Here is an 83,104-nt window from a genome sequence, read left to right on the forward strand (position 1 = left end):
TCGTACAGGCCGACACATCGGTTGAAGACAGGGACTGTTTAAGCGTCGTATTCTTTTTCATGGACTCGCCCTCGCTGCCGTTGGCTTCTTAGACTGCCACCGTGGCGCATTGACGCCTCGGCGTGGGCGAGTCCATCCAATTACAGGGGTACTCGGTCTACTGTGGGAGCGAGCCTGCTCGCGATAGGGCCAGTATGGCGCCACAAAGTTTGAGAGATAAAAAAAGGCCACCCGAAGGCAGCCTTTAAAAACTAGAGAGGTTTTTTGCTTACACGGCCGCGACAGGACGCATGTAAGAGATCGGTGCAGTGCTGGCGTCTTCGAAAGTCACGACTTCCCAAGCATCTGTCTGCTCAATCAACTTGCGCAGCAGCTGGTTGTTCAATGCATGTCCGGACTTGAAGCCCTTGAACTCACCAATCAGGCTATTGCCCAGCAGGTAGAGGTCACCAATTGCATCGAGGATCTTGTGCTTCACGAATTCGTCTTCATAGCGAAGGCCGTCTTCGTTCAGTACACCATCCGCGTCGACCACAATAGCGTTTTCAACGCTGCCGCCGAGTGCGAGGTTGTGCTTGCGCAGGTACTCGATGTCACTCATGAAACCAAAGGTACGGGCGCGGCTGACTTCTTTTACGAACGAAGTGCTGGAAAAATCCACGCTTGCACTTTGTGTGCGGTCACGGAAAACCGGGTGATCGAAATCGATCTCGAAGCTCACCTTGAAACCTTCGAAAGGGACGAAAGTGGCGCGCTTGTCGCCGTCTTCCACTGTCACTTCCCGCAGGATCCGGATGAACTTCTTGGCGGCATCCTGCTCTTCCAGGCCAGCCGATTGAATCAGGAATACGAAAGGTCCAGCGCTACCATCCATGATTGGTACTTCGGACGCGGAGAGCTCGACGTAGGCGTTATCGATGCCCAGGCCAGCCATGGCCGAGAGCAAGTGCTCCACCGTGTCCACTTTGACGTCACCGTTGACCAGTGTGGTCGACATAGTGGTTTCGCCAACGTTTTCTGCGCGAGCAGGTATCTGCACCACAGGATCGAGGTCAGCACGACAAAACACAATGCCGGTGTCGATAGGCGCGGGCTTGAGGGTCAGGTATACCTTCTCCCCGGAGTGCAGGCCTACACCTGTGGCACGGATAATATTTTTCAGTGTGCGTTGTTTAATCATGGCTTGGGCCGCTTCAGCGCAAATTGCGAACTGGTATCAACAAAGGCTGGCGATGATAGCAGACCAGACCTTTGCTGAACACCAATCAACTTCATAGCCCTGATACATTCCATCAATCAGCCTGACGACGCAGGAATGCCGGGATGTCCAGGTAGTCCAGATCATCTTGCGGATTCATCTTCGCGGCAGTCGCAGCACCGGCCTGAGCCTGGTTGCGCATGACGGTCGGACGGTCCAGGTCACGGTAGTTTACCGCCGGTTGTTCCTGACGAGCGGGAGCCGATTGTTGCGGCTGGGAGGCCATCGAGGTGTGAACGGTGTTGTCGATGACCTTCACAGGCTTCTCGATTTTAGCGCCCAGACCAGTAGCAACCACAGTCACGTGCAACTCATCGCGCATGTCCGGATCGATAACGGTACCGACCTTGACCATCGCGTGCTCGGAGGCGAAGGCTTCAATGATGCTACCCACGTCGGAGTACTCACCCAGAGACAGATCAGGACCGGCGGTGATGTTCACCAGGATGCCGCGTGCACCTTGCAGGTTCACGTCTTCGAGCAACGGGTTGCGAATGGCCGCTTCGGTGGCCTCGCGCGCGCGGTTCGGACCGCTGGCGCAGCCAGTGCCCATCATCGCCATGCCCATTTCGCTCATCACGGTACGTACGTCGGCGAAGTCGACGTTGATCATGCCCGGACGCTTGATGATGTCGGAGATACCGCGAACGGCACCGGCCAGCACATCGTCAGCCTTGGCGAATGCGGACAGCAGGCTTGCGTCCTTGCCAAGAATGGTCAGCAGTTTCTCGTTGGGAATGGTGATCAACGAGTCGACGCTTTCAGACAGCAGACGGATGCCTTCGTCGGCGATCTGCATGCGCTTGCGACCTTCGAACGGGAACGGACGAGTCACCACTGCAACGGTGAGGATCCCCATTTCCTTGGCCACTTCGGCAATGATTGGCGCCGCACCGGTACCGGTACCGCCGCCCATGCCAGTGGTGATGAACACCATGTTGGTGCCCTGCAGGACTTCGGCAATACGCTCACGGTCTTCGAGAGCGGCCTGACGACCCACTTCAGGGTTGGCGCCGGCGCCAAGACCTTTGGTCACACCGGTACCCAGTTGCAGGATGGTCCGCGCGCCGATGGATTTCAGCGCCTGGGCATCAGTGTTGGCGCAGATGAATTCAACGCCTTCAATGTTGCTCTTGACCATGTGATTCACAGCGTTTCCGCCGCCACCGCCAACACCGATAACTTTAATAACCGGGCTTGCGGGGATGTTGTCTACGAGTTCGAACATTTTCCCTCTCCTTTACATTCTCTAGTTTTTTCGCCTACTGCCTGTTTCTACAACGGTGCCGCGGTAAATCTTTAGAAGTTGCCTTGTACCCAGCTCTTGATGCGATCGAGCAAGGCGGCTTTCGGTTCGTCATTGCTGTAGCTGTCACGGCTGCTGATGCCCGAGAACGAAATCCCGTCGGACTGCTTTTGCAGGCCGTACATCAACAGACCAACGCCTGTGGAATAAATCGGGTTGCGAACCACGTCGTCCAGGCCCTTGACGCCATGCGGCACGCCCAGGCGCACCGGCATGTGGAAAATTTCTTCGGCCAGTTCGGTGGCGCCTTCCATCTTCGCCGTACCGCCGGTCAGCACGATGCCGGCCGGGATCAGGTCTTCGTAACCGCTGCGACGCAGTTCGGCCTGGATCAGCGTGAACAGCTCGTCGTAACGCGGCTCGACCACTTCGGCCAGGGCCTGACGGGACAGCTCGCGCGGTGGACGGTCGCCAACGCTTGGGACCTTGATGGTTTCACCGGCACCGGCCAGTTTGGCCAGGGCGCAGGCGTAGCGGATCTTGATTTCTTCGGCGTACTGGGTCGGGGTGCGCAACGCCATGGCGATGTCGTTGGTCACCTGATCGCCCGCAATCGGGATCACTGCGGTGTGACGGATCGCACCCTCGGTGAAGATGGCGATGTCGGTGGTGCCGCCGCCGATGTCCACCAGGCATACGCCGAGCTCTTTCTCGTCGTCGGTCAGGACCGAATACGCGGAAGCCAGTTGTTCGAGAATGATGTCGTCGATTTCCAGGCCACAACGACGCACGCATTTTTCAATGTTCTGTGCGGCGTTGACGGCGCAAGTGACCACGTGAACCTTGGCTTCCAGACGCACGCCAGACATGCCCAGTGGCTCACGGACGCCTTCCTGGTTATCGATCACGTAATCCTGCGGCAAGGTGTGCAGCACGCGCTGGTCCGCCGGGATCGCCACAGCCTGGGCAGCGTCGAGGACGCGCTCAAGGTCGGCCGGGCTGACTTCGCGATCACGAATGGCGACGATGCCGTGGGAGTTCAGGCTGCGGATGTGATTGCCGGCCACGCCGACAAACGCCGAGTGAATGCGGCAACCGGCCATCAACTGCGCTTCTTCGATGGCGCGCTGGATCGACTGCACGGTGGATTCGATGTTCACCACCACGCCTTTCTTCAGGCCACGGGACGGATGGGTACCGATCCCGACGATTTCCAGCGTGCCGTCGTCCGCAACCTCGCCGACCAGCGCCACCACCTTGGAGGTGCCGATATCGAGACCGACGATCATTTTGCCGCTTTGCACGTTTGCCATGGGTCCTGCCTCTTCTTAATTCTTCGCGACAGCGGGTTGGGCTATCGTGGGCGCTACAGGTTCCCGCCAGCCAACAGCGAGGCCGTTGGCGTAGCGCAGATCGATGCGCGCAATGTTCGTAATCTGTTCTTTAAGCGTCTTGTCATAGATGGCGATGAAACGGCGCATCTTCTCCACCAGCTTGCCCCGCCCCAGCAGCAGTTCGATCCCGGGACCAGCACTGCCGGCGCCGGTGGTCAGGAACCAGCTGCCGCGTTCACGCAATTCCAGGCGTGCAATCGAGAAGCCCAGCGGCCTGAGCATCTGGCTCAGCACCTGGTATTGCTGCATCACCTGCTGTTGAGCCCGTTGTGGGCCGAACAGCTGTGGCAAGTGTTCGTAGTTCGCCAGCTCACGCGGGGTGAATGCCTGGCCCTGGTTGTTCAACAGCGATTCATCGCCCCAACGGGCCACCGGCAGTTGTTCTTCCAGGCGGATCACTACTTGATCCGGCCACACCCGGCGCACTTCGGCGTGGGCGATCCATGGCATCGTTTCAAGCTCGGTACGCATGCTCTCCAGGTCGATGGTGAAGAAGCTCGACGCCACGTACGGGGCGATCCGCTGCTGCACGGCTTGCTGGCTGATGTAACTCAAATCGCCCTGCACGTTGATCTTGGTAATCGGCCGGTCGGCGTAAGGCAGCAAACGCTGCGCGCCTTCGTAAGTACCAAACCCCAGCGCAACCAACAGCACCGGCCAGAACAAGGCTTTGAGAAAACCAAAATTGGCTTTCGGCAGGCGCATCGACATCGGCTCTTTGGCCACCATTCGGCTGGCACCCCGTGGCACCGACTTGCGGCCGGGAGCTGGAGGGGGCTGATGTCTTAGCTGCGCGCCTTGCATGGTCTTAACCTCTTACCTCGAAACTGGCTGCCAGAATGGCCAGAACCAGTTGCTGGAAATCCAGACCGGCAGCACGGGCCGCCATCGGCACCAGGCTGTGATCGGTCATGCCCGGTGCGGTGTTCACTTCCAGGAACCAGAACTGCCCGTCGGAATCCTGCATCACGTCTGCCCTGCCCCAACCGGCGATACCCAGCGCCTCGCAGGCTTTCGCCGTGAGGTCCATGAGTTCCTTTTCCTTGGTGCTGTCCAGCCCGCACGGAATGCGGTACTGGGTATCGTTGGCGATGTACTTGGCGTCGTAGTCGTAGAAGCTGTGCGTCGTGCCCAGGGCAATCGGAGGCAACACCTGGTCACGCAGGGTGGCGATGGTGAACTCCGGACCGTGAATCCATTGTTCGACCAACACTTGCGAATCGTAGGTACTGGCCGCTTTCCAGGCGTCGATCAATTCGGACGCGGAACTCACTTTGGCCATACCGATACTTGAACCTTCATGCGCCGGTTTGACGATCAAAGGGAAGCCCAGTTCCGTCGCTGCCGAAATACAATCGGCTTCGCTGCTCAATACGGCGTGACGCGGCGTCGGAATACCCAGGCTGTGCCAGACCTGTTTGGTGCGCAGCTTGTCCATGGCCAGAGCCGAAGCCAGAATGCCGCTGCCGGTGTACGGAATGCCCAAGCATTCGAGCAAGCCTTGCATGCTGCCGTCTTCGCCACCACGACCGTGGAGGATGATGAAGGCGCGGTCGATCTTTTCGTTGAGCAAACGCTGCAACAGGTCATCGCCGACGTCGAGACCGAACGCGTCCACACCGGCACTTTGCAGTGCCGCGAGGACCGCGTTACCCGACTTCAGGGAAACTTCCCGCTCGGCACTTTTGCCGCCGAAGAGCACGGCAACGCGGCCGAAGTCTGTCGGCGCGACAGTGGAGACGAGGTTGGCGTAAGCAGCAGTCATTTCAACTTCCCCACGCTTGGCGCGGCAACGGCGCCAGCGAACAACGGACTGTTCAAAAGTTTGGGTGCAAGGCCACCGATATCACCGGCGCCCTGGCACAGCAGGATGTCGCCGGCACGCAGCAGTGGCTTGACCAGCGGCGCAAGATCGACACCGCGCTCGATGTAAATCGGGTCCAACTGACCGCGCTGACGGATGCTGTTGCACAACTTGCGGCTGTCGGCGCCCGGGATCGGCTCTTCGCCAGCCGGATAGACTTCCATCAACAGCAGGACGTTGGCGTCAGCCAGTACATTGACGAAATCGTCGTACAGGTCGCGGGTGCGGCTGTAACGGTGCGGCTGGTAAACCATCACCAGGCGGCGCTCCGGCCAGCCACCACGCACGGCTTTGATAACCGCGGCGACTTCGGTCGGGTGGTGACCGTAGTCGTCGACCAGCATCACGTTGCCGCCTTCGACCGGCAGTTCGCCGTAGACCTGGAAGCGACGACCGACACCCTGGAACCCGGACAAGCCCTGGACAATGGCTTCATCGCTGACACCTTCGTCAGAGGCGATGCAGATGGTGGCCAGCGCGTTCAATACGTTGTGGTTGCCCGGCATGTTCACCGAGACATCCAGCGGCTCGCGATCAGGGCGCAGCACCGTGAAGAAAGTCTGCATGCCTTGCTGACGCACATTGATGGCGCGTACGTCGCAGTCATCGCCAAAGCCGTAAGTGACGGTCGGGCGTTTGACCTGCGGGAGGATTTCACGCACCACCGGATCGTCCAGGCACACCACAGCCAAACCGTAGAACGGCAGGTTGTGAAGGAACTCGACGAAGGTTTTCTTCAGTTTGTTGAAGTCACCGTCGTAGGTCGCCATGTGATCGGCGTCGATGTTGGTGACCACGGCCACCAGCGGCTGCAAGTGCAGGAAACTGGCGTCGCTTTCGTCGGCTTCGGCAATCAGGTAACGACTGGTGCCGAGCTGGGCATTGGTGCCCGCGGCATTCAGACGGCCACCAATGACGAACGTCGGGTCCAGGCCACCGGCCGCGAACACCGAAGCGATCAGGCTGGTGGTGGTGGTTTTACCGTGCGTACCGGCGACGGCGATACCGTGACGGTAGCGCATCAGTTCGGCCAGCATCTCGGCGCGAGGCACCACCGGAATACGGCGTTCCAGCGCAGTCGCGACTTCCGGGTTGGAGGTGTTGACGGCGCTCGACACCACCAACACATCGGCAGACGCGGCGTTCTCGGCGCGGTGGCCGATAAAGATCTGCGCGCCGAAAGACTCCAGGCGCTCGGTCACTGGCGACGCTTTCAGGTCGGAACCGGACACTTCATAGCCCAGGTTCAACAACACTTCAGCGATGCCGCACATGCCCACGCCGCCGATACCGACGAAGTGGATTTTACGGATGCGGCGCATTTCCGGTTGCGGCATGGCTTTCTGATTCTCAACCATGGGCCACCTCCAGGCAGGTATCGACCACGTTACGGGTGGCATCGGGTTTGGCCAGGCGGCGTGCCGCGCAGGCCATATCGTTGAGTCGTTGTGGTTGCATCAGGACCTCTGTCAGGCGAGCGGCAAGATCCGCTGCGCCAGTCGTTCTTTGCGGCATCAGGAAGGCAGCGCCTTCACGGGCCAAATAATCGGCGTTGCGGGTCTGGTGATCGTCGATCGCGTGGGGCAAAGGCACCAGCATCGAAGGCAGACCGGCGGCGGCCAGTTCACTGATGGTCAGCGCGCCTGCGCGGCACACCACCAGGTCGGCCCAGCCATAGGCTTGGGCCATGTCTTTGATGAAAGGCTGCACTTGCGCCTCGACGCCAGCCGCGCGATAGCGCTCTGCAGTCACTTCATCGTGGTTTTTTCCGGCCTGATGAAACACTTCCGGACGCAGGTCGGGGTCGACTTGCGACAGGGCTTCAGGCAGCAGTTTGTTCAACGGTTCTGCGCCCAGGCTTCCGCCCAGGATCAGCAAACGCGCCTTGCGACCAGCCAGGGCTGGTCGCGCTGTTTCGAGGAACAGCTCGGTGCGCACCGGGTTACCGGTGGTCCGACGGCTGTCCGACAGGGTAAAGGTGTCGGGGAACGCTTCACAGACCCGGGCGGCCAACGGCACCAGCAACCGATTGGCGGTACCGGCCACGGCGTTTTGTTCGTGAACGATCACCGGCACACCAGACAGTTTGGCGGCAACACCACCAGGGCCGGTCACAAAACCACCGAAGCCGACCACGCACACCGGCTGCAGCTGACGAATGATCGCCCGCGCCTGCCAGACGGATTTGAGCAACATGAACGGTGCCTTGAGCAAGGACAGCTTGCCCTTGCCGCGCAGACCGCTGGCGTTGATCCGATGCAGCTCGATACCGGCCATCGGCACCAGATCGTTCTCGATGCCACGCGGTGTTCCGAGCCAATGCACGGTGTAACCGCGGGCCTGGAATTCACGAGCACAGGCCAGCGCAGGGAACACGTGGCCCCCGGTGCCGCCCGCCATGATCAATACGTTAGCGCCCATGGGTCGGCTCCTCGGCGAAGTCGCTCTCATGGAACTCCATCTCTTCACTGCCCAGGTGGGTTCGACTCTCCCACTCTATGCGTAGCAACAAGCCGAGACAGGCACCGCAAATCACCAGCGAACTGCCGCCATAACTGAGGAACGGCAGCGTCAGGCCTTTGGTCGGAAGCAGACCGACGTTCACGCCGATGTTGATCAGGAACTGACCGATCCACAGGAACGACAGGCCGTACGCGATGTAGGCGGCGAAGAATTGCTTGGCCTTCTCGGCCCAATAACCAATGTACATGCCACGAATACAGACAAAGGTGAACAGCGCCACGGTGCACAACGAACCCACGGCACCCAGTTCTTCAGCCAGTACCGAGAACACGAAGTCAGTGTGAGCTTCCGGCAGGTAGAACTGTTTCTGCACGCTGTTGCCCAGGCCGACGCCCAGCCACTCGCCGCGACCAAATGCGATCAATGCTTGCGACAACTGATAGCCGGCACCGAACTGGTCGGCCCACGGATCGGCAAAGTTGGTCAGGCGCGCCATTCGATATGGCTGCACTTGAATCAACAACACCACCGCCGCGACGGCCAGGACCACCATCAAGGAAAACCGGAACAGCCCGACCCCGCCAAGGAACAGCATCGCCGCAGCCGCCCCCATCATCACGACGGTGGCACCGAAGTCCGGCTCCATCAGCAACAGCCCTGCCATCGGCAACAGCACGATGAACGGCTTGAAGAAGCCCATCCAGCTTTCACGCACTTCTTTCTGGCGACGCACCAGATAACCGGCGAGGTAGATCACCACGAACACCTTGGCGATCTCGGAAGGCTGAACGTTGAAGAAACTGAAGCCGATCCAGCGCATCGAACCGTTCACTTCACGGCCGATCCCCGGAACGATCACCATCACCAGCAAACCGAACGCACCCAGCAGCATCATCCAGCCCAAGCGTTGCCAGGTGGCAATCGGAATCATCATGGTGACGATGCAGGCCCCCAGGCCCAGCACCACGTAAATAAGGTGGCGAATCATGTAATACAGCGCACTGCCCGACTGCACCGCCCCCACTTCGGTCGATGCCGATGCAATCATGACCAGCCCCAGGCCGATCAATGCCAGGCAACCGGCGAGCATCGGGAAATCGAGGTCGATACCGCGCCCGGTGATGATCGGCGACGGATAAGGCTTGATGATGTTTTTCAGGCTCATGCCAGTTCCTCCACGGCTTGGACGAACTGGTGACCACGGTCTTCGTAGTTCTTGAACATGTCGAAACTGGCGCAGGCAGGTGACAGCAGCACCACGTCACCTGGTTCGGCAGCAGCGCGGCATTGCTCCACGGCTTCAACCAGTGAGCTGACGCGAATCAGCGGTACGGCTTCGCCGATGGCCTGGCCGATCTTGTCGGAATCACGGCCCATCAGGATCACGGCGCGGCAGTTGGCCGCCACCGGATCACGCAGATCATTGAACTCGGCACCCTTGCCGTCGCCACCGGCGATCAGCACGATCTTGCCACCGATGTCCGCACCCAGGCCTTCGATGGCTGCCAGCGCGGCGCCGACGTTGGTGGCTTTGGAGTCGTTGTAATAGCCGACGCCATCCAGATCACGGACCCACTGGCAACGATGCTCAAGCCCGGCGAAGGAGCGCAGGGCCGTGAGCATGGCGTCGAACGGCAGACCGACAGCGTGGCCCAGCGCCAAGGCCGCCAAGGCATTGGATTGGTTGTGGGCACCACGGATTTTCAACTCGCGCACCGGCATCAGGTTCTGGAATTCGAAGGCCAGGTACTTCTCGCCATCTTCTTCGCGGATACCGAAGGCCTTGAAATCCGGCTTGCTCAAACCGAAGGTCCAGCACGGCTGACCCTCGCCAATCAACGGGCGGCTCAGGGCGTCCTGACGGTTGACCACAAACTGTTTGGCGCCACGGAAGATACGGTGCTTGGCCAGGTGATAGGCCGGCAGACCGCTGTAACGGTCCATGTGGTCTTCGCTGACGTTGAGCACGGTCGCCACTTCGGCGTTAAGTTGATCGGTGGTTTCCAGCTGGAAACTCGACAACTCCATCACGTACAGCTCGATGTCATCGCCAAGCAGGTCCAGTGCCGGCGTACCGAGGTTGCCGCCGACGGCAACTCGCTTGCCCGCCGCGGCCGCCATCTCGCCGACCAGGGTAGTGACGGTGCTTTTCGCGTTGGAACCGCTGATGGCGACAATCGGTGCCTTCGCGTTACGCGCGAACAGCTCGATGTCGCCGGACAATTTCACGCCACGGGCAGCGGCAGCCTGCAGGGCCGGGGTCGCCAGCGCCAGGCCAGGGCTCACGTAGAGCTCGTCGGCACGGCACAGGAACTCGACGTCCAGCTCGCCACAACGCACTTCCACGTGCGGATAGTCACGCTTGAGCGCGGCCAGTTCCGGTGGATTTTCCCGCGTATCGGCGACAGCAAACGACGTGCCCCGGTTCGCCAGGAAGCGAACCAGGGACATGCCGCTCTTGCCGAGGCCGACAACGATGCGGAAGTGGTCAGAAGCGATCAGAGACACGAGTTTCTACCTCAGCTTCAGGGTGGCAAGGCCGACCAGGACGAGAATCACGGTGATGATCCAGAAACGGACGATCACGCGTGGCTCAGGCCAGCCCTTGAGTTCAAAGTGGTGGTGAATCGGTGCCATGCGGAACACACGGCGACCGGTCATCTTGAAAGAAGCAACCTGGATGACGACCGACAGGGTCTCCATCACGAACACACCGCCCATGATGAACAGGACGATTTCCTGACGGACGATCACCGCGATGGTGCCCAGGGCCGCGCCCAGCGCCAGTGCGCCGACGTCGCCCATGAAAACCTGTGCCGGGTAGGTGTTGAACCACAGGAACCCGAGGCCCGCACCGATCAACGCGCCGCAGAACACAATCAGTTCACCCGCGCCCGGTACATAGGGAATCAGCAGGTATTCAGCGAATTTCACGTTACCCGACAGGTAGCAGAAGATCCCCAGACCACCGCCGACCATCACGGTCGGCATGATGGCCAGACCATCGAGGCCGTCAGTCAGGTTGACGGCGTTGCTCGATCCGACGATCACGAAGTAGGTCAGCACGATGAAGCCAGCACCCAACGGAATGCTGTAATCCTTGAGCATCGGCAGAATCAGGGTGGTTTCCACCGGAGTAGCAGCGGTCATGTAAAGGAAGACCGCTGCGCCCAGACCAAACACCGACTGCCAGAAGTACTTCCAGCGGCTCGGCAAGCCACGGGAGTTTTTCTCGATCACTTTGCGGTAATCGTCGACCCAGCCGATGGCGCCGAACAACAAGGTCACCAGCAGCACAGTCCAGACATAACGGTTGCTCAGGTCGGCCCAGAGCAAGGTGCTGACGCCGATGGACGACAGAATCAGCGCGCCGCCCATGGTCGGAGTACCCGACTTGGACAAGTGCGATTGTGGACCGTCGTTGCGAACGGATTGACCGATCTGACGGTTCTGCAAGGTGCGGATCATCCACGGGCCATAGCACAGCGACAAGACCAGCGCAGTCAGCACACCGAGAATCCCGCGCAGGGTCAGGTACTGAAAGACCGCGAAGCCTTTGTAGAACTGTTGCAGATACTCCGCTAGCAGCAGCAGCATTAATGTTTCTCCAGACTGGACCCGCACAAAGCGGCGACGATGTTTTCCATCGCAGCGCTACGCGAGCCCTTGATCAAAATGGTGGTGTTGGTGTCTTGCTCGGCGCCCAGGGCCTTGATCAGCTCAGCCTGAGTGCTGAAGTGAAAGGCCTGTGGACCGAAAGCGTTTACGGCGTGAACCATGTTGGGTCCGACGGCATACAGCGCGGACACCTTGCCGCGGGCGTATTCACCCACATCGCGGTGCCCCTGCTCCGCCCAATCGCCCAACTCGCCGATGTCTCCGAGCACCAGGACGGTGCGACCGGAAAAGCCGGCGAGTATATCAACGGCGGCACACATGGAGGTCGGGTTTGCGTTGTACGTGTCATCAATCACGCGCATGCCATTGGTGGCCAGTTGCGCGACGGTGCGCCCTTTGACCGGTTGCACGGCGGCCAGCCCCGTGGCGATGCCGAACAGCGACACGCCCAAGGCATGAGCGGCAGCGGCGGCAGCCATGGCGTTTGCGACGTTATGCGTGCCGAGCAGGTTCAATTGAACGCGCTCCACCCCTTCAGGCGTGTGCAGGTTAAACGCCGGGCAACCACGAGCATCGCGGTCCAGGTCGCTGGCGTAGAAGTCGGCACTGAGGTTGCTCAGGGCGAATGTCAGCACTTTGCGCCCGGCCGCGCGGGCCTTCCAGATTTCAAACGCCTTGTCGTCGAGATTAAGAACGGCGATGCCATCGGCCTCGAGCCCTTCAATAATTTCGCCTTTGGCTTCAACGATTTTTTCCGGCCCGCCGAACTCGCCAACGTGGGCGGTCCCGGCGTTGTTGAGGATGGCCACGTGAGGTTTGGTCATGCCCACGGTGTAGGCAATTTCGCCAAGGCGCGAAGCACCGAGCTCGATCACGGCAGCGGTGTGTTCCGGCGCGAGTTCGAGCAAGGTCAGCGGTACGCCGAGGTCGTTGTTCAGGTTGCCACGGGTGGCCAACACCGGACCGCGCGTGCGCAGGATGCTCGCGAGCATTTCCTTGACCGTGGTCTTGCCGCTGGAACCGGTGACGGCCGCGACCGGGTTGGTGAACGCCGCACGGTTCAGTGCACCCAGTTGGCCGAGAGCCTGGCGGGTGTCATTGACCAGTAGCTGTGGCAGTGCGCTGTCGGCGACTTCGCGCTCGACCAACACTGCGACGGCGCCTTTGGCTGCGACATCGTTCAAATAGTCGTGACCGTCGAAACGCGGGCCAGTCAGGGCAATAAACAGTTGGCCGGGCTTGATCGCACGGCTGTCTATGCTGACGCCGTCGAACGTGGCGTCGGCAGTGATCAGGCGAGCATTCAGCGCGCCAGTCAATTCGCTCAACTTCAAGGCTTTAAGCATGGGCCACCTCCCACGCGGTCAGGGCATGATCGGCCTCGACCAGATCGGAGAAGGCGTGACGCTCGCCGTTGATTTCCTGATAGTCCTCGTGACCTTTACCGGCCAGAACAATCACGTCATCCACCGAAGCGCTGGCGATCAACTGGGCAATCGCCTGGCCCCGGCCTGCCACGAAAGTCACTTTATCCACAGCCTTGAAGCCGGCGCGGATGTCATCGAAGATCACCGCCGGGTCTTCGGTGCGCGGATTGTCATCGGTCACCAGCACACCGTCGGCCAGACGCTCAACCACTTCAGCCATCAGCGGACGCTTGCCGCGATCACGATCGCCGCCGCAGCCGAACAGGCACAGCAAGCGACCTTTGGCGTGTGGACGCAGGGCCATCAAGACTTTTTCCAGCGCGTCCGGGGTGTGCGCGTAATCGACCACCACCAGCGGCTGAGTACCGCCACCCAGGCGCTGCATGCGACCGGCCGGGCCTTCGAGCTTCGGCAGGACGTGGAGGATTTCGTCCAGCGCGTAATCCAGACCGAGCAAGGCGCCGACCGCGGCCAGTACGTTGCTCAGGTTGAAACGACCGAGCAAGGCGCTGCGCAAATGGTGCTCGCCCTGAGGCGTCACCAATGTGGCGCGCACACCTTCGTCGTCGAATTGCGCTTCACGGCAATACAGGTAGGCGCTGGTGTCTTCCAGGCTGTAGGTGATCAAACGCGACTCACCCTTTTCGGCGGCCAGTTGGCGGCCGAATTCGTCGTCGAGGTTAATCACCCGGCACTTCAAATCGTTCCAGGCAAACAGCCTGGCCTTGGCTTCGCCGTAGGCCTGCATGGTGCCGTGGTAATCGAGGTGATCGCGGGACAGGTTGGTCATCACCGCCACATCAAACGCCAGCGCGGTCACGCGGCCCTGATCCAGACCGTGGGAGGAGACTTCCATGGCAACGGCTTTGGCGCCGGCCTTTTTCAGGTCGGCCAGGGTCGCTTGCACGGCGATCGGGTTCGGCGTGGTGTGCAGACCGCTTTCCAGCGCGCCGTAGAAACCGGAGCCCAGCGTGCCAACGATGCCGCAGTGTTGGCCCAGCAGATCGAGCGCCTGGGCCACCAGTTGAGTCACGCTGGTTTTGCCATTGGTGCCGGTCACGCCAATCAGATTCAAGTGACGGCTCGGGTCGCCATAAAAACGCCCGGCGATGTCCGACAGCTGCGCCGCCAGGCCTTTGACCGGAATCAGCGGCACTTCGGTGATCGGCAATACGGTTGCGCCTTCGACTTCATAAGCCACAGCGGCAGCGCCGCGTTGCAGGGCGTCGGCGATGTGCGCGCGACCGTCGAAGCGCCCGCCCGGGACGGCGAGAAACAGATCGCCAGCGCGCACGTTGCGGCTGTCGAGTGCCAATTCGCGGATCAACAGATCGCGACCGGCGTGGGCAAAAATTTTGTTCAGACTCAGAGACATCAGCCGCGCCCTCCATTGGCTTTCAGCGGTACGACGGGGGTTGCATTCGCGGTTTCAGTCGGCGGCAGGTTGTCCGGCGTAATGTTCATCAGGCGCAGTGTCCCGGACATCACTTTGCTGAACACTGGCGCCGAGACCAGACCACCGAAGTAACCGGCCTTGGTCGGTTCATCGATGACCACGACGATCGCGTAACGCGGATCGCTCATCGGCCCGAAGCCTGCGAACAGCGAGCGGTAAGAGTTCTCGGCGTAGCCTTTGGTGCCCACCGACGTCTTGCGCGCAGTACCCGACTTGCCGGCCACGTGATACGCCGGCACTTGCGCACGGAATACACCGCGCGGTGCCTCGATCACTTGGGTCAGCATGGTTTGCATGGTTTTCGAGACGGCTTCCGGCAGCACTTGCGTGGTCTGCGGCGCCTTGTCGGTTTTGATCAGGGTCAAGGGTGCGAGGCGACCGTTGTTGGCCAGCGCCGAGAAGGCGTGGACCAGCTGAATCGCGGTCACGGAAACACCGTAGCCGTAGGACAGCGTGGCGGTTTCAGCCTTGCGCCACTCGCGGTAGTTCGGCAGGTTGCCGACACGTTCGCCCGGGAAGCCGAGACCGGTGTCCTGGCCGAGGCCGAGTTTTTGCGCCAGACGGAAAATCGTCTCGCCGCCGATATCGAACGCGACTTTACTCATGCCGACGTTACTGGAATTGATCAGGATGCCGGTCAGGTCGAGTACCGGACCTTCGGACTTCGATACGTCCTTGATGGTGTACTTACCAATCTGCAAGGTGCCTGGATACACCTCGACGGTATCGCTCGGCTTCCAGCGCCCGGTTTCAATCGCGGCGCTCATAGAGACGGCTTTCATGGTCGAACCCGGCTCGAACACGTCGATCATCGCGCGGTTACGCATCATCGCCGGCTGCAGATTGCGACGGTTGTTCGGGTTGTAGGTCGGCTGGTTGACCATGGCCAGGATTTCGCCGGTCTTCACGTCCATGATCACCAGGCTGCCCGCCTTGGCGCCGTTCTCGATGATCGCGTTACGCAGTTCGCGGTTGGCCAGATATTGCAGGCGCAGGTCAATGGACAACGCCAAGGGCTTGCCGGCCTTGGCGTTTTTGGTGACCTGGACATCTTTGATCAGCCTTCCGCGCCGATCCTTGATGACTTGACGCTTGCCGGGGACCCCGGCGAGCCATTCGTCATAGGCCAGCTCGACCCCTTCACGACCGTGGTCATCGATGTCGGTAAATCCAACCATGTGCGCGGTGACTTCACCGGCCGGGTAGAAACGCCGGAACTCTTCAATACCGTAGACGCCCGGTACTTTCAGATCGAGCACGGACTGGCCCTGCTCGGGGGTCAGCCCACGTACCAGGTAAATGAATTCTTTGTTGGCCTGGGCTTCGAGACGTTCAGCCAGGGCTTTAGGGTCCTGACCCAGGGCAGCCGCCAGTGCCGGCCACTTCTCTTTGGCCGTTTGCATTTCCTTGGCGTTGGCCCACAGCGTGGTGACCGGGGTACTCACGGCCAAAGGCTCGCCGTTACGGTCGGTGATCAGACCACGGTGAGCCGGAATCGGAATATGACGAACGCTACGCGCATCGCCTTGACCTTTAAGGAAGGCACGGTCGACGACTTGCAGGTCGATGATGCGCCAGGAAATCGCCGCAACCATGATGCCGAGCAATCCCACCACCACGCGGAAACGCCATGGGAACATTGCGCCTTCGAGTTTCATCATGGCGCCACCATCTTCACTTCAGCTGCGCCGGGAATGCGCATCTTCAGCTGTTCGGAGGCCAGTACTTCGATACGGCTATGGGCGGTCCAGGTGCTCTGTTCAAGGATCAAACGGCCCCACTCGGCCTGCGCCTTGTCGCGCACGCTCAACTCGTTGTACAGCGAGTTCAACAGCTGACGGTTCCAGTGAGCGCTGTACGAAACGCCGATCGCTGAAACAAGCACGCCCACAAACAACAGCAGCATGAAAAAGCTTCCGCCGGGCAGTGGCTTGGCGAAAAGCTTGCTCACCGCAGCTTCTCCGCCACGCGCATGACGGCGCTACGGGAACGTGGGTTGGCTTTGAGTTCGGCCTCGGAGGCGGACTTGGCTTTGCCATGGATTTTGATGATCGGTTCGAAAGCGACGTGACGTACCGGCAGGTTGCGCGGCAAGTTGTCGGCTTCACCTTTAACCAGTTTGCGCATGAACAGTTTGACGATGCGGTCTTCCAGCGAGTGGAAGCTGATAACGACCAGACGGCCGCCGACTTCCAGGCATTCCAGTGCGGCTTCGAGGCCGGCTTCCAGATCGCCCAGTTCGTTGTTGACGTGAATGCGCAGGCCCTGGAACGCGCGGGTCGCCGGGTTCTTGCCTTTTTCCCACGCCGGATTGGCGACTTTCAGGACTTCGGCCAGGTCCGCGGTGCGCTCGAACGGCTTGATGTCGCGACGCTCGGCCACGGCCCGGGCCATACGACCGGAGAAACGTTCTTCGCCATATTCCTTGAACACGCGAGCGATTTCTTCCACCGGTGCGGTGTTGACGAACTCCGCAGCGCTGATCCCGCGGGATGGGTCCATGCGCATGTCCAGCGGGCCGTCATTGAGGAAACTGAAGCCGCGTTCAGGGTCGTCGAGCTGCGGCGAAGACACGCCGAGGTCGAGCAAAACACCACTGACCTTGCCGGCCAGACCGCGCTCGGCGACTTCCGAACCCAGCTCGGCAAAACTGCGCTGCACAACGACAAAGCGGCCGTCTTCGGCCGCTAGCGTCTGCCCGGTGGCAATCGCTTGAGGATCTTTATCAAATCCAAGCAACCGGCCATCGGGACCCAGCTGGCTCAAGATCAGCCGGCTGTGCCCGCCGCGCCCGAACGTGCCGTCCAGATAGCAGCCATCAGGACGTACGGCGAGAGCCTCGACGGCTTCGTCAAGCAGTACGGTGATGTGGTTAAAGCCGCTATCAATAGTCACAGGATCAAATCACGCAGTTCATCAGGCATAGAGCCCGGTTGTTGAATAGCAGCCAGGTCAGCGGCAGAAACCGCATCCCAGGCATCCTCGTCCCACAATTGGAACTTGTTCAGTTGGCCTACCAACATCGCGCGCTTATCCAACTTGGCATATTCACGAAGACGCGGTGGAACCAGAAAACGACCACTGCCATCGAGCTCGAGGTCGACGGCATTACCAATCAGTAAACGTTGCAGGCGGCGGTTCTCTTCGCGAAGCGAAGGCAGTGCGCGCAGTTTGGTTTCAATAACTTCCCACTCATCGAGGGGATAAACACACAAACATGGATCAACGGCGTCAATTGTGACGATTAACTGACCGGAACTACGCGAAACGAGCTCGTCACGGTACCGGCTCGGCATGGCGAGTCGGCCCTTTGCATCGAGACTGATAGCGTTAGCTCCGCGAAACACGTCAGCGTCTCTCCAAATTTTAGCGTTTTACGTTCAAAAAACCCACTTCATGCCACTTTCCGCCACTTGTGCACACTATAGGAATGCGGCCACCGCACCGTCAAGGCGCGGATTAAAGGAAAACCCTTACAGAACTGAGATTTAGGAGCGTAGGAGGAGGTGTTACGGAAATCCGACGTGTCATCACACTCAATAACTTGAGTCAGCACAGAGAGCTGCGCTCGAAAGTTAAAGTAGTTTGTTAAGAGTAAGATTTTTTTGGTATTACGAAAGTGCTTCTGCTGATGATTCGGTAAGGAGGGAATTTGCCACTACCAGCGCCCTGCTCAAAGATTCAAACAGGGAGGAAAAAAAGGTGGAGAGTCGATCTGTAAGCCGGGTTCTGTCTTGAACAGTCATTCGTCTACGATGGCCATCACTGGACATCTTTAGCAACCTACCCGGTCCCAGCGCGGGCCACGCCTTGGGACCCTATTTGGTCTTGCTCCAAGTGGGGTTTACCTAGCCACGAACTGTTGCCAGACGTGCGGTGCGCTCTTACCGCACCTTTTCACCCTTACCGGCGCCGAAGCGCTTAGGCGGTTATTTTCTGTGGCACTTTCCGTAGGCTCACGCCTCCCAGGCATTACCTGGCACTTCGCCCTATGGAGCCCGGACTTTCCTCCCCCCCCTAATTTTCATAGAGGGCAGCGACTGTCCGATCGACTCTCCGCCGCAAAGGTTAACGGCAGAGCGGCCGAAGAACAAGCGCTAAACGCCTTTGCCCCCCCTGCACGTCGGGTTTTACTCGCCCTTCTGCTTATCCAGCGCAACCTGATACAGCACATTCTTGCGCTCGCCGGTGATTTGCGCAGCCAAGGCGGCCGCACGCTTGAGCGGCATCTCTTCGAGCAACAGGTTGAGGATGCGCATCGCTTCGCTGCTGACCGCATCTTCAGTCTCAGGCGCAGCCCAGCCGGCCACCAGCACCACACATTCACCGCGCTGCTGATTGCTGTCCGACTCGACGAACTCACGCAACTCGGCCAATGGCAGACCTTTAAGGGTTTCAAAGGTTTTAGTGATTTCACGAGCCAGCAACGCCTGACGCTCGCCACCGAACACCAGCTCCATGTCTTGCAGGCATTCAAGAATGCGGTGCGGAGCTTCGTAGAAAATCAGCGTGCGCGGCTCTTCCTTTACCAGCTCAAGACGAGCCCGGCGACCGACCGCCTTGGCCGGCAGAAAGCCCTCAAAGATAAACCGGTCGGATGGCAAACCCGCTGCCGACAGAGCCGCGATCAATGCGCAGGCTCCCGGCACCGGCACCACATTGATCCCCGCAGCACGAGCCTGACGCACCAAGTGATACCCGGGATCAGAAATCAACGGCGTGCCGGCATCGGATATCAGCGCCACGTCGTCGCCTGCCAGCAGACGCGTGATAAAGCGGCTACCTTCATCCCGCTCGTTGTGTTCGTGACACGCTGCCAGCGGCGTGGGAATACCGAAATGCTGCATCAATCGCTGGGAGTGGCGAGTATCTTCGGCGGCAATCAACGCCACCTCACGAAGGATCTTCAGCGCACGCGCACTGATGTCGTCCAGGTTGCCGATGGGCGTCGCCACCACATAAAGCGAGCCAGCAGCGGAATTCAAAGCACCTGGAGCAGTCAAAGCGCACACCTCATGATCGGTAAAAAGTGACATTGTAGCGCGTAGCGCGCTCGCGATACGCCTGGCCCTTCCCGGGTTTTCCCGCCTTTTGTGCAGTGTTGCAACATTTACACGAGCTAAATTGATCGATTCACGCCAGTAACATCGCGCCCCGGCCAGTGCTTGGGTACAATTCCACGCTAATTTGATCGAGTAACAGGAACACTACATGATCGCTTGCCTGCGGCTGTTTACTGCCCTCTGCCTCGCTGCCTTGCTGGCGGCTTGCGCCAGCTCGCCCTCCTCCAGCCTTGGCGAAGTTCCACGGACCCCGAATGCCAGCGTCGAGCAACTGCTCGGGCAGGCCAATCAAAGCAAAGACCCGGAAGAAGCTGCCCTGCTGCGCCTGAGCGCCGCAGACGTGGCCTACCGCCAAGGGAATGCCGGCCAGTCCGCGCAAATCCTGCAGCAGGTTCCGGTCGAGCAACTCAAGCCAGGCCCACAAGTCTTCGCCAGTACGCTGGCGGCGGAACTGGCGATGGTGCGCAACCAGCCCAAAGCGGCGCTGACGGCCTTGAGCCATCCGAGCTTGCAACGCCTGAGCGAACTGCCGGCTGAGCAACAGGTTCGCACCGGCACAGTCCATGCCCGCGCCCTTGAAGCAGATGGCCAAACGCTGGCTGCCGCACGGGAGCGTATTTTTATCGCGCCAATGCTGAGCGGTGAAGCGGCCAGCAAAAACCACGATGCGATCTGGATCCTGATCGCTTCCCTGCCCACCGACCAACTGCAGCCCACCACCTCCGACGACCTCGGCGGCTGGATGGGCCTGGCACTGGCGGTGAAAACGGCCGGGACGCTGGAGCAACAACAAGCAGCAATCGATAACTGGCGCGCGCAAAACCCTAAACACCCGGCCGCCATTCATCTGCCGTTGGCACTGACCAACCTCAAGGACCTGGCCAGCCAACCCCTGAGCAAGATTGCCCTGCTGTTGCCACAAGACGGCCAGCTGGCATCGGTCGGCAAAGCATTGCGCGAAGGCTTCATGGCCGCTTACTACCAGGCCCAACAAACCGGCCAGAAGCCACCCGCCATCGAGTTTTATGACAGCTCGAAGCTGACGTCGATGGACGAGTTCTACCGCAAGGCCCAGGCCGATGGCGTGCAACTGGTGGTCGGCCCGCTGGAAAAACCACTGGTTAAACAGCTTAGCGCCCGCCCGCAATTGCCGATCACCACCCTGGCGCTGAACTACAGCGAAGGCGAACAAGGCCCGGCGCAACTGTTTCAGTTTGGCCTGGCCGCTGAAGACGAAGCCCGCGAAGTGTCTCGCCGCGCGCGCGCCGATGGCCTGCATCGCGCCGCGATCATGGTGCCAAAAGGCGAATGGGGCGATCGCGTACTCCGCGCATTCAGCCAGGACTGGCAAGCCAACGGCGGCACCATAGTTGTCACCGAGCGCGTAGACCAACCGGTTCAACTGGCCCAGCAGATTGCTGACATGTTCCAGCTGCGCCAGAGCGAAGGCCGCGCGAAAAGCCTGCAAAGCACCGTTGGCTCGCAGGTTGCCGCCCAGCCTTCGCGTCGCCAGGACATTGAATTCATCTTCCTGGCCGCCACTCCGCAACAGGCTCAACAGATCAAACCGACCCTGAACTTCCAATACGCAGGTGACGTACCGGTTTACGCCACCTCCCACGTGTACAGTGCCAGCGGCGACGTGAATCAGTACAACGATATGAACGGCATTCGCTTCTGCGAAACTCCGTGGTTGCTGGACGCCAATGATCCGCTGCGCAGGCAGGTTACGGCTCAATGGCCACAAGCCTCCGGCAGCCTCGGTCGCCTGTATGCCATGGGCGTCGATGCTTACCGCCTGGCGCCACGCCTGGGGCAACTCAAAGCCTTGCCGGACAGCCGCCTCGAAGGTCAGTCGGGCAGCCTGAGCTTGACTCAGAACCAACGCGTCGTGCGTCAGCTGCCGTGGGCTCAGTTCGTCAATGGCCAGGTTCAACGCCTTCCAGGCACCCCGAACTGATGCCTGACAGGTCACGCCAGCAAAGCGGTAAAGATGCCGAGCGCCATGCGCTCGAGCATCTTCAACAACAAGGTCTGCACCTGCTGGCGCAGAACTGGTTGTGTAAACGCGGCGAGCTTGATCTGGTCATGCTTGATGGCGATACAGTAGTATTCGTTGAAGTCCGCTACAGAAAAAACACCCAATGGGGTGGAGCGCTCGAAAGCATTGATGAGCGCAAACGGCAAAAACTGATTTTCGCTGCACAGTATTTTCTTCAGCGCGAGTCGCGTTGGGCCAATTCCCCTTGCCGCTTCGACGTGGTTGCCATCGACAGCAACCGTGATCAGTTGAACTGGCTGCAGAATGCCTTCGACAGTTGATCGCTTGCGCCCCGAACCGGACACTTTCACCCAACACTTTTGCTCTTTGCATTGCGGGCTGCACATTCATGTGCCGAGTAGCCGCGCTAATTAAGGTCACACAGATGGACATGCAATCCCGAATTCGCCAGCTTTTTCAGGCCAGTATCGACACCAAGCAAATGGCGATGGACGTACTTGCACCGCACATCGAGCAAGCCAGCCAAGTGATGGTCAACGCCCTGCTCAATGAGGGCAAAATGCTTTCCTGCGGCAACGGCGGCTCCGCCGGCGATGCCCAGCACTTTTCGTCGGAGCTGCTCAACCGCTTCGAACGCGAACGCCCGAGCCTGCCAGCCATCGCGCTGACCACTGACAGCTCGACCATCACCTCGATTGCCAACGACTACAGCTACAACGAAATTTTCTCCAAACAGATTCGCGCCCTCGGCCAACCGGGCGACGTATTGCTGGCGATTTCCACCAGCGGTAACTCGGCAAACATAATTCAGGCGATCCAGGCCGCACATGATCGCGAAATGGTTGTCGTAGCAATGACCGGTCGCGATGGCGGCGGCATGGCGTCACTGCTTTTGCCCGAGGACGTCGAGATTCGCGTACCGGCCAATGTCACCGCACGTATTCAGGAAGTCCACCTGCTGGCGATCCATTGCCTTTGCGATTTGATCGACAGCCAATTGTTCGGGAGTGAAGAATGACCCCTAATCGCCTAGGCCTATTGGCCTTGACCCTGTGCCTTGGCATCAGCGGCTGCACTTCGGTGGTTAACGCCAGCCGTGAAGCGCCGATTGAAGATGACCGCGGCACGCGCACCTTTGGCAGCAAGATCGACGATTCCCTGATCGATACCAAAGTCGGCGTAAACGTGGCCAAGGCCGACCCTGCCCTGGACAACGAATCGCACATTGTCGTCACCAGCTTCAACGGCGTGGTGCTGCTCGCCGGACAGACGCCTCGCGCAGACCTCAAGGCTAAAGCCGAACAGGCTGCCGCCGCTGTTCAACGGGTAAAAACGGTCCACAACGAATTGCAGATCATGCCGCCCTCCTCATTGCTGGCGCGCCAGAACGATGCCTGGCTGACCACCAAGATCAAGACCCAGATGCTCACCGACGCCTACATTCCTGGCTCGCGCATCAAGGTTGTGACCGAAAATGGCATCGTCTACTTGCTGGGTCTGGTGACCAAACAGGAAGCCGCTCAGGCTACCAACCTGGTACAGGGCGTTTCCGGTGTGCAGAAGATTGTGAAGCTGTTTGAGTACATCGACTGACACCTGCTCGCCGTAGGAGCACGACTTGCCGGCGATGGCGTCTTTGAAATCGCCATCGCGAGCAAGCTCGGCTCCTACGGAAGTAATAAAAAAGGCGATCCTCTCGGATCGCCTTTTTTATTACTTCACCACTTTCAAACTGGGTCGACCGCTGGGACGCGGCGGCTCGCTGTCGGGTGGCGGAATATCATCATCCGGCTCGATCTCTTCCTCGTCTTCCATAGGCGATTCCAGATCAAACACCATGCCCTGGCCATTCTCCCGGGCGTAAATCCCAAGGATCGAGGCGATAGGCACGTACAAGGTGTGCGGCACGCCACCGAAACGCCCTTCGAAACTGACCGCCTCGTTATCCATGTGAAGATGACGCACGGCTTGCGGCGACACGTTCAAGACAATTTGTCCGTCACTGGCAAAACCCTGAGGCACCTGCACCGACGGATACTCGGAATTGACCAGCATGTGCGGGGTGCAATCGTTGTCCACAATCCACTCGTAGAGCGCGCGGACCAGATAAGGTCGACTGGAGTTCATAGCGGCTCCTTAAGCCTTAGCGCATATCGCGTTCGACACCAGACAGACTCGCCTGGAAAGCCTCACGCGCAAACGAGCGCTCCATATAATCAAGCAGCGGCTTGGCAGGCCGCGGCAGTTCAATACCCAAAATCGGCAAGCGCCAGAGTATTGGTAATAGGCAGCAATCCACCAGACTTTGTTCCTCACTGAGGAAAAACGGCTTATCGGCGAATAACGGCGACACGCCAGTCAGGCTTTCGCGCAGCTCTTTACGAGCGACGACGCGGGCAGCTTCCTTGGACCGTGAATCCAGGATCAGATCCACCAGGCCACACCAGTCACGCTGAATACGATGAATCAGCAGACGGCTGTTGGCACGCGCCACTGGATAAACCGGCAACAAAGGCGGGTGCGGGTAACGCTCATCCAGATATTCCATCACCACGGTCGACTCCCACAACGCCAAGTCACGATCGACCAGGGTGGGCAGGCTTCCGTAAGGGTTCACCTCAATCAGTTTAGGCGGCTGACGACCAGCTTCCACGTAAATGATCTCGGCGCTGACACCCTTCTCTGCAAGTACGATACGCACTCGGTGGGAATAGTGGTCGGCGGGGTCGGAGTAACAGGCCAACCGATTGGTCACGCCCATGGCGGTCCTCCTCGCTTGTTGAAATTATCGGAAGCGGAAAAACGAGCGCGCCCAGAGGGCGCCTCCCGTAACGCCTGGATCACCAGGCTCGTTACACCTTCAGAGGCGCCCTTGGGCGCGCGCGATTAACAGCAATTGCTTGAAGCTTTATCAGTGCACATCCTTCCAGTATTCGCGCTTGAGCAAATAAGCGAATACGAAGAAGAACGCCAGGTACAGCAAGACGTATGTACCGATGCGCTGATGTTGCAGCTTAACCGGGTTAGCCGAGTAAGCCAGGAAGGTTACCAGATTCTTGACCTTCTCATCGAACTGCTCTTCGGTCAGAGCACCGCTTTTCGGCACGATGGTCATCTGATCGCATGCTTCATGAGTCAAAGGCGTACCGGTCAACGGGTCAAATTGCTTCTTGCCGTCTTCGACGATCTGAACCTGCTTGCAACCGATAATCTGACGACCTTGCAGGCCAGCCAGCACGTTAGGCATACCGACGTTCGGGAAGACCTTGTTGTTCACGCCCCACGGACGCGACGGATCTTCGTAGAAAGACTTCAGGTAGCCGTAGAGCCAGTCAGTACCACGAACACGAGCCACCAGCGTCAGATCGGGCGGAGCCGCGCCGAACCAGGCCTTGGCGTCTGCCGGCTGCATGCCGATGTTCATGTGGTCGCCAATCTTGGCGCCGGTGAGCACCAGCTTCGAGAGCATCAGATCATGGGGAACGCCAATATCATCGGCAACACGCTCGTAGCGTTGGAACTTGGCACTGTGGCAGCCCATGCAGTAGTTGGCAAAGGTACGCGCGCCATCCTGCAAGGCCGCCTTGTCAGAAACGTCGATGTCGACCTTTTCCAGCTCAGGACCACCGTGCTCAGCCCCAAAGGACAGAACAGGCATAGCAGCAAGAATCAGTACAGCAAATAGCTTTCTCATCAGCCAGTCACCCTTTCCGGAACCGGTTTGGTCTTTTCAAGCCTGGTGTAGAACGGCATCAGAATGAAATAGGCGAAGTACAGGAACGTACACACCTGCGACAGCAACGTCCGCTCTGGCGTTGGGGCCAATACGCCCAGCACACCCAGGATCACGAACGAGATGCAGAACACCCACAGCCAGATCTTGCTCAGCCAGCCTTTGTAGCGCATCGACTTGACCGGGCTGCGGTCCAGCCACGGCAGGACGAACAGCACGGCGATGGCTGCACCCATGGCGATGACACCCAGTAGCTTGTCCGGAATCGCCCGCAGAATCGCGTAGAACGGGGTGAAGTACCAGACCGGAGCAATGTGCTCTGGGGTCTTGAAGGCGTTCGCCACTTCGAAGTTCGGCTTCTCGAGGAAGTAACCGCCCATTTCCGGGAAGAAGAACACGATCGAGCAGAAGATGAACAGGAACACCACCACGCCGACGATATCTTTCACGGTGTAGTACGGGTGGAAGGCAATGCCGTCCAGCGGTACGCCGTTTTCGTCTTTGTATTTCTTGATGTCGACACCGTCCGGGTTGTTCGAACCGACTTCGTGCAACGCCAGAACGTGCAGCACCACCAGACCAAGGATCACGATCGGCAAGGCAACAACGTGCAGGGCGAAGAAGCGGTTCAGGGTAATACCGGAAATCAGGTAGTCACCACGGATCCACTGGGTCAGGTCGTTACCGATGACCGGGATCGCACCGAACAGCGAGATAATCACCTGGGCACCCCAGTAGGACATCTGGCCCCACGGCAGCAGGTAACCCATGAAGGCTTCAGCCATCAGCGCCAGGTAGATCAGCATGCCGAAGACCCACACCAGCTCACGCGGCTTCTGGTACGAACCGTAGAGCAAGCCACGGAACATGTGCAGATAAACCACGATGAAGAACGCCGAAGCGCCAGTGGAGTGCAACAGACGCAGGATCGAGCCGTACTCGACGTCGCGCATGATGTATTCGACGGAAGCAAACGCCTCTTCCGCCGACGGGTTGTAGCTCATGGTCAGCCAGACACCGGTGACGATCTGGTTAACCAGAACGAGCAGCGCCAGGGAACCAAAGAAATAGAAGAAGTTGAAGTTCTTCGGGGCGTAGTACTTGCTGAGATGGTCTTCCCACATTTTGGTCGCGGGAAAGCGCGCATCAACCCAATCCATGAACTTGCTCATCACGCTTTCTCCGTATCGACGCCGATGATGATGAGCTCATCGGTCTCATAGGAATGCGGGGGAACTGGCAGGTTCAAAGGCGCAGGTTGCGACTTGTAGACGCGGCCAGCCAGATCGTAATGGGAGCCGTGGCAAGGGCAGAAATATCCACCCACCCATTTCGGACCAAGATCCGCCGGCGCCACTTCCGGACGGAAAGTAGGCGAACAACCCAAGTGCGTGCAAATGCCGATCAGCAGCAGAATTTCTGGCTTGATCGAACGTGTTTCCGGGTTGACATAGGCCGGTTGCGTCGATTGTTTAGAATCAGGATCGGCGAGATCGCCTTCGATCTTTTTCAGATTCCCCAGGATTTCCGGAGTACGGCGGACAATGAATACCGGCTGGCCGCGCCACTCAGCAATCATCTGCTGGCCTGGCTCGATTTTGCTGACATTCACTTTCACCGGTGCACCTGCGGCTTTCGCCTTGGCACTGGGAAACCATGACCCCACGAACGGGACCGCAGCCCCCACCGCTCCTGCAGCACCCACCACGGATGTGGCTGCTACCAAGAAGCGACGCCGGCCTGTATTCACGCCGTCATTGCTCATTCAGTCCTCTCCCATCAGCTTTGTGGCCTGTTAAATCAGGCATCTACTAAGTAAATCTATGTACTTATAAAAATTTTGCCGAATGGTAATGAAAAGCCCCAATTCTGACAAGGTAATTACCGAAGGGCTCCACTGCCAAGCCTTGTAGTATAGGGGCTCTACGGATGTGGCAAGTTGTCACAGCGCAATTCTTTGATAAATCACACATATAAAAAAACGCCCAGCTCCGTGAGGAAACTGGGCGTTCTTTTTTGAACGTGAAAGCGAATTAACGCTTCGAGTACTGCGGACGCTTACGCGCTTTACGCAGACCGACTTTCTTACGTTCAACTTCACGAGCATCGCGAGTAACGAAGCCAGCTTTGCGCAGAGCGCCACGCAGGGTTTCGTCGTACTGCATCAGTGCGCGAGTGATACCGTGGCGGATTGCGCCAGCTTGACCACTTACACCACCACCAATAACGGTGACGTAGATGTCGAACTTTTCAACTGTCTCGGTCAGTTCCAGCGGCTGACGAACTACCATGCGGGCAGTTTCGCGGCCGAAGAAATTTTCCAGAGTGCGGTTGTTGATCGAGATGTTACCAGTACCCGGACGCAGGAAAACGCGTGCGGTTGCGGTCTTGCGACGGCCAGTGCCGTAATTTTGAGTCGCCGACATAATGAACTATTCCGTTAAAACTTCAGTTCTTGGGGCTGCTGAGCAGTATGAGGGTGTACAGCGCCCGCATAGACTTTCAGCTTACGATACATGTCGCGACCCAGCGGGTTCTTAGGCAGCATGCCTTTGACCGCAGTCTCGATCACGCGCTCAGGGGCTTTAGCGATCAGCTTTTCGAAGTTGATCGACTTGATGCCGCCCGGGAAACCGGAGTGGGAGTAGTAGATCTTGTCGGTGGTTTTAGCACCGGTCACACGAATCTGCTCGGCATTGATAACGACGATGTAGTCGCCGGTGTCAACGTGAGGAGTGTACTCAGCTTTATGCTTGCCACGCAGACGGCTCGCGATTTCGGTGGCCAGACGACCCAGGGTCTGACCTGCAGCGTCGACGACAAACCAGTCGTGCTGTACTGTTTCCGGTTTAGCAGTAAAAGTTTTCATTCTTTATAGCCTCAGGGGCCGCCCTGTAAATTAGACGGCGGATCTTACTGAATAGTGCGTACTTTGACAAGTCAAAGGCAGCCGGATACAGACGCTTTCGGGGGCTCGGGTCGGCGCGTCCGTTCAACGGCAAGATTCTTCGGCGGCGGCGCATCACTTCCACTGCAGAAAGAGGTGCGCAATTATGCAGATTGCGGAAAATATTTCAACCTGCTTTTATGATTGTTTTGCCCAAGGAGCACCTGATGGACTATCGACAGCTAGGCCGAACCGATCTGAACGTGAGCGCTATCTGCCTCGGAACCATGACGTGGGGCGAGCAAAACAGCGAAGCTGAAGCCTTCGCCCAGATTGAACGGGCCAAAGGTGCCGGGATCAATTTCATCGACACCGCCGAGATGTACCCGGTGCCGCCCAAGGCCGATACCTACGCCACCACAGAGCGCTACATCGGCAATTATTTCAAAAGTCGTGGTGATCGCGCCGACTGGATCCTCGCCAGCAAGATCGCCGGCCCCGGCAACACCATCGACTACATCCGCGACAAAAACCTGCGCCACAACCGCCAGCACATCACGCAAGCCGTGGACGCCAGCCTCAAGCGCCTGCAAACCGACTACATCGACCTTTACCAGCTGCATTGGCCAGAACGCAGCACCAATTTCTTCGGCCAACTGGGCTACAAACACAAGAGCGAAGCCAACCTCACTCCACTGGAAGATACCCTCGAAGCACTGGACGAGCAGGTCAAGGCCGGCAAGATCCGCCACATTGGCCTATCCAATGAAACGCCATGGGGCACCATGCGCTTCCTCGCCCTGGCCGAAGCCCGCGGCTGGCCGCGCGCCGTATCGATCCAGAACCCGTACAACCTGCTCAACCGCAGCTTCGAAGTCGGTCTGGCAGAGATTGCCATTCGTGAACAATGCAGCTTGCTGGCTTACTCGCCGCTGGCGTTCGGTTTCCTGTCAGGCAAGTACGAAGGTGGCGCGCGCCCGCCGAAAGGCCGCCTGAGCCTCTACAGCCGCTTCAGCCGCTATTTCAATCCACAATCGGAAGCAGCGTGCAGCCGTTACGTGGCACTGGCCCGTGAACACGGTCTGGACCCGGCGCAGATGGCGCTGGCCTTCGTGAATCAACAGCCGTTCGTCACCAGCAACATCATTGGGGCAACGACGCTTGAGCAACTGGACAGCAACATTGCCAGCTTCGAGCTGAAACTTTCGGACGAAGTGCTGGAAGGGATTGAGGCGATTCACAAGGATCACCCGAACCCGGCTCCTTGATCGCCTGAAAAAAAGCCTTCGCGAGCAGGCTCGCTCCCACAATGGTTCTGTGTCGATCACAAAATGGTGGTCAGACAAAAATCCAATGTGGGAGCGAGCCTGCTCGCGATAGCGGTCTAACAGTCACTGCAAGGTCAAAGCGACCGCGCAATAATCTCTTTCATGATTTCGTTGGTGCCGGCATAAATCCGCTGCACCCGCGCATCCGCCCATGCCCGGGCAATCGGGTATTCCCACATAAAACCGTAGCCGCCATGCAACTGCACGCATTCGTCGAGCACCTTGCATTGCAGGTCCGTGCCCCAATACTTGGCCATCGCCGCCGTCGGCACATCCAGCTTGCCTTGCAGGTGCAGTTCCAGGCAGCGATCGACAAACACCCGGCCAATCTGGATCTCGGTCGCCATCTCCGCCAGTTTGAAGCGGGTGTTCTGGAAGTCGGCAATCGCCTTGCCGAACGCCTTGCGCTCGCGGGTGTAGTCCAGCGTCCATTGCAACGCCGCTTCAGCCGACGCAAGCCCACCAATGGCCACGGTGAGGCGCTCTTGCGGCAATTCCTGCATCAGGTAAGCGAAGCCCATTCCGGCTTGCCCCAACAGGTTTTCCTTGGGCACCCGAACGTCCTGGAAGAACAGCTCCGAAGTGTCCTGCGCCTTCATCCCGACCTTTTCCAGACGCTTGCCCTTGTCGAAACCCGGGGTGTTGGCCTCGACCAAAAACAGGCTGGTGCCCTTGGCGCCGGCCTTTGGATCGGTCTTGGCCACGACAATCACCAGATCAGCCAGAAAGCCGTTGGTGATGAAGGTTTTCGAACCGTTGATGACGTACTCGTCGCCATCCAGTACCGCCGTGGTTTTCACCCCTTGCAGATCGGACCCGGCCCCCGGCTCGGTCATGGCGATCGCCGTGACCATCTCGCCAGACACCAGTTTCGGCAGGTACTTGTGCTTCAGAGTTTCACTGCCGTAATGCAGGATATACGGCGCCACGATGTCCGAATGCAGGGAAAAACCGATCCCGGTCAGCCCCTGGCGCCCGACCTCTTCGATCACTACCGCGCTGTACAAAAAGTCCGCCCCCAGCCCGCCGTATTCCTCCGGAAGATGCGAACACAGCATCCCCGCCTCCCCCGCCTTGTTCCAGAGTTTGCGGTCGATATAGCCTTGTTTTTCCCATTGCCCATGAAACGGCACAGCCTCTTTCTCGAGGAACGTTCGCACGCTGTCACGGAAAAGTTCGTGATCGGAGCTGAACAAGGTTCTGGGGATCATGCGGCACCTGTCGTTATTGTTAGAGGAGTTGATCTTCAGAGACTAAGCCCCGCATTCAACACAGGACACTGGACACATCAGACAAAAAATAAGACGATCCAGCCGTTTGATGACCACTTTCTCCTATAAAAATAAAGTTGAATTATGTCTAAGCAAGTCTCCACGCCCTTGCGGCGCGTCAGCATCCTGGCGATCGACCGAGTTTTCGCTTCCACCCTCCTGCAAGCCAAAGACTTTTTCCACATGGCCAGCTTGCGCCATGGCAAACAACTGGGCCAAGGCCTGACACCGTCGTTCGAAATCCGACTCGTCAGTCCCGACGGCGAACCGGTGAATAGCTTCAGCGATGTCATCATCCCGGTAGACGGTGGCCTGGAAAACACCGACATCATCATCCTCCCCGCCTTCTGGGATGACTTCGACACGCTCAGCAAACGTTATCCACAGATCCTGCCATGGCTGCGTGAGCAACATGCCCGCGGCGCGGTGTTGTGCGGCGAAGCGACCGGGGTGTTCTGGCTAGCCGAGGCGGGCCTGCTCGATGGCAAGGAAGCAACCACATACTGGCGTTTCTTCAACGCCTTCGCCGAGCGCTTCCCACAGGTTCACCTCAAACAGGACAAACACCTGACCGACGCCGACAACCTGTATTGCGCAGGCGGCACGACGTCGGCATGCGATCTCTACGTCTACCTGATCGAGCGTTTCTGCGGCGCCAACGTATCGCAAGCCGTGGCGCGGGATATCCTCTACGAAGTACAGCGCAGTTATACCCCGGGACGTATCGGTTTTGGCGGACAGAAGCTGCACCAGGATGTGATCATCCTGCAGATCCAGCATTGGCTCGAAGAGCATTTCGCCGACAAGTTCCGCTTCGAAGACGTGGCCCGCGAACACGGCATGAGCATCCGCAATTTCATGCGCCGCTTCCAGACTGCGACCGGCGACAAGCCGCTGCACTACCTGCAACGACTGCGCATCGAAACCGCCAAGGGCCTGTTGTCCGGCAGCCGCAAGAGCATCAAGACCATCAGCTATGAGGTCGGCTACGACGATGCGAGCTTCTTTGCGCGATTGTTCCGTCAGCACACTGAATTGTCGCCGAACCAGTATCGGCAGCAATTCCAGCAGGCTGCGTAGTTCTCTATCCACACACAAAACCCATGTAGGAGTGAGCCTGCTCGCGATCGCGCCCGTCCATACAGCATTGATATGACTGACACACCGCTATCGCGAGCAGGCTCACTCCTACAAGGTTTGCGGTGAATTCTGGACATAAAAAAGGGCCTGAATTTGCAGGCCCTTTTTTATGTTTTCGAATCGTCTACGGCTTGTGCGCCCGGGACAGGAATTCGTGCGACTGCATCTCCAGCAGACGGCTGAGCGTGCGCTGGAACTCGAAGTTCAGGCGACCACCGGTGTAGAGGTCTTTGAGCTCGACTTCGGCAGAAATGATCAGCTTGACGTTACGGTCGTAAAACTCGTCGACCATGTTGATAAAGCGACGGGCGATGTCGTCAGTGGTGACGCTCATCTGCTCGACATCGCTGAGCAACACGGCGTGGAAGATCTTGCCCAGTTCGATGTAGTCGTTCTGGCTACGCGGGCCATCGCACAGTTCGCGGAAGTCAAACCAGGCCACGTCATCGCACGTGCGTACGGCGCGGATTGCGCGATTCTCGATCATCAGCACGTCGTTCTCGACCGCGGCAGTGCATTCCGGCGTCAGCGCACGGAAGCTCTTGCGCAGGCTGTCCTGAGCGGCGTCATCCAGCGGAAAGTGGAACAACTCCGCTTGCTCAAGATGACGCAGGCGGTAATCGACACCACTGTCGACGTTGACGATGTCGGTGTTCTGCTTGATCAGCGCGATGGCCGGCAGGAAGCGCGCGCGTTGCAGGCCGTCCTTGTACAGACCGTCCGGTACGATGTTCGAGGTCGCGACCAGGGTCACGCCATTCTTGAACAGCTCTTCCATCAGCGTGCCGAGGATCATGGCATCGGTGATGTCGGAGACGAAAAATTCATCGAAGCAAATCACTCGCGACTCGTCGGAGAAACGCTTGGCGATGATGGTCAGCGGGTTTTTCTCGCCGCCAAGGGTCTTCATCTCTTCGTGCACACGCTTCATGAAGCGGTGGAAGTGAGTTCGGGTCTTTTCCTTGAACGGCAGCGCTTCGAAGAAGGTGTCGACAAGGTAAGTCTTGCCGCGACCCACGCCGCCCCAGAAGTACAGGCCCTTGACCGGCGCCTGCTCTTTCTTGCCAAACAGTTTGCCGAGCAGGCCCGGCTTGTTCTGCGAGGCCGCGACCAGATCGTCGTACAGGCGCTGCAAATGGCGCACAGCAGTTTCCTGCGCGGCGTCATGGAAGAATTCCGGGCGCTTCAGATCAGCTTGATATCGTTCTAGGGGCGTCATAATTCGTTAGCAAGGCAACAAAAACGGGCCGTCACTGTAGCGACGGCCCGGGGGAATGGCAATCGGCCCTTGGTCGGGTCGAGCCGCTGATTTATTCCTGAACCGGCGTCAGCGCGACGCGCAGGGCGTCGATGGCGACGTCGCGAGCCGCGCTGTCGGCGAATGTCGGGCTATCTGCCACGCACTCGCCTTCGAGCCAGACACTGAAGCTCAGGTCTTCGCTGCGCACATCCAGAGGCTGGCCCGCTTGCAGTTGTTTGGTCACTTGCCCGGCGGTTTTGCCGTCGGCGAAGTTGTGCGACAGCAGCAGTTGCTCACCATCGGCCGCCAGCAGACGGAAGCGGAAGCTGCCGTCGTCTTCGCGGAAGCTGACGAAACGTGCGGCTTTTGCGGCTTTTTTCTTGGTGGTGGCGGCGACTTGAGTCTGCGCCACGAAAGAACGCAGGCCGACCGCTTCACGCAGCTCGTTCAAGAACGGCGTCGCTACGGCACGGGCTTTTTTGGCACCGACTTGCAGCATGTCTTCCAGATCGGCCGGACGTTCCATCAGCTGGTAATAACGCTCGCGGGATTCGCCCAACTCGCTATCCAGCAATTGGAACAGGCGATTCTTCGCCTCCCCCCAACCCAAGCCCTGCAACAGTTCGCTACGGAACTCGTCGGACTGCGCCTGCGTAGCAAACGCTTGAAACAGCGTGAACAGGTGCGAATTGTCCGGGTCCTTGGCTTCGCCCGGCGCGCGCGAATCGGTGACGATCCGCGAAATCGCGTCCTTCATCTCTTTGGCGCTGCTGAACAACGGGATGGTGTTGTCATAGCTCTTCGACATCTTGCGACCGTCGAGGCCTGGCAGCGTGGCAACGCTTTCTTCGATCAGTGCCTCAGGCATGGTGAAAAATTCTTTGCCCTGACCAAACAAGTGGTTGAAGCGTTGACCGATGTCGCGAGCCATTTCCACGTGCTGGATCTGGTCGCGACCGACCGGCACCTTGTGCGCGTTGAACATCAGAATGTCTGCGGCCATCAGCACCGGGTAACTGTACAAGCCCATGGTGATGCCGGCGTCCGGGTCTTCGCCGGTCTCGACGTTCTTGTCCACCGAGGCTTTGTAGGCGTGTGCACGGTTGAGCAAGCCTTTGGCGGCGACGCAGGTCAGCAGCCAGGTCAGCTCGGGGATTTCCGGGATGTCGGACTGGCGGTAGAACGTCACGCGATCCACATCCAGGCCGCCGGCCAGCCAGGTCGCGGCGATTTCCAGACGCGAGCGCTGGATGCGCTGCGGGTCATCGCATTTGATCAGGGCGTGGTAGTCGGCCAGGAAGTAGAACGAATCGGCATTGCTGTCACGGCTGGCAACGATCGCCGGGCGGATGGCGCCGGCGTAGTTGCCCAGGTGAGGCGTGCCGGTGGTGGTGATGCCGGTGAGGATACGGGTACGAGTCGTCATGGGTAATCGCTTGTCAGACTGCAATCAATTCGAAAGACGCGGCAGGATCAGATCCTTGAGATCGGTCAGCTTGCCATGAAAAAAGTGTCCGCATTCTGCCACTTTCAGCAGCTCATGGGGGCGCTCGAGTTTTTCGGACCAGTCGTAAACCAGCTGCGGGTCGATGACTTCGTCGGTTTCCGGCTGGATCAGGGTCAACTCGCCCTGCTGCGACAGTTGCTCCTGATCGCCCAGGCGCATGACCGCAGGTGCGACCATAAACAAATGTTTCAGTTGTTCGCCCTTGGCTTCCAGGCGTCCGCCGAGACTTGCTGCAACAAAACCGCCGAAGGAGAAACCGAACAGGGTCAGGGGCAAGTCCGGGTGCTTGACCCGCAGCCATTCGGCGACGGCTTGAGCATCGTCGACTTCACCAGTGCCCATGTCGTGCGTGCCTTCACTGGCACCGACGCCACGGTAGTTGAACCGCAGGGTAATCAAGCCGGCATCGCGCGCAGTGCGCTGCAGGGTCGAGACGACTTTGTTGAGCATGGTGCCGCCCTGCACCGGGTTCGGATGGCAGATGAGCGCAACGCCGCGGGGCTGCTCATTATCCAGATACAAAGCTTCCAGCTGACCGACGGGGCCATCAATCACTACAGGGGTTTCGCGCATAAGCAAGTAAGGAACTCCGTGACCTCGAATCGGGTCGACTCGTCTAGCAAATTGTCTGTGCCAATCTATTGCGAGTGAATCGCGGTATACAGCGCAGGTTCGAGCCGTTAACGTAAAGCAAAGCCGTTTATAGAGGAAGGACTCGTGGAACACTCGCTCTTAGTTTGGTTGTTACCGACTCTTGCCCTGGTTGTGGGTGTCGCCATTGGATTCCTGATCGCTCGTCTGGTGCCGAACGCCGCGCCGAGCAGCACGCAACGTCAGCTGGATGACATTCAGGAACGTTTCGACAGTTATCAGAACGAGGTGGTCACCCACTTCAACAGCACTGCAAACCTGGTCAAGAAACTGACTCAGAGCTATCAGGAAGTGCAGGATCACCTCGCCGAGGGTGCCAACCGTCTGGCCCTGGACGAGCAGACTCGCCAACGCTTGCTGGCCTCCCTGCACGCCGATGCGACAGTGGCCCCACGCGAACGCCTGACGCCGCCGCGCAATCAGGAGCCGCCTCGCGACTACGCACCAAAATCCCCGAACGCGCCGGGCATGCTGGATGAGCATTACGGCCTGAAGAAGTAATCAGGTTTCGCGCAGTACAAAAGCCCTCGGACAAGTGATTGTCCGGGGGCTTTTTCATTGGTAATGATTTAGTTGTCTGCACTGACCCCATCGCGAGCAGGCTCGCTCCCACAGTTGATCGCGTTCCTCCTGTGGGAGCGGGCTTGCCCGCGATGGGGCCCGGACTGGCAATACAAAAAAGCCCGCCCGATCTATTGAGGATCGGGCGGGCTCTTTTTTTACGCCTGGGGTTCAGTCAGGTTGGTAAAGGTAAAACTGTTATTACTGAGGATACTGCTGACCCGGAATCGCTTTCAAGTTGACTTCAACTCGACGGTTCTGTGCCCGCCCATTGGTATCAGCGTTGCTGGCAATCGGGCTATCCGGGCCGGCACCGCGAGCCGAGAGGTTGGCACCGCTCACACCTTGCGAAGTCAGGTAAGTCGCCACGCTTTGCGCACGACGCTGGGACAGGTCCATGTTGTGCTGGCGGCTGCCGGTGCTGTCGGTGTAGCCAACGATTTCGATCTGGTTCTGGTTGAACTCCTTGAGCGAGCCTGCCAGGTTGTTCAACGGTTGATAGAAACCTGAAGCGATGTTCGCCGAATCGGTTGCGAACGTGATGTTGCCTGGCATGATCAATTTGATCTGATCGCCTTCGCGCTGCACTTCAACGCCGGTGTTGGCCATGCTGGCACGCAATTTTTTCTCTTGCTGGTCGGCGTAGTAGCCGTAACCGGCGGCAGAAGCACCCACTACTGCTGCGCCGATCAACGCGCCCTTGCCACGGTTATCATGGTTAATGGCGGCACCCGCCACAGCACCGGCCAAAGCACCGAGACCGCCATATTTAGCGGTTTTGCTCATACCTTGAGAGCCGCCATTAGCTTGGCCCTGGTTATCGTAAGGGCCAGGTGCGGCACAGCCAGACAGCAAGGCCACTGCGGTAGCGACAATAATCAAACGACGCGTGGTGAACATTAGAGCTCCTACTTTTTTGCATTCTGTGGTGCAACGGACTTCAGCATTGGACCTTTGCGGGGGTTGGATCATCGCACAGGTCAAAAATTCCCCGTATTACAAACGTGTTACAAATCAGGCCCGCACAAAAGGGTTCTCGCGCATTTCATCACCCAATCGCGTGTCCGGACCATGGCCGGTGACCACGGTTGCCTCTTCGTCGAGCGTATACAGCCGCTGCTTGATCGACCGCACGATGGTCGCCTGATCGCCGCCCCACAAATCCGTGCGCCCTACTCCACGCCGAAACAACGTGTCACCGGCAATCAGCAGCTTGGCCTCGGAAAACCAGAAGCTCATGGAGCCCGGCGTATGACCCGGCGTGTGCAACGCCACGCCGCAACCGCAGGCCAGTTCTTCGTCATCGGCCAACCAGCGATCCGGCGGTGGCACGGGCGTGTAAGGCACACCGAACATCTGGCATTGCATCTCCAGATTGTCCCAGAGGAACTGATCTTCTTTATGCAGGTGCAGGGTGGCGCCGGTTTTCTCCTTCAACTGACCGGAGGCCAGGAAGTGATCCAGATGCGCATGGGTATGGATGATGCTGACCACCTTCAAGCCCAGGGCATCGAGGCGCGCCAGAATCAATTCATGATTACCGCCCGGATCAACCACGATCGCTTTTTTACTGATCGGGTCGCCGATGATGGTGCAGTTGCACTGCAAAGGGCCGACGGGGAAGGTTTCGCGAATGAGGCTGGGTTGCTGGGTCATCAGGACAAGCTCGAAAATCAGTGATGGGCAATTCTGGCACAAAACTGCAACGGTCTTTTAAGCGCCGGGCCAATCTTGAAAATACTATCTGAGCAGTCCCAATTCTTTCGCCCGTGCCACCGCCTGCGTGCGCCGCTCAACACCAAGCTTGCTGTTGATGTGGCTGGCGTGGGTCTTGACCGTGTGCAGCGAAATGAACAGTTGATCGCTGATTTGCTGGTTCGAACAACCTTGGGCAATCAGTTGCAGAACCGCCAGCTCACGCGCGCTGAGCTGCTCTGTCCCCGAACACGATTCCAATGCCGGGCGAGCGATCATGACCGGCAGTTGTTCTACGAGACTCTGCGAAACAGCCGTCGGAGCTCCCAGTTGCAGTTGCCCACGTAGCCAGTCCGGATGTTCGGCCAGCAACCCTTCGAACGGTTGCAAGGCGCCACCGGTCGACGCTTCCAGTGCCTGCGCCAGCGCCTTGCGGGCTTCGGCCTCACGCCCACTGACGAGCAACAAGGCCACTTTCTGAGTCAGCGCCATCGCACTGAGCATCTGTCGTCCCGTTTGTTGCCCATGCTCAAGCAGTGCATCCAATCGGCCTTCGGCCAGCATTGGCTGCCCCTGAATGACGTCCAGCAAGGCTTGTTGCAATTCGATATGCAACGGCAGCTGTGGATGGAATTCGGGCGGTGCTGCCGGGTGTTCGCCGTTATAGGTCTGCCCCAACCGGGAAAGCCAGGCTTCGGCCAGATCGGTGCGACCCTGGGCCAGCCAGAGCTCGCATTTGACCATGGTAATCATCGCCAGATAGTAAATGGGGGGCACGTCCCAGATATGCATCAGGCGCTCGGCTTCGGCCAGCTCGGCGAAGGCGTTGGCGAACTCGCCGCTGCTACCTTCAAGCCGGGCGATCACGCAATGACCGATCAATACGCTGATATCGCGACAGGCGCGAGCCTCACTCAAACCGGCTTGCAGACGTACTCGCGCGGCTTGCGGTTGCAGGCGTAAGGCCAGCAAGAGCCCCTCATACAAAGTCAGACGAGCGCGTATAGCGTAAAGCCGTTGCTGGGATAACCCTTGCAGGCGTTGCAGCCCCTGACGGACCTCTTGCAACGAGCGCAGGATTTCCCCGCGCGCCTGCAATACTCGGGCACGGTCGTAATGGGCCAGTGCTTCAAACAACGGATTACCCACCCGCTGCGCCAATTCCAGCGACTCACGGTTCAAACTGCGCGCACGCCACAAGTCGCCGTCGGCGATGGCCAGGTTGGACAGGGTCGAGAGGCACATCAGACGTTGCCCGTAGCGTTTGGCCGGCAGGCTCTGCAGCGCTTCAGCGCAATAAAGTAGCGTCAGCTCGCGGTTACCACGCCCCCGGGCGATGATGCCCTTCAGGGCCAGCCACTGCGCGAGCATCGACTTCTGCGCGGTGGCCGAAGGGGCCGGCAGGAAGCGGCTCAAGTGGGCTGCCAATTCCTCCGCCGCATCCAGTTGACAGGCCATCCCCAGCGCCCAGCTGTAGAGCACGATCAGCCTGGGTGTGCTGATCAGCAAGCTGTCGGGCAAGTCCATTTTCCAGCGCAGCAACATGCCGGCGTTCTGCTCGGCCAGCAATTGTTCTTCCGAGAGGTTTTGCACCAGGTTCGCCGCAACGTCCAGATGCCCGGCACGCAACGCCTGCTCCACCGCTTCGTCGAGCAGCCCCTGTGCATTGAACCAGCGACAGGCACGCAAATGCAGGCTGGCGGCCGGCACTATCGTGTGAGCGGTGGGCCGAGTGCGCAGCAAGTCGGAAAACAGATGGTGATAGCGATACCAGTGGCCGTGCTCGTCCAGCGGCACCAGGAATACCTGGTGTGCCTGAAGGAAACGCAGTATTTCGGCACTGTCATGAGCTTCACGAACCGCGTCGCAGAGCTCGCTGCAAAAACGTTCCTGAGGCGCCGTGTCGTAAAGAAATTGCTGCACTTCGGCCGGCAGGCAATCGATGACTTCTTCCAGCAGGTAATCGCGGATCAGCCCTTCCCCGCCGTGCAGCGACTGCGGCAACGCTCCGTCATTGCCTGCCTCGGAGGCCGCCAGCAACCAGAATCGCAGACCCGCGACCCAGCCTTCACTGCGCTGAATCAGACTTTCCAGCGCCTCGCCATGCAAGGAACTGCTGTGGCGATCAAGCAACGTGAGCGCTTCATCATGGGTCAGTCGAAGGTCCTGTTCATGCAGTTCGAGCAGTTGGCGCGACAAGCGCAAACGTGCCAGATGCCAGTCCGGACGCTGTCGACTGGTCACCATGACCAGCAGGCCATCGGGCAAATGATTGAGGAAAAATTGCAGGCAACGATCGAGTACCGGGCCTTGCGCAAGGTGATAGTCATCAAGCACCAATAGCAAAGGCGTACTCGGCGACAGGTAGATGGTCAGCTCGTCCAGCAACCCGTCCAGCCATTCTTCAAAGGCGAACGGTTGATGACGCTGGCGCATTTTCAGCAGTCCCAGCGCCTGGCTGCCCAGTGTCGGAAAGTAATCCTGGAGTCCTTCGAGCAACCGCTCAAGGAAACGCCCAGGATCGCTGTCTCGAGGGCTCAACCCCAACCACAGACTTTGCCAATGGGCCGGCAGCCCCTGACAGAACTCCACCGCCAATGAACTCTTGCCGAACCCGGCGGGTGCGCTGACCAGCAACAGCCTGCCACCGAGGCCGGCACTCAGGCGCTCGCACAGACGAGGCCGCTGCACATGGCCGTCGGGCAGCGGGGGCCGAAAAAAGCGCCCGTCCAATGCCGCGATGGAAACGCTTGCAGGGCCCGGGAGTGGGGACAGATCAGTCATGGCCGGCTCTTGTTTGAATTGCGGATGGCGGCGTTGCAGATGTCCGCAGACTAGCGGTAAACGGATAGGGAATGAAGGTAATTGCTACAAATGGCTACAAAAAAGTATCCGAGCAGATACTGAGGGACTGAGATGACGCGTTCGTTTTAGACCGAGTTGCCCGCATCGCGAGCAGGCTCGCTCCCACACTGGATCGGCGTTGCCCACAAGTTTTATGCCTGCTGAAGATCAACCTGTGGGAGCGAGCCTGCTCGCGAAGGGGCCATCGAAGGCACCGAAAATTCATGGGCAAATTGCGGACAAAAAAACGCCCCGAACCAGTCGGGGCGTTTTTTCAAGGAAGTGACCTCTGTTCAGTACAGGTTAGCGAACCCCGTCCTGACGTAGCGCAGCCGGTGTGAAGTCGCTGGTGGTAGCGGTGAAGCCGAAGTCATACGCAGACTTCTCTTCGTTCTTCATACCCAGCGCCAGGTAGCGACCCGATTGCAGGTCGTACAGGGCTTCCAGGGCGTACCACGGAACTTGAACGTTGTAGTAATCCTGGGCGTGAGCTTCTGCCACACGCCACAGCTGATTACGACCGTCGTAGTGATCGATCACTGCGGCTTGCCAGGTGTCTTCGTCGATGTAGAAGTCACGCTTGGCGTAGATATGACGCTGGCCTTCTTTCAAGGTCGCCACTACATGCCATACCCGACGCAACTCGTAACGTGCCAGGTCCTGGTTGATATGACCGGCCTTGATGATGTCGTCGTACTTGAGGGTAGGCGAATCGAGCTTGTAGCTGTCCGAGGCAATGTACATCTCTTTCTTGCCTTCGAGCTTCCAGTCGTAGCGATCCGGCGCACCGTTGAACATGTCCAGGTTGTCGGAGGTACGCAGGCCGTCCGCCGCGGTACCCGGCCCGTCATAGGACACTTGTGGTGCACGACGCACACGACGCTGACCGGCGTTGTAGACCCACGCCGAACGCGGTTCTTTCACTTGGTCGAGGGTTTCGTGCACCAGCAGCACACCACCGGCCAGACGTGCCGGCGCGGTCACTTTCTGCTTGAAGTAGAACAGGATGTTGCCCGGGTTAGCCGGATCGTAGTCCTTCATCTTGTCGCGGAACACGAACTGATCCTGGAAGTACACCAGGCTGTACGAACCGTTCGGCTGTGGTGTGGCCTGGGTCACCAGACGGGTCACGCTACCACCGCGATAGCGGGTGATGTGGTTCCAGATGACTTCAATGCCGCTCTGGGGAATCGGGAACGGGATGGCGGTTTCGAAGTTTTCCAGGCCGTTGCCGCCAGATACCAGCTTGGTCGTGGTGGCGTTTTTCTTGATGGCGGCGAACACTTCAGCCGGCACGGTGGAGCCACGATGGGACGGGTAAACCGGCATCTTGTAGGTTTCCGGGTAGCGCTTGAACATCGCGTACTGGCCCGGGGCGAGTTTGTCTTTGTACTGGTCGACGTTTTGCGCCGTGATGGTGAACAGTGGTTTTTCACTGGCGTACGGGTTGGACAGGAAACCTTTGCTGTCGACGGTGCCGGCATTTTTCGCCATTGGCTTCCAGGCCGGAATCGAACCGTCGGCGTTGCTCGCCATCTCGGCGCCCATCGGGGTCAGGCTCTTGCCCAGTTTGTCGGCTTCGGCCGCAGGGACCGCCGCCATCACACTGGTCGCCAGCAGCGAAAGCCCCAGAACACCAGCTTTGAACAGACTCTTTGTTATTTTCATATGTGTGTTCGTCCTCAAAAAACAGTGCTTAGAAGTTCACGCCGACGCTGAGCGCAACGAAGTCGCGGTCATCTACGGTGGTGTACTTGCCGTCGAAGAAATTGGTGTAAGCCAGGCTCGCGGTGTAGGTGTTCTGGTATTCGGCATCGACACCCAGGCTCACCGCTTTGCGACCTTCCTCAAAGTTGCCGCCAGGGCCTGGCGAGTAACCGTCTACGTCGTGGGACCAGGCCACGTTCGGCTTGAGGTTCACACCGGCGAACACGTCGTTGTATTCCCAGATCGCACGACCGCGGTAGCCCCACGAAGTCGCCGTGGTGAAGCCGTCGTTGTCGCAGTTGCGGCTGACGTTGTTGGTGGGAGTGCCCGGACCAGCACCGTTGATGGTGCTGGTGTTGAGCGCCACGCAAGTATCAATAGCGCCAGAGGCTGGCAATGCACCCGGGCCGTAGACCGGATCGCGGCCATAACGAACGTCGGAAGTGCTTTCCAGGCCGCCGACATGGGTCACGCCCACTTCGCCGACCAGGGTCAGACGGCTCGCGCCCATCACTTGGTCAAAGAAGTGCGTCAGGGTGCTCTGGAACTGGGTGACTTCTTTACGGCGATAGCCATTGAGGTCAGTACCCGGTGCGGCGGAGAGCAACGAAGCGTTGGTCAAAGGATTGTTCGGATTGCCGTTGCCCAAAGGACGAATACCAGCGAACAGAATGTCGGTGGAGTTCAACTGCACCGGCGCGTTCGGACGATAGCTGATCTCACCGCTCCACGCCGTACCCGTAGACAGGGTGGTGGAGAAGCTCAGGCCGTAAAGGCGAATGTCTTCAGGGTATTCGATGAAGTACTGCGAGTTACCGGCCACCAACAGCGGCCCAAGCGCGGCAAAGGGGCCTGGCAGCGACGCAGCAGTGTTGTAGACCGACTGCGGCGCACCGGTGGCGCTGAAGATCGGCGCACGACTGTGATAGTTCATGAAGTAGGCGCCGAACTCGGTGTCCAGCGGGTCGAACATGTACTTGAAGGACGCCCCCCACTGGCCGCTGTCCCGTGCATCACGGTCGGGGCCACGCCGAACCAGGACACCTTCCTCGTTGACGTCGACGCCGTTGGCGGCCAACGGGCCCAACGCAATGGCTGGAATCGTCGAGCGCTTGTTCAGCACGCGCAAGTTGTTGTCGCAACCGTCGGCAACGATGTCTGGCTGAGAGAAGAACGTGCCGCAGTTATCGACGACGGTCTGGTCCCATTCCAACTGGTAGAACGCTTCGGCCGAGAGGTTATCGGTCAGGCTCTGTGACACATAGAACATGTTGACCGGGATCAAGCCTTCCTTGATCTCGGCACCCGGACGACGGAACGCGGACACGTCAATCGGGTTGATCGAGTTGATGCCGCCGCCGATGAACGTACTTTCACCCCAGCTCACTACTTGCTTGCCCAGACGCACGGAACCCGGCTCATCGGCAACGGTGTAGTTGTGGTAGACGAAGGCGTCGAGGATTTGCCCGCCGGAGGACTTGGCGCCCTCTTTACGACCGTCGTTTTCGACGTTCTTGAATTCCAGGTTTGTATCTTGCAGTGCGAAGTCGTACCAGTATTTGCCCCGGACAAACACGCCGGTATCGCCGTATTTCAATTCAAGGTCATGGATGCCCTTGAAGATTTTCGAGAACGCTTGCCCACTCTTGAAGTTCAAGTGACCGTCATCGGAGGTCTGGGACAAGCCGTGCCCGCCGTTGTTGACACCGATCAGGTTCTTGTTCGGCTGTTGGGTCGAGACACTCATACCCAGGGACAGCGACGAGTCGAACTGACCTTCGATTTCACCAACGTTGAAACTGACGCCGAATGCAGGCCCGGCGAGCGAAGAGGCGAGACTGACCGCCAGGGGCAATTTTGCCCGGCGCCAGAACGTGTTTACTGATGTCATCGACGCTACTCCATGTGCATTATTGTTATGGCTGTGAGCACTTTTAAAAACGTTGTGGGTGACGGGGAGCCAAGGCGTCCCGAAGTCACTCCAAAATTGCATCGCCCCCGTTTGTGCGCTTGCTCCGTTCTTAAAAATCCATGAGCGGACTATAGCCAGCAGGTAGTAGAGCTTGATCCCTCTAAAGTGTGATTTGTAGCTGCCGACCACTCTGGAACAGTCCTTTCGCCAGTCCGACACCTGTCGGCCCGGCAAGGATGGCTGAAAATTCGGATTACACAAGCCAAGCGCTTGCTTGGTGGGCCTGGCGTGCCATTGCGGGCACGCCAGGAGGGGCGCTTAAAGCGTCGAGAGGAAGGTGCTGTTGTTGGCCTGCCATTCAGTGATGTCGAGGCGGATGCGCTTCTTGTCGAGCTTGCCGACACTGGTCTTGGGAATTTCAGTAACAAGGGCAATCTGGCTGGGGATCGCCCACTTGCTCAAGTGCCCCAATTCCACGAACGGCTTGAGGTGTTCCTTGAGTTCCCGGGCCCCGATCTCATACCCTTCGCGGATCACCAGCAGCGCAAACGGCCGCTCGCCCCACTGCGGATCGGCGATCCCCACCACTGCTACTTCGCGTACCGCCTCGTGGCGACTGATCAAGTCTTCAAGGTCCAGAGACGAGATCCACTCGCCACCGGTCTTGATCACGTCCTTGATGCGGTCCCGAATGTCGATCACGCCCATGGCGTCCAGCGTCGCCACGTCGCCGGTATGCAGCCAGCCCCCGGCCCAGAGCTCTGCGCCCTTCTGCGGTTCGTTGAAATAGCCCTCGGTGAGCCATGGCGCACGCAGCACGAGCTCGCCCTGGGTTTCGCCATCGGCGGGCAGGAAGTTGCCGTCGGGGTCGACGATCGCAGCCTCAACCAATGGCCCCGGCACGCCAGCCTTGATGCGATAGGCGGTGCGTTCATCTTCGCTGCCGGCCATCAATTCATCGTTGAGGTGCGCACACGACACCAGCGGCCCGGTTTCCGACATGCCATAAGCGGCCGTCAACTGAATGCCTTTGCCTTTGGCCGTTTCATACAGCGTGCGGTTAAGCGCGCTGCCGCCGATGACTATTTTCCAGCCGCCGAAGTCCGTGCCTTGCGCCGCTTTGGCATTGAGGATCATCTGCAAAATGGTCGGTACGCAGTGGGAAAAGGTGACCTTCTCCTTGCGCCACAGCTCCACCAGGTACTCCGGGTCGTAGCGGCCTGGATAAACCTGCTTGAGCCCGAGCATGGTCGCCACATAGGGCAAGCCCCAGGCATGCACATGGAACATCGGGGTGATCGGCATGTACACGTCGCTGGTACCCAGCAGGCGCACGCTGTCGATGGAGCCCATGATGGTCGACACGCCCATGGTGTGCAGCACCAATTGCCGGTGGGTGAAGTACACACCCTTGGGATTGCCGGTGGTACCGGTGGTGTAGAACGTTGTCGCGACCGAGTGTTCGTCGAAGTCCTGGAAGTCGTATTGCGTGCTGGCAGCCGCCAGCAGTTGCTCATACTCGCCAATCAGGTTGGGCAGATCGGCGGTTTTCTCCGGCAGGTCAGTCAGCAGCAGGGTTTTCTCGACCGTGGTCAGGTTCCCGGCAATTGCCTGGTAAAGCCCCACGAACTCGCTGTTGACCAGCACAAAGCGGTCCTGCGCGTGGTTCATGGTGTAGAGGATTTGTTCCGGCGACAGGCGCACGTTAATCGTGTGGATCACCGCGCCGATCATCGGGATGGCGAACATGCATTCCAGGTATCGATGGCTGTCCCAGTCCATCACCGCCACAGTATCCCCGGCCTTGACCCCGGCCGCCGTCAACACATTGGCCAGCCGCGCGACCCGCTCAATGAGGGTCGGATAGCTGTAGCGCAACTGGTCGCGGTAAATGATCTCGCGGGTTTTCTCGTAACGAGCGCCGGACATCAGCAGCCGCTTGATCAGAAGCGGATACTGGTAAGCGCCTTCGGCTGGGGGGATAACGCGAGTCTGCAACATATGAATCCCTTTTCTGGCTGCACGGTGTTGGCTGAATGTAAGCACTTTAGTGCCCTTCAATGTCAGCCAAATCAGCCAAAGGAATGATTTGCAGAACCGCACAAATGCTGGCTTTGCGCCAGCATTTGCAGGATGTCGAGGATCAGCCCGCTATCAATGCATCTCGGTGAACGCGAGTTTCACGCCGATGGCGATCAGCACCACGCCCATGGTGCGGTCGAACCAGTGGCCCATGCGGGCGAAACCGGCGCGTACACGCTGTTGGCTGAACAGCCGCGCCACCAGGCAAAACCACACCGCCGTCGCCACCGCGAGGTAGACCCCGTAACCGGCTTGAACCGCCAGCGGTGTGTGCGGGTTGATCACCACGGTGAACAGCGACAAAAAGAACAGCGTGGCTTTCGGGTTCAGACCGTTGGTCACGAAACCGGAGGTGAAAGCGCCACGGGCGGTGCGCTCGCCGACTTCCTTGTGCAGATTGTCAGCGACCACTTTGGCCGGTTGCGCGCGCAGGGCCTTGTAGCCGATGTACAACAGGTACGCGGCGGCGGCCCATTTCAGCGCGTTGAACAGCACGATCGACTGGGACACGATCAGGCCGATGCCGAGCAGCGAATAGCCAACGTGAAGGAAAATCGCCGTACCAACGCCCAGTGCGGTCCAAGTGCCCGCGCGTCGACCATGGGTCACGCTTTCACGCACCACCACGGCAAAGTCCGGGCCGGGGCTGGCCACGGCGAGCAAGTGAATCAGGGCAACGGTCAAAAACTCTGTCCAGTACATGGGGGCTCCTTTGGGGTAGATCGGTCGAAATGAAAAGTCCAGGCTGACAACATCACCTGTAGCAGCTGGCGAAGCCTGCGTTCGGCTGCGCAGCAGTCGTCAACCCAGAACACGCGGACTTTCTGTAAGAGCGCGGTGCCTGATTTCACGACTGCTGCGCAGCCGAACGCAGGCTTCGCCAGCTGCTACAGGGGTTTCGGCGCTTCATCACATAGCGCGTCAACTTAGCCACTTTGGTGCAATGGGTAACCATTTGTTTCATCTGGTAGGCTCGGCAGATTACGCCTTCAGTTCAATGCACAAAAGGTACAGTTGATGACGAACTCTCGCCGCGCCGTTTTCCTCGACCACCCGTCCCTGGACCTCGGTGACCTCGACCTCAGCCCGCTGCGTGATTGCTTTGACGACTTGCAACTGTTCGCGCAGACCACGCCGGATCAAGTAATCGAACGCCTCAAAGGCGCCACGGTGGCCATCAGCAACAAGATCCTGATCAACGCAGACGCCATCGCCGCCAGCCCGGACTTGAAACTGATCCTGATCACCGCCACCGGCACCAACAACGTGGATCTGGCCGCCGCCCGCGCCCATGGCGTTACCGTTTGCAACTGCCAGGGTTACGGCACACCGTCGGTGGCCCAGCACACGATCATGTTGCTGCTCAACCTGGCGACGCGCCTGGCCGACTATCAAAAAGCAGTGGGTGAAGGCCGCTGGCAGCAAGCGAAACAGTTCTGCCTGCTGGACTACCCGATCGTCGAACTGCAAGGCAAAACCCTTGGCCTGCTCGGCCACGGCGAACTGGGCGGCGCAGTCGCACGGCTGGCCGAAGCGTTCGGCATGCGCGTGCTGCTGGGTCAGATTCCGGGGCGCCCTGCCCGGCCGGATCGTTTGCCGCTGGATGAACTGCTGCCGCAGATCGACGCCCTCACCCTGCACTGCCCGCTCAACGAACACACCCGCCACTTCATCGGCGCCCGTGAACTGGCCTCAATGAAACCCGGCGCCTTCGTGGTCAATACCGCGCGCGGTGGTTTGATCGATGAGCTGGCGCTGGCCGATGCGTTGCGCAACGGTCATCTGGGCGGCGCAGCCACCGATGTGCTGAGTGTTGAGCCACCGACGGCGGGCAATCCCTTGCTGGCCGACGACATCCCGCGATTGATTGTTACCCCGCATAACGCCTGGGGCAGTCGCGAGGCGCGGCAGCGGATCGTGGGGCAGTTGACCGAAAACGCGCAGGCTTTCTTCAGCGGTACAGCGCTGCGAGTCGTCAGTTGATAAACTGCCGCACTTTTTTTCAAGGAGCAGAGTATGGATCCGCGCAGTGAAGTACTGCTTCGTCAGGCTGAGCTATTCCAGGGTTCGGTGTTGTTAGCCGGTTTGCCCGCCGACGATCTGCTGGGCCGACTGCCCGATGCCCACGGTTGGTGCTGGCACGCCGGCGACCAAGCCGCGCTGGACGCACGTTTTGCCGAGCGCAGCCATTTTGGTGTGAACGCACCCGAGCGTGAGTTCGAGACGGCGGTCGTGTTTCTGCCCAAGTCCAAGGACCTGACCGATTACATCCTCAACGCCCTCGCCTCGCGCCTGGCCGGTCGCGAGCTGTATCTGGTAGGCGAAAAACGTAGCGGGATTGAAGGTGCAGCCAAACAACTGAACCCGTTCGGCAAGCCGCGCAAGCTCGACAGCGCCCGTCATTGCCAACTCTGGCTGGTCACGGTAGCCAATGCACCAGAAGCCAAATCACTGGAAAGCCTGGCGCAGACCTACGAGTTGCCGCTGGCTGAAGGGCCATTGAAAGTCATCAGCCTGCCGGGCGTGTTCAGCCACGGCCGACTGGATCGCGGCAGTGCGCTGCTGCTGGAGCATCTGGACAAGTTGCCGAGCGGCCACTTGCTGGACTTCGGTTGCGGCGCCGGCGTGTTGGGCGCCGCGGTGAAGCGTCGTTATCCGCACAATCAAGTGACGTTGCTCGACGTCGATGCGTTTGCCGCTGCCAGCAGTCGCCTGACCCTCGCCGCCAATGGTCTGGAAGCCGACGTGATCACCGGTGATGGAATTGACGCTGCACCGATGGGCTTGAGTGCGATTCTGAGCAACCCTCCGTTCCATGTCGGCGTCCACACCGACTACTTCGCGACCGAGAACTTGCTGCGAAAAGCGGCCAAACATCTGAAAAACGGCGGTGAACTGCGCCTGGTTGCCAACAGCTTCCTGAAATATCAACCGCTGATCGAAGAGCACCTTGGTGTGTGCGCAATCAAGGCTGAGGGACAGGGTTTCCGAATCTACCGGGCCAAACGCGGCTGATAAATAAGTGCTTGCCTAACGGATTTTGCCTAGGCAGAATCCGCTCCGTCCTAGGGGAGTAGTCTCCCACGAGCGCCATGCTCGTCCGGCATACGTCAACATACTTGGTCCTCAGACCATGGCGTATGCGACCCAAGCGTCCGCATCAGACGGATTGCAGGGTTTGACAAGACCTATGACACGAACACCTTACCCGGGGCGGGAAGGCTGTACGTGTCATAGCCGTGTCGACCCGCCCCTTAGGAAAACCCTGATGATGCTGGATTCATTTCTCGTTCCTACCGCAATCGTTGCCTTGGCCGAAATCGGCGACAAGACGCAACTGCTCGCGCTCATTCTCGCTGCCCGCTTCCGCAAGCCATGGCCGATCATCGCCGGCATCGTCGCCGCCACCCTGGCCAACCACGCAGCCGCTGGTGCAGTCGGTGCATGGTTCGGCAGTTTCTTCTCGAATGCGACGCTGCACTGGATCCTGGCCGCCTGCTTTACGGCGACGGCGTTGTGGACCCTGGTCCCGGACAAGATGGACGACGACGTCAGCACCGCTCGCAAGTTCGGGCCATTCCTGACCACACTGATTGCGTTCTTCCTCGCGGAAATGGGTGACAAGACCCAGGTCGCTACCGTGATGCTGGCTGCGCAATACCCGGATTTGTGGCTGGTCATTCTCGGCACCACCGCCGGCATGTTGATTGCCAACGTGCCTGTGGTGCTGGCCGGTAACTTTGCGGCAGACAAGTTGCCACTGACCCTGATCCGTCGACTGGCGGCGTCGGCGTTTCTCATTTTGGCGATTGTTGCGGTGTACAAGGCGATGCAGAGCAGTGGCTGGGTTTGATTTCGTAAGGAAGTAGACCGCGTTATCGTTCTTCGTCGGAACGCCGCCCGGAGCCGGCTCGCTCCCACATAGGTTTTGTGATCGACACTAACCCTTGTGGGAGCGAGCCTGCTCGCGATGAGGCCCTGACTGACGATGTAAAAACCTCAGGATTTACGCGCGTTCTCGTACAACGGCATCACCTTGGGAATCGCTGCCTGCAACGCGGCAATACGACTGGCCGACGCCGGGTGAGTGCTCATGAACTCCGGTGGCGAGCCTTCCGAGACCTTGCTCATCTTGTTCCACAGCGTGATCGCGGCGTTCGGGTTGTAACCGGCGCGAGCGGCCAGTTCGAGACCAATCAGGTCCGCTTCGTTTTCATTGGCGCGGCTGTTGGGCAGGGTCATGCCGTAGTTCGCAACGGTATCCGCCAGAACCATGCTGCCCTGGCCCAACCCTAACAAGGCACCGGCGCCTTGCTTGGCCATTTCAATACCATAGGCTTTGGACATCGCTTCACGACCATGCTCACGCAGGGCGTGGGCGATTTCATGCCCCATGATTGCGGCGATTTCATCGTCGGTCAGTTGCAGTTTGTCGATCAGCCCGGTGTAAAAGATGATCTTGCCCCCAGGCCCGCAGTTGGCGTTGAGTTCATCGCTCTTGATCAGGTTGACTTCCCAATTCCACTGAGCCGCATCCGGACGAAAATTAGGCGCCTGGGCAATCAACCGATCAGCAATGGCCTGGACGCGCAGGGCATTCTCACTGGTTTTGTCCAGCACACCTTTGCTGGAGGCTTCACCGACTGTCTTCTGATAGGACTGCGCATACATCTGGTCGACCTCTTGCGCGGGCAACATGGTGAACATGTACTGTTTGCGCTCAACCCCCACGGCGCCACCGCTGGTGGTGTTGACCGACTGGCACCCGGCGAGCAGCAGGCTGGCGCTCAGCGTCCCAAAAACCAATAGCTTGTTCATCAAATAAACTCCCTCAAATCATGCCGCGTATCCTGGGCGTGGAAATGTATCGACGCCAGATACATAAAGCTAAGACGCAAAATTCCGGCAAAGCTCTCAGCACCGCAGGAAAAAATTCTCAAGTCTGTGCGGGCCTTATCGCGGGCAAGCACAGCCCCCCCATTTAACCCGGGGTAAGACACTCCGGCGCATTCAGCTTCGGATCATTTACCAGATTCGCCAGCACCCGCTCGCGCAACACCGCGGGTTCACTGGCAAGCAAGGCCTGCAAGGTATGCAACGGCGTCTCGGGATCAAGCCACGCCGCCTGCCCCGCCGCATCGAGAATCAACGGCCGGCGCTGACTCGCCGCCGGCTGCGTGATCACTGCCGTGCTCAGCCATACCTGTTCCTGCACCGGGTACGCTTCCCAGATAGCGGCAAAAAACAGTGACGAACCCTCACCCGGCGTCAGCCAGTACGGACGCTTGCGCGTGGTACCGCGCCATTCATAGAAACCGTTGGCCGGCAGCAGACAACGTCGCTCACGAAAGGCCTGGCGAAACATCGGTTGCTCGGCAACGGTTTCAGCCCGGGCATGGGCCGGGGTGCGGGACAGATCGGTCAGCCACGGTGGCGTCAGGCCCCAGCGGGCGCGGGCCAGTTCGCGCTGGCCGTCCAGGCCTGCACGCAGCATCAACACCGAATCGTTGGGGGAAATATTCCACTGGGCCTGCTGATCGGCGGGAAAGCCGGGCAGGGCCGCGAAGGCGGGGTTCCAGCGAAACAGGGCATAACGTCCACACATGGGGCAGCACGACTCTTGATCAAACGAACGCCAGCCTAACAGACCAGCGTGCCGGGAAAGCTCTCCGGTTCATCGCCAGACAGCGGCAGCGCGGCATTGTACGCGGTGATCAGCGAGCGGGCGTATTCCGCCTGGTCATTATCCACCGACAAGCCCAACAGGCCGAAAATCGGCAGTTCGCCAGTGCCGCCGAGCAAATGGCGCCCCACCAAATGCGCCTCAATGCCTTCGCTGGCCAACATGCTTTGCAGCAATTCGCCTTCCATGAGGTTTTCCGGCTCGTAGATTCGCAGCATCGGGACGCCCTTCTTCACTCGTTTTCGCTGAACACTTCGAGCAACCATTCCTGACCGTCGGTCTGCAGGACAAACGTTATTGGCCGACAACACACCGGACAATCTTCGATGTAGGTCTGATCGCCGCCGGACAGATCCAACACGGCCTCTGCGTCCTCACCACAATACGGACATTCGTAGCGCTCGGTTTCCAGCATCGCGGTCTCCCGGGTGACTTGTGCGTATAATCGCCGGTCTATTTGCAGGGCTATTTTTGTCTGGCTATTTTTTCAGACCGTGCCCTGTCGGTTTTGATCAAAACCTTTACTTACCCTAGCCGTTTCTAACAAGAGAGCATGATGGGCGAATTCGATGCCATCCGACCTTACGACGACAGCGAAGTCCCAGCGGTACTGGACAGGTTGCTCGGCGACAAGGCGTTTCTAGATATCCTCACCCACTTCCGCTTCCCGCGTTTTGCCGGTGCTTTCGGCTGGATGCTTAAACCTCTTATAGCTCATCGGCTGCGCCGCGAGTTCGCCGGTGTTCATTCGGTGGCCACGTTGCAGGACAAGGTCGAGATGTACGTCGACCACACCATCGAACGCGCAACAGACGGCGTCACGTATACCGGCGTCGAGCAGTTCAAGTCCGGCAGCGCCTACCTGTTCATCGCCAACCACCGCGACATCGTGATGGACCCGGCCTTCGTCAACTACGCCGTGTACCACGCTGGCCTGCCGACACCGCGCATCGCGATCGGCGACAACCTGCTGCAAAAGCCCTTCGTCAGCGACCTGATGCGTCTGAACAAGAGCTTCATCGTGCACCGTTCGATCACCGGTCGCCGCGAGAAGATGGCGGCGTATCAACTGCTGTCGGCCTACATCAACCACTCGATCCGCAACGATTGCGCCTCGATCTGGATCGCCCAGGCCGAAGGCCGGGCGAAAGACGGCGACGACCGCACCGAATCTGCAATCCTCAAGATGTTCCACATGAGTCGCAAGGACGAGCCGTTCGGCGAAGTCATTCAGTCGCTGAACCTCACCCCGGTGTCGATCAGCTATGAATACGACCCGTGCGATCAGGCCAAGGCGCGCGAGTTGTTCATCCGCGCCACCACCGGCAGCTACAGCAAAGTGCCGGGCGAGGATGATGTGAGCATCGCCAAGGGCATCACTGGCTACAAGGGCCGGGTCCACGTGAACTTCGCCGCGCCGATCACCGAGCTGTTTGAAGACACCAAGCAATTGGCGGTCGAGATGGACAAGCAAATCCTCGGTGGCTACCGCTTGTTCCCGGTGCACTACCTGGCCTACGCCCAATGGAAAGACGCCGACCCGCAATTGCAGGTGCCGAAGGCTGCTGAAGTATTTGCGGCCGATGAACTGGCCAAGGCGCAGGAAGAATGGAACAAACGTCTGGAGGCCTGCCCCGAAGAACATCGTCCGTTCCTGGTGCTGCAATACGCGACGCCGGTGCGCAATCAGTACCGTGTGAAGGCCGGCTTGCCGCTGTAGGATTTTTGGCTGGATCCGAAAACGGCGCCTTCGGCGCCGTTTTCATTGCTGCAATGTTTGTAATCAGACCCGCGTGCTGATCCACGACACCAGCAACGCCAGCCCGAGGCAGGCGAAACCGAAGCGATAGAAAAAGCGGTTCATGCGCAACGTCGCCCAATCGAGGGTCGGCTCTACGTTGGGTTGGCCCTGACGCTGGGCCACCATACTGGCCTTGGCGCGTTGTTCGCGGCGACGAGTGGCGTGCAGCAGCCAACAGCCCGGAAAGGCAAGCAGCAAGGCCAGCAGATTGACCAGTTTGGCGGGATGGGCGGTAAACAGCGTCATCAAATGCAGCGACATCACGGACCTCAAACAAAACAGGTGTAACAGACGCCGAACCGACGAATGCGGCGCGGATTCTACCGAAAGCCTCCCCTCCCGCATCTGTTTTACGACAAAGAGTTCACTAATTGGCAGACTCCTGCCCTGAGTCATAACTTCGTCATCTAAATCCGTCAGTCTCCCGCCACACGAAAACGGACACGGAGACCGTCATGCTGCACGCTGAAAATCAGGATCGCCTCTACCTCATCGCCCAAAGTGAAGAACAGCAAACGTTGATCGGCAGCCTTGCCTTCAACGTTCAGGACCGCCACTGGCTGGTGTATTGCGCGCTGGGCGGGCATCAACATGCGGATTTGCCGGAGACGGATTTGCTGACCGGGGTGAGTGTGCTGGATTTTTACTCAGAAGCAGCCTGACATCACCCCAACCTGTAGGAGCCGAGCTTGCTCGCGATGGCGGCATCACATTCAATATTGACGTCGACTGACAGTACGCCATCGCGAGCAAGCTCGGCTCCTACAGGCCAACGGTGTATTGCAGACATTAAAAAGCCCGGGGCCATTGCTGGCACCGGGCTTTTTTGAATCCGATGAATACTTATTCGCCGAGAACCTGACCCACCGTCGGATCCTTGAACAGGCGCGTCAGCGCATCACTCAACACATCACTGACCAGCTTGGTGTTGGTTTCCTGGTTCGGTGCCATGCCGAAACGCTGGTCCAGCGATGCACCGTAACGACCGCTGTAGCGACGATTGGCGTTCTGCACATCGGAGCGGAACGTAGCGCTGATGGTCGCTTCCGTCACATACATGCCTTCTTTAGGCGACTGATACTTCAGCTCGGCCAAGGTCACGGTGAGTTGCGGTGCATTCGGCGCATTGGGCGTCGGGGTAAAGCCCAGCAAGCGCACGGCCGCCTCGGCCTGAGCCTGCAACTTCGGCAGAATCTGCGAGCCCTGCACGGTGATCGCGCTGGTTTCCGGATACAAGCCGCCACGGGTGCCCAATGTTGGCGACGGACGACCGTCCACCACACGCACCACCACCGGCTGACCATGGCCGACTGGCGCCAGCTGCGTTGTCAGCTTGGGCTCAGGGTTCAGTTGTTGCGGGCTGTGGGCGCAGCCAACGAGGGTCAAACTGGTCACAGTGATCAAACTGAACAACAGACGTTGCAACATGCGTATCTCTCCAGAATCAGGTACAAACAGGCCCGCAGTATAGCGGTGCGTCATGACGGGTAACTAGCACCCTACAAGCCTTGAAGTAAATTCCTGTACCCCCCTGCAGCGCTGCCCTGCCCTGCTCGACGGCAATGGCCATTGCCACTCGTTCAAGCAGTGCAGCCTCCAGCCAATGGGAGAAAGCTGGGTGGAAATCGAAGAAATCCGTCTGAACGGGTTGCACCAACCTCTCCCCCCAAGCGCACGCGTTAGCACGCGCCAGCCACGTGCACGGGTGTAACATCTGTTGACCACCTGACCAGATGCCTAATAAAAGTCATTAAACACGTCCATTTCCCTGCGTTTCTTAGATACAATCTCCCCCCGATTATAAGGACGTCTCCTGATCGGGCCTCGCAGCATCGTTAATGCCTCGGTATTGACACCCCGCACCGCCCACAGAGAGCCGCCCACACAGATCGAGTGAAGCTGGTGTGCTTGCTGTTCCTTGAGCAAAAACCCGCTTTTCGCGAATCTGCAGAGCTGTCATTACGCTCGGTCACTGAGCTGTCTGCCCGTTTTGCCGGTCATGTATCCCATGACGGTAATGCTTGCGGGCACGGTGCCAGGCAGGGACAGCCCTTTTTTGAGGTTCACGTCTTCAAAAGAGCGTGAAAAAAACGGGTTTTCACAACTTCACAAGAGTGTGGCGAGCAAATGAATAGTTTTGCGTCTGAACATGCACCATTAGCGTCTGAAACAGCCCAACGACACAGGACCGGGCACTCCTCGTATACCGGAGCCTGAAGCCTGTCCGCTACGGATTTGGTTGCACAAACGGATGTATCGACCATAAGTCGAATTGCCAGTCGCGCGTTGAAATGAGTTCATAACCCTCATTGACCCGGCCGGTAGCGTCCGTCGAAGTTGCAAAAAATTGCGAAGATTCGGACATGGCAATACTCGCCATGGGTATCTGGGGCATCACTGACACGCCCCGTCACTCCTGGCAGCCATGCCGTCAATTTGGTGCTGCAGATTTTGGAGACGCGTTAAATGGCGCATAACGAAGCAGTCGACGTAGTACTGGTTGGGGCCGGCATCATGAGTGCCACCCTTGCGGTATTGCTCAAAGAGCTCGACCCCGCGATCAAGCTGGAAGTCGTCGAGCTGATGGATTCCGGTGCCGCGGAGAGTTCCAACCCGTGGAACAACGCCGGCACCGGTCACGCCGGGTTGTGTGAGCTCAACTACACGCCACAGGCTGCCGATGGCACCGTCGACATCAAGAAAGCCGTACACATCAATACCCAATTCGAGGTGTCGAAGCAGTTCTGGTCCTACCTGACCAAGAAAGGCACGTTCGGCTCGTGCAAGACGTTCATCAGCCCGGTGCCACACCTGAGCTTCGTGCAAGGTGACAGTGGCGTTTCCTTCCTCAAGGAACGCTTCAAGTTGCTGAGCAAGCACCACGCCTTCGCGGACATGGAATACACCGAAGACAAGGCCAAAATGGCCGACTGGATGCCGCTGATGATGCCAGGCCGTCCGGCCGACGAAGTCGTCGCGGCTACCCGCGTGATGAATGGCACAGACGTCAACTTCGGCGCCCTGACCAATCAATTGCTCAAGCACCTGACCAGCGCGCCCGACGCGCAGGTCAAGTACTGCAAGCGCGTGACCGGCCTGAAGCGTAACAACGGCGGCTGGACCGTCAGCATCAAGGACGTCAACAGCGGCAACACCCGTGACGTCGACGCGAAATTCGTCTTCCTCGGCGCTGGCGGCGCGGCATTGCCGCTGTTGCAGGCTTCGGGCATCGAAGAAAGCAAAGGCTTCGGCGGTTTCCCGATCAGTGGCCAGTGGCTGCGTTGCGACAACCCGGAAGTGGTCAAACACCACCAGGCCAAGGTGTACAGCCAGGCCGCCGTGGGTTCGCCACCGATGTCCGTTCCGCACCTGGACACCCGCGTGGTCGATGGCAAGAAGTCCCTGCTGTTCGGACCTTACGCCGGTTTCACCACCAAGTTCCTCAAGCACGGCTCCTTCATGGACCTGCCGATGTCGGTTCGCGCCGGCAACATCGGCCCGATGCTGGCCGTGGCGAAAAACAACATGGACCTGACCAAGTACCTGGTCAGCGAAGTGATGCAATCGATGGAACAGCGTCTGGAATCCCTGCGTCGTTTCTACCCGGAAGCGAAAGCCGAAGACTGGCGCCTGGAAGTGGCCGGCCAACGGGTGCAGATCATCAAGAAAGACCCGAAAAAGGGCGGCGTCCTGCAATTCGGTACCGAACTGGTCGCGGCCAAGGACGGTTCCCTTGCTGCCCTGCTCGGCGCCTCCCCTGGTGCTTCGGTGACCGTTTCGATCATGCTTGAGCTGATCGAAAAATGCTTCCCGGGCAAGGCTTCCGGTGAGTGGGCTGCCAAACTGGCAGAGATCTTCCCGGCTCGCGAAAAAGTGCTCGAAACCGATGCTGCGCTGTATCGCAAGATCAATGCGCACAACAACATCGCACTGGAACTGGTTGAAGCCAGTAACGAGACCGAAAGCTACGCTTGATTCGGCCCCATAAAAAACGCCCCGTTCTCACTGAGAGCGGGGCGTTTTTTTATGCCGTTCTGTAGGAGCACGGCTTGCCGGCGATGGTGTTCTTGAGATCGCTATCGCCGGCAAGCCGTGCTCCTACAGGTACAGGTTAACCGCGGGCCTTGGCGATCAATTCGATGTACTCGGCCGCATTGCGCTGATCCTTGATCAGGGCGACGAAGTCATTGCCATGCTCATCTTGGCCATTGAGGTCCAGACCTGCCTCGACGAAGAACGCCAGGAAACGCTCAAAGTCATCGATGCGCAGACCACGGTAGGCCTTGATCAATTTGTGCAGCGACGGCGAAGTGGCGTCGACTGGCTCGAAATCGAGGAACAACTTGATCTGCTCGTCGCCGATCTCGTCACCAATCACTTGCTTCTTATCTTTACGCATTGCCGACTCCAGCTCGCAGACATTTCACGGGGCGGGCAGTTTACCCCTCCCTTGGCGCCGGGCTCAACGCATGCGAGTGGCCCCGGTGTGCAAATCAGCCCAGACATGGCCATTGGCATAGCTGAGGAACTGGCAATACACCGTGTCATTGCGCAACAAGTCGATCACCACCCGGTACTGCGCCATCGGATAAAACAGCGTCAGGGTTTTGCTTTTGTCATCGTAGACCGGCTTTTTCAGGCTTTTGCTTTCGCCATCGAAGTTGACCAGCACCTGGTTGATGGTCGCGCCCTTGTTCAAGGATTTGCCCTTGAGGCGGATCAGCAACGGTGACGTGACGGGAATCGGCTGTTGATTGGACTGGCGCTGGCTGCCCACCACCACCGAATACTCGGTGACCTGCAGGAGTTGTTGCTGCTCGGGCTCTGCGTCGCGCAGGGTCAGGTCATCGGGTGGCAGAAACTGTGCGTGCATCGGCGCCGGGGCGGCCGCCAGTGGCAGGCTGAGGGTCAGCAACAGGGCGGCGCAGCTGCGGATCAAAAGGCTCATGAAGGGCTCCGGGGGGCGGGGCCAGGCACTTTATCACGGGTATTTGAAAATACTTCTGTGGACGCGATCCACTGTGGGAGCGAGCCTGCTCGCGATTACGTTGGCACATACAGCATAAATGTGTCAGTCAGACCGCAATCGCGAGCAGGCTCGCTCCCACAAGGTATGGGTTTAATCGAATTGTGAACGCATCCACGCCTGATACTCGGCGACACCTGGCTGGCCTTCACGAGGCGCCCAATCCGCCAGTTCGCCTTCACCCACCGGGCGATACGGACCGGCCTTGCACTCGAACATCAGGCTGTCGGCTTCCAGCACCACCAACCCGTGGAAAACACCAGTGGGCAGGTCCACGCCGACACAATCGCCACCGGCTTGCAGGATTTGCTTTTTCACCACCCCGCCAGCCTCGTCGAAGATCAGCACACCAAGGCGCCCTTTCAGGACCAACAAGGTTTCAGCCTTGTTTTCGCCCAAGTGCCGGTGAGGCGGGATATAGGTGCTCGGCTGCAAACCCACCGCCATGCGATGGCAAGCGTCTTCCATCTGATGAAAGTTGTGATGCTGTCGTCCACGAGGATTAGCCGCTGCTTTCTCGGCCAATTCAGTGAACAGCGTTTGATCCAGAAAGCGCGCCGTGGCCATTGATTACATTCCTTTAACAGCAAAGATCCCGTTAGCGTTACGCCAGTAGCCTTTGTAGTCCATGCCGTAACCGAAGATGTAACGATCGATGCACGGCAGGCCGACGAAATCGGCTTTCAGGTCCGGGCGAGCCTTACGGTCGTGGTCTTTGTCGATCAGCACGGCGGTGTGCACTTTGCGCGCGCCGGCGTGTTTGCAGAAATCGATGATTGCGCCCAGGGTGTGACCTTCGTCTAGGATGTCGTCGATGATCAGCACGTCACGGTCGATGAACGACACTTCCGGCTTGGCTTTCCAGAACAAGTCGCCGCCGCTGGTTTCGTTGCGATAACGGGTGGCGTGCAAGTAGGACGCTTCCAGCGGGAAGTGCAGGTGCGGCAACAGCTTGCCGGAAAAAATCAGGCCGCCGTTCATCACGCAGAACACCACCGGGTTGGAATCCGCCAGTTGATCGTTGATTTGCGCACCGACGCGGGCGATGGCCGCCTCGACTTCAGCTTCGGTGTACAGGCAGTCAGCCTCTCGCATGATTTGACGGATATGCTCGAGATCAGCGGACATGGCGCTCTCCAGGGGGTGGCTGTTCGGGAAAAGCGGGCAAAGGTACGCATCCCACACGGCCAGATCAAGCGTTTGTGGACTAACGTACTGTATGTCTATAGGACAACACCCTCGGATAGATTAATCTAGGCCGGTTTTTTTGCCCGCCGCCGGAGCCTTTCCCATGCCCATCCTCGAGATCCGCCACCCGCTGATCCGTCATAAACTTGGCCTTATGCGCCGTGCAGACATCAGCACCAAGAATTTCCGTGAGCTCGCTCAGGAAGTCGGCGCCCTGCTGACCTATGAAGCCACCAAAGACCTGCCGCTGGAGACCTACGACATCGAAGGCTGGTGCGGCACGGTGTCGGTCGAGAAAATCGCCGGCAAGAAAATTACTGTAGTACCGATTTTGCGCGCCGGTATCGGCATGCTCGAAGGCGTGCTGAGCCTGATCCCGGGCGCCAAAGTCAGCGCCGTGGGCGTGGCCCGCAACGAAGAGACCCTGCAAGCCCACACCTACCTGGAAAAACTGGTCCCGGAAATCGACGAGCGCCTGGCGATGATCATCGACCCGATGCTCGCTACCGGCAATTCCATGGTCGCCACCATCGACCTGCTGAAAAAGGCCGGTTGCCGCGAGATCCGCGCCATGGTGCTGGTGGCAGCGCCCGAAGGCATCGCCGCTGTTGAGAAGGCTCACCCGGACGTGACCATCTACACCGCCTCCATTGACGAAAAACTGAACGAACACGGTTACATCATCCCGGGCCTGGGCGATGCCGGTGACAAGATCTTCGGCACCAAGCAGAAGGACGCTTGAGCATGCAGCAGGAGTTCAACGATCCGCTCTGGCGCACGGTGCTGTCGGGTGCACAGATGCTGTTCGTGGCCTTCGGCGCGTTGGTGTTGATGCCCCTGATTACCGGCCTGGACCCGAACGTGGCGCTGTTCACCGCAGGCTTGGGGACGATTCTGTTTCAGATCGTCACCGGACGCCAAGTGCCGGTGTTCCTGGCGTCGAGCTTTGCCTTCATCACCCCGATCATCCTTGCCAAGGGCCAGTTCGGCGTTGCGGCGACCATGGGCGGCGTGATGGCGGCAGGCTTCGTCTACACTTTCCTCGGCCTGGCCGTGAAAATCAAAGGCACCGGTTTTATTGACCGTCTGCTGCCACCGGTGGTGATTGGTCCGGTGATCATCTCCATTGGCCTGGCCATGGCGCCGATTGCCGCCAACATGGCGATGGGCAAGGCCGGCGACGGCACTGAGCTGATTCATTACCAGACGGCAATGCTCATCTCGATGCCCGCGCTGCTGACCACCCTGATCGTCGCGGTGTTTGGCAAAGGCATTTTCCGTCTGGTGCCGATCATCTCCGGCGTACTGGTCGGTTTTGCCATGGCCTTCTACTTCGGCGTCGTCGATACCGCGAAGATTGCGGCCGCGCCGTGGTTTGCAATTCCGAACTTCACCGCGCCCGAGTTCAACTGGCAGGCGATTCTGTTCATCGTTCCGGTTGCGTTGGCCCCGGCCATCGAACACATCGGCGGCGTGATTGCCGTCGGTAGCGTGACCGGTCGCGATTACCTGAAGAAACCCGGCCTGCACCGCACCCTGCTCGGCGATGGCATTGCCACCACCGCAGCGGGCCTGTTTGGTGGCCCACCCAACACCACCTACGCCGAAGTGACCGGCGCGGTGATGCTGACCAAGAACTACAACCCGAAAATCATGACCTGGGCGGCGATTTTCGCCATCAGCCTGGCGTTCATCGGCAAGTTCGGCGCACTGCTGCAAAGCATTCCGGTGCCAGTGATGGGCGGGATTCTCTGCCTGTTGTTCGGTTCGATTGCAGCGGTTGGCATGAACACGCTGATTCGCCACAAGATCGATTTGGCCGAAGCGCGCAATCTGGTGATTGTGTCGGTGACTCTGGTGTTCGGGATTGGCGGTATGCTGGTCGGCACCGGGACCGGCCAGGATGACTTCGGTCTCAAAGGCATCGCGCTGTGCGCGGTGGTGGCGATTGCGCTGAACCTATTGCTGCCGGGCAATGACAGCTGGAAACACAAGAAGGCGAATGAGCCGCTGTTGTAAGCCGATCTTGAGATAGCTATCGCGGGCAAGCCTTGCTCCTACAGGTTTTGTGTCGATCACTGTAGGAGCAAGGCTTGCCCGCGATGCTTTTAAAGGGCCAATGGCGCTCTTTCGCACAATGCACTCAACGCCCGCGCCCACTGTGGGTCATCGTTGAGGCACGGCACCAGCACCAATTCCTCCCCTCCCGCTTCGCGGAACTGCTCCAACCCGCGATCACCGATCTCTTCCAGCGTCTCTATGCAATCGGCAACGAATGCCGGGCACATCACCAGAATTTTCTTCACGCCGCTTTTGGCCAACTCATCGAGCCGCGCTTCGGTGTAAGGTTCGATCCACTTGGCTCGGCCCAGACGCGACTGAAACGACACCGACCACTTGCCGTCCGACAAGCCCATGCGTTTGGCAAACGCTGCCGCCGTACGCAGGCACTGGCCGCGATAGCAGGTCGCGACCACTTCCGGCGGAGCACCGGCGCAACAGTCACCGCCGCTTTCGAAACTGTGGCCGGGATTGAGCTTCTTCAGGTGCCGCTCCGGCAATCCGTGGAAGCTCAGCAACAAGTGATCGTAATCCTGCTGCAAATAAGGCTTCGCGCTGGCGACCAAGGCGTCGAGGTATTCCGGCTGATCGTAGAACGGCTGGAGAATCGACAGCTGCAGGTCGAGTCCTTTTTCGCGCAGCACGCGCTTGGCTTCTTCGATGACTGTCGTGGTGGTGCTGTCGGCGAACTGTGGATAAAGCGGCGCAAGGGTGATTCTTTTGTGGCCCTGGGCGGCCAGCTGCACCAGTTTCGATTCGATCGACGGCTCACCGTATCGCATCGCCAGTTCCACCGGACCGTGGGGCCACTGCGCCGTCATGGCCTGTTGCAGACGACGGCTGAGCACAACCAGGGGCGAGCCCTCCTCCCACCAGATCGACGCGTAGGCGTGGGCTGACTGTTCCGGGCGTTTGATCAGGATCAGCGACACCAGCAAGCGCCGCACCGGCCATGGCAGGTCGATCACATACGGGTCCATCAGAAATTGATTGAGGTAGCTGCGTACATCCGCCACCGACGTGGAGGCAGGTGAACCCAGGTTAACCAGAAGCAACGCGTGATCGGTCATGCAACGTCCTATTTCAGAGGCGGCTGGACAGATCGTCCAGGGCCGCGCGCAAATCAGTAAACTGGAAAGTGAAACCCGCTTCCAGCAAGCGGACCGGCAGGGCCTTCTGGCCACCCAGCAACAACAATGACAACTCGCCCAGAGCTACTTTCAAGGCCAGGGCCGGCATCGGCATGAACGCCGGGCGGTGCAGCACGCTGCCCAGTGTCTTGGCAAACTCGCAATTGCGCACCGGTTTGGGGGCGCACGCATTATAAGGACCGCTGACGTTTTTCTGATGCAGAAGAAAATCAATCAGGGCGATTTGGTCGTTGATATGGATCCACGGCATCCACTGCCGACCATTGCCGATCGGCCCGCCCAGCCCCAGTTTGAACGGCAGCAACAGCCGCGACAAAAAGCCGCCCTCGGCCGACAAAACCAACCCGGTACGAATCAGCACAACCCGAATGCCCAAGGCCTCGGCACGCTGGGCGGTTTCTTCCCAAGCGACGCACAACTGGCTGGCGAAATCATCGATGACGGGGGGTGAAGCCTCGGTCAACTCACGCTCCCCCCCATCGCCATACCAGCCCAACGCCGAACCGGAAATCAACAGCGAAGGTTTTTGCTCGCGTTTTTCGAGCCAGGCCAGCAGCGTTTCTGTCAGGGTGATGCGGCTACTCCAGAGCAACGTTTTGCGCTTGTGAGTCCAGGGCCGGTCGGCAATCGGTGCGCCTGCCAGATTGATAATGGCGTCCAGCGGTGCCTGGTCGAGGTCTTCCAGCCGGGCAATACCACGCACTTGCGTGCCGCATATTTTTGCGACTTTTTCAGGCTTGCGACTCCAGACCGTCAGGTGATGCCCCTGACTCAACCAGTGCCGGCAGAGCTGACGTCCTATCAAACCAGTACCGCCTGTCAGCAATATGTGCATGACTTCTTCCTCGCGTGGCGTTTAACTCTGATCACTAGTCTATTTTTATAAGCAGGGATCTTTGGTATCGGGCAGGCTCTGTGTTTAACAATAGGCCAAGCTGTCAGATCGAGAACGCTAAAAGTTATACCAAAAAACAATATTGTACAGGTTTGACCCACGGCGTAGTCTGTACAGAAAGGTAAACGAGGCCCCTATGACTGTACCTATCGCAATCATCGGCACCGGCATCGCCGGGCTCTCAGCCGCTCAAGCCCTGACTGGCACAGGGCATGTCGTCCAGCTTTTCGATAAAAGCCGCGGCAGTGGCGGACGCATGTCGAGCAAGCGCAGCGATGCGGGTGCTCTGGACTTGGGCGCGCAATATTTCACAGCCCGTGACCGCCGCTTCGTCACCGAAGTCCAGCGTTGGCAAGCCAACGGCTGGGCCGCCGAGTGGACGCCGCAGCTCTACACCTACCACGGCGGCCAACTCAGCCTGTCGCCGGACGAACAGACGCGCTGGGTCGGTACGCCACACATGAGCGCTATCACCCGCGGCCTGCTCGGCGATCTGGAAGTACAGTTCGCTTGCCGGATCACCGAGGTCTATCGCGGCGAAGAACACTGGCATTTGCAGGACGCCGAAGGCTTCACCCACGGTCCGTTCAGTCATGTGGTGATCGCCACACCCGCCCCTCAAGCCACCGCGCTGCTGGCGGCCGCATCGAAGCTGGCCGGGGTTGCCGCCGGGGTAAAAATGGACCCGACCTGGGCCGTCGCCCTGGCATTCGAAACACCGTTGGAGACGCCGATGGAGGGCTGTTTCGTGCAGGACAGCCCCCTCGACTGGCTGGCCCGCAACCGCAGCAAACCGGGACGCGACAACACCCTGGACACCTGGGTGTTGCACGCGACCAGCGCCTGGAGCCGGCAACATATCGATCTGTCCAAGGAGGCCGTGATCGAGCAACTGCACGGCGCATTCGCCGAACTGTTGCACGACTCCATGCCCGCCCCGACCTTCAGCCTTGCCCATCGCTGGCTCTATGCCCGCCCCGCCAACAGCCATGAATGGGGCGCGCTCGCCGATGCCGACCTGGGCCTGTATGTGTGCGGCGACTGGTGCCTGTCCGGACGTGTCGAAGGCGCCTGGCTCAGTGGTCAGGAGGCTGCTCGCCGCTTGCATGAACACATGCAGTGAATCGCATCAACCCGCGTCAATTGCTGCTGTCGAAGTGGACAGCAGCCCATCCGCAAAACCGCGAAAAAATACTAGACCCTGTGGGAGCGAGCCTGCTCGCGATTGCGATGTCACTGACGCATTAATCCTGGATGTGCCGTCGCCATCGCGAGCAGGCTCGCTCCCACAAGGTCTTCATTGCCCCTCACAAAACTTATACAGAATGTTTGACTTGTACACCTTTGAATCTATGATGAAGTCATGCTGTACAGAACCACCACTCTGTACAGGTTTAGATTCGAGGTGCTCTGATGATCCATGCCCCCGTGAAACCGAAAATCGCTATCAGCGCCTGCTTGATGGGGGCCGAAGTTCGCTACAACGGCGGCCACAAGGAATCACGCCTGTGCAGTCACACCCTCACTGACTATTTCGATTTCATCGCGGTATGCCCGGAAGTCGCCATCGGCCTCGGCACCCCCCGTGAGCCGATCCGCCTGGTAGGCGACCCGCAACATCCCGAAGCCGTGGGCAGCGTTCACGCCGAGCTGAATGTCACCCGACCGCTCATCGAGTACGGCCAGACAATGGCCAGTCAGTTGAGCGACATCTGCGGCTACATCTTCATGCAGAAATCCCCATCCTGCGGCTTGGAACGGGTAAAGGTCTATCACGCCAACGGTGCACCGGTGGAAGGCGGTGGTCGAGGCGTCTATGCCCAGGCTTTCTGCGCACGGCACCCTGACCTGCCGGTAGAAGAAGACGGCCGGCTCAACGACCCGGTGCTGCGGGAAAACTTCCTCACCCGTGTGTTCGCTTACAGCGCCTGGCAGCAATTGCTGAAAAAGGGCCTGACCCGCCGCGGCCTCACCGAATTCCATTCTCGTTACAAATACCTGCTGATGGCGCATAACCCGGTGCAATACAAAACCCTGGGGAATTTACTGGGCAACATGAACCACACCACCCCCGACGAGTTGGGCCGGCGTTACTTCAGTGAATTGATGGCGGCATTGAAAAAGTGCGCCACACGGCGTACCCACACCAACGTCCTGCAACACATCAGCGGCTACCTCAAGCAGGTCATCAGCCCTGACGACAGGCAGGAAGTGCAGCACGTTATCGGCCAATACCGCCAAGGCATCGTGCCATTGGTGGTTCCATTGACCCTGCTCAAGCACCACTTCCGCCAGCACCCGGATACTTACATCGCGCGACAGGTTTACCTGCAACCGCATCCGGAAAATCTCAGTCTGCGAAACGCGATCTAATGAAAACCCTAATCGACATCAGCGCCAGCGAAGACCTTGGCGGTGATTTTAAAAAGGCCTTGGACGAAGACTGGCTGCCAATCCGTGAAGTGGCGCGCCAGACCGGCGTCAACGCCGTGACGTTGCGTGCCTGGGAACGGCGCTATGGCCTGATCGTTCCGCAACGCACACCCAAGGGCCATCGGCTGTTCTCGGCCGAACACGTTCAACGCATCCTGAAGATCCTCACCTGGCTTAACCGCGGCGTGGCCGTCAGTCAGGTCAAGCAACTGCTGGACACGCCGCAGGCGTTTACCGAGCCCGTTGAAAACGACTGGCAGGTGCTGCGCCAGACGCTGCTGCAAGCGGTGTCACACCTGAACGAACGCGCCCTCGACGACACCGTCAATCAAGCCATGGCGCTGTATCCACCGCGAACCTTGTGCGAACGCCTGTTGCTGCCGTTGCTGGCGGAACTGGAACAGCGTTGGCAGGGCCAGTTCGGCGCGCAGATGGAGCGGGCGTTCTTTTATTCCTGGTTACGCAGCAAATTCGGCGCACGCATCTACCATAACAACCGTCAGTTACGCGCTGCGCCACTGTTGTTGATCAATCACTCGGATGTGCCACTGGAACCTCACCTGTGGCTCACAGCCTGGCTGATCAGCAGCGCCGATTGCCCGGTAGAGGTGTTCGACTGGCCCTTGCCCGCCGGCGAACTCGCGCTGGCGGTCGATCACCTGCAAGCCCGTGGCGTACTGCTGTATTCCAGCAAAGCCATAAACCTTTCGCAGCTGCCAAAACTTTTGAATGGTGTCAGTTGCCCAAAAATGATTGCCGGACCCACGGTACGTATCCATCACGCCGAGTTGTCCGCAAGAACGACCGGGATCCCTGATTTGTCCTTCGCCGAAGACCTGTTATCGGCGCATAAGGAACTTGTTCAGCGCGGGCTAATTTAATGAATCGTTCGGACAGCACCCTGCAATTGATCTGGCTGCGCAGCGATTTGCGCCTACACGACAACACCGCCCTCTCGGCTGGCGCAGCGCGCGGTCAGGCGGTGGCGGTGTATCTGCTGAGCCCGGAGCAGTGGCTGGAGCACGATGATGCACCGTGCAAAGTGGATTTCTGGCTGCGCAACCTGAGCGAATTGAACCGTGCGTTGGGCGAACTGAACATCCCCTTGTTGATCCGCAAGGCATCACGTTGGGACGAAGCGCCGACAGTGCTGCTCGACCTGTGTCAGCAGTTGAAGATCGACGCCGTACACGTCAACGAGGAATACGGCATTCACGAAAGCCGTCGTGATACGGCTGTGGCCCAAGCGCTGAAGGCCAATGGCATCGACTTCTATAGCTACCTCGATCAACTGCTATTCAAACCGGGCACCGTGCTGACCAGGACCGGCACTTACTTTCAGGTCTTCAGTCAGTTTCGCAAGGTCTGTTACGAGCGCCTGCACAGGTCAATGCCAGCGCGGGTCTGCCCGCCTGCCGTCCAGGCGCCATTGACGATCAGCAGCGACACCCTTCCATCAAGCGTTGAAGGTTTCGCCACGCCCAGCGACAGCTTGCGCAAACTCTGGCCCGCCGGTGAGACCGAAGCCCGACGCCGTCTCGACACCTTCGCCGACGCCCATATCGACTACTACAAAGACGAACGCGACTTCCCGGCAAAACCCGGCACCAGCCAGCTCTCGGCCTATCTCACCGCCGGGGTGATTTCACCCCGCCAGTGTTTGCACGCGGCCCTGCAAAGCAATCAGGGCGAGTTCGAAAGCGGCAAGGTGGGTGCCGTCACCTGGATCAACGAGCTGCTGTGGCGCGAGTTCTACAAACATATTCTGGTGGGTTACCCACGGGTTTCCCGCCATCGCGCCTTCCGCCCGGAAACCGAGGCCGTGGCTTGGCGCGATGCACCGGAAGAACTGCTGGCATGGCAAGAAGCGCGCACCGGCCTGCCGATCATCGACGCGGCCATGCGCCAACTGCTTGAAACCGGCTGGATGCACAACCGGCTGCGCATGGTCGTGGCGATGTTCCTGACCAAGAACCTGCTGATCGACTGGCGTGAAGGCGAGCGCTTTTTCATGCGGCATTTGATCGACGGAGATCTGGCGGCAAACAACGGTGGCTGGCAGTGGAGCTCATCTACCGGAACCGATTCGGCACCCTGGTTCCGGATTTTCAACCCATTGAGCCAGTCGGAGAAATTCGACGTCGAAGGCGTGTTCATCAAGCACTGGCTGCCAGAACTGGCCGGACTCAACAAAAAGGACGTGCACAACCCGGCCAACCTCGGCGGCTTGTTCGGTGTGGCGGACTATCCGTCGCCGATCGTCAATCTGAGCACGTCTCGACAACGGGCGCTGGCCGCGTTCAAAAACCTGCCAGCACGACAAGGTTTATCGCCACCGGGATTACTTCAATGCCGGGGTGCTGAATTACGAACATATACCCATATTGGGTCGGGCGATTGCCTGGCTGAAAAGGAGAATGGGATGAGTCGTCCCCCCCCACGGCGCTACTGGTTGACCGGCGCCAGCAGCGGTATCGGCGCCTCGCTGGCCGAAGAAATACTGAAAAGCGGCGCTCATGTGGCCGTCAGTTCACGCTCGGTAGCGGTGCTGAAAGTCTTGTCCCAGCGCTATCCCGGACAAGTGCTGGTCCTGCCTGGAGACCTGACCAACAGCCAGCAGGTACGTGAAATCGGCGAGCAAATTGCGCAAGACTGGGGCTCGCTGGACACGGTGATTCTCAACGCCGGCACCTGCGAGTATGTCGACGTCCAGCAATTTGATTCGTCGATTGTCGAGCACGTGGTGCGCACCAATTTGCTCGCCAGCGCCTATTGCATCGAGGCCGCGATACCCCTGTTGCGCAAAGGCACCGCGCCACACATGGTGGGCGTCGCCAGCCCCGTGACGTACTTGCCGCTGCCGCGAGCGGAAGCCTATGGCGCGTCGAAAGTCGGGCTGCGTTACCTGTTCGAATCGCTGCGCATGGACCTGGCGCCGGAAGGCATCGAAGTCACCATGGTCAGCCCTGGGTTTGGCCAGACACCGCTGACGGCAAAAAACGACTTCCCGATACCGCTCAGTTGTCCGGTAGGTAAAGCCGCCCGGCACCTTTTCGCCAAACTCAAGAACCGGCCATTGGAGATCGCTTTTCCGGGCCTGTTCATGGCGGCGCTTTGGCCGCTGTCGAAATTGCCCAATGCGGTGCAACTGGCCATCGGCAAACGCATGGTGCGCAGCAACCCGCCGATCCAGGATCTGCTGTAAACATCGCCCTCATCGGCAGCTGTTTCCCGCACTTCACTTCATGGCCCAACGGTTCGCCTCAGATACCCGACACTGAGCGTCCGTCAGGCCTTTCACACAGCACCGGTCCACTGCCTTACACTGCGCGCCATGAAAACCATTCCCCACACGCAAATCGCCGAGCCGGCCGTCACGTGCTCGACCTGCGCGGCTTGCTGCTGTCAGCTCGAAGTGATGCTGATCACCGATACGGGCGTGCCCGAACGTTTTATCGATACTGATGATTGGGGCGGTGAAGTCATGCTGCGTCTGGACGACGGCTGGTGCGCTGCACTGGATCGCAACAGCATGATGTGCACGATCTACGAAAAACGTCCGCTGATCTGCCGGGAATTCGAGATGGGCGCACCGGAGTGCATCGAAGAACGCCAGGGGATCAGCACCGCGTATCGCTGAAAGGCAGCCTGGTGAAGAACTAATGTGGGAGCGAGCCTGCTCGCGATAGCGGTGTGTCAGTCAATATACATGCGACTGACACACCGCTATCGCGAGCAGGCTCGCTCCCACATTGAGCATGTTTACAACGGCATGGTGTAGTGCAGCGCGTAACTTTCTACACCATCGTTGTGATTGGCCATACCGCCATTGGAATAGTGCGTCGCACGAATCCCGACTTCATGACCGCCGGCAAAACGCGCACCAAAACCGAAACGGTCTTCGAACTGGAAGGACTGGCCAATGTCGTTGTTTTCAATTTCGGTATGGGCGAAAAACGCGACACCAATACCCGCCTCGACATAAGGTTTGACGGACTGACCGGCAAACTCGTAAACAAACACCGGCGAGAACGACAGGCTGTTGTTGCTGGAAGTCTTGTCCCCGTCCCAATAGGTATAGGCACCGCTCCAGTTACCCGTCAGACGCCCCACGTCACTTTGCCACCAGCTCTTGTCCCAATCGAATTGCATGCCCAGTCGATAGGTCATGGTTGAATCGGTGGTCTGGCCGACCCCGAACTCCACGCCTGCTGCCTGTGCGGTGAAACTTTGCCCCATTAAAGCGGCCGCAATCGCGGCCAAGCAGAATAGTCGCTTCACTAGAAACTTCCTTTTCCAAACGATTTCGTATGGTTTTCTGTTGCTCAACGCTATAGAAGTCGACGCTTGATCAAAAGTTCATGCCAATTGCTCTTTCGCCCCCAACTCGTTACTTACCCCTCGAAGCTTCTCACAACACCCGACGTATTCCACAGTATCGGTAAGATATTTCTGAAATGAACGGGATCGGCACTCGTCCAGAACCGAGCGGCACGAACAGGTCCATCGGCGAGCAATTCACGCTCGGCCAACAGACGCTGAAGTTGCCGCGCGACAGCAGCCCCCGTGTCGATCAGGCTGATGTCATCGGGGATCATCTGCTTAAGCAAAGGCTTTAGGAAGGGATAATGCGTACACCCCAGAATCAGGGTGTCGCACCCGGCGCCCAACAGCGGTTCGACGTACCTTGCCAGCAACTGGCGCAATGCCTCGCTGTGCAAATCGCCGTTTTCAATCAGTTCTACCAGGCCGGGACATGGCTGAGTGATGACGCGCACATCGGTGGCGAAACGGTCGAGCAAGGCGGCGAACTTGGCACTCTGCAAGGTGCCCGTGGTGGCGAGCACACCCACCACACCGCTGCGGGTCGCGGCGGCGGCGGGTTTGACCGCAGGCTCCATGCCGACGATGGGCCACTGGGGATAATCGCGTCGCAGGTCGGCAACGCCCGCGACGGTCGCGGTATTGCACGCCAGCACCAAGGCCTTCGCACCCTGCTGATGGAAAAAATCGGCCATGACGCTACAGCGCTGGCGGATGAATTCCGGGGTTTTCTCGCCGTAAGGAACATTCCCGCAATCGGCGACGTACAGCAGTGACTCGTTGGGCAACAAACGCTGGATCTCGGCCAGCACCGAGAGCCCACCGACGCCGGAATCGAACACGCCAATCGGCGCTTCACGCATGTGTCGAACCACAAACACTGCAGCCCGGATCACGCTTGACCCGCAATTCGCGAAAGCGCGAGCCCAGCGCATCGATCAACAACAGACGTCCCACCAGTGGCTCGCCGAAACCGACCAGCAGTTTCATGGCTTCCAGTGCCTGAAGGCTCCCCACCAACCCCACCAACGGCCCGACAACACCGGCTTCGCTGCACGTCAGTTCGGCTTCGCTGCCATGCCCGTATAAACAGTGGTAACACGGACTGTCAGGACGGCGCGGGTCGAACACCGACAATTGCCCTTCGAGGCGAATCGCCGCGCCACTGACCAGTGGTTTGCGGGCGGCGACACAGGCAGCATTGACTGCTTCGCGGGTGGAGAAGTTATCGGAACAATCAAGCACCAGATCCACCGCAGCCACGGCTGCGGCCAAGGAATCCTCGTCCAGTGCGGCGCGATGGGGGATCAGTTTTATCTCGGGATTGATCGCGCTCAGGCGTTTGATCGCCGAGTCAACCTTGCTCAGGCCGACGCTATCGGTGTCGTGAACGATCTGACGCTGCAGGTTGGTCAGGTCGACCGTGTCGAAGTCGGCAAGGTGCAGCTCACCCACGCCAGCAGCGGCCAGGTAAAGCGCAACCGGTGAACCAAGACCACCGAGGCCGACGATCAACACGCGGCTTTCTTTCAAACGCAACTGGCCGTCGATGTCGACGTGTTGCAACAGAATCTGCCGACTGTAGCGCAACAATTCCTGATCATTCAGCACGGCAGGCGCCCCAGGCTGATACGTTCGTGTCCACCCAGATCGGTACGGCTATGGACGTTTTCAAAGCCGCGGGTCAGCAGCAAATCGCGGACGATGCTGGCTTGATCATAGCCGTGTTCGAGCATCAGCCAACCGCCCGCTTCCAGATAATCAGGCGCCTGGGCGACGATCAAGCGCAGATCGTCGAGCCCGTCGACACCGGCCACCAGAGCACTGGCCGGCTCGAAACGCACGTCGCCTTCCACCAGATGCGGGTCGGAGGAAGGGATGTAAGGCGGGTTGCTGATAATCAGTTGAAAACGCTGACCTGCCAGGGCGCTGAACCAATGGCTGCTCAGCACCGTGGCGTTATTGAGGTGCAGGCGCTGGCGGTTACGCTCGGCCAGCGCCACGGCTTCAAGCACGCGATCCACTGCTGTGACCTGCCACGCCGGACGTTCGCTGGCCAGGGCCAGGGCGATGGCACCACTGCCGGTGCCGAGGTCGAGGACCTTGGCGGGTGTGGCCGGCAACAACTCCAGCGCAGCTTCCACCAGCAGTTCGGTGTCCGGGCGCGGGATCAGTGTGTGCGGAGCCACTTCCAGGTCCAGTTTCCAGAAGCCTTGCTGCCCCAGAATGTAAGCCACCGGCTCGCCACCACGACGACGCTGCAAGTAACTGGCAAACGTCAGCGCCGCTTCACTGGGAACAATGCGCTCCGGCCAGGTGTGCAAAAAGCTGCGGGGCTTGCCCAACGCAGCAGCCAGCAACAACTCGGCATCCAGACGCGCGGTGGGCGAGTCGGGCAAATCGGCGGCGCGCAACAAACTGGCAATGATCGTCATTTACTCACCTATCGCCGCCAATTGATCCGCCTGGTACTCGGCCAGCAACGGCTCGATTACCGCATCGACCCCGCCGGCGAGGATTTCGTCGAGCGAATACAGCGTCAGGTTAACCCGGTGGTCGGTGACCCGGCCCTGGGCAAAGTTGTAGGTACGGATCCGCTCCGAGCGATCACCGGAACCGACCAGCAATTTACGCTCGCTGGCGATGGCATTCGCCGCAGCGCTGGTTTGCTGATCATTCAGTTTGGCCGACAGCCAGGACATCGCCCGGGCGCGGTTTTTGTGCTGCGAACGCTCTTCCTGGCACTCCACGACAATACCGGACGGCAAGTGCGTGATGCGGATCGCCGAGTCGGTCTTGTTGACGTGCTGACCACCAGCACCGGAGGAGCGATAAGTATCGACGCGCAGATCCGCCGGGTTGATCTCGATCGTTTCCTGTTCGTCCGGCTCGGGCAACACCGCCACGGTGCAGGCCGAGGTATGGATGCGGCCCTGGGACTCAGTGGCCGGAACCCGTTGCACACGGTGCGCGCCAGACTCGAATTTCAGCTTGCCATAGACGTTGTCACCTTCGACCCGGGCAATGACTTCTTTATAGCCGCCGTGTTCGCCTTCGTTCTCCGAGAGAATCTCTACCCGCCAGCCACGACGCTCGGCGTAACGCGAATACATGCGGAACAGGTCGCCGGAGAAAATCGCCGCCTCATCACCGCCGGTGCCGGCACGAATTTCGAGGAACACGTTACGGCCGTCGTTCGGGTCTTTCGGCAACAGCATGCGTTGCAGGCTGGCTTCGAGTTCGATCAGTTGCTCCTTGGCTTCGCGGACTTCTTCCACGGCCATTTCGCGCATGTCCGGGTCGCTGTCCTTGAGCAGTGCCTGAGCGCCTTCAAGGTCACCTTGCACTTTGAGCAACTGTTTATAGGTGCCGACAATCGGCTCGACTTCCGCGTATTCCTTGGAATAGGTGCGGAATTTGTTCTGGTCGGAAATGACTTCGCCATCGCCAAGCAAGGCGGTCAATTCCTCGAAACGGTCCTGGAGGATGTCCAGCTTATTGAGCAGTGACGCTTTCATTGCGGTTTTTTATCCGAAAAGCTATCCGATGAGCCCTCATTCAGGGCAAAGAGTTCCTGGGCCATGGCCAGCGCATCGAGGCGGCCTTCGGCAGAGAGCTTTTTCAATTGCACACTGGGCGCGTGCAACAGTTTGTTGGTCAAGCCGCGCGCCAGTTGCACCAGCACGTCTTCGGCGCTGCTGCCGTTGGCCAGCAGGCGCAGGGCCTTCTGTAATTCTTCGTCGCGCATGCGCTCGCTTTGCTGACGATAAGCCTTGAGCACATCCACCGCCGCCAGCTCGCGCAGGCGGATCATGAAATCTTCGGCGCCGACCGAGACCATTTCTTCCGCCGCCTGGGCTGCGCCCTGACGACTCTTGAGGTTCTCGGCGACCACTTCGTGGAGATCGTCGACGCTGTACAGGTAAACGTCGTCCAGTTCACCGACTTCCGGCTCGATATCGCGCGGGACGGCGATGTCCACCATGAAGATCGGCTTGTGCTTGCGCAGCTTCAGGGCGCTTTCCACCGCACCTTTGCCAAGAATCGGCAACTGGCTGGCGGTGGAGCTGATAACGATGTCGCTGCGCACAAGCTCGGCCGGGATGTCCGAGAGCAGCACGGCGTGGGCACCAAACTGCTCGGCCAGAATACTCGCGCGTTCCAGGGTGCGGTTGGCGACGACAATGCGTTTTACCCCCAGCTCGTGCAGATGGCGGGCGACCAGGGTGATGGTTTCGCCGGCGCCGATCAGCAAGGCCTGGCTGCGTTGCAAGTCACTGAAAATCTGTTTGGCCAGGCTGACCGCGGCAAACGCCACGGACACTGGATTTTCACCAATGGCGGTGTCGGTGCGCACCTGCTTGGCCGCGTTGAACGTGGCCTGAAACAACCGCCCGAGCAATGGACCGATGGTACCGGCCTCGCGCGCGACGGCGTAGGCCGACTTCATCTGACCAAGAATCTGCGGCTCGCCCAACACCAGCGAGTCAAGCCCGGAAGCAACCCGCATCATGTGACGAACTGCCGCATCATCTTCGTGCACATAACTGCTCGCACGCAGCTCTTCGAGGCTCAAATGGTGATAATCGGCCAGCCAGCGCAACACAATGTCAGCCGAAAGGTGATCCTGTTCTATATAGAGTTCACTGCGATTGCAGGTGGAGAGGATCGCAGCTTCGCGGCTGTCGGTGAGGCGGCAGAGCTGCTGCAAGGCCTCCACCAGCTGCTCAGGGGTAAAGGCCACGCGCTCGCGGACGTCTACTGAAGCAGTCTTGTGGTTGATACCGAGTGCAAGGAAGGCCATTCAAGGTCGCTGATGGTGACGTGAAGCCGGCAATTGTCCTACTTCGCCACAGACAGAACAACTACCGCTGACTATTGTCCCAATGTCCCGCCTCTATAAAGGCCTCGATTGAGACTCGGTTATGTTTGGCCGAAGGCTTGTGTCATGATGATCCGACCGCAGGTTAGTCGTCCTTTTCCTATATGAATAGATCTTCCGCGTTGCTCCTCGCTTTTGTCTTCCTTAGCGGCTGCCAGGCCTTGGCACCCGTGTCGCCGGACGGCACATCGCCGGTTGAAGACAGCAGTCCGGCCCCTGAAAAGCCCAAGGTTTACAGCTCATTCAGTGAAGAAACCGTCTTCAGTCTGTTGAGCGCCGAACTGGCTGGCCAGCGCAATCGTTACGACATTGCTTTGGACAACTACGTGACCCAGGCCATCAACACACAGGATCCCGGCATCTCCGAGCGAGCGTTTCGCATTGCCGAGTACCTGGGCGCCGATCAGGCCGCCCTGGACACCTCGCTGATCTGGGCAAAAAACGCCCCCAACGACCTGGAAGCACAGCGTGCGGTCGCCGTGCAACTGGCCCGCGCCGGTCGTTACGACGACTCCATGGTCTATATGGAAAAAGTCCTGCTAGGCAAAGGCGACACGCATTTCGACTTTCTTGCCCTGGCCGCGGCCGATACTGACCAGGAAACGCGCAACGGTTTGATGAAAAGTTTCGACAGTTTGTTGCAGCGCCACCCGAAAAACAGCCAGTTGATATTCGGCAAGGCCTTGCTGATGCAACAGGATGGTGATGCCAAAGGCGCGCTGACCCTGTTGGAAAACAATCCACCGGACGATGGCGAAATCGCCCCGATTCTGCTGCGCGCGCGCCTGCTGCAAGTGCTCAACCGTGGCGACGAAGCCTTGCCGCTGCTGCAAAAAAGCATCAAGAAATACCCGGACGACAAACGCCTGCGCCTGACCTACGCGCGCATGCTGGTTGAACAAGACCGCATGGATGACGCCAAAGCCGAGTTTGCAAGCCTGGTTCAGCAATACCCGGAAGACGACGAGTTGCGTTACTCCCTGGCACTGGTCTGTCTGGAAGACAAGGACTGGAATCAGGCCAAGGGCTTGCTTGAAGAGCTGATCGCCCGCGATAGCCACGTTGATTCCGCCCACCTGAACCTCGGCCGTATCGCTGAAGAACGCAACGACCCTCAAGGCGCACTGATCGAGTACGGCAAAGTCGGGCCGGGCAACGAATACCTGCCGGCACAACTGCGTCAGGCCGATATTCTGATGGGCAACGGCAGGACCGCCGAAGCGCAACGCCGCCTGGCGGCCGAGCGCGACGAGCAGCCGGATTACGCCATTCAGTTGTATTTGATCGAGGCCGAAACCCTGTCTGCCAACAAACAGGGGGACAAAGCTTGGGCTGTCTTGCAGAAAGCCTTGCAGCAGTACCCGGATGATCTGAATCTGCTGTACACCCGCGCCATGCAGGCGGAAAAACGCAATGACCTGGCGCAGATGGAAAAAGACCTGCGCCTGATCATCAAGCGCGACCCGGACAATGCCATGGCATTGAATGCGCTCGGCTACACCCTGTCCGACCGCACCACACGGTATGCCGAAGCCAAGGCCCTGATCGAACAGGCACACCAAATCAATCCGGAAGACCCGGCAGTACTCGACAGCCTCGGCTGGGTGAACTACCGCCTGGGCAATCTCGATGAAGCCGAGCGCTATCTGCGCCAGGCGCTGGATCGCTTCCCCGATCAGGAAGTCGCCGCCCACTTGGGTGAAGTCCTGTGGGCCAATGGCAAACAGCGGGAAGCCAAACAAATCTGGGGCAAATTCCTCAAGGAACAACCCGACAGCCCTACCCTGCGCGGCACCATCAAGCGCCTGACCGGATCAGAGACTCTTTAAGATTATGTTTTTGCGCCACATTATCGTTTTCAGTTTTATCGCCCTGCTCGCCGGTTGCGCAGGTTTCGGTGCCCGCGAATCGGTCGAAGGTCACGGTAATCCGGCCCAATGGCGCGAAAACAAACAGCAACTGACCAGCCTCGACGGTTGGCAGATCAACGGCAAGATTGGCATCCGCGCGCCCAAAGACTCGGGCAGCGGCACCCTGTTCTGGCTGCAGCGCCAGGATTACTACGACATCCGCCTTTCCGGCCCGCTGGGTCGCGGCGCCGCACGCCTGACCGGCCGACCTGGCAAGGTCTCGCTGGAAGTCGCCAATCAGGGGCGCTATGACGCACCGAACCCGGAAATACTGCTGGAAGAACAACTGGGCTGGAAATTACCGGTGTCGAATCTGGCCTGGTGGGTCCGCGGGCTCCCGGCGCCCGACAGCAAAAGCAAATTGACGCTGGATACCGACAGCCGCCTGGCGAGCCTCGAACAGGATGGCTGGCAGGTTGAATACTCCTCTTACACACAACAAAACGGTTTCTGGCTGCCCGAAAAAATCAAGCTGCACGGCACCGACCTTGATGTCACGCTGGTGATCAAGGAATGGCAACCACGCAAGCTGGGGTCGTGAATATGACGACTCCCCGCTTGACTCTGCCCTCCCCGGCCAAACTCAATCTGATGCTGCACATCCTCGGTCGCCGTGAAGACGGTTATCACGAGCTGCAGACGATTTTTCAGTTCCTCGATTACGGCGATGAGATCACCTTCGCCGTTCGCGACGACGGCGTGATCCGTTTACACACCGAATTCGATGGCGTCCCCCATAACAACAATTTGATCGTCAAGGCAGCCAAGCAACTTCAGGAGCAATCCGGTTGTGCGCTCGGCATGGATATCTGGATCGAGAAAGTCCTGCCCATGGGGGGCGGAATTGGCGGAGGCAGCTCCAATGCCGCGACGACATTGCTGGGTTTGAATCATCTCTGGCAATTGGGTTGGGACGAGGATCGACTGGCGGCGCTGGGCCTTGGACTGGGCGCTGACGTCCCGGTTTTCGTGCGCGGCCACGCGGCTTTTGCCGAAGGTGTAGGGGAGAAACTGACCCCTGTAGACCCCGAAGAACCGTGGTATGTCGTGCTGGTACCGCAAGTATCTGTAAGTACAGCAGAAATTTTTTCAGATCCGCTGTTGACACGTAACTCTCCTCCCATTAAAGTGCGCCCCGTTCCCAAGGGAAACAGTCGTAATGACTGCTTGCCGGTGGTAACAAGGCGTTATCCAGAGGTACGTAACGCTTTGAATTTGTTAGGTAAATTTACCGAAGCAAAACTCACCGGAACTGGAAGTTGTGTGTTTGGGGGCTTCCCAAGCAAAGCTGAAGCTGATAAAGTCTCGGCCCTTCTTACAGAGACCCTTACGGGGTTTGTAGCAAAGGGAAGCAACGTTTCGATGTTGCATCGCAAGCTGCAAAGCCTGCTCTAAAGGAACCGATTACTGGGTAATCGTTGCAACAGATACAGGGGCGTCGCCAAGCGGTAAGGCAGCAGGTTTTGATCCTGCCATGCGTTGGTTCGAATCCAGCCGCCCCTGCCATTTTCCTATACTCATCCAGGTTACCCTCAGCCTTCAGGTACTGCGCGTGTCCAAGATGATGGTCTTTACGGGGAACGCTAACCCCGATCTGGCTCGGCGTGTCGTACGTCAGCTGCATATCCCTCTCGGTGACATCTCTGTCGGTAAGTTTTCCGACGGCGAAATTACAGCCGAGATCAATGAAAACGTCCGCGGTAAAGACGTCTTCATTATTCAGCCGACTTGCGCTCCGACCAACGATAACCTGATGGAACTGGTAGTGATGGCTGATGCCTTCCGCCGCTCCTCGGCTACTCGTATCACTGCTGTTATTCCTTACTTTGGTTATGCCCGTCAGGATCGCCGTCCGCGTTCCGCACGTGTGGCTATCAGCGCGAAAGTCGTTGCTGACATGCTTACCGTAGTCGGCATCGACCGTGTTCTCACGGTTGATCTGCATGCTGACCAAATCCAGGGTTTCTTCGATATTCCGGTAGATAACATCTACGGCTCCCCGGTATTGGTGGATGACATTGAAGATCAGCGCTTCGAAAACCTGATGATCGTGTCCCCGGACATTGGTGGCGTCGTGCGTGCACGAGCTGTTGCCAAATCCCTGGGCGTGGATCTCGGGATCATCGACAAACGCCGTGAGAAAGCCAATCACTCTGAAGTGATGCATATCATCGGTGATGTCGAAGGGCGTACCTGTATTCTGGTCGATGACATGGTCGATACCGCCGGCACTCTGTGCCACGCGGCAAAGGCCTTGAAAGAGCATGGCGCTGCCAAGGTTTTCGCCTACTGCACACACCCTGTACTGTCCGGTCGGGCGATCGAAAACATCGAAAATTCCATGCTGGACGAACTGGTGGTGACTAACACCATCCCGTTGTCCGCTGCTGCACAAGCCTGCTCGCGTATCCGTCAACTGGATATCGCGCCGGTAGTTGCCGAGGCGGTCCGCCGCATCAGCAATGAAGAATCGATCAGCGCGATGTTCCGTTAAGGGCCCTGCCCTTCTCATTCATCACGTTGACGAAAAGCGCCCCGCCCCGGCATTCCTGTCGGGGCGGGGCTTTTTTGCCCATATCGCCTTTAGCGCTGGTCGCAAACGCTGGGGCGAATGTGGTTATTTTGGAGATACAACATGAACGATTTTACTCTGAATGCTGAAGTGCGTTCCGACCTGGGGAAAGGTGCGAGCCGCCGCCTGCGTCGTCTCGCAAGCCTGGTACCAGCTGTAGTTTACGGTGGCGAAAAAGCCCCTGAATCCATCAGCATGCTGGCTAAAGAAGTTGCCAAACTGCTCGAAAACGAAGCGGCTTACAGCCACATCATCGAGCTGAACGTTGGCGGCACCAAGCAAAACGTAATCATCAAGGCTCTGCAACGTCACCCGGCCAAAGGCCACGTGCTGCACGCTGACTTCGTACGCGTAGTTGCCGGCCAAAAGCTGACCGCTATCGTTCCTGTGCACTTCATCAACGAAGCTGCTCCAGTGAAGAAAGGCGGCGAGATTTCGCACGTTGTTGCTGAAATCGAAGTGACCTGCCTGCCAAAAGACCTGCCTGAATTCATCGAAGTTGACCTGGCTAACGCCGAAGTCGGCTCGATCATTCACCTGTCCGACATCAGCGCTCCTAAAGGCGTTGAATTTGTTGCTCTGGCTCACGGTAACGACCTGGCTGTTGCCAACGTTCACGCTCCACGTGTTGCCCCAGAAGCTGCAGAAGGCGCTGCAGAGTAATTTACTCTGTACGCCGGAGTGACCGGAAACATCGCGGACTGGAACGTAGCGAGAAAGCGGGCGGGAACGCGGAGTTTACATAATGGTAAATGAGCAATTTTCGTCCACTTTCGCCGCACACACTGATTGCGGCGATGTTATCCACCACTCCAAGGAAGGGCCCCTATCGTGACTGCCATCAAACTGATCGTTGGCCTGGGAAATCCAGGCGCTGAATACGAACAGACCCGGCATAACGCAGGGGCCCTTTTTGTTGAGCGCATCGCGAACGCACAAGGGGTAAACCTTGTCGCCGATCGCAAATATTTTGGCCTGACCGGGCGCTATTCGCATCAGGGTCAGGATGTTCGTCTGCTGATTCCCACCACCTACATGAACCGTAGCGGCCAGGCCGTAGCAGCTCTGGCAGGTTTCTTCCGCATCAAGCCTGAAGAAATTCTCGTGGCGCATGACGAACTCGATCTGCCTCCGGGCGTTGCCAAGCTCAAGCAGGGCGGCGGCCATGGCGGTCACAACGGGTTGCGCGACATCATTGCGCAACTGGGCAATCAGAATACCTTTCATCGCTTGCGGCTTGGCATTGGCCACCCGGGCGTTGCCAGTATGGTTTCAAATTTCGTCCTGGGTCGTGCGCCACGCGCCGAACAGGAAAAACTCGATGCCAGCATCGACTTTGCCCTCGGCGTGCTGCCGGATATCCTCGCCGGTGAATGGAACCGCGCGATGAAAAACCTGCACAGCCAGAAGGCCTGACTCTACTCCTCGGGGAAAACACCATGGGATTCAATTGCGGCATCGTCGGCCTGCCTAACGTCGGCAAGTCCACCCTGTTCAACGCCCTGACCAAATCCGGGATCGCGGCCGAGAACTTCCCCTTCTGCACCATCGAGCCGAACACCGGTATCGTGCCGATGCCGGATCCACGTCTGGATGCCTTGGCGGCCATCGTCAATCCAAAACGCATCCTGCCGACCACCATGGAATTCGTCGACATCGCGGGCCTCGTTGCCGGCGCCTCGAAAGGTGAAGGCTTGGGCAACAAGTTCCTCGCCAACATCCGTGAAACCGATGCCATCGCCCACGTGGTCCGCTGCTTCGAAGACGAGAACGTGATTCACGTCTCCAACAGCGTCGACCCGAAACGCGACATCGAGATCATCGACCTGGAACTGATCTTCGCCGACCTCGACAGCTGCGAAAAGCAACTGCAAAAAGTCGCCCGTAATGCCAAGGGTGGTGACAAGGACGCCGTGGTCCAGAAAGGCCTGCTGGAGCAATTGATCGCTCACTTCACTCTCGGCAAGCCTGCGCGCACGCTGATGAAGAACATGGGCGCCGACGACAAAGCGGTGATTCGTGGTTTCCACCTGTTGACCACCAAACCTGTCATGTACATCGCCAACGTTGCTGAAGACGGCTTCGAGAACAACCCGCTGCTGGACATCGTCAAAGCCATCGCCGAAGAAGAAGGCGCCATGGTGGTTCCGGTCTGCAACAAGATCGAAGCTGAAATCGCCGAGCTGGAAGACGGCGAAGAGAAAGACATGTTCCTCGAAGCCCTGGGCCTCGAAGAACCTGGCCTGAACCGCGTAATCCGCGCTGGCTACGAAATGCTGCACCTGCAGACCTACTTCACCGCCGGTGTCGAAGAAGTTCGCGCCTGGACCGTCCGCGTCGGTGCCACCGCACCACAAGCCGCTGGCGTGATCCACACCGACTTCGAAAAAGGCTTCATCCGCGCCGAAGTGATCGCCTACGACGACTTCATCCAGTACAAGGGCGAAGCCGGCACCAAAGAAGCCGGCAAATGGCGTCTGGAAGGCAAGGATTACATCGTCAAAGACGGCGACGTGATGCACTTCCGTTTTAACGTGTAAGACACACACCCAAGAAAAAGCCGCGTTTGATACGCGGCTTTTTTGTGCCTGGAATAATCACCCGCCACACCACCAATTCCCTGTAGGAGTGAGCCTGCTCGCGATAGCAGACTATCAGTCGACTGAATCGCCAACTGACACACCGTCATCGCGAGCAGGCTCACTCCTATGTATGGACTCGCCCCCACTGTCTACCTGCTTTTCAAACACTGCTACCCGGTTGCATCTATGTATAAGGCCTATTCGAGGAAGCCATCTTTGGCTTCTGGCCAACATTGGTTGAGCTCACG

At 58.9% G+C, this 83,104-nt stretch carries 80 protein-coding genes, 1 tRNA gene, 1 other RNA gene, 3 pseudogenes and 1 riboswitch; of the genes and pseudogenes, 31 read left to right on the top strand and 54 right to left on the bottom strand.

Annotated elements, in window-relative coordinates; genetic code table 11:
* Positions 1 to 268: 268 nt before the first annotated feature.
* From lpxC to rsmI, 18 genes are all read right to left on the bottom strand, one after another.
* A complete protein-coding gene (gene lpxC / locus KGB06_RS10860) occupies positions 269 to 1,180 on the bottom strand; it encodes a UDP-3-O-acyl-N-acetylglucosamine deacetylase (RefSeq protein ID WP_008060300.1) in 912 nt (303 codons plus the stop codon).
* Positions 1,181 to 1,292: 112 nt separating this feature from the next.
* Positions 1,293 to 2,486, bottom strand: coding sequence for a cell division protein FtsZ (gene ftsZ, locus KGB06_RS10865; RefSeq protein WP_007943486.1), 1,194 nt, complete (start codon positions 2,484 to 2,486; stop codon positions 1,293 to 1,295).
* A 71-nt stretch (positions 2,487 to 2,557) separates the two neighbouring features.
* The gene (gene ftsA / locus KGB06_RS10870; RefSeq protein WP_223515261.1) at positions 2,558 to 3,817 is read right to left on the bottom strand and encodes a cell division protein FtsA; all 1,260 of its coding nucleotides are present in this window, start codon (positions 3,815 to 3,817) and stop codon (positions 2,558 to 2,560) included.
* A 15-nt stretch (positions 3,818 to 3,832) separates the two neighbouring features.
* A complete protein-coding gene (locus tag KGB06_RS10875) occupies positions 3,833 to 4,702 on the bottom strand; it encodes a cell division protein FtsQ/DivIB (RefSeq protein WP_223515264.1) in 870 nt (289 codons plus the stop codon).
* Positions 4,703 to 4,706: 4 nt separating this feature from the next.
* On the bottom strand, positions 4,707 to 5,663 hold the full coding sequence (locus KGB06_RS10880) for a D-alanine--D-alanine ligase (protein WP_223515267.1): 957 nt from the start codon (positions 5,661 to 5,663) through the stop codon (positions 4,707 to 4,709).
* A complete protein-coding gene (gene murC, locus KGB06_RS10885) occupies positions 5,660 to 7,120 on the bottom strand; it encodes a UDP-N-acetylmuramate--L-alanine ligase (protein ID WP_223515269.1) in 1,461 nt (486 codons plus the stop codon). The genes KGB06_RS10880 and murC overlap by 4 nt, the downstream gene beginning before the upstream one ends.
* Entirely contained in the window at positions 7,113 to 8,183 is a 1,071-nt protein-coding gene (gene murG, locus KGB06_RS10890; protein ID WP_223515272.1) for an undecaprenyldiphospho-muramoylpentapeptide beta-N-acetylglucosaminyltransferase, read from the bottom strand. Before murG ends, murC begins: the two co-directional genes overlap by 8 nt.
* Entirely contained in the window at positions 8,173 to 9,390 is a 1,218-nt protein-coding gene (gene ftsW / locus KGB06_RS10895; RefSeq protein ID WP_411741844.1) for a putative lipid II flippase FtsW, read from the bottom strand. Before ftsW ends, murG begins: the two co-directional genes overlap by 11 nt.
* Positions 9,387 to 10,733 carry a UDP-N-acetylmuramoyl-L-alanine--D-glutamate ligase gene (gene murD / locus KGB06_RS10900; RefSeq protein WP_223515274.1) on the bottom strand — a complete coding sequence of 449 codons (1,347 nt, stop codon included), beginning with the start codon at positions 10,731 to 10,733 and terminating at the stop codon, positions 9,387 to 9,389. Before murD ends, ftsW begins: the two co-directional genes overlap by 4 nt.
* A 6-nt stretch (positions 10,734 to 10,739) precedes the next feature.
* Positions 10,740 to 11,822 (bottom strand): phospho-N-acetylmuramoyl-pentapeptide-transferase, encoded by a 1,083-nt coding sequence (mraY, locus tag KGB06_RS10905; RefSeq protein ID WP_027922688.1) that lies wholly within the window; start codon positions 11,820 to 11,822, stop codon positions 10,740 to 10,742.
* On the bottom strand, positions 11,822 to 13,189 hold the full coding sequence (locus KGB06_RS10910) for a UDP-N-acetylmuramoyl-tripeptide--D-alanyl-D-alanine ligase (protein WP_223515277.1): 1,368 nt from the start codon (positions 13,187 to 13,189) through the stop codon (positions 11,822 to 11,824). The genes mraY and KGB06_RS10910 overlap by 1 nt, the downstream gene beginning before the upstream one ends.
* The gene (locus tag KGB06_RS10915; RefSeq protein ID WP_223515279.1) at positions 13,182 to 14,645 is read right to left on the bottom strand and encodes a UDP-N-acetylmuramoyl-L-alanyl-D-glutamate--2,6-diaminopimelate ligase; all 1,464 of its coding nucleotides are present in this window, start codon (positions 14,643 to 14,645) and stop codon (positions 13,182 to 13,184) included. The genes KGB06_RS10910 and KGB06_RS10915 overlap by 8 nt, the downstream gene beginning before the upstream one ends.
* On the bottom strand, positions 14,645 to 16,384 hold the full coding sequence (locus KGB06_RS10920; protein WP_223515444.1) for a peptidoglycan D,D-transpeptidase FtsI family protein: 1,740 nt from the start codon (positions 16,382 to 16,384) through the stop codon (positions 14,645 to 14,647). Before KGB06_RS10920 ends, KGB06_RS10915 begins: the two co-directional genes overlap by 1 nt.
* Positions 16,384 to 16,677, bottom strand: a complete 294-nt coding sequence (gene ftsL / locus KGB06_RS10925) for a cell division protein FtsL (RefSeq protein ID WP_223515297.1) — start codon at positions 16,675 to 16,677, stop codon at positions 16,384 to 16,386. Before ftsL ends, KGB06_RS10920 begins: the two co-directional genes overlap by 1 nt.
* Positions 16,674 to 17,621, bottom strand: coding sequence for a 16S rRNA (cytosine(1402)-N(4))-methyltransferase RsmH (gene rsmH / locus KGB06_RS10930; protein WP_411741845.1), 948 nt, complete (start codon positions 17,619 to 17,621; stop codon positions 16,674 to 16,676). The genes ftsL and rsmH overlap by 4 nt, the downstream gene beginning before the upstream one ends.
* On the bottom strand, positions 17,618 to 18,073 hold the full coding sequence (mraZ, locus tag KGB06_RS10935; protein ID WP_223515300.1) for a division/cell wall cluster transcriptional repressor MraZ: 456 nt from the start codon (positions 18,071 to 18,073) through the stop codon (positions 17,618 to 17,620). The genes rsmH and mraZ overlap by 4 nt, the downstream gene beginning before the upstream one ends.
* A gap of 355 nt (positions 18,074 to 18,428) precedes the next feature.
* An RNA gene (gene rnpB / locus KGB06_RS10940) (RNase P RNA component class A) lies at positions 18,429 to 18,782 on the bottom strand.
* A gap of 74 nt (positions 18,783 to 18,856) precedes the next feature.
* Positions 18,857 to 19,762 carry a 16S rRNA (cytidine(1402)-2'-O)-methyltransferase gene (rsmI, locus tag KGB06_RS10945; protein ID WP_223515303.1) on the bottom strand — a complete coding sequence of 302 codons (906 nt, stop codon included), beginning with the start codon at positions 19,760 to 19,762 and terminating at the stop codon, positions 18,857 to 18,859.
* Between the two features lie 175 nt (positions 19,763 to 19,937).
* Here rsmI and KGB06_RS10950 point away from each other — a divergent pair, with 175 nt between their 5' ends.
* From KGB06_RS10950 to KGB06_RS10965, 4 genes are all read left to right on the top strand, one after another.
* On the top strand, positions 19,938 to 21,749 hold the full coding sequence (locus KGB06_RS10950) for a penicillin-binding protein activator (RefSeq protein ID WP_223515306.1): 1,812 nt from the start codon (positions 19,938 to 19,940) through the stop codon (positions 21,747 to 21,749).
* Positions 21,749 to 22,111 (top strand): YraN family protein, encoded by a 363-nt coding sequence (locus tag KGB06_RS10955; protein ID WP_223515308.1) that lies wholly within the window; start codon positions 21,749 to 21,751, stop codon positions 22,109 to 22,111. Before KGB06_RS10950 ends, KGB06_RS10955 begins: the two co-directional genes overlap by 1 nt.
* Positions 22,112 to 22,215: 104 nt before the next feature.
* On the top strand, positions 22,216 to 22,809 hold the full coding sequence (locus tag KGB06_RS10960; RefSeq protein WP_223515311.1) for a phosphoheptose isomerase: 594 nt from the start codon (positions 22,216 to 22,218) through the stop codon (positions 22,807 to 22,809).
* Positions 22,806 to 23,384 carry a BON domain-containing protein gene (locus KGB06_RS10965; protein WP_223515314.1) on the top strand — a complete coding sequence of 193 codons (579 nt, stop codon included), beginning with the start codon at positions 22,806 to 22,808 and terminating at the stop codon, positions 23,382 to 23,384. Before KGB06_RS10960 ends, KGB06_RS10965 begins: the two co-directional genes overlap by 4 nt.
* A 120-nt stretch (positions 23,385 to 23,504) precedes the next feature.
* On the opposite strand, the gene KGB06_RS10970 is transcribed toward KGB06_RS10965, so the two are convergent.
* The 7 genes from KGB06_RS10970 to rplM form a co-directional block, all read right to left on the bottom strand.
* Complete coding sequence (locus tag KGB06_RS10970) at positions 23,505 to 23,918, bottom strand: ClpXP protease specificity-enhancing factor (protein ID WP_007943725.1); 414 nt, start codon at positions 23,916 to 23,918, stop codon at positions 23,505 to 23,507.
* Between the two features lie 16 nt (positions 23,919 to 23,934).
* A complete protein-coding gene (locus KGB06_RS10975) occupies positions 23,935 to 24,552 on the bottom strand; it encodes a glutathione S-transferase N-terminal domain-containing protein (RefSeq protein WP_008155978.1) in 618 nt (205 codons plus the stop codon).
* Between the two features lie 150 nt (positions 24,553 to 24,702).
* Positions 24,703 to 25,485, bottom strand: coding sequence for a cytochrome c1 (locus tag KGB06_RS10980; protein ID WP_223515316.1), 783 nt, complete (start codon positions 25,483 to 25,485; stop codon positions 24,703 to 24,705).
* Positions 25,485 to 26,696, bottom strand: coding sequence for a cytochrome b (locus KGB06_RS10985; protein WP_223515319.1), 1,212 nt, complete (start codon positions 26,694 to 26,696; stop codon positions 25,485 to 25,487). The genes KGB06_RS10980 and KGB06_RS10985 overlap by 1 nt, the downstream gene beginning before the upstream one ends.
* The gene (gene petA / locus KGB06_RS10990; RefSeq protein WP_223515322.1) at positions 26,696 to 27,289 is read right to left on the bottom strand and encodes a ubiquinol-cytochrome c reductase iron-sulfur subunit; all 594 of its coding nucleotides are present in this window, start codon (positions 27,287 to 27,289) and stop codon (positions 26,696 to 26,698) included. The genes KGB06_RS10985 and petA overlap by 1 nt, the downstream gene beginning before the upstream one ends.
* Before the next feature lie 268 nt (positions 27,290 to 27,557).
* Positions 27,558 to 27,950 carry a 30S ribosomal protein S9 gene (rpsI, locus tag KGB06_RS10995; protein ID WP_003216038.1) on the bottom strand — a complete coding sequence of 131 codons (393 nt, stop codon included), beginning with the start codon at positions 27,948 to 27,950 and terminating at the stop codon, positions 27,558 to 27,560.
* Between the two features lie 14 nt (positions 27,951 to 27,964).
* Positions 27,965 to 28,393, bottom strand: coding sequence for a 50S ribosomal protein L13 (gene rplM / locus KGB06_RS11000; protein WP_046048262.1), 429 nt, complete (start codon positions 28,391 to 28,393; stop codon positions 27,965 to 27,967).
* Positions 28,394 to 28,638: 245 nt separating this feature from the next.
* Between rplM and KGB06_RS11005 the strand changes: the two genes are divergently transcribed.
* A complete protein-coding gene (locus tag KGB06_RS11005; RefSeq protein WP_223515325.1) occupies positions 28,639 to 29,679 on the top strand; it encodes an NADP(H)-dependent aldo-keto reductase in 1,041 nt (346 codons plus the stop codon).
* A 134-nt stretch (positions 29,680 to 29,813) separates the two neighbouring features.
* On the opposite strand, the gene KGB06_RS11010 is transcribed toward KGB06_RS11005, so the two are convergent.
* Positions 29,814 to 30,950, bottom strand: a complete 1,137-nt coding sequence (locus KGB06_RS11010; protein ID WP_223515328.1) for an acyl-CoA dehydrogenase family protein — start codon at positions 30,948 to 30,950, stop codon at positions 29,814 to 29,816.
* 243 nt (positions 30,951 to 31,193) lie between these two features.
* Between KGB06_RS11010 and KGB06_RS11015 the strand changes: the two genes are divergently transcribed.
* The gene (locus KGB06_RS11015; protein ID WP_223515450.1) at positions 31,194 to 32,090 is read left to right on the top strand and encodes a GlxA family transcriptional regulator; all 897 of its coding nucleotides are present in this window, start codon (positions 31,194 to 31,196) and stop codon (positions 32,088 to 32,090) included.
* 184 nt (positions 32,091 to 32,274) lie between these two features.
* Here KGB06_RS11015 and zapE read toward each other — a convergent pair whose 3' ends face one another.
* The 3 genes from zapE to KGB06_RS11030 all read right to left on the bottom strand — a co-directional run bounded on the left by zapE (position 32,275) and on the right by KGB06_RS11030 (position 35,470).
* Positions 32,275 to 33,369 (bottom strand): cell division protein ZapE, encoded by a 1,095-nt coding sequence (gene zapE / locus KGB06_RS11020; protein WP_033049434.1) that lies wholly within the window; start codon positions 33,367 to 33,369, stop codon positions 32,275 to 32,277.
* Between the two features lie 91 nt (positions 33,370 to 33,460).
* Positions 33,461 to 34,816, bottom strand: coding sequence for a tryptophan--tRNA ligase (locus KGB06_RS11025; RefSeq protein ID WP_223515331.1), 1,356 nt, complete (start codon positions 34,814 to 34,816; stop codon positions 33,461 to 33,463).
* Positions 34,817 to 34,840: 24 nt separating this feature from the next.
* Positions 34,841 to 35,470 (bottom strand): alpha/beta hydrolase, encoded by a 630-nt coding sequence (locus tag KGB06_RS11030; RefSeq protein WP_223515334.1) that lies wholly within the window; start codon positions 35,468 to 35,470, stop codon positions 34,841 to 34,843.
* Between the two features lie 144 nt (positions 35,471 to 35,614).
* Between KGB06_RS11030 and KGB06_RS11035 the strand changes: the two genes are divergently transcribed.
* A complete protein-coding gene (locus tag KGB06_RS11035) occupies positions 35,615 to 36,049 on the top strand; it encodes a YhcB family protein (protein WP_223515336.1) in 435 nt (144 codons plus the stop codon).
* A 261-nt stretch (positions 36,050 to 36,310) separates the two neighbouring features.
* Here KGB06_RS11035 and KGB06_RS11040 read toward each other — a convergent pair whose 3' ends face one another.
* From KGB06_RS11040 to KGB06_RS11070, 7 genes are all read right to left on the bottom strand, one after another.
* Positions 36,311 to 37,009: an OmpA family protein gene (locus KGB06_RS11040; RefSeq protein WP_223515339.1), complete on the bottom strand. Its 699-nt coding sequence runs from the start codon at positions 37,007 to 37,009 to the stop codon at positions 36,311 to 36,313.
* Positions 37,010 to 37,123: 114 nt separating this feature from the next.
* On the bottom strand, positions 37,124 to 37,765 hold the full coding sequence (locus tag KGB06_RS11045) for an MBL fold metallo-hydrolase (RefSeq protein WP_223515342.1): 642 nt from the start codon (positions 37,763 to 37,765) through the stop codon (positions 37,124 to 37,126).
* A gap of 84 nt (positions 37,766 to 37,849) precedes the next feature.
* Complete coding sequence (locus KGB06_RS11050; RefSeq protein ID WP_223515344.1) at positions 37,850 to 40,588, bottom strand: LuxR C-terminal-related transcriptional regulator; 2,739 nt, start codon at positions 40,586 to 40,588, stop codon at positions 37,850 to 37,852.
* A 363-nt stretch (positions 40,589 to 40,951) separates the two neighbouring features.
* Positions 40,952 to 42,316, bottom strand: coding sequence for a DUF1329 domain-containing protein (locus tag KGB06_RS11055; protein WP_223515347.1), 1,365 nt, complete (start codon positions 42,314 to 42,316; stop codon positions 40,952 to 40,954).
* A 28-nt stretch (positions 42,317 to 42,344) separates the two neighbouring features.
* The gene (locus KGB06_RS11060; RefSeq protein ID WP_223515349.1) at positions 42,345 to 44,246 is read right to left on the bottom strand and encodes a DUF1302 domain-containing protein; all 1,902 of its coding nucleotides are present in this window, start codon (positions 44,244 to 44,246) and stop codon (positions 42,345 to 42,347) included.
* Between the two features lie 339 nt (positions 44,247 to 44,585).
* The gene (locus KGB06_RS11065; protein WP_223515351.1) at positions 44,586 to 46,268 is read right to left on the bottom strand and encodes a fatty acid--CoA ligase; all 1,683 of its coding nucleotides are present in this window, start codon (positions 46,266 to 46,268) and stop codon (positions 44,586 to 44,588) included.
* A 153-nt stretch (positions 46,269 to 46,421) separates the two neighbouring features.
* Positions 46,422 to 47,051 (bottom strand): LysE family translocator, encoded by a 630-nt coding sequence (locus KGB06_RS11070; RefSeq protein ID WP_223515354.1) that lies wholly within the window; start codon positions 47,049 to 47,051, stop codon positions 46,422 to 46,424.
* Between the two features lie 315 nt (positions 47,052 to 47,366).
* On the opposite strand from KGB06_RS11070, the gene KGB06_RS11075 reads away from it, so the two are divergent.
* The 3 genes from KGB06_RS11075 (at position 47,367) to KGB06_RS11085 (ending at position 50,202) form a co-directional block, all read left to right on the top strand.
* Positions 47,367 to 48,332, top strand: a complete 966-nt coding sequence (locus KGB06_RS11075; RefSeq protein ID WP_223515357.1) for a 2-hydroxyacid dehydrogenase — start codon at positions 47,367 to 47,369, stop codon at positions 48,330 to 48,332.
* Between the two features lie 33 nt (positions 48,333 to 48,365).
* Positions 48,366 to 49,364, top strand: coding sequence for a class I SAM-dependent methyltransferase (locus KGB06_RS11080; RefSeq protein WP_131059460.1), 999 nt, complete (start codon positions 48,366 to 48,368; stop codon positions 49,362 to 49,364).
* Between the two features lie 41 nt (positions 49,365 to 49,405).
* Positions 49,406 to 49,528: riboswitch (yybP-ykoY riboswitch) on the top strand.
* Between the two features lie 92 nt (positions 49,529 to 49,620).
* Positions 49,621 to 50,202: a TMEM165/GDT1 family protein gene (locus tag KGB06_RS11085; protein WP_223515452.1), complete on the top strand. Its 582-nt coding sequence runs from the start codon at positions 49,621 to 49,623 to the stop codon at positions 50,200 to 50,202.
* 146 nt (positions 50,203 to 50,348) lie between these two features.
* On the opposite strand, the gene KGB06_RS11090 is transcribed toward KGB06_RS11085, so the two are convergent.
* From KGB06_RS11090 to KGB06_RS11105, 4 genes are all read right to left on the bottom strand, one after another.
* Complete coding sequence (locus KGB06_RS11090) at positions 50,349 to 51,167, bottom strand: M48 family metallopeptidase (protein WP_223515360.1); 819 nt, start codon at positions 51,165 to 51,167, stop codon at positions 50,349 to 50,351.
* Between the two features lie 163 nt (positions 51,168 to 51,330).
* Positions 51,331 to 51,954 carry an SOS response-associated peptidase gene (locus KGB06_RS11095; protein WP_223515363.1) on the bottom strand — a complete coding sequence of 208 codons (624 nt, stop codon included), beginning with the start codon at positions 51,952 to 51,954 and terminating at the stop codon, positions 51,331 to 51,333.
* Between the two features lie 35 nt (positions 51,955 to 51,989).
* A complete protein-coding gene (locus KGB06_RS11100) occupies positions 51,990 to 52,250 on the bottom strand; it encodes a putative signal transducing protein (protein WP_223515366.1) in 261 nt (86 codons plus the stop codon).
* 14 nt (positions 52,251 to 52,264) lie between these two features.
* Positions 52,265 to 52,447 carry a CPXCG motif-containing cysteine-rich protein gene (locus tag KGB06_RS11105; protein ID WP_223515369.1) on the bottom strand — a complete coding sequence of 61 codons (183 nt, stop codon included), beginning with the start codon at positions 52,445 to 52,447 and terminating at the stop codon, positions 52,265 to 52,267.
* A 141-nt stretch (positions 52,448 to 52,588) separates the two neighbouring features.
* On the opposite strand from KGB06_RS11105, the gene KGB06_RS11110 reads away from it, so the two are divergent.
* Positions 52,589 to 53,752 carry a 1-acyl-sn-glycerol-3-phosphate acyltransferase gene (locus KGB06_RS11110; RefSeq protein WP_223515372.1) on the top strand — a complete coding sequence of 388 codons (1,164 nt, stop codon included), beginning with the start codon at positions 52,589 to 52,591 and terminating at the stop codon, positions 53,750 to 53,752.
* A 63-nt stretch (positions 53,753 to 53,815) separates the two neighbouring features.
* On the opposite strand, the gene KGB06_RS11115 is transcribed toward KGB06_RS11110, so the two are convergent.
* A complete protein-coding gene (locus KGB06_RS11115) occupies positions 53,816 to 54,094 on the bottom strand; it encodes a hypothetical protein (protein WP_223515375.1) in 279 nt (92 codons plus the stop codon).
* 194 nt (positions 54,095 to 54,288) lie between these two features.
* Between KGB06_RS11115 and KGB06_RS11120 the strand changes: the two genes are divergently transcribed.
* The gene (locus KGB06_RS11120; RefSeq protein ID WP_223515378.1) at positions 54,289 to 54,495 is read left to right on the top strand and encodes a hypothetical protein; all 207 of its coding nucleotides are present in this window, start codon (positions 54,289 to 54,291) and stop codon (positions 54,493 to 54,495) included.
* 181 nt (positions 54,496 to 54,676) lie between these two features.
* Here KGB06_RS11120 and KGB06_RS11125 read toward each other — a convergent pair whose 3' ends face one another.
* Positions 54,677 to 55,261: a YajG family lipoprotein gene (locus KGB06_RS11125; RefSeq protein WP_223515381.1), complete on the bottom strand. Its 585-nt coding sequence runs from the start codon at positions 55,259 to 55,261 to the stop codon at positions 54,677 to 54,679.
* 103 nt (positions 55,262 to 55,364) lie between these two features.
* On the opposite strand from KGB06_RS11125, the gene KGB06_RS11130 reads away from it, so the two are divergent.
* Positions 55,365 to 55,544, top strand: coding sequence for a hypothetical protein (locus KGB06_RS11130; RefSeq protein WP_223515456.1), 180 nt, complete (start codon positions 55,365 to 55,367; stop codon positions 55,542 to 55,544).
* Between the two features lie 755 nt (positions 55,545 to 56,299).
* Positions 56,300 to 57,808: a malate dehydrogenase (quinone) gene (gene mqo, locus KGB06_RS11135; protein WP_223515384.1), complete on the top strand. Its 1,509-nt coding sequence runs from the start codon at positions 56,300 to 56,302 to the stop codon at positions 57,806 to 57,808.
* A 136-nt stretch (positions 57,809 to 57,944) separates the two neighbouring features.
* Here the strand turns inward: mqo and KGB06_RS11140 are convergent, their stop codons facing one another.
* The 4 genes from KGB06_RS11140 to KGB06_RS11155 all read right to left on the bottom strand — a co-directional run bounded on the left by KGB06_RS11140 (position 57,945) and on the right by KGB06_RS11155 (position 59,987).
* Positions 57,945 to 58,232 (bottom strand): PA4642 family protein, encoded by a 288-nt coding sequence (locus KGB06_RS11140; protein ID WP_223515388.1) that lies wholly within the window; start codon positions 58,230 to 58,232, stop codon positions 57,945 to 57,947.
* 63 nt (positions 58,233 to 58,295) lie between these two features.
* Positions 58,296 to 58,781, bottom strand: a complete 486-nt coding sequence (locus KGB06_RS11145) for a hypothetical protein (RefSeq protein WP_223515391.1) — start codon at positions 58,779 to 58,781, stop codon at positions 58,296 to 58,298.
* 171 nt (positions 58,782 to 58,952) lie between these two features.
* The gene (locus KGB06_RS11150) at positions 58,953 to 59,426 is read right to left on the bottom strand and encodes a WbuC family cupin fold metalloprotein (RefSeq protein WP_223515394.1); all 474 of its coding nucleotides are present in this window, start codon (positions 59,424 to 59,426) and stop codon (positions 58,953 to 58,955) included.
* Positions 59,427 to 59,429: 3 nt separating this feature from the next.
* Positions 59,430 to 59,987, bottom strand: a complete 558-nt coding sequence (locus KGB06_RS11155) for a hypoxanthine-guanine phosphoribosyltransferase (RefSeq protein WP_223515397.1) — start codon at positions 59,985 to 59,987, stop codon at positions 59,430 to 59,432.
* Positions 59,988 to 60,150: 163 nt separating this feature from the next.
* Between KGB06_RS11155 and upp the strand changes: the two genes are divergently transcribed.
* Together upp and KGB06_RS11165 are read left to right on the top strand one after the other, a co-directional pair.
* Complete coding sequence (gene upp / locus KGB06_RS11160) at positions 60,151 to 60,789, top strand: uracil phosphoribosyltransferase (RefSeq protein WP_223515400.1); 639 nt, start codon at positions 60,151 to 60,153, stop codon at positions 60,787 to 60,789.
* Positions 60,790 to 60,791: 2 nt separating this feature from the next.
* Positions 60,792 to 62,066 (top strand): uracil-xanthine permease family protein, encoded by a 1,275-nt coding sequence (locus KGB06_RS11165; protein WP_223515403.1) that lies wholly within the window; start codon positions 60,792 to 60,794, stop codon positions 62,064 to 62,066.
* An 89-nt stretch (positions 62,067 to 62,155) separates the two neighbouring features.
* Here the strand turns inward: KGB06_RS11165 and hemH are convergent, their stop codons facing one another.
* Positions 62,156 to 63,178 (bottom strand): ferrochelatase, encoded by a 1,023-nt coding sequence (gene hemH, locus KGB06_RS11170; RefSeq protein ID WP_223515406.1) that lies wholly within the window; start codon positions 63,176 to 63,178, stop codon positions 62,156 to 62,158.
* Between the two features lie 13 nt (positions 63,179 to 63,191).
* Positions 63,192 to 64,094 carry a TIGR01777 family oxidoreductase gene (locus KGB06_RS11175; RefSeq protein ID WP_223515409.1) on the bottom strand — a complete coding sequence of 301 codons (903 nt, stop codon included), beginning with the start codon at positions 64,092 to 64,094 and terminating at the stop codon, positions 63,192 to 63,194.
* Between the two features lie 196 nt (positions 64,095 to 64,290).
* Here KGB06_RS11175 and KGB06_RS11180 point away from each other — a divergent pair, with 196 nt between their 5' ends.
* The 7 genes and pseudogenes from KGB06_RS11180 (at position 64,291) to KGB06_RS11210 (ending at position 70,227) form a co-directional block, all read left to right on the top strand.
* Complete coding sequence (locus KGB06_RS11180) at positions 64,291 to 65,277, top strand: NAD(P)/FAD-dependent oxidoreductase (protein WP_223515412.1); 987 nt, start codon at positions 64,291 to 64,293, stop codon at positions 65,275 to 65,277.
* 290 nt (positions 65,278 to 65,567) lie between these two features.
* Positions 65,568 to 66,527, top strand: coding sequence for a YbgA family protein (locus KGB06_RS11185; RefSeq protein ID WP_223515415.1), 960 nt, complete (start codon positions 65,568 to 65,570; stop codon positions 66,525 to 66,527).
* A complete protein-coding gene (locus tag KGB06_RS11190; RefSeq protein WP_223515418.1) occupies positions 66,527 to 67,468 on the top strand; it encodes a MerR family transcriptional regulator in 942 nt (313 codons plus the stop codon). Before KGB06_RS11185 ends, KGB06_RS11190 begins: the two co-directional genes overlap by 1 nt.
* Before the next feature lie 20 nt (positions 67,469 to 67,488).
* Positions 67,489 to 68,913, top strand: a pseudogene (gene phrB / locus KGB06_RS11195) (deoxyribodipyrimidine photo-lyase); the annotation flags it as partial.
* A pseudogene (locus KGB06_RS11200) lies at positions 68,861 to 69,013 on the top strand (nuclear transport factor 2 family protein); the annotation flags it as partial. The pseudogenes phrB and KGB06_RS11200, both read left to right, overlap by 53 nt.
* A 32-nt stretch (positions 69,014 to 69,045) precedes the next feature.
* Positions 69,046 to 69,792 (top strand): annotated as a pseudogene (locus tag KGB06_RS11205) (SDR family NAD(P)-dependent oxidoreductase); the annotation flags it as partial.
* Between the two features lie 129 nt (positions 69,793 to 69,921).
* Positions 69,922 to 70,227 carry a YkgJ family cysteine cluster protein gene (locus KGB06_RS11210; RefSeq protein WP_007942663.1) on the top strand — a complete coding sequence of 102 codons (306 nt, stop codon included), beginning with the start codon at positions 69,922 to 69,924 and terminating at the stop codon, positions 70,225 to 70,227.
* 122 nt (positions 70,228 to 70,349) lie between these two features.
* On the opposite strand, the gene KGB06_RS11215 is transcribed toward KGB06_RS11210, so the two are convergent.
* The 6 genes from KGB06_RS11215 to hemA all read right to left on the bottom strand — a co-directional run bounded on the left by KGB06_RS11215 (position 70,350) and on the right by hemA (position 75,714).
* The gene (locus KGB06_RS11215) at positions 70,350 to 70,868 is read right to left on the bottom strand and encodes an acyloxyacyl hydrolase (RefSeq protein WP_223515420.1); all 519 of its coding nucleotides are present in this window, start codon (positions 70,866 to 70,868) and stop codon (positions 70,350 to 70,352) included.
* Between the two features lie 113 nt (positions 70,869 to 70,981).
* Positions 70,982 to 71,773: a glutamate racemase gene (gene murI / locus KGB06_RS11220; protein WP_223515423.1), complete on the bottom strand. Its 792-nt coding sequence runs from the start codon at positions 71,771 to 71,773 to the stop codon at positions 70,982 to 70,984.
* Positions 71,766 to 72,521 (bottom strand): molybdopterin-synthase adenylyltransferase MoeB, encoded by a 756-nt coding sequence (locus KGB06_RS11225; RefSeq protein WP_223515426.1) that lies wholly within the window; start codon positions 72,519 to 72,521, stop codon positions 71,766 to 71,768. Before KGB06_RS11225 ends, murI begins: the two co-directional genes overlap by 8 nt.
* On the bottom strand, positions 72,515 to 73,345 hold the full coding sequence (prmC, locus tag KGB06_RS11230; RefSeq protein WP_223515429.1) for a peptide chain release factor N(5)-glutamine methyltransferase: 831 nt from the start codon (positions 73,343 to 73,345) through the stop codon (positions 72,515 to 72,517). Before prmC ends, KGB06_RS11225 begins: the two co-directional genes overlap by 7 nt.
* Positions 73,346 to 74,428, bottom strand: a complete 1,083-nt coding sequence (prfA, locus tag KGB06_RS11235) for a peptide chain release factor 1 (RefSeq protein ID WP_223515431.1) — start codon at positions 74,426 to 74,428, stop codon at positions 73,346 to 73,348.
* The gene (gene hemA, locus KGB06_RS11240) at positions 74,425 to 75,714 is read right to left on the bottom strand and encodes a glutamyl-tRNA reductase (protein ID WP_223515434.1); all 1,290 of its coding nucleotides are present in this window, start codon (positions 75,712 to 75,714) and stop codon (positions 74,425 to 74,427) included. Before hemA ends, prfA begins: the two co-directional genes overlap by 4 nt.
* Before the next feature lie 182 nt (positions 75,715 to 75,896).
* Here hemA and KGB06_RS11245 point away from each other — a divergent pair, with 182 nt between their 5' ends.
* The 8 genes from KGB06_RS11245 to ychF all read left to right on the top strand — a co-directional run bounded on the left by KGB06_RS11245 (position 75,897) and on the right by ychF (position 82,814).
* A complete protein-coding gene (locus KGB06_RS11245; RefSeq protein ID WP_223515436.1) occupies positions 75,897 to 77,621 on the top strand; it encodes a tetratricopeptide repeat protein in 1,725 nt (574 codons plus the stop codon).
* Between the two features lie 4 nt (positions 77,622 to 77,625).
* Entirely contained in the window at positions 77,626 to 78,243 is a 618-nt protein-coding gene (gene lolB / locus KGB06_RS11250; RefSeq protein WP_223515439.1) for a lipoprotein insertase outer membrane protein LolB, read from the top strand.
* Between the two features lie 2 nt (positions 78,244 to 78,245).
* Positions 78,246 to 79,097 (top strand): 4-(cytidine 5'-diphospho)-2-C-methyl-D-erythritol kinase, encoded by an 852-nt coding sequence (gene ispE, locus KGB06_RS11255; RefSeq protein WP_223515462.1) that lies wholly within the window; start codon positions 78,246 to 78,248, stop codon positions 79,095 to 79,097.
* A gap of 36 nt (positions 79,098 to 79,133) precedes the next feature.
* Positions 79,134 to 79,208, top strand: a tRNA-Gln gene (locus KGB06_RS11260).
* A 46-nt stretch (positions 79,209 to 79,254) separates the two neighbouring features.
* Complete coding sequence (locus KGB06_RS11265; protein WP_003208392.1) at positions 79,255 to 80,196, top strand: ribose-phosphate pyrophosphokinase; 942 nt, start codon at positions 79,255 to 79,257, stop codon at positions 80,194 to 80,196.
* Between the two features lie 141 nt (positions 80,197 to 80,337).
* Positions 80,338 to 80,937 carry a 50S ribosomal protein L25/general stress protein Ctc gene (locus KGB06_RS11270; RefSeq protein ID WP_140668560.1) on the top strand — a complete coding sequence of 200 codons (600 nt, stop codon included), beginning with the start codon at positions 80,338 to 80,340 and terminating at the stop codon, positions 80,935 to 80,937.
* A 168-nt stretch (positions 80,938 to 81,105) separates the two neighbouring features.
* Entirely contained in the window at positions 81,106 to 81,690 is a 585-nt protein-coding gene (gene pth / locus KGB06_RS11275; RefSeq protein WP_046030136.1) for an aminoacyl-tRNA hydrolase, read from the top strand.
* A 23-nt stretch (positions 81,691 to 81,713) separates the two neighbouring features.
* Entirely contained in the window at positions 81,714 to 82,814 is a 1,101-nt protein-coding gene (gene ychF, locus KGB06_RS11280) for a redox-regulated ATPase YchF (RefSeq protein WP_007942650.1), read from the top strand.
* Positions 82,815 to 83,104: the final 290 nt, after the last annotated feature.

Source organism: Pseudomonas sp. GL-B-19 (genome assembly GCF_019956415.1).
In the GTDB taxonomy this organism is placed as follows: domain Bacteria; phylum Pseudomonadota; class Gammaproteobacteria; order Pseudomonadales; family Pseudomonadaceae; genus Aquipseudomonas.

Excerpts from the sequence above, each read along its gene's own strand:
- KGB06_RS11245 (WP_223515436.1), top strand. The coding sequence starts at position 75,897 with ATGAATAGATCTTCCGCGTTGCTCCTCGCTTTTGTCTTCCTTAGCGGC.
- mqo (WP_223515384.1), top strand. The coding sequence starts at position 56,300 with ATGGCGCATAACGAAGCAGTCGACGTAGTACTGGTTGGGGCCGGCATC.
- ftsA (WP_223515261.1), bottom strand. The coding sequence starts at position 3,817 with ATGGCAAACGTGCAAAGCGGCAAAATGATCGTCGGTCTCGATATCGGC.
- KGB06_RS11115 (WP_223515375.1), bottom strand. The coding sequence starts at position 54,094 with ATGTCGCTGCATTTGATGACGCTGTTTACCGCCCATCCCGCCAAACTG.
- petA (WP_223515322.1), bottom strand. The coding sequence starts at position 27,289 with ATGAGCAATGACGGCGTGAATACAGGCCGGCGTCGCTTCTTGGTAGCA.
- zapE (WP_033049434.1), bottom strand. The coding sequence starts at position 33,369 with ATGACGCCCCTAGAACGATATCAAGCTGATCTGAAGCGCCCGGAATTC.
- KGB06_RS11180 (WP_223515412.1), top strand. The coding sequence starts at position 64,291 with ATGACTGTACCTATCGCAATCATCGGCACCGGCATCGCCGGGCTCTCA.
- KGB06_RS10970 (WP_007943725.1), bottom strand. The coding sequence starts at position 23,918 with ATGAACTCCAGTCGACCTTATCTGGTCCGCGCGCTCTACGAGTGGATT.
- KGB06_RS11150 (WP_223515394.1), bottom strand. The coding sequence starts at position 59,426 with ATGGCCACGGCGCGCTTTCTGGATCAAACGCTGTTCACTGAATTGGCC.
- lpxC (WP_008060300.1), bottom strand. The coding sequence starts at position 1,180 with ATGATTAAACAACGCACACTGAAAAATATTATCCGTGCCACAGGTGTA.
- KGB06_RS11095 (WP_223515363.1), bottom strand. The coding sequence starts at position 51,954 with ATGTGTGGACGTTATGCCCTGTTTCGCTGGAACCCCGCCTTCGCGGCC.
- murG (WP_223515272.1), bottom strand. The coding sequence starts at position 8,183 with ATGGGCGCTAACGTATTGATCATGGCGGGCGGCACCGGGGGCCACGTG.
- ispE (WP_223515462.1), top strand. The coding sequence starts at position 78,246 with ATGACGACTCCCCGCTTGACTCTGCCCTCCCCGGCCAAACTCAATCTG.
- KGB06_RS10950 (WP_223515306.1), top strand. The coding sequence starts at position 19,938 with ATGATCGCTTGCCTGCGGCTGTTTACTGCCCTCTGCCTCGCTGCCTTG.
- KGB06_RS11010 (WP_223515328.1), bottom strand. The coding sequence starts at position 30,950 with ATGATCCCCAGAACCTTGTTCAGCTCCGATCACGAACTTTTCCGTGAC.
- KGB06_RS11270 (WP_140668560.1), top strand. The coding sequence starts at position 80,338 with ATGAACGATTTTACTCTGAATGCTGAAGTGCGTTCCGACCTGGGGAAA.
- rpsI (WP_003216038.1), bottom strand. The coding sequence starts at position 27,950 with ATGTCGGCGACTCAAAATTACGGCACTGGCCGTCGCAAGACCGCAACC.
- ftsW (WP_411741844.1), bottom strand. The coding sequence starts at position 9,390 with ATGAGCCTGAAAAACATCATCAAGCCTTATCCGTCGCCGATCATCACC.
- KGB06_RS11175 (WP_223515409.1), bottom strand. The coding sequence starts at position 64,094 with ATGCACATATTGCTGACAGGCGGTACTGGTTTGATAGGACGTCAGCTC.
- KGB06_RS11015 (WP_223515450.1), top strand. The coding sequence starts at position 31,194 with ATGGCCAGCTTGCGCCATGGCAAACAACTGGGCCAAGGCCTGACACCG.
- KGB06_RS11125 (WP_223515381.1), bottom strand. The coding sequence starts at position 55,261 with ATGTTGCAACGTCTGTTGTTCAGTTTGATCACTGTGACCAGTTTGACC.
- ychF (WP_007942650.1), top strand. The coding sequence starts at position 81,714 with ATGGGATTCAATTGCGGCATCGTCGGCCTGCCTAACGTCGGCAAGTCC.
- murI (WP_223515423.1), bottom strand. The coding sequence starts at position 71,773 with ATGCGTGAAGCGCCGATTGGCGTGTTCGATTCCGGCGTCGGTGGGCTC.
- KGB06_RS11005 (WP_223515325.1), top strand. The coding sequence starts at position 28,639 with ATGGACTATCGACAGCTAGGCCGAACCGATCTGAACGTGAGCGCTATC.
- KGB06_RS10920 (WP_223515444.1), bottom strand. The coding sequence starts at position 16,384 with ATGAAACTCGAAGGCGCAATGTTCCCATGGCGTTTCCGCGTGGTGGTG.
- mraY (WP_027922688.1), bottom strand. The coding sequence starts at position 11,822 with ATGCTGCTGCTGCTAGCGGAGTATCTGCAACAGTTCTACAAAGGCTTC.
- rplM (WP_046048262.1), bottom strand. The coding sequence starts at position 28,393 with ATGAAAACTTTTACTGCTAAACCGGAAACAGTACAGCACGACTGGTTT.
- KGB06_RS10915 (WP_223515279.1), bottom strand. The coding sequence starts at position 14,645 with ATGTCTCTGAGTCTGAACAAAATTTTTGCCCACGCCGGTCGCGATCTG.
- KGB06_RS10880 (WP_223515267.1), bottom strand. The coding sequence starts at position 5,663 with ATGACTGCTGCTTACGCCAACCTCGTCTCCACTGTCGCGCCGACAGAC.
- KGB06_RS10980 (WP_223515316.1), bottom strand. The coding sequence starts at position 25,485 with ATGAGAAAGCTATTTGCTGTACTGATTCTTGCTGCTATGCCTGTTCTG.
- ftsZ (WP_007943486.1), bottom strand. The coding sequence starts at position 2,486 with ATGTTCGAACTCGTAGACAACATCCCCGCAAGCCCGGTTATTAAAGTT.
- KGB06_RS10875 (WP_223515264.1), bottom strand. The coding sequence starts at position 4,702 with ATGCAAGGCGCGCAGCTAAGACATCAGCCCCCTCCAGCTCCCGGCCGC.
- rsmI (WP_223515303.1), bottom strand. The coding sequence starts at position 19,762 with ATGTCACTTTTTACCGATCATGAGGTGTGCGCTTTGACTGCTCCAGGT.
- KGB06_RS11055 (WP_223515347.1), bottom strand. The coding sequence starts at position 42,316 with ATGAAAATAACAAAGAGTCTGTTCAAAGCTGGTGTTCTGGGGCTTTCG.
- KGB06_RS11070 (WP_223515354.1), bottom strand. The coding sequence starts at position 47,051 with ATGTACTGGACAGAGTTTTTGACCGTTGCCCTGATTCACTTGCTCGCC.
- KGB06_RS11090 (WP_223515360.1), bottom strand. The coding sequence starts at position 51,167 with ATGAACAAGCTATTGGTTTTTGGGACGCTGAGCGCCAGCCTGCTGCTC.
- KGB06_RS11065 (WP_223515351.1), bottom strand. The coding sequence starts at position 46,268 with ATGTTGCAGACTCGCGTTATCCCCCCAGCCGAAGGCGCTTACCAGTAT.
- hemH (WP_223515406.1), bottom strand. The coding sequence starts at position 63,178 with ATGACCGATCACGCGTTGCTTCTGGTTAACCTGGGTTCACCTGCCTCC.
- murC (WP_223515269.1), bottom strand. The coding sequence starts at position 7,120 with ATGGTTGAGAATCAGAAAGCCATGCCGCAACCGGAAATGCGCCGCATC.
- KGB06_RS11045 (WP_223515342.1), bottom strand. The coding sequence starts at position 37,765 with ATGACCCAGCAACCCAGCCTCATTCGCGAAACCTTCCCCGTCGGCCCT.
- KGB06_RS10985 (WP_223515319.1), bottom strand. The coding sequence starts at position 26,696 with ATGAGCAAGTTCATGGATTGGGTTGATGCGCGCTTTCCCGCGACCAAA.
- KGB06_RS11185 (WP_223515415.1), top strand. The coding sequence starts at position 65,568 with ATGATCCATGCCCCCGTGAAACCGAAAATCGCTATCAGCGCCTGCTTG.
- KGB06_RS11040 (WP_223515339.1), bottom strand. The coding sequence starts at position 37,009 with ATGTTCACCACGCGTCGTTTGATTATTGTCGCTACCGCAGTGGCCTTG.
- KGB06_RS11075 (WP_223515357.1), top strand. The coding sequence starts at position 47,367 with ATGACGAACTCTCGCCGCGCCGTTTTCCTCGACCACCCGTCCCTGGAC.
- KGB06_RS11105 (WP_223515369.1), bottom strand. The coding sequence starts at position 52,447 with ATGCTGGAAACCGAGCGCTACGAATGTCCGTATTGTGGTGAGGACGCA.
- upp (WP_223515400.1), top strand. The coding sequence starts at position 60,151 with ATGCCCATCCTCGAGATCCGCCACCCGCTGATCCGTCATAAACTTGGC.
- KGB06_RS11030 (WP_223515334.1), bottom strand. The coding sequence starts at position 35,470 with ATGCGCGAAACCCCTGTAGTGATTGATGGCCCCGTCGGTCAGCTGGAA.
- KGB06_RS11085 (WP_223515452.1), top strand. The coding sequence starts at position 49,621 with ATGCTGGATTCATTTCTCGTTCCTACCGCAATCGTTGCCTTGGCCGAA.
- hemA (WP_223515434.1), bottom strand. The coding sequence starts at position 75,714 with ATGGCCTTCCTTGCACTCGGTATCAACCACAAGACTGCTTCAGTAGAC.
- KGB06_RS11050 (WP_223515344.1), bottom strand. The coding sequence starts at position 40,588 with ATGACTGATCTGTCCCCACTCCCGGGCCCTGCAAGCGTTTCCATCGCG.
- KGB06_RS11210 (WP_007942663.1), top strand. The coding sequence starts at position 69,922 with ATGAAAACCATTCCCCACACGCAAATCGCCGAGCCGGCCGTCACGTGC.
- KGB06_RS11165 (WP_223515403.1), top strand. The coding sequence starts at position 60,792 with ATGCAGCAGGAGTTCAACGATCCGCTCTGGCGCACGGTGCTGTCGGGT.
- KGB06_RS11080 (WP_131059460.1), top strand. The coding sequence starts at position 48,366 with ATGGATCCGCGCAGTGAAGTACTGCTTCGTCAGGCTGAGCTATTCCAG.
- KGB06_RS10960 (WP_223515311.1), top strand. The coding sequence starts at position 22,216 with ATGGACATGCAATCCCGAATTCGCCAGCTTTTTCAGGCCAGTATCGAC.
- prfA (WP_223515431.1), bottom strand. The coding sequence starts at position 74,428 with ATGAAAGCGTCACTGCTCAATAAGCTGGACATCCTCCAGGACCGTTTC.
- prmC (WP_223515429.1), bottom strand. The coding sequence starts at position 73,345 with ATGACGATCATTGCCAGTTTGTTGCGCGCCGCCGATTTGCCCGACTCG.
- KGB06_RS11145 (WP_223515391.1), bottom strand. The coding sequence starts at position 58,781 with ATGAGCCTTTTGATCCGCAGCTGCGCCGCCCTGTTGCTGACCCTCAGC.
- KGB06_RS11140 (WP_223515388.1), bottom strand. The coding sequence starts at position 58,232 with ATGCGTAAAGATAAGAAGCAAGTGATTGGTGACGAGATCGGCGACGAG.
- KGB06_RS10965 (WP_223515314.1), top strand. The coding sequence starts at position 22,806 with ATGACCCCTAATCGCCTAGGCCTATTGGCCTTGACCCTGTGCCTTGGC.
- KGB06_RS11155 (WP_223515397.1), bottom strand. The coding sequence starts at position 59,987 with ATGTCCGCTGATCTCGAGCATATCCGTCAAATCATGCGAGAGGCTGAC.
- KGB06_RS10975 (WP_008155978.1), bottom strand. The coding sequence starts at position 24,552 with ATGGGCGTGACCAATCGGTTGGCCTGTTACTCCGACCCCGCCGACCAC.
- KGB06_RS11120 (WP_223515378.1), top strand. The coding sequence starts at position 54,289 with ATGCTGCACGCTGAAAATCAGGATCGCCTCTACCTCATCGCCCAAAGT.
- lolB (WP_223515439.1), top strand. The coding sequence starts at position 77,626 with ATGTTTTTGCGCCACATTATCGTTTTCAGTTTTATCGCCCTGCTCGCC.
- KGB06_RS11100 (WP_223515366.1), bottom strand. The coding sequence starts at position 52,250 with ATGCTGCGAATCTACGAGCCGGAAAACCTCATGGAAGGCGAATTGCTG.
- KGB06_RS11110 (WP_223515372.1), top strand. The coding sequence starts at position 52,589 with ATGGGCGAATTCGATGCCATCCGACCTTACGACGACAGCGAAGTCCCA.
- KGB06_RS11190 (WP_223515418.1), top strand. The coding sequence starts at position 66,527 with ATGAAAACCCTAATCGACATCAGCGCCAGCGAAGACCTTGGCGGTGAT.
- KGB06_RS11060 (WP_223515349.1), bottom strand. The coding sequence starts at position 44,246 with ATGACATCAGTAAACACGTTCTGGCGCCGGGCAAAATTGCCCCTGGCG.
- KGB06_RS10955 (WP_223515308.1), top strand. The coding sequence starts at position 21,749 with ATGCCTGACAGGTCACGCCAGCAAAGCGGTAAAGATGCCGAGCGCCAT.
- KGB06_RS11025 (WP_223515331.1), bottom strand. The coding sequence starts at position 34,816 with ATGACGACTCGTACCCGTATCCTCACCGGCATCACCACCACCGGCACG.
- KGB06_RS10910 (WP_223515277.1), bottom strand. The coding sequence starts at position 13,189 with ATGCTTAAAGCCTTGAAGTTGAGCGAATTGACTGGCGCGCTGAATGCT.